95 protein-coding genes, 3 tRNA genes, 1 other RNA gene and 1 pseudogene (1 of these 100 only partly in view) are annotated in these 99,816 nt (G+C 61.0%); 59 read left to right on the top strand and 41 right to left on the bottom strand.

Going from position 1 to position 99,816, the window contains the following annotated elements:
• A partial coding sequence (locus tag GG26_RS01570) for a hypothetical protein (RefSeq protein ID WP_414388572.1) occupies positions 1-240 on the bottom strand: 240 nt, incomplete at its 3' end.
• 195 nt (positions 241-435) lie between these two features.
• Here GG26_RS01570 and GG26_RS01565 point away from each other — a divergent pair.
• From GG26_RS01565 to GG26_RS01540, 6 genes are all read left to right on the top strand, one after another.
• Positions 436-2,295 (top strand): NAD(P)H-quinone oxidoreductase subunit F, encoded by a 1,860-nt coding sequence (locus GG26_RS01565; RefSeq protein ID WP_011430435.1) that lies wholly within the window; start codon positions 436-438, stop codon positions 2,293-2,295.
• Positions 2,296-2,308: 13 nt separating this feature from the next.
• Complete coding sequence (locus tag GG26_RS01560) at positions 2,309-3,826, top strand: NADH-quinone oxidoreductase subunit M (protein WP_414388570.1); 1,518 nt, start codon at positions 2,309-2,311, stop codon at positions 3,824-3,826.
• 53 nt (positions 3,827-3,879) lie between these two features.
• Positions 3,880-5,139 (top strand): CO2 hydration protein, encoded by a 1,260-nt coding sequence (locus GG26_RS01555; RefSeq protein WP_011430437.1) that lies wholly within the window; start codon positions 3,880-3,882, stop codon positions 5,137-5,139.
• A gap of 272 nt (positions 5,140-5,411) precedes the next feature.
• Positions 5,412-5,483, top strand: a tRNA-Cys gene (locus tag GG26_RS01550).
• A gap of 30 nt (positions 5,484-5,513) precedes the next feature.
• Positions 5,514-6,674, top strand: a complete 1,161-nt coding sequence (locus GG26_RS01545) for a pyridoxal-phosphate-dependent aminotransferase family protein (protein ID WP_414388568.1) — start codon at positions 5,514-5,516, stop codon at positions 6,672-6,674.
• A 142-nt stretch (positions 6,675-6,816) separates the two neighbouring features.
• Positions 6,817-7,485, top strand: a complete 669-nt coding sequence (locus GG26_RS01540) for a PHP domain-containing protein (RefSeq protein WP_011430439.1) — start codon at positions 6,817-6,819, stop codon at positions 7,483-7,485.
• Between the two features lie 18 nt (positions 7,486-7,503).
• Here GG26_RS01540 and GG26_RS01535 read toward each other — a convergent pair whose 3' ends face one another.
• A complete protein-coding gene (locus GG26_RS01535) occupies positions 7,504-8,553 on the bottom strand; it encodes a potassium channel family protein (RefSeq protein WP_011430440.1) in 1,050 nt (349 codons plus the stop codon).
• An 88-nt stretch (positions 8,554-8,641) separates the two neighbouring features.
• Between GG26_RS01535 and GG26_RS01530 the strand changes: the two genes are divergently transcribed.
• Positions 8,642-8,854 carry a DUF2997 domain-containing protein gene (locus tag GG26_RS01530; RefSeq protein WP_011430441.1) on the top strand — a complete coding sequence of 71 codons (213 nt, stop codon included), beginning with the start codon at positions 8,642-8,644 and terminating at the stop codon, positions 8,852-8,854.
• 39 nt (positions 8,855-8,893) lie between these two features.
• Here GG26_RS01530 and GG26_RS01525 read toward each other — a convergent pair whose 3' ends face one another.
• From GG26_RS01525 to GG26_RS01515, 3 genes are all read right to left on the bottom strand, one after another.
• Positions 8,894-9,124: a hypothetical protein gene (locus GG26_RS01525; RefSeq protein WP_011430442.1), complete on the bottom strand. Its 231-nt coding sequence runs from the start codon at positions 9,122-9,124 to the stop codon at positions 8,894-8,896.
• Positions 9,125-9,275: 151 nt separating this feature from the next.
• On the bottom strand, positions 9,276-9,686 hold the full coding sequence (gene petE / locus GG26_RS01520) for a plastocyanin (protein ID WP_011430443.1): 411 nt from the start codon (positions 9,684-9,686) through the stop codon (positions 9,276-9,278).
• 1,089 nt (positions 9,687-10,775) lie between these two features.
• Complete coding sequence (locus GG26_RS01515) at positions 10,776-10,943, bottom strand: hypothetical protein (RefSeq protein ID WP_011430444.1); 168 nt, start codon at positions 10,941-10,943, stop codon at positions 10,776-10,778.
• A gap of 402 nt (positions 10,944-11,345) precedes the next feature.
• Between GG26_RS01515 and GG26_RS01510 the strand changes: the two genes are divergently transcribed.
• From GG26_RS01510 to GG26_RS01455, 12 genes are all read left to right on the top strand, one after another.
• Positions 11,346-11,732, top strand: a complete 387-nt coding sequence (locus GG26_RS01510; protein ID WP_011430445.1) for a hypothetical protein — start codon at positions 11,346-11,348, stop codon at positions 11,730-11,732.
• 54 nt (positions 11,733-11,786) lie between these two features.
• The gene (gene ndhO, locus GG26_RS01505) at positions 11,787-12,005 is read left to right on the top strand and encodes an NAD(P)H-quinone oxidoreductase subunit O (RefSeq protein WP_011430446.1); all 219 of its coding nucleotides are present in this window, start codon (positions 11,787-11,789) and stop codon (positions 12,003-12,005) included.
• Between the two features lie 42 nt (positions 12,006-12,047).
• Positions 12,048-12,887 (top strand): cell division protein FtsQ/DivIB, encoded by an 840-nt coding sequence (locus GG26_RS01500; RefSeq protein ID WP_011430447.1) that lies wholly within the window; start codon positions 12,048-12,050, stop codon positions 12,885-12,887.
• Positions 12,888-12,908: 21 nt separating this feature from the next.
• The gene (locus GG26_RS01495) at positions 12,909-13,634 is read left to right on the top strand and encodes an energy-coupling factor ABC transporter ATP-binding protein (protein ID WP_011430448.1); all 726 of its coding nucleotides are present in this window, start codon (positions 12,909-12,911) and stop codon (positions 13,632-13,634) included.
• Positions 13,635-14,165: 531 nt separating this feature from the next.
• Entirely contained in the window at positions 14,166-14,474 is a 309-nt protein-coding gene (locus tag GG26_RS01490; RefSeq protein ID WP_414388560.1) for a carbon dioxide-concentrating mechanism protein CcmK, read from the top strand.
• Positions 14,475-14,565: 91 nt separating this feature from the next.
• A complete protein-coding gene (locus GG26_RS01485) occupies positions 14,566-14,907 on the top strand; it encodes a carbon dioxide-concentrating mechanism protein CcmK (RefSeq protein WP_011430451.1) in 342 nt (113 codons plus the stop codon).
• Entirely contained in the window at positions 14,908-15,207 is a 300-nt protein-coding gene (locus GG26_RS01480) for a EutN/CcmL family microcompartment protein (RefSeq protein ID WP_011430452.1), read from the top strand. It abuts the gene before it with no gap.
• A gap of 48 nt (positions 15,208-15,255) precedes the next feature.
• On the top strand, positions 15,256-17,220 hold the full coding sequence (locus GG26_RS01475; RefSeq protein ID WP_414388557.1) for a ribulose bisphosphate carboxylase small subunit: 1,965 nt from the start codon (positions 15,256-15,258) through the stop codon (positions 17,218-17,220).
• Between the two features lie 62 nt (positions 17,221-17,282).
• Positions 17,283-17,990, top strand: coding sequence for a hypothetical protein (locus tag GG26_RS01470; RefSeq protein WP_414388555.1), 708 nt, complete (start codon positions 17,283-17,285; stop codon positions 17,988-17,990).
• A 31-nt stretch (positions 17,991-18,021) separates the two neighbouring features.
• Positions 18,022-18,738 carry a BMC domain-containing protein gene (locus GG26_RS01465; protein WP_099812055.1) on the top strand — a complete coding sequence of 239 codons (717 nt, stop codon included), beginning with the start codon at positions 18,022-18,024 and terminating at the stop codon, positions 18,736-18,738.
• A gap of 129 nt (positions 18,739-18,867) precedes the next feature.
• An RNA gene (gene ffs, locus GG26_RS01460) (signal recognition particle sRNA small type) lies at positions 18,868-18,965 on the top strand.
• A gap of 41 nt (positions 18,966-19,006) precedes the next feature.
• On the top strand, positions 19,007-19,420 hold the full coding sequence (locus tag GG26_RS01455; RefSeq protein WP_011430456.1) for a hypothetical protein: 414 nt from the start codon (positions 19,007-19,009) through the stop codon (positions 19,418-19,420).
• Between the two features lie 261 nt (positions 19,421-19,681).
• Here the strand turns inward: GG26_RS01455 and GG26_RS01450 are convergent.
• Positions 19,682-19,754: transfer RNA gene (locus tag GG26_RS01450), tRNA-Trp, on the bottom strand.
• A gap of 62 nt (positions 19,755-19,816) precedes the next feature.
• Positions 19,817-20,200, bottom strand: a complete 384-nt coding sequence (gene rplS / locus GG26_RS01445) for a 50S ribosomal protein L19 (protein ID WP_011430457.1) — start codon at positions 20,198-20,200, stop codon at positions 19,817-19,819.
• A 171-nt stretch (positions 20,201-20,371) separates the two neighbouring features.
• Here rplS and GG26_RS01440 point away from each other — a divergent pair, with 171 nt between their 5' ends.
• From GG26_RS01440 to thrB, 3 genes are all read left to right on the top strand, one after another.
• Entirely contained in the window at positions 20,372-21,769 is a 1,398-nt protein-coding gene (locus GG26_RS01440; protein WP_011430458.1) for an efflux RND transporter periplasmic adaptor subunit, read from the top strand.
• Positions 21,766-22,977 (top strand): ABC transporter permease, encoded by a 1,212-nt coding sequence (locus GG26_RS01435; RefSeq protein WP_011430459.1) that lies wholly within the window; start codon positions 21,766-21,768, stop codon positions 22,975-22,977. The genes GG26_RS01440 and GG26_RS01435 overlap by 4 nt, the downstream gene beginning before the upstream one ends.
• A gap of 72 nt (positions 22,978-23,049) precedes the next feature.
• On the top strand, positions 23,050-23,970 hold the full coding sequence (gene thrB / locus GG26_RS01430) for a homoserine kinase (RefSeq protein WP_011430460.1): 921 nt from the start codon (positions 23,050-23,052) through the stop codon (positions 23,968-23,970).
• A gap of 228 nt (positions 23,971-24,198) precedes the next feature.
• Here thrB and GG26_RS01425 read toward each other — a convergent pair whose 3' ends face one another.
• From GG26_RS01425 to GG26_RS01415, 3 genes are all read right to left on the bottom strand, one after another.
• On the bottom strand, positions 24,199-24,741 hold the full coding sequence (locus tag GG26_RS01425; protein ID WP_099812054.1) for a diacylglycerol kinase family protein: 543 nt from the start codon (positions 24,739-24,741) through the stop codon (positions 24,199-24,201).
• Complete coding sequence (ybeY, locus tag GG26_RS01420) at positions 24,725-25,216, bottom strand: rRNA maturation RNase YbeY (protein ID WP_041438372.1); 492 nt, start codon at positions 25,214-25,216, stop codon at positions 24,725-24,727. The genes GG26_RS01425 and ybeY overlap by 17 nt, the downstream gene beginning before the upstream one ends.
• A gap of 385 nt (positions 25,217-25,601) precedes the next feature.
• Complete coding sequence (locus GG26_RS01415; RefSeq protein ID WP_414388547.1) at positions 25,602-26,342, bottom strand: bifunctional 4-hydroxy-2-oxoglutarate aldolase/2-dehydro-3-deoxy-phosphogluconate aldolase; 741 nt, start codon at positions 26,340-26,342, stop codon at positions 25,602-25,604.
• Positions 26,343-27,156: 814 nt separating this feature from the next.
• On the opposite strand from GG26_RS01415, the gene GG26_RS01410 reads away from it, so the two are divergent.
• The gene (locus GG26_RS01410; RefSeq protein ID WP_071813517.1) at positions 27,157-28,290 is read left to right on the top strand and encodes a murein hydrolase activator EnvC family protein; all 1,134 of its coding nucleotides are present in this window, start codon (positions 27,157-27,159) and stop codon (positions 28,288-28,290) included.
• On the opposite strand, the gene GG26_RS01405 is transcribed toward GG26_RS01410, so the two are convergent.
• Positions 28,281-28,931 (bottom strand): ABC transporter ATP-binding protein, encoded by a 651-nt coding sequence (locus GG26_RS01405; RefSeq protein ID WP_011430465.1) that lies wholly within the window; start codon positions 28,929-28,931, stop codon positions 28,281-28,283. The two genes, GG26_RS01410 and GG26_RS01405, sit on opposite strands and share 10 nt — an antisense overlap.
• Before the next feature lie 58 nt (positions 28,932-28,989).
• A complete protein-coding gene (locus tag GG26_RS01400; protein WP_011430466.1) occupies positions 28,990-29,238 on the bottom strand; it encodes a hypothetical protein in 249 nt (82 codons plus the stop codon).
• Positions 29,239-29,389: 151 nt separating this feature from the next.
• Between GG26_RS01400 and GG26_RS01395 the strand changes: the two genes are divergently transcribed.
• Complete coding sequence (locus GG26_RS01395; RefSeq protein WP_011430467.1) at positions 29,390-29,890, top strand: low molecular weight protein-tyrosine-phosphatase; 501 nt, start codon at positions 29,390-29,392, stop codon at positions 29,888-29,890.
• A 22-nt stretch (positions 29,891-29,912) separates the two neighbouring features.
• Here GG26_RS01395 and nuoK read toward each other — a convergent pair whose 3' ends face one another.
• The 5 genes from nuoK to GG26_RS01370 form a co-directional block, all read right to left on the bottom strand.
• Positions 29,913-30,218, bottom strand: coding sequence for an NADH-quinone oxidoreductase subunit NuoK (nuoK, locus tag GG26_RS01390; protein WP_041439067.1), 306 nt, complete (start codon positions 30,216-30,218; stop codon positions 29,913-29,915).
• Positions 30,219-30,297: 79 nt separating this feature from the next.
• Entirely contained in the window at positions 30,298-30,906 is a 609-nt protein-coding gene (locus tag GG26_RS01385) for an NADH-quinone oxidoreductase subunit J (RefSeq protein ID WP_414388543.1), read from the bottom strand.
• Between the two features lie 119 nt (positions 30,907-31,025).
• Positions 31,026-32,375, bottom strand: coding sequence for a TPM domain-containing protein (locus GG26_RS01380; RefSeq protein WP_414388540.1), 1,350 nt, complete (start codon positions 32,373-32,375; stop codon positions 31,026-31,028).
• A 145-nt stretch (positions 32,376-32,520) separates the two neighbouring features.
• Positions 32,521-33,252: a lipoyl protein ligase domain-containing protein gene (locus tag GG26_RS01375; RefSeq protein ID WP_414388538.1), complete on the bottom strand. Its 732-nt coding sequence runs from the start codon at positions 33,250-33,252 to the stop codon at positions 32,521-32,523.
• The gene (locus GG26_RS01370; protein ID WP_414388535.1) at positions 33,252-33,719 is read right to left on the bottom strand and encodes a YbjN domain-containing protein; all 468 of its coding nucleotides are present in this window, start codon (positions 33,717-33,719) and stop codon (positions 33,252-33,254) included. The genes GG26_RS01375 and GG26_RS01370 overlap by 1 nt, the downstream gene beginning before the upstream one ends.
• A gap of 115 nt (positions 33,720-33,834) precedes the next feature.
• Here GG26_RS01370 and GG26_RS01365 point away from each other — a divergent pair, with 115 nt between their 5' ends.
• Positions 33,835-34,587, top strand: coding sequence for a 5'-methylthioadenosine/adenosylhomocysteine nucleosidase (locus tag GG26_RS01365; RefSeq protein ID WP_414388533.1), 753 nt, complete (start codon positions 33,835-33,837; stop codon positions 34,585-34,587).
• A gap of 439 nt (positions 34,588-35,026) precedes the next feature.
• Here GG26_RS01365 and GG26_RS01360 read toward each other — a convergent pair.
• Positions 35,027-35,100, bottom strand: a tRNA-Pro gene (locus GG26_RS01360).
• A 210-nt stretch (positions 35,101-35,310) separates the two neighbouring features.
• Here GG26_RS01360 and rpsB point away from each other — a divergent pair.
• The 4 genes and pseudogenes from rpsB (at position 35,311) to queG (ending at position 39,812) form a co-directional block, all read left to right on the top strand.
• Positions 35,311-36,114, top strand: a complete 804-nt coding sequence (rpsB, locus tag GG26_RS01355) for a 30S ribosomal protein S2 (protein ID WP_011430474.1) — start codon at positions 35,311-35,313, stop codon at positions 36,112-36,114.
• A 175-nt stretch (positions 36,115-36,289) separates the two neighbouring features.
• A pseudogene (gene tsf, locus GG26_RS01350) lies at positions 36,290-36,934 on the top strand (translation elongation factor Ts); the annotation flags it as partial.
• A gap of 410 nt (positions 36,935-37,344) precedes the next feature.
• Positions 37,345-38,760 (top strand): amidohydrolase, encoded by a 1,416-nt coding sequence (locus tag GG26_RS01345; RefSeq protein ID WP_414388530.1) that lies wholly within the window; start codon positions 37,345-37,347, stop codon positions 38,758-38,760.
• Between the two features lie 8 nt (positions 38,761-38,768).
• Positions 38,769-39,812 carry a tRNA epoxyqueuosine(34) reductase QueG gene (queG, locus tag GG26_RS01340; protein ID WP_414388528.1) on the top strand — a complete coding sequence of 348 codons (1,044 nt, stop codon included), beginning with the start codon at positions 38,769-38,771 and terminating at the stop codon, positions 39,810-39,812.
• 10 nt (positions 39,813-39,822) lie between these two features.
• Here queG and GG26_RS01335 read toward each other — a convergent pair whose 3' ends face one another.
• Positions 39,823-40,107 carry a zinc ribbon domain-containing protein gene (locus GG26_RS01335; RefSeq protein WP_206336883.1) on the bottom strand — a complete coding sequence of 95 codons (285 nt, stop codon included), beginning with the start codon at positions 40,105-40,107 and terminating at the stop codon, positions 39,823-39,825.
• Between the two features lie 403 nt (positions 40,108-40,510).
• Between GG26_RS01335 and GG26_RS01330 the strand changes: the two genes are divergently transcribed.
• The gene (locus tag GG26_RS01330; protein ID WP_168175288.1) at positions 40,511-40,654 is read left to right on the top strand and encodes a hypothetical protein; all 144 of its coding nucleotides are present in this window, start codon (positions 40,511-40,513) and stop codon (positions 40,652-40,654) included.
• Positions 40,655-40,876: 222 nt separating this feature from the next.
• A complete protein-coding gene (locus GG26_RS01325) occupies positions 40,877-41,383 on the top strand; it encodes an AAA family ATPase (RefSeq protein ID WP_414388526.1) in 507 nt (168 codons plus the stop codon).
• Here the strand turns inward: GG26_RS01325 and dnaN are convergent.
• Positions 41,380-42,744 carry a DNA polymerase III subunit beta gene (gene dnaN / locus GG26_RS01320; RefSeq protein ID WP_099835900.1) on the bottom strand — a complete coding sequence of 455 codons (1,365 nt, stop codon included), beginning with the start codon at positions 42,742-42,744 and terminating at the stop codon, positions 41,380-41,382. The genes GG26_RS01325 and dnaN overlap by 4 nt on opposite strands.
• Before the next feature lie 469 nt (positions 42,745-43,213).
• Here dnaN and GG26_RS01315 point away from each other — a divergent pair, with 469 nt between their 5' ends.
• Positions 43,214-43,543 (top strand): hypothetical protein, encoded by a 330-nt coding sequence (locus tag GG26_RS01315; RefSeq protein ID WP_011430483.1) that lies wholly within the window; start codon positions 43,214-43,216, stop codon positions 43,541-43,543.
• Between the two features lie 19 nt (positions 43,544-43,562).
• On the opposite strand, the gene dusB is transcribed toward GG26_RS01315, so the two are convergent.
• The 5 genes from dusB to rnz all read right to left on the bottom strand — a co-directional run bounded on the left by dusB (position 43,563) and on the right by rnz (position 47,054).
• On the bottom strand, positions 43,563-44,639 hold the full coding sequence (gene dusB / locus GG26_RS01310; protein ID WP_240530973.1) for a tRNA dihydrouridine synthase DusB: 1,077 nt from the start codon (positions 44,637-44,639) through the stop codon (positions 43,563-43,565).
• Positions 44,640-44,666: 27 nt separating this feature from the next.
• Positions 44,667-44,882 (bottom strand): 30S ribosomal protein S18, encoded by a 216-nt coding sequence (gene rpsR / locus GG26_RS01305; RefSeq protein ID WP_011430485.1) that lies wholly within the window; start codon positions 44,880-44,882, stop codon positions 44,667-44,669.
• A gap of 29 nt (positions 44,883-44,911) precedes the next feature.
• On the bottom strand, positions 44,912-45,106 hold the full coding sequence (gene rpmG, locus GG26_RS01300) for a 50S ribosomal protein L33 (RefSeq protein ID WP_011430486.1): 195 nt from the start codon (positions 45,104-45,106) through the stop codon (positions 44,912-44,914).
• An 89-nt stretch (positions 45,107-45,195) separates the two neighbouring features.
• Positions 45,196-46,050 (bottom strand): RDD family protein, encoded by an 855-nt coding sequence (locus GG26_RS01295; protein WP_228375219.1) that lies wholly within the window; start codon positions 46,048-46,050, stop codon positions 45,196-45,198.
• 47 nt (positions 46,051-46,097) lie between these two features.
• A complete protein-coding gene (gene rnz / locus GG26_RS01290; protein WP_414388580.1) occupies positions 46,098-47,054 on the bottom strand; it encodes a ribonuclease Z in 957 nt (318 codons plus the stop codon).
• Positions 47,055-47,194: 140 nt separating this feature from the next.
• Here rnz and GG26_RS01285 point away from each other — a divergent pair, with 140 nt between their 5' ends.
• On the top strand, positions 47,195-47,551 hold the full coding sequence (locus GG26_RS01285) for a HesB/IscA family protein (RefSeq protein ID WP_011430489.1): 357 nt from the start codon (positions 47,195-47,197) through the stop codon (positions 47,549-47,551).
• On the opposite strand, the gene GG26_RS01280 is transcribed toward GG26_RS01285, so the two are convergent.
• The 3 genes from GG26_RS01280 to GG26_RS01270 form a co-directional block, all read right to left on the bottom strand.
• The gene (locus GG26_RS01280) at positions 47,552-48,781 is read right to left on the bottom strand and encodes a response regulator (protein WP_099812046.1); all 1,230 of its coding nucleotides are present in this window, start codon (positions 48,779-48,781) and stop codon (positions 47,552-47,554) included.
• Positions 48,768-52,673, bottom strand: coding sequence for a PAS domain S-box protein (locus tag GG26_RS01275; RefSeq protein ID WP_414388522.1), 3,906 nt, complete (start codon positions 52,671-52,673; stop codon positions 48,768-48,770). Before GG26_RS01275 ends, GG26_RS01280 begins: the two co-directional genes overlap by 14 nt.
• A gap of 177 nt (positions 52,674-52,850) precedes the next feature.
• Entirely contained in the window at positions 52,851-55,616 is a 2,766-nt protein-coding gene (locus tag GG26_RS01270) for a cation-translocating P-type ATPase (RefSeq protein ID WP_414388520.1), read from the bottom strand.
• 124 nt (positions 55,617-55,740) lie between these two features.
• On the opposite strand from GG26_RS01270, the gene GG26_RS01265 reads away from it, so the two are divergent.
• The 11 genes from GG26_RS01265 (at position 55,741) to GG26_RS01215 (ending at position 66,634) form a co-directional block, all read left to right on the top strand.
• Positions 55,741-57,519, top strand: coding sequence for a flavin reductase (locus GG26_RS01265; protein ID WP_414388517.1), 1,779 nt, complete (start codon positions 55,741-55,743; stop codon positions 57,517-57,519).
• A gap of 225 nt (positions 57,520-57,744) precedes the next feature.
• Positions 57,745-58,356 (top strand): DUF726 domain-containing protein, encoded by a 612-nt coding sequence (locus GG26_RS01260; RefSeq protein ID WP_414388514.1) that lies wholly within the window; start codon positions 57,745-57,747, stop codon positions 58,354-58,356.
• Positions 58,357-58,639: 283 nt separating this feature from the next.
• The gene (locus tag GG26_RS01255) at positions 58,640-60,004 is read left to right on the top strand and encodes a histidine phosphatase family protein (protein WP_011430495.1); all 1,365 of its coding nucleotides are present in this window, start codon (positions 58,640-58,642) and stop codon (positions 60,002-60,004) included.
• 11 nt (positions 60,005-60,015) lie between these two features.
• Positions 60,016-61,350 (top strand): dihydroorotase, encoded by a 1,335-nt coding sequence (locus GG26_RS01250; protein WP_414346845.1) that lies wholly within the window; start codon positions 60,016-60,018, stop codon positions 61,348-61,350.
• 88 nt (positions 61,351-61,438) lie between these two features.
• Positions 61,439-62,458, top strand: coding sequence for a YihY/virulence factor BrkB family protein (locus GG26_RS01245; RefSeq protein WP_049749756.1), 1,020 nt, complete (start codon positions 61,439-61,441; stop codon positions 62,456-62,458).
• Positions 62,427-63,527 (top strand): L-threonylcarbamoyladenylate synthase, encoded by a 1,101-nt coding sequence (locus tag GG26_RS01240; RefSeq protein ID WP_011430498.1) that lies wholly within the window; start codon positions 62,427-62,429, stop codon positions 63,525-63,527. The genes GG26_RS01245 and GG26_RS01240 overlap by 32 nt, the downstream gene beginning before the upstream one ends.
• Positions 63,497-64,027: a 5-(carboxyamino)imidazole ribonucleotide mutase gene (purE, locus tag GG26_RS01235; protein WP_011430499.1), complete on the top strand. Its 531-nt coding sequence runs from the start codon at positions 63,497-63,499 to the stop codon at positions 64,025-64,027. Before GG26_RS01240 ends, purE begins: the two co-directional genes overlap by 31 nt.
• Positions 64,028-64,098: 71 nt before the next feature.
• A complete protein-coding gene (locus tag GG26_RS01230) occupies positions 64,099-64,878 on the top strand; it encodes a hypothetical protein (RefSeq protein ID WP_071813555.1) in 780 nt (259 codons plus the stop codon).
• Between the two features lie 102 nt (positions 64,879-64,980).
• On the top strand, positions 64,981-66,003 hold the full coding sequence (locus GG26_RS01225; protein WP_041438383.1) for a CobW family GTP-binding protein: 1,023 nt from the start codon (positions 64,981-64,983) through the stop codon (positions 66,001-66,003).
• Positions 66,004-66,083: 80 nt separating this feature from the next.
• Entirely contained in the window at positions 66,084-66,410 is a 327-nt protein-coding gene (locus GG26_RS01220; RefSeq protein WP_228375221.1) for a hypothetical protein, read from the top strand.
• A 2-nt stretch (positions 66,411-66,412) separates the two neighbouring features.
• Complete coding sequence (locus GG26_RS01215) at positions 66,413-66,634, top strand: hypothetical protein (RefSeq protein WP_011430503.1); 222 nt, start codon at positions 66,413-66,415, stop codon at positions 66,632-66,634.
• Positions 66,635-66,686: 52 nt separating this feature from the next.
• Here the strand turns inward: GG26_RS01215 and guaA are convergent, their stop codons facing one another.
• Entirely contained in the window at positions 66,687-68,237 is a 1,551-nt protein-coding gene (guaA, locus tag GG26_RS01210) for a glutamine-hydrolyzing GMP synthase (RefSeq protein WP_099813400.1), read from the bottom strand.
• A gap of 374 nt (positions 68,238-68,611) precedes the next feature.
• Between guaA and GG26_RS01205 the strand changes: the two genes are divergently transcribed.
• From GG26_RS01205 to GG26_RS01195, 3 genes are all read left to right on the top strand, one after another.
• Entirely contained in the window at positions 68,612-69,616 is a 1,005-nt protein-coding gene (locus GG26_RS01205) for a hypothetical protein (protein ID WP_414388509.1), read from the top strand.
• Entirely contained in the window at positions 69,613-70,395 is a 783-nt protein-coding gene (gene rsmG / locus GG26_RS01200) for a 16S rRNA (guanine(527)-N(7))-methyltransferase RsmG (RefSeq protein WP_011430507.1), read from the top strand. The genes GG26_RS01205 and rsmG overlap by 4 nt, the downstream gene beginning before the upstream one ends.
• Positions 70,396-70,589: 194 nt before the next feature.
• On the top strand, positions 70,590-70,880 hold the full coding sequence (locus GG26_RS01195) for an RNA recognition motif domain-containing protein (protein WP_011430509.1): 291 nt from the start codon (positions 70,590-70,592) through the stop codon (positions 70,878-70,880).
• A gap of 39 nt (positions 70,881-70,919) precedes the next feature.
• Here GG26_RS01195 and GG26_RS01190 read toward each other — a convergent pair whose 3' ends face one another.
• Positions 70,920-71,753, bottom strand: coding sequence for a metal ABC transporter permease (locus GG26_RS01190; RefSeq protein WP_011430510.1), 834 nt, complete (start codon positions 71,751-71,753; stop codon positions 70,920-70,922).
• 15 nt (positions 71,754-71,768) lie between these two features.
• Positions 71,769-72,524, bottom strand: coding sequence for a metal ABC transporter ATP-binding protein (locus GG26_RS01185; protein ID WP_011430511.1), 756 nt, complete (start codon positions 72,522-72,524; stop codon positions 71,769-71,771).
• Between the two features lie 68 nt (positions 72,525-72,592).
• Here GG26_RS01185 and GG26_RS01180 point away from each other — a divergent pair, with 68 nt between their 5' ends.
• The 4 genes from GG26_RS01180 to GG26_RS01165 all read left to right on the top strand — a co-directional run bounded on the left by GG26_RS01180 (position 72,593) and on the right by GG26_RS01165 (position 77,394).
• Positions 72,593-73,522 carry a metal ABC transporter solute-binding protein, Zn/Mn family gene (locus GG26_RS01180; RefSeq protein WP_414388506.1) on the top strand — a complete coding sequence of 310 codons (930 nt, stop codon included), beginning with the start codon at positions 72,593-72,595 and terminating at the stop codon, positions 73,520-73,522.
• Between the two features lie 72 nt (positions 73,523-73,594).
• Positions 73,595-75,400 (top strand): aspartate--tRNA ligase, encoded by a 1,806-nt coding sequence (aspS, locus tag GG26_RS01175; protein WP_414388503.1) that lies wholly within the window; start codon positions 73,595-73,597, stop codon positions 75,398-75,400.
• Between the two features lie 59 nt (positions 75,401-75,459).
• On the top strand, positions 75,460-76,236 hold the full coding sequence (fabI, locus tag GG26_RS01170) for an enoyl-ACP reductase FabI (RefSeq protein WP_011430514.1): 777 nt from the start codon (positions 75,460-75,462) through the stop codon (positions 76,234-76,236).
• 21 nt (positions 76,237-76,257) lie between these two features.
• The gene (locus tag GG26_RS01165) at positions 76,258-77,394 is read left to right on the top strand and encodes an AI-2E family transporter (protein WP_011430515.1); all 1,137 of its coding nucleotides are present in this window, start codon (positions 76,258-76,260) and stop codon (positions 77,392-77,394) included.
• Between the two features lie 80 nt (positions 77,395-77,474).
• On the opposite strand, the gene GG26_RS01160 is transcribed toward GG26_RS01165, so the two are convergent.
• The 4 genes from GG26_RS01160 to psbV form a co-directional block, all read right to left on the bottom strand.
• Positions 77,475-78,371, bottom strand: coding sequence for a sulfatase-like hydrolase/transferase (locus tag GG26_RS01160; protein ID WP_083759164.1), 897 nt, complete (start codon positions 78,369-78,371; stop codon positions 77,475-77,477).
• Complete coding sequence (locus GG26_RS01155; protein ID WP_011430517.1) at positions 78,359-78,859, bottom strand: hypothetical protein; 501 nt, start codon at positions 78,857-78,859, stop codon at positions 78,359-78,361. Before GG26_RS01155 ends, GG26_RS01160 begins: the two co-directional genes overlap by 13 nt.
• Before the next feature lie 70 nt (positions 78,860-78,929).
• Positions 78,930-79,454, bottom strand: coding sequence for a photosystem II cytochrome PsbV2 (psbV2, locus tag GG26_RS01150; protein WP_011430518.1), 525 nt, complete (start codon positions 79,452-79,454; stop codon positions 78,930-78,932).
• Positions 79,454-79,990: a photosystem II cytochrome c-550 gene (gene psbV / locus GG26_RS01145; protein WP_011430519.1), complete on the bottom strand. Its 537-nt coding sequence runs from the start codon at positions 79,988-79,990 to the stop codon at positions 79,454-79,456. The genes psbV2 and psbV overlap by 1 nt, the downstream gene beginning before the upstream one ends.
• A 391-nt stretch (positions 79,991-80,381) precedes the next feature.
• Between psbV and GG26_RS01140 the strand changes: the two genes are divergently transcribed.
• Genes GG26_RS01140 through radC form a run of 3 tightly spaced genes read left to right on the top strand, consistent with a single transcriptional unit; the run spans position 80,382 to position 83,866 of the window.
• A complete protein-coding gene (locus GG26_RS01140) occupies positions 80,382-81,443 on the top strand; it encodes a CIA30 family protein (RefSeq protein ID WP_011430520.1) in 1,062 nt (353 codons plus the stop codon).
• Complete coding sequence (locus GG26_RS01135; RefSeq protein WP_011430521.1) at positions 81,436-83,127, top strand: ArnT family glycosyltransferase; 1,692 nt, start codon at positions 81,436-81,438, stop codon at positions 83,125-83,127. Before GG26_RS01140 ends, GG26_RS01135 begins: the two co-directional genes overlap by 8 nt.
• A 7-nt stretch (positions 83,128-83,134) precedes the next feature.
• Positions 83,135-83,866: a RadC family protein gene (radC, locus tag GG26_RS01130; protein WP_011430522.1), complete on the top strand. Its 732-nt coding sequence runs from the start codon at positions 83,135-83,137 to the stop codon at positions 83,864-83,866.
• Between the two features lie 84 nt (positions 83,867-83,950).
• Here the strand turns inward: radC and fmt are convergent, their stop codons facing one another.
• The 4 genes from fmt to GG26_RS01110 form a co-directional block, all read right to left on the bottom strand.
• Positions 83,951-84,919, bottom strand: coding sequence for a methionyl-tRNA formyltransferase (gene fmt / locus GG26_RS01125; protein WP_099813161.1), 969 nt, complete (start codon positions 84,917-84,919; stop codon positions 83,951-83,953).
• 24 nt (positions 84,920-84,943) lie between these two features.
• Complete coding sequence (locus GG26_RS01120; protein ID WP_071813519.1) at positions 84,944-85,651, bottom strand: hypothetical protein; 708 nt, start codon at positions 85,649-85,651, stop codon at positions 84,944-84,946.
• Positions 85,652-85,727: 76 nt separating this feature from the next.
• Positions 85,728-87,128 (bottom strand): magnesium transporter, encoded by a 1,401-nt coding sequence (gene mgtE / locus GG26_RS01115; protein WP_414388495.1) that lies wholly within the window; start codon positions 87,126-87,128, stop codon positions 85,728-85,730.
• A 288-nt stretch (positions 87,129-87,416) separates the two neighbouring features.
• Complete coding sequence (locus tag GG26_RS01110; RefSeq protein ID WP_414388492.1) at positions 87,417-89,141, bottom strand: electron transfer flavoprotein; 1,725 nt, start codon at positions 89,139-89,141, stop codon at positions 87,417-87,419.
• A gap of 369 nt (positions 89,142-89,510) precedes the next feature.
• Here GG26_RS01110 and GG26_RS01105 point away from each other — a divergent pair, with 369 nt between their 5' ends.
• Positions 89,511-90,881: a DUF2079 domain-containing protein gene (locus tag GG26_RS01105; protein WP_414388490.1), complete on the top strand. Its 1,371-nt coding sequence runs from the start codon at positions 89,511-89,513 to the stop codon at positions 90,879-90,881.
• A gap of 243 nt (positions 90,882-91,124) precedes the next feature.
• On the top strand, positions 91,125-93,170 hold the full coding sequence (locus tag GG26_RS01100; protein ID WP_414388488.1) for a PhoX family protein: 2,046 nt from the start codon (positions 91,125-91,127) through the stop codon (positions 93,168-93,170).
• A gap of 129 nt (positions 93,171-93,299) precedes the next feature.
• Here GG26_RS01100 and ilvD read toward each other — a convergent pair whose 3' ends face one another.
• Positions 93,300-94,997 (bottom strand): dihydroxy-acid dehydratase, encoded by a 1,698-nt coding sequence (gene ilvD / locus GG26_RS01095; protein WP_011430529.1) that lies wholly within the window; start codon positions 94,995-94,997, stop codon positions 93,300-93,302.
• Positions 94,998-95,253: 256 nt separating this feature from the next.
• On the opposite strand from ilvD, the gene fbp reads away from it, so the two are divergent.
• The 3 genes from fbp (at position 95,254) to GG26_RS01080 (ending at position 98,935) form a co-directional block, all read left to right on the top strand.
• On the top strand, positions 95,254-96,252 hold the full coding sequence (gene fbp, locus GG26_RS01090) for a class 1 fructose-bisphosphatase (protein WP_011430530.1): 999 nt from the start codon (positions 95,254-95,256) through the stop codon (positions 96,250-96,252).
• 41 nt (positions 96,253-96,293) lie between these two features.
• Positions 96,294-97,844 (top strand): glucose-6-phosphate dehydrogenase, encoded by a 1,551-nt coding sequence (gene zwf, locus GG26_RS01085; protein WP_414388485.1) that lies wholly within the window; start codon positions 96,294-96,296, stop codon positions 97,842-97,844.
• Between the two features lie 176 nt (positions 97,845-98,020).
• Positions 98,021-98,935, top strand: a complete 915-nt coding sequence (locus tag GG26_RS01080) for a tetratricopeptide repeat protein (protein WP_414388482.1) — start codon at positions 98,021-98,023, stop codon at positions 98,933-98,935.
• Positions 98,936-98,937: 2 nt separating this feature from the next.
• Here GG26_RS01080 and dxs read toward each other — a convergent pair whose 3' ends face one another.
• A protein-coding gene (gene dxs / locus GG26_RS01075; protein ID WP_011430533.1) for a 1-deoxy-D-xylulose-5-phosphate synthase crosses the window boundary here: on the bottom strand, positions 98,938-99,816 show its 3' portion. 1,071 nt of this gene lie beyond the right edge of the window; 879 of the gene's 1,950 nt are visible here — the last part of the coding sequence; its start codon lies beyond the right edge, outside the window; the stop codon is at positions 98,938-98,940.

Below are 99,816 nucleotides of genomic sequence, written 5' to 3'. Positions count from 1 at the left end.
ATCCTCCAGCCCGCCAAGCTGCGCTGTGGCGGGAGTACCCCAGAGGTTCTGATGGCGGGGATCCAACTGCAGCCACCAGGGGGATCCCCAAGCTTCCACCTCGTGCCACACCTCGGCTTGCAGGCGATAGTCCTGGCTGTGGTCAGGAGGGCTGCCCAGCCTAAAGAGGAGAATCAATCGGTGAGGGGTCTCACTCCCCCTGGCGCCAATCCGCGATAGCCCCAGCCGGGGTCTGGGCAAGGTATTCGGAGCGCCGCCATTTTCTGTCCAAAAGAACCGGGAGCTCAAAGAATCTAAGGGCGCCGCCTGCTTGCCTAGGCAGAGGCAGAAGCTGTGTCCAAGTGGGGAGAGACGCTGCCGCTGGAAAACTCCTAATATTATATTGGACTGTAGCTGTTCATTAAAAAATGCTTAACTACTTGTTGCAAGCAGCAGATGGCGGGTTTTGAAGACTGGGCAATTGGGCCAGAGAGCGCCTGGTGTCTCCCCTTTTATGGCTGGGTAGGGACAGCGCTGGCTCTTCCTTGGGCCGCTGGCTGGATCAAGCGCAGTGGCCCACGTCCGGCAGCCTACCTCAATATCCTGCTGACCTTTGCGGCCCTTGCTCATAGCTTTTGGCTGTTGCGACAAGTTTGGGGTCGGGATCCCCAGCTCCTGAACTACCTCTGGTTTCGGGTGGCCGATTTGGACTTGTCCCTGGCTTTGGAGGTCTCGCCTCTGACGCTGGGGGCGGTGGTCTGGGTAAGCGGCTTGAGCTTGCTGGCCCAGATCTACGCCCTGGGGTACCTGGACAAGGATTGGGGGTTGGGCCGCTTTGCCGCCCTGATGGGCTTTTTTGAGGGGGGGATGACGGGGATCGCCCTCAGCGATTCGCTGTTTCTCAGCTACGCGCTGCTGGAGATGCTCACGCTTTCCACCTACTTATTGGTGGGCTTTTGGTACGCCCAGCCGCTGGTGGTCACGGCGGCGCGGGATGCTTTTCTCACCAAACGGGTGGGAGACCTGCTGCTGTTGATGGGGGTGGTGGCGGTTTCCAATTTCTCCGGCTCCTTGACCTTTTCCGGCCTGCGCGATTGGGCGGCTACGGCCAGCTTGGATCCAACTTGGGCGGCCTTGATGGGGTTGGCTTTGATTGCCGGGCCGCTGGGCAAGTGCGCCCAGTTCCCGCTGCACCTGTGGCTGGATGAGGCCATGGAGGCGCCCAACCCGGCTTCGATCCTGCGCAACTCGGCAGTGGTGGCCGCTGGAGCTTTTGTCCTCATCAAGCTGCAGCCAGTCTTGGCCCTCTCCCCTTTCACGGATGGGGTGCTGGTGGCCATCGGCACCATCACAGCCGTAGGGGGATCCCTGGTGGCCTTGGCGCAAATCGATCTCAAGCGCACCTTCTCCTATTCCACCAGCGCCTACCTGGGCCTGGTGTTTGGGGCGGTGGGGACGGGGCAGCCGGATTTGGCGCTGGAGCTGCTGCTGCTGCACGGCCTGGCCAAGGCGCTGCTGTTTATGGGGGTGGGATCCCTCATCTACACCACTTCTACCCAAGATCTGACGGAGCTGGGGGGCCTAGGGGGCCGCATGCCGGCTACGGTGGCCGCCTTTGCTGTGGGATCCCTGGGGATGGTGGCCCTGTTGCCCCTGGGGTGCTTTTGGATCCTAATCCGCCTGGCGCTGGTGTACAGCGCCCTGCAGCCGGCCCTGTTGGGGGTGTTGCTGCTGATGAATGGGCTGACGGCTTTGAACCTGGCGCGGGTGTTTGGCCTGGTCTTCTTGGGATCCCCGCAGCCCAAGACGCGCCGTGCCCCTGAGGTGGGCTGGCCGATGGCCCTGCCCATGGTCATTCTGACGGTGCAGAACCTGCTCATGCCCTGGCTGTTTTGGCGCTGGGGGCTTTATCCCGGTTGGATCCCAGAGCTGCAGCAGATGGCGGCTCTGCTGGCGGCCTCGGGTTTGCTGGGGGCCGGTGTTGGTGCTTGGCTGTACTGGGGGGGCCGGCGGCGGCTGCGCCTACCCTGGCCGGAGCTGCAGGATCTGTTGGCGCAGGATTTCTACACCGGGCAGCTCTACCAGGCTTTGGTGGTGCAGCCGGTCGGCGCCCTTTCCCGCGGACTGGAGTGGCTGGATCGCAACGGGGTGGATGGCCTGGTGAACGGAGTGAGCCTGGCTTTTTGGTTTAGCGGCGAAGCCCTCAAGTACACCCTGTCGGGGCGGATGCAGCTCTACGTGTTGCTCATTGTCATCGGGGTCGTGGTGGTTACCGCTTGGCTGCTGCGCTCGCCCCTGGTGGGATTGGCCTATTGAGACGGGAGGAACCATGCTCAGCCTTCTAATCGGGATCCCCCTATTGGGTGGCCTGCTGGTGGGGCTGATCCCCGAGCAAGCGGGGAAGGGCCGGCACCGAAGTTTGGCCTTGGGCTTCGGCCTGGCTTGGTTGGGGCTGAGCTTGGGGCTGCTGCTGCAGTTTGATCCCCAAGCGCAAGGGATCCAGATGGCCGAACAGATGGCCTGGATCCCGCAGTTGGGCCTGGTTTACGAGCTGGGGGTGGACGGGATCTCCCTGCCGCTAGTGGTGATGACCGGCTTGCTGGTATTGATTGCCCTCTGGGCCAGCGGCCCGGTGGAGCGGCCCCGCCTCTACTACAGCTTGGTGTTGCTGCTAGCAGCCGCCATTGTGGGGGCTTTTCTGGCCCAGAACTTGCTGCTGTTTTTCTTGTTCTACGAAGTCGAGCTAATTCCCCTTTATCTGCTGATTGCCATCTGGGGCGGGCCGCGGCGCACCTATGCCGCCACCAAGTTTTTGGTCTACACCGCCCTCTCGGGGGTGCTTCTGCTGATTGGCTTTTTCGGCCTCAGTTGGCTGAGCGACGCCCACAGTTTTACCTACACCGTTTTGCAGGCCCACCCCTTGCCGCTGCTGCCCCAGATTCTCATCCTCATTCCCATCCTGCTGGGGCTGGCCATCAAGATCCCCTTGGTGCCCTTCCACACCTGGCTGCCGGACGCCCACGTGGAGGCTTCCACCCCCATTTCTGTGCTCTTGGCGGGGCTCTTGCTCAAGTTGGGCACCTATGGCCTGGTGCGCTTTGGCCTGCAGCTTTTGCCCGATGCCTGGGAGCAAGCCGGGCCGTGGCTGGCCAGTTGGGCGGTGGCCAATGTGCTGTATGGATCCCTGAACGCCTTGGTGCAGCAAGACATGAAAAAGCTGGTGGCCTACAGCTCCATTGCCCACATGGGCTACATTCTCCTGGGCACGGCGGCGGCCACCCCCCTCTCCTTGGTGGGATCCGTCTTCCAGATGGTGAGCCATGGGCTGATTTCCTCGCTGCTGTTTTTGCTGGTGGGTGCTGTCTACGCCAACACCGGCACGCGGGATCTCAAGCGGCTGCGGGGATTGCTCAACCCGGAACGCGGCCTGCCACTTGTTGGCAGCTTGATGGTGTTGGGGGTGATGGCCAGCGGCGGCACGCCCGGCCTGGTGGGCTTTATTGCCGAGTTCACCCTCTTTCGGGGCAGCTTCCCCGTCTTCCCCCTGCAGACGTTGCTGTGCATGGTGGGGACGGGATTGACGGCGGCCTACTTTTTGCTGATGGTGAACCGCGTCTTTTTCGGGCGCCTCTCGGAAGTGGCCATTGCCATGCAACGACGCGCCACGGGAGAACGCCTGCCTGCTGTAGTTTTGGCCTCGCTGGTGGTGGTGCTTGGCCTCCAGCCTGCCTGGGCAACCCACTGGGTGGAGTCCACCGCCGCCCATTTGGCCAAGCCGGCGGCCCTCAATCTTGCCGAAGCAGGCGGGCCGACCACTGCTTTCGAGCCTGGGTTCTCTTCGTTGTGACGATTTAGTGATACGACTGAGTTTTTGTTGTTGTCTCAACCCCTCCTTCTCCCATGACGGCCACCCTTGTTCCCGCTCCTTCCTGTTTCTTTCTGGCTGGCTTAGATCCTCTAGAGCAACGGCGACTGGCTCCCATCGTCCAACGCCTAGAAGCAGGGGGAGCCCTTGTGCCGGATTCTTCCAGCAACCGGCTGGAGGTCATCGGCATCCTCCACAGCTACGGCCAGGTGCTGGATGCCTACTCCCAGAATTTGATCTTCATAGCCGACCACCAATTTTTGGAGCTCTTCCCAGTTTTTAAGTACTTCAACGGCGAAATCACCCTGGGCAAATGGCTGCGCTACCTCTGGCATGACCGCATCAACTACGAGTTTGCCGAATACTGCATGAAAGCCATGCTCTGGCATGGAGGGGGAGGCCTCGATCGCTATCTGGATACTCCCGAATTTGTCGAGCGGGCCAAGGTGGCCATCCGGGCCAAGTTCCGCTTCAACCCCCTTCTGCAGGGCCTCAACTTCCTCTGCCCCGACTTTGCGCTGGAACAGGTGCGCATGCTGGCCATGTACAGCGGCCTGGGCCAGTTCTGGCGGGTGATGAGCGATATCTTCCTGGCCTTGGCCAAGCGCCGCGAGAGCGAACCGCAGCTCACGCTTCCCGACGTAGTAGCCCACATTCAGCAGGGGTTGGTGGCAGCTGCCAACAAGCCCATCACCTACGCCCCCTGCATCTGGGGCCGCCGCTACGAGATCATCCCCCTGTCGGCGGGGCTGACCTTCCTGCCCGATACGGCCCTGCCCTACGTGGAAGCTGTGTTTTTCCGCTCCTTTCCCTTCATGGGCACCGTCTCCTACAATGCCCAGGCCCACCAGATCCCGGCCGAGCAGGCGGACTTCGCCTACGGCGCTTTGTATGCCGATCCGCTGCCGGTGGGGAGCGCCGGGATCCCCCCTACTCTCTTGATGCAGGATATGATGCGCCACCTGCCTGGCTATTTGCGGGAGCACTACCGCCGCCAGCCGCGCGGGGAAGATGACCTGCGGGTGAAAATCTGCCTCAGCTTCCAAAAGGCCATGTTCTGTGTTACCACCGCCGCCCTGCGGGCCCTTGCCCCCTTTCCTCTGGAAACCCAGGATCCCCAGCAGCAGTTGGCCAATCGCGAGTTTCTCGCCCCCTGGCTGCAGCGGCTGCTGGGATCCCGCCTGCTGAGGGTACAAGAAGAAGTTGACACTCCCACCCAGCGGATTCTTACGCAGCCCAAGATGGACTCGCGAAGGCGCTGTCAAGACGCCCCTAGACAGTCCTTTGAGGCATAACCTCAAAGTTCTGCTTACTTCGGACTTAAGTTCCTCCAGGTTAGTTATTGCCGCGCGGGTTTTGCACCGCAGTAGGTTGTTTTCCTGGAGAAGCTCTGTACTAACTATGAAGCAACTAAAGTGGCTCAAGGGCTTTTTCGCCCCGCACTCAAGTACGGGGCTACCAAGCTATTGTCGATGCCTAGCGAACCCGAGCGCTGTTGCCGTTGGCTGCAGCAAGTGGAAGCGGGATCCCATTTTCGGATACAATGTTTTCTCCGATTGAGGAGTAGGGTGGCGTAGCCAAGTGGTAAGGCAGAGGTCTGCAAAACCTCTATGCGCCAGTTCGAATCTGGCCGCCACCTCTCAAACCTGACATCCCCAGCGGGACCCGCATGAAAGACAAGTTGATGTTGATGATCCCCGGCCCCACTCCCGTTCCCGAGAGTGCGCTGCTGGCCATGGCGCGGGGGCCCATCGAGCACCGCAGCCAAGAGTTCAGCGCCATTCTGGAAGAGGTGACGGAGGGGTTGCGCTGGCTGCACCAGACCACCTCCGATGTGTTTGTCTTTGCCTGCAGCGGCACCGGGGCCATGGAAGCCGGGATCCTCAACACCCTCAGCCCCGGGGAGCAGGTCTTGGTGGGGGTCAACGGCAAGTTTGGCGAGCGCTGGGCCGAGATGTCGGAGCAGTTTGGCCTGCAGTGCGAGCGGATAGAGACCCCCTGGGGCGTGCCCTATCCTGTCGAAGTCTTCCAAGAAAAGCTGGCCGCCGACCGGGAGAAGACCATCAAGGCGGTCATCCTCACCCACTCGGAAACCTCCAGCGGCGTAGCCAACGATGTGCAGGCCATCGCGGCTGCTGCCCGCGAGCACGGAGAAGCCCTGGTGATTGTGGATGCGGTCACCAGTTTGGGGGCCATGCCGGTGCCTATGGACGAGTGGGGCCTAGACGTGGTGGCCTCCGGATCCCAGAAAGGCTACATGATCCCGCCCGGGCTGGGGTTTGTGGCGGTGAGCCCGCGGGCCATGGCTGCTGCCGAGCGCTCTCGCTTTCCCAAGTACTACTGGAGCTTTAAACTGGCCCAAAAAGCCCTGCGCCAGGGCACCACTCCCTTTACGCCCGCGGTGAACCTGTTTTATGCCCTGCAGGTAACCCTGCGCCTGATGCGGGCCGAAGGGTTGGAAGCCATCTGCCGCCGCCACGCCCGTTTGGCCCAGGCCACCCGCGCCGGCGTCAAGGCCCTGGGGCTGAAGCTTTTGGTCAACCCGGAGTCGGCAGCCAGCCCCTCGGTAACTGCTGTGCTGGCGCCTGAAGGGATCAACGCCGATACCCTCCGCAGCACCCTGAAGAAACGCTTCGACATCGCCCTTGCTGCCGGTCAAGACCACCTCAAGGGCAAGATCTTCCGCATCGGCCATCTGGGCTTTGTGAGCGACCGCGACATTCTCACCACGCTGGCTGCCCTGGAGTCGACCCTGCACACGCTGGGTTATGGCGACTTCCCTCCTGGAGCGGCCATCAAGGCGGCCGAGGAGATCTTGGCAAGCCCCTAGGGATCCCTTGCCCATTCTGTAGTTCTTGACACCTGGCGCCCCTCCCTTGCCCTGGCTAGAATGGGTGAGCGTTCTTAACAAAAGATAAAATTCCAGAGTCGACTGCTCTGGAGAGCTATCTGTTCCCAACCCAAGGGTTGACATGCTGGTTAGTTTGCAACGGGATCCCTGTCAAACTGCCTCGGCGGCGGAGCTGCGGCGGGTGCTGCAGGGGATCGGCCCTCTCTCCTGCCCGCTGCAGTACAACTTTCACCTGCACACCTGCTGCTCCGATGGGCGCATGGATCCGGCAGACTTGGCGGAGCAGGCGCGCCGGCACGGCCTCAAGGGCCTGGCCATCACCGATCACCACACCCTGAAGGGCTACGAGCAAGCGCAAGCCTATCTGGATCGCCCCGAGGACCCCCTGCTATGGACGGGGATCGAGATTACAGCCAACCTGCTGGGCTGCGAGGTGCATATTCTTGGCTACGGCTTCGATCCGGCGGATCCTGTTTTGGATCCCTACATCCAGGGGGAGCAAGTTCCCGGCCTGCCCGCCGCTGAGGCCATTGGGGCCATTCAAGCAGCAGGCGGCCTGGCGGTGTTGGCCCATCCCTTTCGCTACTGGCTGCCTGCGGAAGAGCTGGTGCCGGCAGCCGTGGAGTTGGGCCTGGATGGCCTTGAGGTCTACTACGCCTACAAAAACCCCGACATTTGGGCTCCCAGCCCAGAGGAGGCGGCGATTGGGGAAAAGCTGGCAGAGACCTACGGACTTTTGAAAACCTGCGGCACCGACTCCCACGGCCCCAGCATCCTCAGGCGTATCTAGCCGACTTGTCCAGCCCATCTAGGGGCGGGGATAGAGCAACTGGCCCAGGCGGCGCAACTGCTCGGCCGTGCCCATACACAGCAGCAGATCCCCCGGTTGCAACAGGGTGTCACCGCTGGGGCCGCCAATCAGCTGGCCATCGGCTCGCCGAATTGCCACCACCAACGCGCCGGATCGCGCCCTTAGATTGGCTTTCCCCAGGGTCTGGCCAACATAGGGGCATTCTTGCGCCGCCAGCTCGTACTCTTCCAAGTAAAAAGTGCGATCTCGACCCGACAGGATCCCATCCACAAAGTCCACCACGCGGGGGCGCAGGGCAGCCGCTGCCATCCGTTTTCCACCGGTGATGAAGGGAGAGATGGCGTGGGCAACGCCCGCTCGCTGCAGCTTTTGCAAAGCCTCTTCCGTGTTGGCGCGGGCAATGGTGCGGATACGAGGGTTGAGGGTGCGGGCCGACAGCACCACATAGAGGTTTTCGGCATCGCTGGAGAGGGCGGCAATCAACCCCTCGGCCTGCTGCACCCGCGCCGCCAGCAAGGTGGCATCGAGAGTGCTGTCTCCCTGGAGAGCGACATATCCCAGCTCTTGGGCCACCTGAATTGCCTCGGCCGATTGATCGATCACCAAAAAGGGCACCCCCTCTGCCTGAAACTCCTGGGCCACCTGTCGCCCAATGCGCCCAAAACCGCAGACGATGTAGTGGTTGTTCAGCGCTTCCATCTGTTTCTTCCACTTCCGCTGCCGGATCCCTTCCTGAAAATGCCCCTGGATGAGGGCCTCTGTAAAGCGGTTCACCATGAACCCGATGCTCAAGACCCCCATCAGGATCAAGGCCACCGTGAACAAGCGCCCCCGATCCCCCAGCGGCTGCACCTCCATGAAGCCCACAGTAGTTAGGGTGATAACGCTCATGTAAAAAGCTTCCACCCAAGGCCATTGCTCCACCCCGTGGTACCAAAGGGTGCCGATCAGGACAACGCCCAGCAGCGCCCCTACTCCCAAACTCAGATCCCGCTGGATACCGGGATCCCTTTTGGCAGGAGGAAACGGGGGACGAGCAGAAGCCATACGGCCCAGCCAGATCGAGCGGGGAAAAAGCGAGAACTACAATGGGTAGGAGAAAGTCAGTTGTTGAGCAGCAGCGAGTGGAGTGCAGATGCCCGAGTACATCAAGGTGGAATATCGGATCGACAAAAAAGGACAGGTGACCGAGACCGTATTGAACGGATCTGGCTCCAGTTGTACTCTAGCCACGGCAGAGCTAGAAGCAGCCCTTGGAACGGTGCAAGAACGAAAGCTGTTGCCGGAGTTTCATCAGCCAGCAGAAGCCGAGATAGAATCACAAGTTTCTTTACAGCAAACCCGCTGACTCCATCCCCTTCCCCCCAGTTTTCCCGTATCTACCTGCCTACTTTCGCTTCTTGCCCCCCTTGCCGGCAGCGCCGCTGGCTCGTGCCGCCCCAACTGCCGATTGAAACAGCCAAACCGCCAAGGGAGCAGCGACGATCAAGATAATGCTGGTGGGGCCGACGCCAAAGTCCGGCTCACCGGAAGCCAACTCGAAAATCGAACCCACAGCGGCAATGGCACTGATGCAGGAAACGGCCAGGAGCAGGTAGCCTTTAACACTGGTGGTCATGGGGAACCTGTCTAACGTCTATTCGCGAAAAAGCCCCCCCACTCTCGAGAGGGCTACTTTCTATGCTACGGGCAGGGATCCCATGCCAGCAAGCCAGAGCCGGAATCTCCCTCTTAAAAAGCAACCAGAGAAGTGGAATTGGAGCGCCAGCCTAGCCCTTGACGATGATCTTGCCGACCATGCCAGCCCCCCGGTGGGGAGTGCAGTAGTAGGTGTACTCACCCAGAGGGACATCGACAAAGGCCGATTCCACCACTTGGTTGGGAGCAGTGAGCAGGGCCTTGTGGGACAGCTTGGCTGCCAGGGCCGCATCGCCACCAGGTACCTTGTCAAAGACAACGTTGTGAGGATAGACCTTGTTGTTGACCCACCGAACAGTATCTCCCTGATTGATGGTGAGGGTGGGGGGATCATAAATGAGCTGGGCCTTGTCAGAGCCCATCTTGACCGTGTAGGTTTCAGCAGCAGCAGGGTTGGACAAGAAAGCTACCGCAGCCACCCCGACTACGAGAGCGAGGAGGATGCGCTGCAGACGCTTCGCTAGGTTAAAAATGAACAACATGGATTCCTCTCAAAACGTAACGGCCGTCGCCCCCGCCTCTGCGGCTGGGCCCCCCCTTTCCAAGTTGTAAAGGAAAGGCACCCAGTCCAGCAGGGACGTTCAACTCCTATCTTAGGATCTTAAGGCGGAACAGGAACACCCATTCCCTTGCTAGAGCGAGGGGCTGTTCCAGACGGCAAGGCCACAGGGAGGGATCGGGCGACGAGATTGCCTCGAGCCTCTACCTTTCTCGTTGCCTGATACATTTACGCTGAACTCTCCTGAACATGGTTCAGGAAAGAAGCGATCGCATCCTGCCTATCTCTGAGCAGGAAGGCGGTATCCCGCAAAGCCCTGAGGAATACCCCCCGAGCGCTTTCCCCCTTCACTTCCCGGCAACCGTTGCGGTGGACTCAAGGATCAGGGGGAAACTTGGTCTACTATATCCCTCTCAATGACTTTTGCCAAACCGCCTAAAGCTCAGTAAATTCAGCAAAGTTCAGGGTTTTGGGGGTTAGAGGCATGCTCTCACCGCAAGGCGGCGATCCTTCGCCCGTGGGATCTCGGAGAGAAAACCGGCCATCTCTGAAAAACTGGGAGTGCCTTGCCGGCCAAAATCCGTAGGGTCGCCGATGCGGGAGAGGGACAAGCCGCTCTAGTCTTTAAGCAAAGAACGATGCGGTATTTCTTTTGCTGTTCTCCAATTACTTTCCAAGTCGCGTATAAGATATCAACCCGCTGAACAAAATTGAGAGCTTGCTTAAGATGAACAGCCGGTATTCGTCCATCGCCAGCCCGAGCAAGGCCTCTACCAGGATTTTAGAATCGGCGGAGCAAAAGCAAAACATTCAAATCTTGGCTCGCTGCATCGGCACAGCCTTGAATTTAGGCAGTCCGCTCAGGGTTGCCATACATTACACCTCGCAGGCAGAGGGGTAACGCTTGCTCCCCAACGCCTGCCAGGTAATTTCGCTCGCACTTCTGGAGATGATCTCAGAAGCTTCTTGAGCCTAAAGGGTTTCGCAGAGGAAGGGATCCCAAAAGTTTTTGGGCCCTCTCCGTAAGACGGGCATCCGGAGTGCCGCCTGTAATTATTTAGGGATCCCGAGGCTAGTGCTGAACAATTCCCTGAACCATAGCGTCGCTCAGGTAAGCCAATGCCTTCAAATCGGCCTCGTCAAAACACCGATCGCACAACAGGCGGTAGATTAGGCTCTCGTGTTCTGAGGTAAAGTGGCGAGTTTGCAAGACTTCTTCAACGATGGATCGAATGGTCATAGTTTGCCCCTCCTGGGATCGGGCTTAACACTGCTTGCCCATACTGATTGTGAAGAGTCAAGCCATAGCTCAAAAAGGGAGCCAACACGGATTTTCCAGCAAAAAAACTGTACATTGGCCAGTCATTGGGATCCCCAAACTTACTAAAGAGCCGTGACTGAGGATGTGCTCGCTGCCCTTGGCCAGACTACTTGCCTAGGGTCGAAGGTCCTCCCCTGGCAGAGCCTCCGAGAGTTGAACATGTGGCCGAGAAAGCCGTCCTGCAGCCAGGGAGCATGTTATCCTGAGTTGGCTTAACATGATTTCATAGCCGGGCTCAGCCGTCACCTTTCTAGCTGCGGCTGGCTGACCCGACGTCTAGGGATCCGGCTCAACTTTCTTCGCATTGCAGGCAAGACACCAATGGTGGGCATCTTCAGGCGCTTTTTCGGCTCTCGTGGTCAGGCAGATTCCAAACCTTCATCAGGGACGGCTGCTCAGCCGGCCAAAAAGAAAGACAACACCTTCTTTCTCGACCCAGATGAGGCCAAAACCCTTGGCAACATCGAATACATGCGCACTCCTAGGATCGTGAAGCACACCTTCCAGGATTTCGGCTCTACGGAGAAGGTGGAGGTGGTGGAGCAGGTTTCTTCCCTAAGCAAAGTTAAGTTGGCCGTAGAACAGGCCAAAGCCCCTGAGCAAAGCTCTTCCACCTCAAACAGCAGCAGTGGAGCAGGCTCACGCCGCCAGGGGGGATCTGACATGGACATGTTTCGCAACATGGCCCGCAGCCTGAAGCGCAAGTAGGCTGGACCCGGCTTATTGGCGGCACAGGATACAACGGCTATCGAAGGAGGGGCAATGGCGATTAAGCGAGGCACTTTGGTGCGGGCCATCCGCGAGAAACTGCAAGGCAGCCTGGAAGCCCAGGCCAGCGACCCTTTGATTCCCAACTACGTCTTCGAAACTCCTGGAGAAGTGGTGGATATCAAGGACGACTACCTCCAGATTAAGTTTGGGGCTGTTCCCACCCCTCCAATTTGGCTGCGGGCGGATCAGGTCGAGGAGATCGCGAGTTGAATAGGAGCATGGAATGCTCCCCTTTGGCTTGAGGGAGGGCTAATGGTACCTCTGGCTTCTCCCACGCGCGACCAACTTCTGCAACGCAGGCGACTTTTGCGTCAGCAACGGCGCAAGCGCTTTTGGCAGGGATCCTGGCGCTTGGCCAGCTCGATGGGCGTTCTGACGCTGCTGGTGTTGGGCCTGCAGCAGCCCTACTGGCAAATTCGCCGGCCGGAGCAAATTCAGGTAAAGGGCAGCTACTGGGTCGACCCCGACTGGATCCGGGAGCAACTGCCTCTGACCTATCCAATGAACCTCTGGCAGGTGCAGCCGGCTGTGTTGGAAAGAGCCTTGCTGGCATCCCCGGCCCGCCCTTCTCCCATCGAAAGCGTCCAGGTACAGCGGCGGCTGCTGCCGGTGGGGGTGATCGTCCAGGTGCGGGAACGGCAACTGGTCGCGCGCGCCCGTCGGGGCGACCAGACAGGCTGGGTGGATCGGCAAGGCCATTGGCTGCCCCCCGATCCCTTTCGACGCCACAGCGGATCCTCCCTTTCCTGGCCTGAGCTGGAGTTGCTGGGCTGGGAGAACCACGCGCCCGAGCAATGGGCCTTGTTGCTCGAAGCCCTGCAACAGGCTGAGATCCAGATCGAGACCGTAGATTGGCAGTCGGGAGAGGGAATCACGCTCCACACTGAGCTGGGCAACGTCTATCTGGGGCCGATTTCTGACCGCCTGCCTCTGCAAATTCAAACCCTCAACCAAATGCGGGATCTGCGCCGCCACTGCGAGTGTACACCCGACGAAATTCTCCAGATCGACCTGACCAGCCCCAGCGTACCCACCCTGCAGCTCACCCCTGCCGCCACCCAGAAGCGCTGGAAGCATTGGGAGCAGCGCTAGCCCTGGGATGAGCTTGCTGCCATGAACACAGCGCCGGCGGTGGAGGTCAAACAGTTGTGGGTCGCCTATCCCGGTTGTCCGCCGGTGCTGCAAGGGCTGGATCTACGGGTTGAGGCCGGGCAGCGCCTAGGAATCATTGGCCCCAATGGCGCCGGCAAAACCACCCTGTTCCTGGCCCTCGCTGGCCTGTTGCCCCCCTGTTCCGGCCAGATCACTTTGTTTGGGCAGCCGCTCCAGCCTGGCCAGTTTCGCCCTGAGGTGGGGCTGGTGTTTCAGGATCCCGACGATCAACTGTTTGCCGCCTCGGTGGCCGAGGATGTAGCCTTTGGGCCGCGCAACCTGGGACGTTCTGAGACAGAGGTCGCGGCTGTGGTCCAAGCAACCCTGGCGATGACCGGCACCCTGAATTTGGCCAACTGTCCCCCCCATCATCTCTCCGGCGGTGAAAAACGCATGGTCGCGATCGCCGGGATCCTGGCAATGCAGCCGCAGTTGGTACTCTACGATGAGCCGACTGCCAACCTGGATCTGCGCGCCCGTCGCCGGCTAATCGCCTTTTTGTTGCAAGCAACGCACACCTTTCTGCTCGCTTCCCACGATCTGGAACTGATCCTGGAAGTGTGCGATCGGGTGATCCTCTTAGATCAAGGCCGGATTTGCGCCCAGGGATCCCCGGCCCATCTGATGAGCCAACCCGACCTCATGGAAGCCCATGACTTGGAAGTGCCCCCCTCGCTGCGCCGATAACGGCAAAAGCTGAAAAGATGTCAAGAATTATTTTTGAGTTGATAACAATTTTGTCTCTCTTAATAAAAAGCTATCGTGCTAATTAAAAATATTGATTTTCGTCCAGGATTGAATGGGGATATCATTTTGTTGAGTCGGGGGATCCCTTCTCTGGGGCGTCCTCGTCGATTTTGTATGATCGATTTTGTGCAAGAAAGATGGGGACTTGGCCTGGAGTTGGCAGCTTTGCCCGCCTGAGCGACAGTTGTGGTTAACCCGGATGGCTCCCACAACCTTTTCTGGCCTCCGTCTGATTGAGTCTGAGGTCGGGGGTTGGGCACGGCCTTCTCTCCAGGGGGAGGTCTGTGGTGGCTGGAGTAGGTGTTGCCGAGAAGAGCTGTCCACTGAGGGTTGGGCAGAGGATCTCTTGGATGAGTTCGAGGGAAATTGCAGGATCGAACCCAATAGGCGAGATCAATTTGGAGATCGATTGGCCTTATTGCTGGGTTCGGCAACGTTCAGGAACTGAGTGTTCAAAAGTGGAGAGTTGATATGCCTATTGCAGTCGGAATGATCGAAACCCGCGGGTTCCCGGCAGTGGTGGAAGCTGCCGACGCCATGGTAAAGGCCGCGCGCGTCACCCTGGTGGGTTATGAAAAAATCAGCAGCGGGCGCGTCACCGTGATCGTACGGGGCGATGTCTCCGAGGTGCAGGCCTCGGTGGCCGCTGGCTTGGAGTCTGCCAAACGGGTGAGTGGGGGCGAGATCCTCTCCCACCACATCATCGCCCGTCCCCACGAAAACCTGGAGTTTGTGCTGCCCATCCGCTACACGGAGGCAGTGGAGCAGTTTCGTACCTAACTGAGTAGTTGCACTTAGCCTGGAATTGACCCGATCCAGAAAATCTGGACAGGTTCCAACCCCCTCCACAATTTCAGCGTAAGGAGTCCCTATGGCTATTGCAGTCGGAATGATCGAAACCCTGGGCTTCCCGGCAGTGGTGGAAGCTGCCGACGCCATGGTAAAGGCCGCGCGCGTCACCCTGGTGGGTTATGAAAAAATCAGCAGCGGGCGCGTCACCGTGATCGTACGGGGCGATGTCTCCGAGGTGCAGGCCTCGGTGGCCGCCGGGATCGAGTCGGTGAAGCGGGTCAATGGCGGCCAGTTGCTCTCCTGGCACATCATCGCCCGTCCCCACGAAAACCTAGAGTACGTGTTGCCCATTCGCTACACCGAGGATGTGGCTCAGTTCCGCGAAGGGGTCAACGCCATCCGTCCCTTCACCCGTCCCTAGATGCGTATCGCGATTGTGCGGGGCACTGTTACCAGCACCCAGAAGGATCCCAGCCTGACAGGCGTGAAGTTTCTGGTGGTGCAGTATGTCGATCTCGAGGGCCGACCGCAGCCCGACTACGCTGTAGCTGCCGATCCGGTGGGGGCCGGCGCCGAGGAGTGGGTGCTGGTCAGCCAGGGCAGCGCAGCTCGCCAGCCGCAGGGAAACGAAACCCGTCCGCTGGATGCAGTGGTGATGGCGATCATCGATACCGTCAGCATCGGCGGTCGCTCCCTCTACAACAAGCGCGACCAACGCTAGCTGGGATCCCTCCTTCCTCTCTCTGACGTGTTCTAGAGGCTCACGGTTATGCCTGCTCACACCTATGCTGCGCCGCCAACGCCCTGGTCTCGCCGCCTGGCGGAGCCGACCATCCATCCCTCTGCCTACGTGCATTCCTTTTCCAATCTCATCGGGGATGTGCGCGTGGGCGCCCAGGTGCTGATTGCCCCAGGAACTTCCATCCGTGCGGATGAGGGCTCTCCCTTCTACATTGGCGACGGCTCCAACGTCCAGGATGGGGTGGTAATCCACGGCCTGGAGCAAGGGCGGGTCATTGGGGAAGATGGCCAACCCTACTCCGTGTGGATTGGCAAGAACACCTCCATTGCCCACATGGCCTTGATCCACGGGCCAGCCTATGTGGGCAACAACTGCTTTATCGGCTTCCGCTCCACGGTGTTCAACGCGCGGGTGGGGGATGGCTGCATCGTCATGTTGCACTGCTTGATCCAGGATGTGGAGATCCCGCCGGGCAAGTATGTGCCCTCCGGCTCCATCATCACCACGCAAGCTGAGGCGGATCGGCTGCCCGATGTGCAGGATAGCGATGCCAAGTTTGCCCAACATGTGATCGGCATCAACCAGGCTCTGCTGGAAGGCTATCACTGCAGCGAAAACCTGGTCTGTATTGCTCCCATTCGCAACGAACTTCTGCGGTCGCGCACCTCTAACCCAACGGCTACGGAGACGGCATCCATGACTCATTCCTCCTCTCGCGCCGACGGCCGGAACGGCGGCGGATCCCTTCTCAAGCCGGAGGTGGTGGAGCAAGTTCGCGCCCTGTTGGCCCAAGGCTATCGGGTAGGGCTGGAATATGCCGATGCCCGCCGCTTCCGTACCTCTTCCTGGCAGAGCGAAAGCCCGATCACCAGCACCCGCGAGGCCGAGGTCATGCAATCGCTGGGGGCTATTTTGGCGGAGCACCGCGGCGAATACGTGCGCCTGTTGGGGATCGACCCCAAGGCGAAACGACGGGTGTTGGAGCAGATCATCCAAACCCCGGAGGGGCCGGCGACCGTTTCTGGATCCCCCAGCCACGTCTCGGTTACGGCCCCAGGTTCCGGTGCAGCCAATCCGCGCCCTGACGCCAGCTTGGAGGAGGAGATCCGGGCGCTATTGGCGCAGGGGTATCGCGTCGGCCTGGAGGTGGCCGATGTCCGCCGCTACCGCACCTCTTCCTGGCAGACTTTGGGCAATTGGAGCGGCTCGGCCCAAGAGATCCTGGCGGCTGTGCAGGCGGCCTTGGCCGAACATACGGGAGAGTATGTGCGCCTGCTGGGAATCGATCCCAAGGCCAAACGGCGGGTGCTGGAGAAGGTGATTCAAACGCCCCAGATGAGCAGCAGCGGCGGGACAGCCTCGCCCCCAGAGGGGGGCAAGCTGGGAGGGAGCGCTGCTGGCCTCGACCTGGAGTTACAGGAAGAGGTACATCGGCTGCTGGCCCAGGGCTATCGCATCGGCTACGAATATGCTGACGAGCGCCGCTTCAAAACCTCCTCTTGGCAGACCGGGCCGACCATTCGCGCCAGCCGCGGGCCGGAGGTGTTGGCCGAGCTGACGGCTGCTTTGGCGGAGCACCAAGGCCACTACGTGCGCCTGTTGGGGATCGATCCCAAGGGGAAAAAGCGGGTTTACGAGCGCGTCATTCAAACCCCCGGCGGCAAGTCGCCTGCCCCTGCAGCCCAGGGATCCCCGGCGGCTACTCCTGTTTCCACCGTTCCTGCCAGCACCCGACTCAGCAGCGAGGTGGTGGCACAGGTGCAGCAATTGCTCAGCCAGGGCTACCGCATCGGCACCGAACATGCGGACAAGCGGCGTTTTCGCACCTCCTCTTGGCAGAGCTGCAGCCCTATCGAGGCCACCCAGCTGCCCCAGGTGGTGGCGGCTCTGGAAGCCTGCCTGGAGGAGCATCGCGGCGAGTATGTGCGCCTGCTGGGCATCGACCCCAAAGCCAAACGACGGGTGCTGGAGCAGATCATCCAAACCCCTTGAGGGATCCGCCTGTTCTCTGATCACTGTCGGTTCAAGGTTGGTTTTGATCCGACCTCCTAGCGATGAGGAGCACCTTGGCTTTGCCTCTGCCCACCTCTACAACGCTGCGCTCCTGGCCCAGCCAGAACGGCGAAACTCGCTACTATGTCAGTGGCGAGGTGCAGGTGGAGGCAGGGGCAGGCATTGCAGCGGGAGTGCTGTTGCGGGCCAACCCCGGCTGTCGCATCGAGATCGGGCGAGGCGTCTGTATTGGCATGGGATCCATCCTGCACGCCTGCGGGGGATCCCTCGTCGTGGAGGCGGGGGCCACCTTGGGAATGGGGGTGCTGGTGATCGGGCAGGGCACCATCGGCAAAAACGCCTGTATCGGCTCGGAAACCACGCTGCTCAACTGTTCAGTGCTCAGCCAGGCGGTGATCCCTCCCCGCTCGCTGGTCGGGGATCCCACCTATCTCAGCAGGCAAGAGGCGGAGGTGGGCATGGCTAGCGAGGCAGAGCCCGTGTCGGCGGCGGCCCCGCAAGAGCCGATAGAACCCCCTGAGGAAACCTTGCCTGAGCCGACCCCTCCCTCTCCCCCCGACTCGCCGCTGGCCCAGGTGGAAAAGCAAACCCGTCGTTGGCAGGAGGCGGCTGAGCAAACCCAAGAGAACTCGAGATCCCCTAAGACCCGCAAGCTAAATGGGATCCCGGGCTATTCGGAGCTGGATCGGCTGCTGGGCAAGATCTATCCTTACCGGCAGATCCTATCCTCTGGGGGTGGCCAGTCTTGAGGGCTACACTGGCATAAAGAAGTAGGGTGCTATGTCCACCTCTTTGGGCCTTATTCAGACACGCAGCTTTCCGGTCATTGTGCGCATTGCCGACGCCATGACCAAGTCGGCGGGGGTGACGCTGATCGGCTTTGAGAAGATCTCAGGAGGCTACTGCACGGCAATCGTACGGGGAGGGATTGCCGATGTGCGCATTGCCATCGAGGAGGGGATCGAGGTGGCCCGCCAGTTTGAGCAAGAGGAGATCTCCAGTTTGGTCATTCCACGGCCTTTGCCTAACTTGGAGGCGGTGCTGCCCGTCAGCAGCAAGCTGTCTCAACTGGCACAAAACCGCGGCTACAGCCGCCTCAGCAACTTGGCCGTGGGCCTGCTGGAAACCCGCGGCTTTCCGGCTATGGTAGGGGCCGCCGACACAATGCTGAAAACGGCGGATGTGCAACTGGCCGCCTACGAGACCATTGGCGACGGCCTGTGTACGGCCATCATTCGGGGCACGGTGGCCAACGTGGCCATCGCCATCGATGCCGGCATGTACGAGGCAGAGCGCATCGGCGAGCTGAACGCGGTGGCTGTGATCCCGCGCCCTCTCGACGAACTGGAGCAGGCTCTGCCGGTGGCCAGTTGTTTCGTTGCCCAACCGGTTACCTTGCCGGTGGCTATTCCCCAAGCCCAGGGACAAGAGGTGCGGCGCAGCGATACCGTTGTGGAGCGGATCCCAGTTTATCTGGAGCCGCCGGAAACCCCTTAGGTTTACCTTGCAAGACGGGAAGGCTCGCGCTGTACTCTGCCCCCTCCCGCCGTCTACAGGGGGAGAAGATCTGAGATCACCTCCAGAAAGCCGAGCGGGGCAGAGAGGAAAAATGTTAGGCTACTGGAAGACCTGGGTCCGTGCAGCTCCGACGCCCAAACCGTGTCAGGATCGGAAGATAGCAGCACTACGGGATGCTCTGAGCAGGCGCGTCAACCCGGGTCGCCCTCTTCCAAGTTTTACCTCTGCCCTGGCAGCGCACACCTGTATGGCCGAGACAGACAACCCCCTCGCCAACTTTGCTCAGAAGGCTTTCTACTTCGGCATGGGTTTGGCCGCGGTGGTGGCAGACAATGCTGCAAAGGTGGCCGGGAGAGCCAACAGCCGTCTGCTGGAGCTGCGCAAGCAGGTCCAGGCTTTGGTGGATGAATTGGTGGAGCGGGGGGCGATGACCGCCGAAGAGGCGCGGGCCTACATGGACGCCATCGCTGCCAACGCCAACCGTAGGGGGGGGGAAAGGTCTGCTGGCGCCCCTCGCAAGATCAACATTGACGACATGGGCGACGCTGAAGACAAGACTGGCACTGCCCTTGAACTTTCGGAAGCTGCCCGTTTGCGCCAACAGATTGCTGAGCTACAGGCAGAGTTGGATCGCATCAAGAAGGAAGCGAGGAAGTCCTAGGTTTGGCCCGGGAAAAGTTGGGATCTCTATCTCTTTAATCCTCGTTCACGGGGAACTGGAAGACTCTCCGCAGCGCCCTCAGCCCGATTGCGAACGGCTGCCGCCGAAGTTCCTTGGCCGCAGCGGCGAGTCTAAACAGGCTCGTCCAATTTTTGTTGGAGCGGTTGGCTTGGATCCCTGACTTCTCTCTGAAAATTGGCAGCTCGGGGCGCTTAAGCTTGAGAATCTACCCCAAGCCACCTCAAAATGCCGAACCGCTGACGCGTCCTGGAGGACTCGAACCCCCGACATCCGGTTTTGGAGACCGACGTTCTACCAACTGAACTAAGGACGCAGGAGTAGTAAAGGGTCAGCCCCTTACCTAGTTTACCTAGTGTAGCAGGTATGCCCAAAGCCTTAGAGGGTTTCTTCTTTAGAATCCGTTTTGGCTTTGATGCGAGTGGCCTTGCCCACTCGGTTTCGCAGATAGAACAGCTTGGCCCGCCGCACCTTGCCACGCCGCAACACCTGGATTGAGTCGATGCGCGGCGAGTGAACTAGGAAGACCCGCTCCACTCCAATTCCCTGGAAAATCTTGCGCACCGTGATGGTGCGGTTGCATCCAGAGTGACGCATAGCAATGACCGTGCCTTCAAAGGCCTGCACCCGCTCTTTGCCGCCCTCTTGAATGCGCACCCCCACCCGTACCTGATCGCCAACATGGATCTCTGGCAGATCCGACTTCATGTGGGCCGCTTCGATGGAGCGGATGATCTCTTCGGCGTTGATGCGAGCGTTCATGGCTTTCCCGCGTTATCGGCAGCTAATCAGTGTAGCAATCCCCCCTTTTTTTGTACAGAGCTTGCCAGCCGTCCGAACCCAATGGCCATGCGGGAAACCGCGTTTGCACCCCCTCTCCTTTTTCAATAGGCTGGATACAGAGAAAGCCCTTGTTAAAGGCGAGAGACTTTTGTGATCCTGCGCACCAATGAGCCCCAGACGGGATCCCCAACCCCTGCCAAATCTGCTGACCAACCTCTGCCACAGACCGGATCCCACAACAGAGGACTGCCCATCGGCTGGATCCTTGTGGGGATATTGTTAGCCGGCTTGGGCGGCGGCATTCTCGTTCAGCGTCAGCTCCGGCAACAGACGGCCCAGCGCCTGGAGAGGCTAACGGTGCCCGTGCAGGTGACAGATCTCGCCCAACGCCTGCGGGTGAGCGGCCAGGTGCAGCCGATCCGGCAGGTGAATGTCAGCCCCCGCGAGTCCGGTCGTCTGGCAGAGCTGCTGGTGGATCAGGGAGATGAGGTAGTGGCAGGGCAAGTGTTGGCTCGGATGGATTACGGGGATTTAGCCAGCGGCATTCGCCAAGCCCAAGCCCGCATCCAAGAGCTACAGGCCCGCCTAGCGGAACTGCAAGCTGGCGAGCGACCCCAGGTGATCGCGGCGGCCCAGGCCAGGGTGGATGCGGCGCGGTCGCAAGTGAGGTTGGCGGAAAGGGAATTGGAGCGGATTCAGACCCTGGTGCAGCAGGGGGTGGTGGCCCGTAGCGAGCTGGATCAACGCCTGGCCCGCCTGGAACAGGCGCAGGCGGACTGGCAAGCGGCTCAACAGGAGCTGGAGCGATTGCGGTCAGGTAGCCGCCCAGAAACGCTGCAGCAGATCCAAGCCCAGATTGCCCAAGCGGAGGCAGAGCTGGCCCAGCGGCAATCTCGCCTGGCTGAGGCCGAGATCCGGGCGCCCTTTTCCGGCGTGGTTGTCCAGCGCTTTGCCGAGGTGGGATCCTTTGTAACTCCCACTACCGCAGCTTCCGATGCCACCGCCGCTTCTTCCAGCTCTATCTTGGCGCTGGCCCAGGGGATCGAGGTGCGAGCCGAGGTGCCGGAGGCGCAGATTGCCCAGGTGCGGGTGGGGCAGCCGGTGGAGATCCGCTCCCTGGCCTATCCGGATCGGGTGGTGCAGGGGCGGGTGAAGCGGATTGCCCCTGCCACGGTGGTGGTGCGGGAGGTCACCGTCTTTCGGGTCATGATCGAACCGGAGGCGGGGGCAGACTTTTTGCGCACCGGCATGAACGTCTCGGTGGATTTTATCGGGGAGCGGCAGCCTCAGGCGCTCACGGTGCCCTCGGTGGCCATCTTGCGGGAGCAGGGCCAAGAGGGAGTGATCCTGCTGGATCCGCGAACCCAGCGGCCCGTCTATCGACCGGTGGAAACAGGCCTCACCCAGGGCGGGATCACCCAAGTGCTCTCCGGCTTGCGGGCGGGGGATCGGGTCTTTACGGCGCTGCCGCCGGGGGTGAACCTGGAGACTTTGATCCGACAAGAGCAAAATCGCAGCGAAACCGCTCAAATCAAGCCACACCCATGAGCCTACCGATTGCAGCCCGAATGGCCTGGCAAATGGTGCGCCGCTACCGCCTGCGCACCGGTTTAAGCATGTTAGGGATCCTCATCGGCAACGCCGCCGTCGTGGCCATTGCCGGGTTTGGCCATGCTGCCCAGGAGCTGGCCGTGGATCAGTTCCGTTCTTTGGGCACCAACTTGCTCATTGTCTTTTCTTCCAGCTTGGGCCTGGCGGACGCCAGCAACACCCGTCCCATTACCCTCGACGATCTACGGGCAATTGCCGCGGAAGTGCCCGCTGTGTCGGCAGCCGTCCCCAGTCTTGTGGTCAATGTGCGCGCCGTGCGGGGGGGAGTGGATCGCCGCTATGAGGCCACAGGCACCTGGCCGGAGTATTTGTCGGTGCTGAATTTGGAGATCGAGGAGGGGCGCTTTCTCTTGCCAGCGGATATTGAGGAGCAGCGCCCGGTGGTGGTGCTGGGCAGCGAGGCCGCCCGCGAGCTGTTCGGCTTGGATCCCGCTGCCGCCATCGGGGAGACGGTGCTGCTGAACAACCTGCCCTTCGAGGTAATCGGCACGTTGCGTTCTAAGCCAACGGTGTTTGGCAACAGCGATGCCGGCCTGTTTTTGCCGGTGGATGTGGTGGCCAACCGGTTTGTGGGGCGGCGCTCCCCCTATGGCCTGGAACTGACGGCGATCTTCGTCTCGGCCCGCTCCGAAGCAGATCTGCCGGCTGCCGAGTTCCAGATCCGCAACTTGCTGCGGCAACGGCACCAACTGGTGGGGGAGGATGACTTCGTCGTCCGCAACCAAAAGGTGTTGCTGGACGGGGCGGCCAGGATCTTAACCTTGCTGCGGGTGCTGCTGACCGGCACGGCGGCCCTCTCGCTGCTGGTGGGCGGGGTGGGGATCATGAATGTGATGCTGATCTCGGTGTCGGAACGCACCTCCGAGATCGGGTTGCGCAAGGCGATCGGCGCCGATAGCCGGCAAATTTTGCAGCAGTTTGCCACCGAAGCTATTCTCATTGCCGTCAGCGGGGGCGTGGCCGGGATCCTCCTCAGCAGCGGCCTGCTGGTGGCGCTGCAAGTGTTCACCCCCCTGGCCACCCGCGTGGATGCAGTGGCGGTGGCGGTGTCCTTTTCCCTCTCGACGGGGATCGGGGTGGTTTTCGGCATTTTCCCGGCCCGCCAAGCGGCGCAACTAGATCCCATCGAGGCCCTGCGAGCCTGAGATCTCCCATTCGTAGGATAATGGGGGCTTACAGGTATTGAGTTGCCCGCCGTTCGCTAAGGAGCTTCCCCCTTGGTTAGAGAGCGAGTAGAGGTGATCGTCCCCGCCACCACCGCTAACTTGGGGCCGGGGTTCGATTGCATCGGTGCAGCCCTGGAGCTCTACAACCACTTCCAATTTCGCGAGATTCCCACCGGCCTCAGCATCCACTATCGCGGCAGCGATCACATCAGCCAGAGCAAGGACAACCTGGTGTACCGCGCTTTCTGCCGTGCTTTCGAGCTGCTAAGCAAGCCGGTGCCGGGGGTGGAGATTGAGATCACCCTCAACGTGCCCCTGGCGCGGGGCCTGGGCAGCTCTGCCACTGCCATTGTCGGCGGCCTGTTGGGGGCTAATGCTCTTGGATCGCTGAACCTGGCTCCTGAGACTCTCCTGCAGTTGGCCATTGCCCTTGAAGGCCATCCCGACAACGTGGTGCCCGCCCTCCAGGGCGGCTGTCAACTCTGTGTGCAGGGGCAGCAGGGGCAATGGGTATTTTGCCCGGTGGATTGGCACGAGCGCATCGGCCTAGTGGCGGCGGTGCCTAACTTTAAGCTGTCTACCCAGGCGGCCCGCGAGATCCTGCCCAAGTCCGTCAGCCTGGCGGATGCTGTCTTTTCCGTCAGTCACCTGGGGCTGCTTATCCGCAGCCTGCAGTCGGGGCGGGCGGACTGGCTGAAGGTGGCCTTGCAGGATCGACTGCACCAACCGGCGCGCATGGAGCTGATTACCGGCTTCAAAACCGTCCAGGCAGCGGCTCTGGCTGCCGGGGCCTATGGGGTGGTGATCAGCGGGGCTGGCCCCACGCTTTTAGCCTTCTGCGCCCCGGAGGAGCGAGAACGGGTGGGATGCGCCATGGTCGGCGCCTGGGAGCAACTGGATATCGAAGCAGAGGCCAAACCCCTGAATTTGGATCGACAGGGGGGACGGGTGGTGATCCATTCCCAAATATAGAGGAGGCCCTTGGGTCAAGCTGGTCACCCCGATTACAAAGGGGTCGTGCTTTTAGGCGTATAGGCCTTTCGCAGACTAGGACACCGCCCTCCCACTCAAGTTCCCGACCCTCCTTATCCCTCACCCCTTAACCCCTTTCCCTGCGGGAGAGGGGAGCCAGGAATCCACAGCACAAACCTGTTTGGGATGGGATCCCTTGAGAGGCTGGGCAAAACTTTTTCGGCGTCCCTACCCTGGCAGCAGCAGCAGCAAGGGGGGGAGAAACAGCCAAGCTGCCACAGCCAAAGCCGCCATCGCTGCCACTAACACCGCTCCAGCAGCGCAATCTTTGGCAATTTCTGCCAGCAGGTGATAGCGGCTGCCCAGGGTCAGATCCACCACTGCTTCCAGGGCAGTATTCACCAGCTCCAAGGCCATCACCATCCCGCTGGTCAAGCTGATCAGGGCCATTTCTACGGCGCTCAGCCGCAGGGCCAACCCTAAGACAAAGGCCACTACCGCCATAGCCAGGTGGATGCGAAAGTTGCGCTGGGTGCGGGCGGCGTACAGCAGGCCCTTTCCTGCATAGTAGAAGCTTTTACTTAGGCTAGTGGCCACCTGCCACGAGGGGGGGCGCTGCCAGGGATCCTGCGCCGCGAGGTCAGCCTCGGCTCCCGGGTCTGGTGCCTCGGAGGGATGGGCCGAATCGACCTGCGCTGAAGTGAAAGGGGCTCGCCGTCGCAATGCCGCCAAACGCAGCGGCTGGGGAAAACGGCTAGGGCTGCTGGCCATGGGTCACCTCCAGGTCTTCTTGGATGGCGGCAAGCAGGTGGTGCTGTTGCTGCAGCATGCGCTGTAGGGAAAGCTCATCGGGGTGATCCCATCCCAAGAGATGCAGCAGGCCGTGGCTGGCCAGCCAGGCCAATTCCCGCGACAGCCGCTGCCCCTGGGCTTTTGCCTGCGCGCAAGCGGTGGGTACCGAAATCACGATATCCCCCAGCAGGCGCACCCCTGTTATCTTCTGCAGCTCGACAGGGGTGGACGTCTCCTCGGCGGCAAAGGCCAGGACATCGGTGGGAGCGTCGATGTGGCGAAACTCGCGGTTGAGCTGGCGGATGTGCTCGTCGGAGGTGAGGCAAAGGCTGAGCTCGCAGGGATCCGTCACCCCCAGCTCCCGCAGCCACACCTCAAACCAACGGTGCCAAGTGGCTTCCTCAACTGGGCTGGGGACGTTTAGCTCCAGGTACAGATCCAGGAATCCCTCCATGCAGGCCTCACTCACACCCAAAATTGGCTCGCTGGCCCCATTGAGTACGGAGCGGAACGGCCACCCACGACTTGAGTCGCCCTTGCCAGTGGTCCAAACCTTCAATGTACTGTAGCGCTAACATTGCTGGCTGTGCTAGGGTGCCGCTGCGATAGCCATAAAAGACGCCTCCCCAGGCAAATACGCTGCAAACCCTGGAAGGGGGAAGTCAAGGAACCCCATGTAAGGGGAGCGGCGGCCAAGGTGATAGGGAAATCAGACGCAACTCTCGGACTTTCTTTGTCTGAGGGATGTCGGGGGTGCGGCTGGGCAGCGCCCTCCAAAGTTTGCTGCCAGGGTGCTCGGCCATCTCCCCACTCAAGTGCGGGGAGCGTCAACGCGCCCCCTACTCTGGGGGTTCACCCCGAAGTTCGGGCCAGGCTGCGGCGACCCTCTGGCTGGCAAGCTGTTGTAGCGTTTGCCGCAGCCGATTTTCCAGCTCTTGCCGGCAACTGTCTGGATCAACCCCTTGCTGGGAAAGAAGCTCCGCCGGGAAGAGATCCCCGGCGATGCCGACAGCCCAGGCCCCTGCCTGCAGATATTCTGCTGCATTGGCCAAGGTAACCCCCCCAGTTGGGATCAAAGGCAGGGATCCCAGCACCGGTTGCAGATGGCGCAGGTAACGGGATCCGCCAAGGCTTTCTGCCGGAAACACCTTTACTGCCGTTGCCCCGGCCTGCCAGGCCCTCCAGATCTCGCCGGGGGTGAGGGCGCCGGGCACAATGGGCAGCCCTGCTTCCCGACCCCAGCGGATGATGCTCTCGTCCGCAAAGGGGCAAACATAGAATTGGGCTCCCGCCTGCCAAGCCTGCTCTGCCATCTGCCGATTTAAAACCGTGCCCACCCCTACCCAGCAATGCGGGTAGTCTTGCCGCAGTTGGGCAATCAACTCCAGATACCGGGGAACTTGGGGAGTGATCTCAATGTGGCGGATCCCGGCCCGGATGGCCAGGGTGGATCCCTCAAGGGCTTGGGCCGGGCTGGCCGAGAGGCGGATCACCGCGATCAGGGGCTGCTGCCACAAATGGAGTAGCCAGGGGTGCCGCCACCCCTCTCTGAAGCTCTGTTCAGAACCCTCAAACACCATCTGTGGAAAAGCCCTCTCTCATCGATTTCTACCTTGCTTGGGTTGATTTTAAGTTTAATTGCAATTAAAAATAACCAAACAGCCCGACGGTAAAACAATGACAAGCTATAACAAATTTCCTTTTGAGAAGAAGGCTAAAATAGAATAAAGAACAGGCAAAAGTGGTGTTTATAGGGGCAACTGTTTGCGGGTTTGTAGCACTCGTTGGAGCGCTTACTTTTCCCATCCTTTCATGGCGTCGCTGGTCTCTCATTTTAGTAGCTATCTGCAGCCTTGTTAGCTCCTTAACCAACATTGAACTCGGCAGAGGAGAGGAGGAAGCTCCCTCAGGGGAAAGGTGGCGCATGGTAGCCCATCTCTACGAGGTAACTTTCTGGTTGGCATTGATCGTTTTCATCTTACTGGCATGAGGTTTTGCCGGCAGGTGAGCGGCTAGTTTATCGCCATTGTCTGGATGTTGTGTCGAGGTTGCTCTGGCTTGCCGGTTGTTTAGGTTGGGCACCGATTAGACCTGTGGGATCTGGAGATCGATACGAACCTAGCCGCAGTGAGGATCCCTCGCCCCCAGCCCCTCTCTCAAAGGGAGGGGGAAGTCAGGAATTGAAGGAATGAACGGTTTTACTGGTATTGAAAATAACCCAGCCGTTTTGCTTGTATCTTGTAACGATTTGGAGTAACGACAGCGGGCAACAGCGCGATTGGGCTCGATCAGTCCTTGCGAATCTTTGTATTCTTAGGGTCGGTAGGTTGGTTGCCGAGGGTGTGGGGAGTGGTCAAGCTCAGTTGTGGGACACACAGCCTGAAGGCATGGGTGATGGTCGGGTTGCTCGCCCTCCTGGTGCTGGGGGGACTGTGGCGGGTTGCTCCATCTCAGGCGCAGAATCTCCACCAACTGCAACAGCGGCAGCAACAGATCCAGCAACAAATCCGGGGCACCCAGCGACGCCTGGGAGAGCTGCGCCAAGCGGAAGAAGAAGCCCGTCGCCGCATGGGATCCCTGCGGCAAAACATCCAACAGACAGAAGCTAGCCTTCGCGACAACCAATATCGTCTGGAACAGGCCCAGAGGGCGCTAGAGCAAGCGCAGAAGGAGCTCCAAGAGCTGGAAGACCGCCTGAGACGGCAGCAGCAGGGCACGGCCGCCCGCTTGCGCTACATGCAGCGGCAGGGGGCGGAACATTGGTGGGCTTTGCTGCTCACCAGCCGCGACCTCAACGAGTTTTTCGATCGCCGCCACCAGTTGCAATTGCTAATCGAAGCCGACCGGCAGTTGATCCGAGAGCTGCAGGTGATGGCCAAGGAGGTGGATCAGCAGCGGATCGCCCTGGAAGCGCAGCGCAACGAGATTTCTTTAATCTTGCAGGAGCTGGCAGCCCAGAAAAACCAACTGCAGCAGCAGGCTGCCGCCCAAGAGCAACTGGTGGGCCGCCTGGCCAACGAGCGCGCCGCCTATGAAGCAGCCCAACGGCGTTTGGAAGCCGATTCCCAACAGTTGACCATCCTCATCCAGCAACTGATCGCCCAGCAGGCTCAGCAGCGGGGGGGCAGAGATCCGGTTCAGGGGACAGGCCGGTTGATCCCACCAGTGCGCGGGCCAATCACCAGCGGCTTCGGCTGGCGGGTTCACCCCATCTACGGAAGCCGCCGCTTCCATGCGGGGATCGACTTCGGTGTGCCCACCGGCACGCCAGTTCGGGCATCAGACCGGGGCACCGTCATCTACGCCGGCTGGTATGGCGGCTACGGCTACACGGTGATTGTCAACCACGGCGGCGGCATCACCACCCTGTACGCCCACAACAGCCGCGTCGCCGTTGGGGTGGGTCAGCAGGTACAGCGGGGGCAGGCCATTGCCGCTTCCGGCTCCACCGGCCTCTCCACCGGCCCCCACGTTCACTTCGAGGTGCGGGTCAACGGCCAGCCGGTGGATCCCCGCCGCTACCTTTGAAGCAGCGCATCTGTCGGCAACGGCTGCAGGGATCCCGCCTGCAAGATCCACCGCACATCGGCAATGGAGGATAGCTCCTCTGGGTCGTGGGAAACCACCAACACCGTCCAGGTGGATTTCAGCCGGGCCAGCAGCTCGATCAACTGCCGCCGCACCGACCAGTCCAGCCCTGCCGTCGGCTCGTCCAGCAGCAGTAGCAGCGGGCCGCGAATAAGCTGTACCGCCAGGGCCAAGCGCCGTTGTTGTCCGCCACTGAGATGGTTGGGGGAGGTGCACAGAGGGATCCCTTCCAATCCCACCTGTTTGAGAACGTTTTCAATCTCCTTTTGTTGCAGCTCCGGGTGGCCGAAGCGCATTTCCTCTAGCACCGTCAAGCCACAAAAGTGACGCTCCGGGAACTGAAACACCAGCCCCGCCATGCTGCGCAACTGCTGGGGGGAGAGCTCTGTTCCTCCCCAGGCAATCCGCCCGCGCGTGGGCCGCGCCAAGCCGGCCAAAATTTCCAGCAGGGTGCTCTTGCCGGCCCCACTTTTGCCCACGATCAGCCCCAACTGATTCAGGCCCAGCTCAAAGGAGAGATCCCGGAGAATCGGCTGAGGGAGGGTTGCCGGGTGGTAGCAGAGATCCTGAACCTGCAACATGAGCGGCGCCCCTGGGAAAGTTGTCGTTATTTTGGCACTGGAAAGCTCTGCCGGACAGCTACAACCATTCTTCTAGGCGCCCCAACTGATCCCGAAAGCCATAGGTGAGTTCGCGGTACCACTCCCGCAGCTCCAGTTGATCTACAGCTCGCCGCAAAGCCTCTTGGGAGCGCTCGATGGGGCGCAGAGCCGCAGACGGGATCCCTTCTTGAGCAGCCCATTGTTCAAACAGAGCCAGCTCCGTTTGCAAGTAGAGAATGAGGTTGGCCACATCCTGCGGGTGGGGGTAGCGGGTGGCATCTGGCATAAGACATCTCACCAGGGGAACTAGCTCCATTCTGGCCAAGAATCTGTCCCGCTGCCGCCTGAGGGCCCTATCCCCTCTCGCCTGCTTCTGTACTCTGGGCCGCAAAACGCAGATAATGCGGTGGGAAATGTTCACTGCCGTCGAGGGATCCATGAGCCAAAAGCTGCTGTTTGTGTGCCTGGGCAACATCTGCCGTTCTCCCGCTGCCGAAGGGATCACCAACCACCTGCTGCAGAGCAGCGGCCATGAGGGGGACATCCTCTGCGATTCGGCAGGTACAGCCGCCTACCACCTCGGCAGTCCCCCAGATCGCCGCATGCGACAAGTTGCCCAGCGCTATGGACTGGAGCTGCACGGCCAAGCCCGGCAAATTCATCCTTTGGATCTGCGGGAGTTCGACCTGATCCTGGCCATGGATCGGCAAAATTACCGCGATATCCTCAGCCTCGATCCCCAGAGAAGATATGCCGACAAGGTACGCCTAATCTGTAGCTACTGTCGTTCTCACACCGATGAAGAAGTTCCGGATCCCTACTACGGGGGCGAGGCAGGGTTTCACTACGTGATCGAGCTGCTCTGGGACGCCTGCAGCGGCCTGCTGGAATCCCTGATCCCTGGGATCCAATGCCCGCCGCTGCCCAGCCGCACCTGAAAGTCATCGATCAAGAAAACAACTACCACCTGAGCAGGTTAAAGCTCTCCATGTCGATGGTGGCGCGGTTGCGGTAGATCCCCAACACAATGGCCAAGCCCACTGCCGCCTCGGCAGCCGCCACGGTGATGACAAATACCGAAAACACTTGGCCGCGAATCAAGCCCGAGTCGACAAAGTTGGAGAAAGCCATAAAGTTCAGGTTGACGGCGTTGAGCATCAGCTCAATCGACATCAACACCCGAATGGCGTTGCGACTGACGATCAAGCCGTAGATGCCGATGCAGAAAAGAATTGCCGCGACCACCAAGAAAAACTGCAGTTGCAACATCACAAGAGGCTCCACTGGATACAGATGAGAGGGGCATCAGGAAAACGCTGGGCTGTATGGCCGAGAGCAGGCAGCTTCAACGCGTGCTCACCAGCTCTGCTGGGCGTTCCGACTCCGATTCAAGCTGTGGCCGGGCCCGCTCCAGCAAGCTGAGATCCCCTTCTTGGGCTTGGGGAACGACAAACTCTCGACGCGCCAGCACAATGGCCCCGATCAACGCCATCAGCAGCAAAACAGAAGCCAACTCGAACGGCAACAGATAGTCGCTAAAGAAATGCCCACCCATCACCAAAGCACTGCTCGTGGGCTGGATCGGCTCCAACTGCCAGGGGGTATTCAGGGCCATTGCCGTCAGGAGGGCAAACAGCCCCAAACACACCGCCGCCGTCACCCCATTGCGCAGCCAGCCCAACTTCAAAGGAGCGAAAGTATAGCGCCGGTTCACCAACATGATGGCGAACAGGATCAGCACGTTGACGGCGCCGACGTAGATCAACACCTGAGCTGCAGCCACAAAATCGGCATTCAAGAGGAGGTACAGCCCGGCCATGCTCAAGAAAACGCCCCCCAATAGAAAGCCGGAATAGACGATGTTGGGGGCCCAAACCACTCCCAGGGCAAAGCCGATGGCCATCGCCGAGAGCACCCCAAAGGTAACCAGTTGTACGCCTTCTCCGAGGGTCATGAGAGATCCGTCCTTAGCCAGTTTCTATTGCTGCTTTCTTACCACTGTACTGTCCTGGCGGATTTAAGAGAAGCCCGACTCCTTTTTCAGATCGATAGAGAAATCTCTAGAGTTGGGTCTCACCAACTGCCGCCCGCTCCGCCACCTCCGCTGCTACCGCCACCGAAGTCTGAATCTCTACCTGAATCTCCACCGAAGTCTGAATCTGTGTCTGTGTCGCTGAGCTCGGGGATGACCACCTCTCGCTCGCTGCGGTACCCGCAGATAGGACAGCTCAGGATTTCCAGCTTCAAGCCGCTAGAGGAATAGGTGGCTTCCCTGAGAACCTGTGTGGTGAGGTCGAGGGTGAGGGCTTGGCACCGAGGGCAGTAAAGGTGTCGGGAGAGCGTGCCTTCGCGCACAACCACAGCTATTCCTTGACAGGTAGGACAAAACCAGCCGTAGTAGCGAGCTCTGCCGCGGCTCCTGGCCAGGCGATGCTCTTGGGGAAGGTACTTATCCAGAAGCTGGGGCTGGATGAGTCGCATGGGTCGACCACAGGCTTGACAGACCACGGGCTGAAAAGGGATCCCCCGCTTCCGGCCCAAGGTGCCGTCAGTGGCCAAAGCAGCCACAACCGGCAAAGCCAACCCCAGCCAAGTGCCGCTGGACAATCCTAGGAACAGGCCAAGGCAGAGGGATCCCGAATAGAGGAAGAGACGAATGGGGTCGCTCTGAACCGAAGAGAGCACAGCACCTGTTCTTGGATCTCTGCGTGTCAGGGAGAGGACTTGTCTTCCCCCTCGCTCAGCCCTTAGAGAGACGGGCATGCGAGAGCGCTGCCACCCCAGTCCCAAAATGATGATCCCCAGCAGCAGCAGGATCCCTTCCACCAGGGAAGAATCAATGCCCTGGGTCACTGCCCCAGAAGAAGTTGCAATCGTTGAGGTGGTAACTTCAGAAGCTGCCGCAGGAACATTGGCAACGGGCTGGCCCTGCAACACCGAGGTCAACTGCTGCACCCCCGCCAGAGTGCCGCCATCAAAATCCCCATTGCGAAACCGAGGCAGGATCTGCTGGTCGATAATCTGCTGGACTCGGCTGTCGGGGAGGATAGCGACCAGGCCCCTGCCCGTTTCGATTTCCACCCGCCGATCCCCTACCGAGATGAGAAACAAAACCCCGTTGTTTTGGCCTGCCTTGCCGATCCCCCAGTAGTTAAATAGCTGCGTGGTGAAGTCTTTTGGTGTTGCATATCCCTGAGTATTCGGCACGGTAACCACTGCCATCTCGGCACTGGTGCGCTGCTCAAGCTGAGTGATAAGACGGTTGAGCTCGTTTTCGGTGCTGCTGCTGAGGATGTTGGCGGTATCGGAAACCCACCCTCCATACTGACGGCGGGGGTTGGGCACTTGTTCAAGGGTAATGGCCCAAGCGGGCTGCGGCAGCAGGGATACAACTAGCAAAACTGCCGCCCAAACTTTCGGCATGGCTTACCTGGCTGATCGCTGCCTAGGTTCTAGCACAGCTGTCTCGGCTAGACTGGCAGTCCTTTTCCCAGGGAGAGAGGGGAGTTGGGGAACGGTTGAGACAAGCCGCTTCTTGTTGCTAGTAATTGTTAACAGCAACCGGCCCTCAGTCCGGCCAAGGGAGCCAGGCTTCTTCTTCCCATTCCACTTCAAAGCACTCCCGGGCGGCCTGGAGAAAATGTTCGATCAAAGCAGGGATCCCTGGCGCCGTGGGGCAAATGTCGTAGATACCAATCACCTGCGAGCCGGGCAGATACCGTTCCCACAGCTCTAGATTGGGTTGCAATAGGAGGGATCCCTGTTGCAGGATCCCCCAAGGCTGCCACAGTTGGGCGTTGCCCATCAGCTTTTTGCGCTGCCAGCTTAGATCGGCACGGGTACGGGCGGCAAAGCAACTGATTTTGTTGCGGTAGCCCCGATCCTGGCCACCTTGGCCGCGGACAGAAGCGGGAGCATCCACCTCAATGCCCAGCGCCGCCAGCCCCTCTACCCAAAAACGGCAGCAGAAGTCGTACACCTGGGCTCGCCGCAAATTGGGCAGCCGAGCTTGGAGGTAAGAGAGGGGCAACACCAAGCTGTAGGTCAGCTCTGCTGCATCTTCCGCCGCCTGGTGCAACACCGCCCGTCCTCCGGTGGGCCGGCGCACCATCGGGATCCCTGGCGGCAGATCTGGCCAGGCCTGGTGACGTCCCAGAGAGAGGGTAAGCCGATCCCAGCCGTAAAAGCGCAAACAGGGCCTGGGATCCTGGCGCAGCCGCTGCAAAAGCCAAAAGTCCTGCTCCATCTGCCAGCCGCCAGCGGCCACGCGATAGGGCAGCCAAGAGCCCTGGGATCCCATCAAGCTTTGGGAAACTCAGCCTGGAGCTGCTCATCGTACTCATCGGCCAAGCTGGCCACAAGGGTGATGGCGCGCGAGATCTCGCCAGCGCTGAGCCCTTCCAGAGTGCGGTGGTGGTTTAGCACCACTTGGTTGTTCCAGATGCAAAAACGGGCTTCCAGAGTGTCGCTCCAGTTCTTCTCCAGCAGCTTCTGCATAAGCTTAGCCGGCTCCGCCACCGGCAGAGAGAGAACGGGAGACCACACCAACAGGGTATCTTCGGGGGACTCGCCGCTCAGGTGGACGAACACTTCCACGGTGCCGTAGGTGAATTTCCAGGTGTGCCCCTGCTCGTGGTTTTCGTAGGCGGCATCTTCTTTGAGGCTGGAAACCACTGCCGAGACTATTTCAACGTAGCGAGGGGGCTCTTCCACTAGTCCTGGGAAAACCTCTGAGGAACGTTCGATGAGCGGCTCGCTGTAGGCCATGGCCTTTTTCCCTACTCCCTGTCAACCACCTTAACTATACTCCCTAGGAGTCTGAGCTCCTAGCCGGATCCGGCTTGCGCCAGAATGGAGCTGCTTTGGGTTAACTGCAAGCGCTATGGCAACTGCATCTAGCCCATCCCAGAAAGCTATTGGTATTGTGGGGGCCTTGCCAGAAGAAGTGGCCATGCTCACCCAGGCCATGGAGACCCATTCCGTCCATACCTACTTGGGGCGGCAGTTCCATCAGGGATCCCTAGCTGGGCAGCCGGTGGTGGTGGTTCAAGGGGGGGTGGGCAAAGTGCGAGCGGCAACTACGGCAGCCCTGTTGGTGGCCCACTTCCCTTTGCGGGGCATTATCTTTACCGGCGTGGCCGGCGCCTTGGCCGATCACCTGCAGATGGGGGATGTGGTGCTGGCCCATGCCGCCATCGAGCACGATTTCGGCACCGGACGGCCCGAAGGCTTTGTCTTGGGGATCGACTTTATCCCTGAGTTGCGCCATCCTCTAGCGGAGGCCGATAGTGCCCTTTACGACCTGATCGTGGCCCAAGGGGAGCGGATCCCTCTTCACCCGCTGCAGGGGCGGCAGCCGGTCATCCACCAAGGCCTGGTGGCCACCGGCGATGTATTTGTGGCCGACGCCAAGCTCCGGCATCAAATTCGCGAGCGCACCGGAGCCCTGGTCGTGGAAATGGAAGGAGCGGCGGTGGTACGGGTGGCGCAAGAAGCTGGGATCCCTTGTCTGCTGGTCCGATCGGTTAGCGACATAGGGAGCGATACCGATTTTCTAACTTTTTTTCAGACAGCGGCTCTCAACTCGGCAGCGGTGGTTCACAGCGTTTTGCAAAGCTTGCCTCCTCCCCTCTGACTCCGGACAAAAGCGGACTTTTGCTCCAGGTTGAGGCTTTCTTCCCGCTCCTACTAGGCTTAGCTAATCCACATGAAGGCAGAAAGGTGCGTTGGCGAGGTTGCCCGGTGTGCCCCAAAGTGGCCTCCGGCCCGCTACGCGAACGGATGGAGTTCAAGTCGAGGACTAGAGGAAAGCCCTCGTCAATCTAGCCGTGGGGAGGAAGCGCCGCCCGCTAACAGAAGTTACTAATCCTACTCCGGTGCAAGTGGCCAAGATAGAAGCCACCTAGCAGGCTTAAGAACCTCGCACCGCTAGCGCAAATGCTACTTTCTTCCCGGGAGCAGTTTCCCTGTTCGCGCCGGCGAGACGGAGCCCTCAACCTTTAGCCCTGGGGTAGCTTACCGCCAGAAAAAAGCTTTGGCCCCTGCCTTTAGACAGGGGCTTTCTCTAAGCTAAGTCGGAGCGAAAGGATTTGAACCTTCGACCCCCACTACCCCAAAGTGGTGCGCTACCAAGCTGCGCTACGCCCCGACGCACCTAAGCCAGAGAAAATCTCTGGAGGTGCTTTACCAGTTTAGCTTCTAGAACCGGATCCCGGCAAGTGCAAGGCCTTGGTTACCGGATCCTGTAGAACACATGCTAGCATAGCTGAGCTGTCAAAATACCACACGCCCGAACTACCGGGTGTCCTCAACGGGGATCCGTTCGGGCGGAGGCTAACCCGTAGGAGATAACCAACTCATGAGCGTAGTCAGTTTGCCTCAACTGCTGGAGGCAGGGGTACACTTCGGCCACAAGGCCAGCCGCTGGAACCCCAAGATGCGGCCCTACATTTTCGCCGAGCGCAACGGCATTCACATCATCGACCTGGTGCAGACGGCCCGTTACCTCAACGAAGCCTATGAATACGTGCGGGAGGGGGCCGAAAAGGGGTGGCGTTTCCTGTTTGTCGGCACCAAACGGCAAGCCGCCGGGATCATCGCCCATGAGGCCACTCGCTGTGGCAGCTACTACGTCAACCAGCGCTGGCTGGGGGGCATGCTCACCAACTGGGCCACCATCAAAACCCGCATCGACCGCCTCAAGGAAATCGAGGAGATGCAGAGCAGCGGCCTGCTGGATCGCCTGCCTAAGCAAGAAGCGGCCCGCCTAAAACGGGAATTGGCCAAGTTGGAGAAGTACTTGGGCGGCATCAAAACTATGCGCAAGCTCCCCGACGCGGTAATCATCGTCGATCAGCGGCGGGAGGCCAACGCCGTTCAGGAATGTATCAAGCTCAAGATTCCGATCATCTCGCTGCTGGATACCAACTGCGATCCTGACCTGAGCGATGTCTTCATCCCCTCTAACGACGACGCCATCCGAGCGATTAAGCTGATTGTAGGCAAGCTGGCCGATGCCATCTACGAAGGGCGACATGGGCAGCTCGACACAGTCGAAGAGGATGAGTACGACTACGAGGGGGCCATGGACATGGATCTAGAGGATGACATTCTGGAAGATGTGGAGGATGAAGAGGAGGGGGATCCCGAGCAGGGAGAGTAACCCTTGGGCCGAGGGTGGGGATCCTGGGTGGTTCGAGTTGCTCCCTGTCCATCCTTTCTCCAGAAGCCTGTATCCTTAAAATCCAGATTCATCCTTTGTTCTGCTCCTGCCTATCCTCTGCATCCGGTCACATCCTTTCTGCCTCTTTGTACGATGTGAGATTTGAGGAACCCTCATGAGTATTGATGCCAAATTGGTCAAAGAGCTGCGCGAAAAGACGGGCGCAGGCATGATGGACTGTAAAAAAGCCCTGGAAGAGTCCGGTGGCGATATGGAGAAAGCCATCACCTGGCTGCGGCAGAAAGGGTTGGCAGGGGCAGCCAAAAAGGCCAGTCGCGTGGCGGCTGAGGGGGTTGTCGATAGCTACATCCACTTCGGCAACCGGATCGGTGTGTTGGTGGAGGTGAACTGCGAGACGGATTTTGTGGCCCGCAACGAAGACTTTAAGAAGCTGGTGCAAGATATTGCCAAGCAGATTGCCGCCTGCCAAAGCGTGGAGTACGTCAGCATTGACCAGATCCCTCCCGAAGTGGTGGAGCGGGAAAGGGCCATCGAGATGGGCAAAGAGGATCTGGCCAGCAAGCCTGAAAACGTGCGGGAAAAGATCGTGCAGGGCCGCATCGAGAAGCGCCTGAAAGAGCTGTCCTTGATGGATCAGCCCTTTATTAAAGATTCCTCGATTACCGTAGAGGAATTGGTGAAGCAGCACATTGCCAAGCTAGGGGAAAACATCCGGGTGCGGCGGTTTGCCCGCTTCGTCTTGGGAGAAGGGATCGAGAAACAAGAAGCGGATTTTGCCGCTGAGGTGGCCGCTCAGGCCGGTCTCAAGCCAGCACAGCCAGCGCAAGTGGCAGAAGTTGCAGCCGCTCCTCCCGCAGAACCTGTGGCTGACCAACCTGCTGCCGAACCTCCAGCAGAGTCCGTTGCCCCAGAACCCGTCGTCGCAGAATCTGCTGACGCAGAGCCAGCGCCTGCTGCTGAGGGCAAGCCCTCCAAAAAGGGCTCCACCAAGAAGAAGAAATAAGCCCATTCCACGCTGCGGATGGATCCCTGAATTCACCCCGATTGGTGGAAGCAGCCTACTCGGTGGGCCTCTCCACCCTGAGGGGGGCTGGCTAGGTGGTGACTTCCTCACGGGAAGCGTCCTGGGAGGGTATTTGGGGCTTTCCTCCCTTTTTGCCTTGGCACGGCAAAGTGTGAACTGAAGAACAGCTCTTTTGATTGCTGGCCATGAGCTACCTTTTGCGCAATGTGCTGATTCCCACCGCCACCGGCTACGAGACTACAGATGTCCGCATTGAAGGGGAGCGGATCGCTGTCATCGGCAAAGAGCTGGCGGCAGTGGGCCCAGATGGCGTAGAGCTCGATGCCCACAACAAGCTTTTGTTGCCCGGCTTTGTCAACGCTCACACCCACTCTTCGGAGCTGTGGCAAAGAGGGATCATCCCGCCCTACCCGCTGGAGCTGTGGCTGGCACAACTGCACGAGTACGCGCCCCCGGATCCAGAAAAGATTTATCTCAGCGCCCTGGCGACAGCGGTGGAAACCTTGCTCAGTGGCGGCACGACCGTAGTGGATCACCTAATCCTCATCCCTGGCCAGGAGCTGGCCACCCTCGAGGCGGCGGTGCGGGCCTACCGAGAAGTCGGGATCCGCGCTTTCATCGGCCCCCTGCTCCAGGATCAAGCCCTCTCTCAGGGGTTGCCCAGCGGCTCCTTTTCGGATCGGGAGCTGGAAACCTATCCTCTCTCCACAGCGGAGGTGTTGGCCATTGTGGAAGAGGCAGTGCAGCGCTTTCACCGGCCAGAGGAGGGCATCACGCTGATGGTGGCCCCCACCGGCATCCAACTCTGTTCTGACAAGCTGTTTGAGGGCTGCGCGGAGTTGAGCCAGAAGTATGGCCTCCCCCGCCATGCCCACCTGCTGGAAACCCGCGCCCAGCAGAGATTGGCCCAGGAAAAGTACGGCTGCAGCGCAGTCGAGCACCTGGAGCGCTTGGGCTACCTAGACCGGAGAACCTCCCTGGCCCACTGCGTCTGGCTTACCGATGCCGATATCGAGATCTTGGCCCGCACCGGCTCTACGGTTGTCCACAACCCCTTGAGCAACCTGCGCCTGGGCAGCGGCATCGCCCCCATCCTCAAGTACCGGCAGGCGGGGGTGAACGTGGCCTTCGGCTGCGATGGGTCAGCCAGCAATGACTCCCAGGATCTCCTGGAGGCCATTAAAATCGGCACCATCCTGCACAACATTACGGATCCCGACTACCGCCACTGGATCTCGCCGCGGGAGAGCATCGAGATGGCCTCTCGCGGTGGGGCCATTGGTCTAGGGCTGGGAGAGGAGCTGGGATCCCTGGAGGTGGGCAAGCAGGCGGATCTGGTGCTTTACGACCTCACCCAACTGTCGCTGTTGCCCCGCACGGATCCCATTGGTCTACTGGTGCTGGGCCGGCCCACCCAGGTGGTGCACAGCGTCTGGGTCAGGGGGAAGCGGGTGGTGGCCAACGGCGAGGTAACGACGGTGGATGTGGCCAAGCTACGGCAGGAGCTGTTCGCTCACAGCACCTGGGATCCCTTCCGTCGCTCGCAGCAGGCAGCACAACTGGAGGCCCGCTACCGCCAGGTGATGGGTCTGCCAGAATAGCCCTAGAATTGTCGGGGCCGACCGTGGGAGCAGCAGCCGATTGGGCCAGAGCCACCGAGCAGGTGAAGCGGCAGGCGCTGGCGCTGGGCTTTGACAAAGTCGGCATTGCCAGCGCGGCGGATCCCCCTGACTTGACGAGCTTGCGGGCCTGGCTGGCCGCGGGCATGGCCGCCGACATGGCCTGGATGGCCGATCCCCGGCGAATGGATCCAGAGCGGGTGCTGCCGGGAGTACAATCTCTGGTCTGTGTGGCCCTCAACTACTACACCCCCACCTGCTACAGCCGGGATCCAGCTAAAGGCAAGATCTCCCGCTACGCGTGGGGGCGGGACTACCACCGCGTGTTGGGACGGCGGCTGAAGCAGCTCCACCTCTGGATGCAGGCCCAGTTTCCGGACTACCGCGGTCGATTCTACGTCGATACCGGCCCAGTGGCGGAAAAGCCCTGGGCCATGCAGGCGGGCTTGGGCTGGATCGGAAAAAACGGCCTCTTGCTTACCCGCGAATACGGCTCCTGGGTATTTCTGGGGGTAATCCTGACCACTCTCCCGTTGATCCCCGACCGGCCCCACACCGCCCACTGTGGCACCTGTAGCCGCTGTCTGGAGGCCTGCCCCACCCAGGCCATCGTCAGCCCAGGGGTGGTGGATTCCCGCCGCTGCATTGCCTACCACACCTTGGAAAGCCACGCCGAGCAGATCCCTGCCGAGATCGCCCAGAACCTACACAACTGGGTGGCCGGCTGCGACATCTGCCAAGAGGTCTGCCCTTGGAACCAGCGCTTTGCCCGGCCCAGCCGGATCCCCGATTTTCAGCCTTACCCTTGGAATGTTGCCCCCGATCTCCAAGAACTGGCGCGGATTGGCGACGAGGAGTTCGACCGCAGGTTTCCCGCCTCTGCCCTGCGCCGCCTCAAGGCCCACCGGCTGCGCCGCAACGCCCAAGCCGCTCTCAGCGGCCATTCGGGCTCCACAGCCCACAGCAACGATTTGGAAGCCCATACTCCCGTTCCTCACCCTGAAGCGCTCCGCGCCGCTGACGCGAACGGGTAGAGGGCGGGCTTCATGGCTTACGCCACGCTTCGCGAACAGGGATCCCTGCTATCGCAGCGGGCGTTTCCTGAGCTTTAAGAACGGGATGCCCCACCGCTCTGGATTTGATTCCCCTCGCCAAGTTGTGATCCCGTGACAGGCTTAGCCCGCAGTAGGGGCAATCGTGCCACCTTTCGTGGAGTTTTTTGGGAACCACCTGACCACACCCAGAACACTCTTGACTCATGCCGTTTGGATTCCCTGCAATCGTCAACAGCCCAGCTCTTTCAGTCGTCCACGCCCTAGCACCCCCTATTGGCTTCCCCTCTTCTCAGACCCTAACCCTGCCTGGATAACGATTACGAAGACTATTACCCCAGCTACCGGCACAACCTACTGCAATCCGGGTGGAAACCCCTGTACCGCCATTTCGATGCCGAGTATTCCTGTGCGGGATCCCTGGGCGTTGGCCGAAAAATTTTTGGAGATGTGTGCAGCGATATTGCCAATGCGGTAGGACGTAGAGAGTACAGCGCGCTTCTCAACTTTCAGAGAATACCTGTTACAAGATCGAAGGGTTTTGGAATAGCGTCACTCCACCTCTGCCCAGCCCCGACCATACAGTATTTCATGATCAGCTCTCCACGCAGACGCCGATTCAGCAGCAGGTGAGCCGGGATCAAGTTCCCATCGATGACGTTTTAAGGCGCCTGCAGGAAATGACCGTTCTCAGAGTTTTAGCGCATCTGGGGCGACTGGTGCAGTTGGCGCAATTCCATATGGAGCGCTACTTCTACCATCCAGTCGAGCGGTTCAGCAGTTGGGAGGAAATCAGCAGCCTGGGCACCACCTATGCCTTCTGACCGGAGCCGCAGATTTGGCTACAAGTTCAGGCCACCTATCACAACTGCCGCCGCTACACCCTGCTGGGCGTGGCTCTCAGGCCCTTGTTCGCAAGGTTACTTACAATCTGGCAGTGATGGTGAGCGGCTACCAAAGCCGGATCGGGCAAATCCACAGCCCCTATCCAATCAGTTCTTTTCCCACCGAAATTCAGGCCTTTGCAGCTTCTACAGCAGGAGCGATTGGCGGTCTTGGTGCACGGGATCCCGGGTACGGGCAAAACGGGATGGACGCAGGCAGTGACCCACGAGCTGCTGGGGCCCCTGCGCTATGCGGTGCTCATCTTGGATCACGAAGCCGTGCAGGAGTTCATCGCGCCCCCCTACCTGGAGGGGGTCTGCCTGATCATCAACGAAGCCGATCACCTCGCCCAAGACCGAGCCAGCGAGGTAGCCCAGCAGAGCACCAAAACCGAACGCATCCTCAGCCTGATAGATGGCACCCTTCACCAAAGCGTGCTCGCTCCCGATTATCTCGACTGCGAGCAGAGGTTGGTGGTGTTAATGACCTGCAACACGACCGAGCGCCTGGAGCCGGCCGTTTTGCGCCAAGGGCGGGTGGACTTGGTGCAGGAGTTTACCCACCGGTTTGCTCGAGCTGCTATCGGCAGCCACCTGTTCTCCTCTCCGGACAGGTCAGGGGAGCAACTGAGGCCAATCTTCGATTTGGGTCAGGCTGGGGTGGGCTAGGTAGCCCGCAGTTGAACCGGCATGACCAAATAGCAGAGGCGCGTCGCTCCAATCGGCTTCCAGATGGCCGGCTGGGTAGCGCCGTTCAGCTCCAGGCTCACCTGCTGTGTATGAAACACCTTAAGGGCCTCCAGCAGGTAGCGCACATTAAAAGCCAGCTCCAGGTCAGGGCCGGACATCTGTACCGGCAGAGATTCCTCGCCGCTGCCCACATCGGGCGCCTCGGTGCTGATGCGTAGGGTTTGGGTTGCCTCAGAAAGGTTGAACTTGATGATGTCGTTCCGCTGGGCAGCAAACACCCCCACTCGCTCCAAGGACTCGATCAAAGGCCGACGCTCCAGGGTTACATGCCGCTCAAATTGCCGGGGGATCAGGCGGTTGTAGTCGGGGTACTGGCCCTCCAAAAGGCGGCTGGTAATCCGCTGCTGGCACTGAGCGCTGCCGGCGCCAGGGGGCAAAATAAATTGCACCTGCGACCGGTCAAACCGCAGTTCCACCGCGGAGGCAGCCGTCTGGGCGCCGAGGATGCGCTCCACCTCTCGTAGAGTCCGAGCGGGAATGGTGAAATCCAGCTTCGTCCCCCCAGCCGCCAAATCAACTGGGATCCCTTCCGCCTCCACCTGAACTATCGCCAGGCGATGTCCATCGGTGGCCGCAAACTCCAGCCGCGGCGGATCCCCGGTCAAGAGCTTGACATGTACACCCGTAAGCACTTGCTTGGTGTCATCACCGGAAGCGGCAAAGAGGGTTTGGCCAATCCCTTGCAGCAGGCTCTCGATGGGCAGCTCAAGGATCTGGGCGGCTAAGCTCTCCTCCTCAGCATCGGCATCGGCAGTACGGGGCGCTATCTCGGGCAAGGTGGGATACTCTTCCGCAGGCATGCCGCGTAGCTGGTACTGGCCGGCGGCCGATGTAAGGGTCACGGCAGCGCTCTCCGGCACTTGGCTGAGGCCGATCGGGCCGCTAGGCAAACGGCTGACGATGTCGCTGAGCAGCTTGGCCGGCAGAGTGGTGCGACCGGATCCCTTCACCTCGGCCTCGAACTCGCTGCGAATGCCCAAGTTCAAGTCAAAGGCCGTCAGGGCAACCCGCTGTGCCTCTGCACTTGCCTCTACCAGCACGTTGGCCAAAACTGGCAGGGCAGGACGGCTGGCAACGGCTCGGCTAACTGCAGCAAGGTGGTGGCTGAGCTCAGCTTGCTCACAGGTGAAGCAAAGACAACCGGCAGGTAGGTCGACAGCCTTGCCGAAGGACTCTGTCCTGTTGACGGGGAAGGGATCCCCAGACCTGCCGTCGCGCGGGGCAGACGCGGGCGATCCGGTTTCGACTTCCCAATCCGCAGGACGTTGAGCTTGCACCATCAGGGGACTTGCGAGCTGAATACGCCTATCCTACACCGCCTGCTTCCCACGGATCCCTCCCTGCCCAGACGAGTTTTGCAAAAAATTTTCCTCGCGCGCGCAGGATAAAGTTAAAAATCACGATCCCTACCCAATTTAATTTTTTAATCTAGTAGTAGTAGGGGCTGTGGAAACTGTGGAAATTGATCGGAAAAACCTTGCGCCACAAGCTTTTGATCGTATTCCCCACCTGTGGAAAAACTGTGGATAACTTGGCCAACTTTCCACAAGGTATAAATACTCTGTGGATAACTCGGGAGGTTTTTCCACAAGTTTTCCACAGATTTTTGAAGTTTTCCACAAGTTTTCCACAGGCTGAGGGGGATGAAAATGTTGCTATTCCCTGACAAATTTATAAAACTTAACGTACGACCAGTGTGGGATGCTCTAATCTAGTGGTTCGTTGCTCTAGATGTGGTCTGGGGATCCCATGAAGGCTGGGGGCGGCCTTCGGGGGATTTCCACAGGTTTTCCACAGGCTGCTCGGGAAAACCGTGGCAGCCTGCGGGAGGCTGGCCAGGCCCGCCAGACCAAAAGCTCGCATCGAGCTCAGGTGCGGCTGAAGCTGCTGACCGCGAGCTTCTGTTTGGCATGGTTACTGTCATTTCGGCCTCAGCCGGAGCAGTTTGCTTATGCTCAACTGCCCATAGCAAGTCAGGGTCGCTTCTCCAGAAGCGTGGATGCCTTGTTTCAAGATGAAAACGACCGTTTGCAAACGGCGGTCAAAGACCGATTGGCTACCGCCCAGCCGTCAGGGTAAAAGGATCCCCCACTCAATTTCAGGTAGTCTCTTCAAATTGCTCTTCGTTTGAGTCTTCAGTTACTTCTTCCGGTTGCAGCGGGGCCTCTTGGCAGCGCTCCATGGCCTGAAGCAGAAGGGCTTCCCCTTCTTGCAAGGTTTCGATGCGACAGAGAAGGGCGCGAAACTGAGAGGCGCCGGCAAAATCCTTGATGTACCAGGTCATGTGCTTGCGGGCCTGACGGATGCCACGTTCTCCCTTATACTCCCAGAGGCCCCGCAAGTGTTCTAAAGCCATTTGAATCCGATCCAGGGGGGTAGGAGCCGGCCTTTCTTGGCCGGTTTTCAGGAAGTGATCGATTTGCCCCACCAGGAAGGGGTAGCCCATCGTGCCGCGGGAGCACATCACCCCGTCGGCTCCGGTCTCCTCCAGACACTTTACCGCTGCATCAGTCGAGAAAATATCGCCGTTGGCGATCACCGGAATGCGTAAGTGCTCTTTGACCCGGCGGATCCAATCCCAGCGAGCCTTGCCGCTAAAGCCCTGGGCGCGTGTGCGGCCATGCAAAGTAAGCAGTTGCGCTCCAGCCTCCTGCAGCCGATGGGCAAAATCCAGAATGTTGATCTCCTGATCTGACCAGCCCAGGCGAGTTTTCACTGTAACAGGTACAGGTACAGCCTTGGCCACCGCTTCCACAATCCGGGCTGCCGTGTCCGGCTCCCGCAGCAGGGCAGAGCCGCCGCCGTTTCTGGTAATCTTGTTTACTGGGCAGCCCATGTTGATATCCACCAAGGTCGCCCCCTCATCCACGGCCATGCGAGCCGCTTCGGCCAAAAAGTGGGGCCGGCAGTCGAACAACTGGATGCCGATGGGCTGTTCTCCTTCACCCACTTCCATAATGCGGGGCAGCTCGCGGGCATAGTGCAACCCGGTGGCGTTCACCATCTCGGTGTAGACCAGGCTTTGCGGGGCAAAGCGGCGTACCAACCCCCGAAACACTTTGTCGGTTACGCCTGACAGGGGTGCCTGAAAGACACGACTAAAAACCTTTACCCCCCCAATCTCAAGGGGCTGGGCCATTCGAGCTTGCAATTGCGGCGAAAGCTGCAGGCTCATCGGGATCCGGAGAAAGCAGACAGCAACTTACCCTTCTTTGTTGACAAAGTAGAGAAGGCCTAGGATGCGCGCTTGTTTGATGGCTTTGGAGACTTGCCGCTGCTGCTTGGCAGTCAGCCCCGTGATGCGGCGGGGCAGGATCTTGCCGCGCTCGGTTACAAATTTCTTGAGCAGCTCAACATCGGTGTATTTGATCGGCTCTCCCGGTTTGATGGGAGACAGGCGGCGACGAGCGTAAACCATAGGTCAGGAGAACGGTAAAGCGTCTTGAACTATTTGATCTCTTTATGGACGGTGTGGCGGTTGCACTTGGGGCAGAATTTCTTCAGCTCCAAGCGGGCCGTGGTGTTACGGCGATTTTTGGTGGTGGTGTAGCGGTTTACCCCCGGAGAACGTTTGTTGACGTTGGTGCGGCACTCCGTACATTCCAGGGTAATGATGATGCGGGCACCCTTTGCTTTGGCCATAGTGGATCCCAAGATGGAGGTGAAAGTCGGCTCGAGATCCCCAAAACCCCAGCCAACGAGGTTGGAGATGGGCTACCTCGCAAGCGCGATCACCAATTATCCAACTTTTCTTTGACGGAATCAACCCAGTTTTTGACTTGCCTGCCGGTTTGTTGGCGGAGGGCGCGGGTGTTCCGATCCACGTCCCTGCTCAGGCGCTGCATCTGTCTGGAAAGATCGCGCACAGTTTCGTTGCGCTGAGCTTTGCGCAACAGGTCGCGAGCAGCGGACTTGACGTCCTCGGCGGCTTCTCCCTCCAGAATTTCCTGCAGCAGCCGCAGGGCTTTTTCATCCAGGTGGTAGCCTCGCTCCGATTCCACCACCAGGGTGCGTCCGGCGCGGTCGTGGATGCTCTGGCGTTTTTCTTTATCGAAAAGGGCGAACAGGCCATCGGCAGCCAAAGGCACCAGCAGGGCTTCCGTGAGGATAAACAGCGAGAGCACCCCTTCGCGGGCCAGGGAGCGCACCAGATGGGGTGAGGCCTCGGTTTCGGGATCCAGGGTTTTGAGGTTCAGCAGCCATTTGCCGAGGCTTTGGCCGGCGGGGCGGGATTGGAAGTAGCCGCGGTTCACCAACCAGGTGGCAAAAAAGGCGATGTAGCCGGTCATATCCACGGCGCCCGCATCGGCTCCCACCAGGGAAGCCAGGCCCTGCGCCAGGTAGGAGACCCCCAGCCCCAGCCCAAAATCCAGGGCAAAGGCTCCGATCCGTTTGCCCCAGGGGGCCAGTTTGGGCAGGGTTTCCTCAGCCTGGGGGACGCTGGCTGCTTGAGAAGCCGGTCGCTCGGCTTGCACAGGAGGCAGAGAGGTGGCGGGGGGCAAGGCGCTGAAGGCCTGCCACTCGCTGGCGTTTTGCTCCAGTTGCTCGGTTTTGGGCCGTTCGGGATAGGGTCTGGGATCCGTCATCGCAGGTTGAGGCTGTCGGTCCTATCATTCTAGCTAGCAAGGCAGGTCTAGACTCCCACCGGCAGGGGAGCGGGGCTGCGGCGCGGGATCTCGTAGGTCATCCGATCCCGGGCCAGGATGGTGTCGGGAAAAATGGCCCGGGCTTCGGCCAGCAGGTCTTCCAAAGTGATAGGGCCCTCTGAGGTGTAGCGGGGGCTGAAGTGGGTGAGGATGAGGGTCTGGGCCTTGGCTTCGGCGGCCACCCGCGCGGCCATGGCGGCGGTGGAGTGCTTGGCGCGCTCGGCTAGCTCCCGATCCGCTTCGGCGTAGGTGGCCTCGTGGATGACCAGATCGGCGGCGCGAGAGAGATCGACGGCGTTGCGGCAGAAGATGGTGTCGGTGCAGTAGGAGAACTTGCGCCCTGGGATCGGAGCCCCTACGTAATCTCGCCCGTGGAACCAGCGGCCTTGCCAGAGGATGGATTGGCCGGCCTTGAGCTGCCCGTAGAGAGGGCCGGGCGGGATCCCGTCTGCCTGGGCTTTGGCCACGTCGAAGGTGCCGGGCCGGTCTTGCTCCACCACGCGGTAGCCGAAGGCGGGCACCCGGTGATCCAGGGGGGCGCAGAAGACCCAGTACTCGGGATCCTGAAGAATGAGCCCTGTTTCGACGGTGTGAACCCGGAAGGAATAGGGAATTCGGCTCTCGCTGTAGCGCAGCACCGTCTTCAGGTACTCTTCCAGGCCGGGGGGGCCATAGATGTCGATGTGTTGGGGGGTGCTGCCCAGGCCGCAGGAGGCCAACAGCCCTGGCAGGCCGTAGATGTGATCCCCGTGCATGTGGGTGATGAAAATGCGGCGCAACTGGCTGGGGCGCAGCTCGTCTAGCCGCAGCAGTTGGTGTTGGGTGCCCTCGCCACAGTCAAACAGCCACCATTCTGACCGCTGCGGAAACTGCACCGCCACGCCCGAGACATTGCGCTGGCGGGTGGGCATGCCGGAGCTGGTGCCCAGAAAGGTAACACGAATGGCGTTGGGATCCATCACAAGGGCAGAACGTTAGGCTTGAGGAAACGGGATCCCTAGCTTATCAACTGTTCCTGCCGCGCGAGGGGAAAAGGCGGCCCAAAACCCCTGTTAGGATAAAAGTAAGTGTCAGCTTTCCCGCCATGATCACCTTGACCGAGAGCGCCATCCAAGAGCTAAAGCGGCTGCGCAGCAAGTATGAGAAAGAGGGATCCCAACCCATCTTGCGCCTGGGGGTAAAGCCCAGCGGCTGCTCCGGCCTCTCCTACACCATGAACTTCGAGCCCCAGGCCAACCCTGACGACCATACCTTTGACTTTGGCGAGATTCGGGTGGCGGTGGATCCCTTGAGCATGACCTTTATTCAAGGGCTGACTGTCGATTTCTCCGAGGATCTGTTGGGGGGCGGCTTCCGCTTCAAGAACCCCAATGCGGTGGCTAGCTGCGGCTGCGGCACTTCCTTTGCCACTGCCGAAACCGCCGCTGCCGTCGGCCACTGATCACGTCCTGCCAGAGGGCTTTAGGCTGGGCAGGCGCAGCAGGAAACATGTCCACCCCGCCTCGCTGGTTACTCGAATGTGACCCTGGAGGCGCTCCACCCATTGCTTCACCAAGGCCAGCCCCAGGCCGCTGCCCGGCTGGGCCCAGGGATCCGCAGTGGGCACCCGATAAAAGCGCTCGAACAGGCGGGGCAACTGGTCGGGCGGGATCTGAGCGGTGTTGCCGATCCTGAACTCAACCCCTTCAGGGATTGGCTGAACCTCTAGACGAATCGTGCCACCTGGCTGGGTGAACTTGCAGGCGTTGTCCAGCAGCTCTTTGAGGATCTGGGTCAGGAGCTGCCGATGGCTGTAAAACCGCCAGGGGGAGGGGGGCAGATCCCCCACCTGCAGCGTGAGGGAGCGGGCCTGGGTGCATTGCTGCACCGACTCGATCAAGCTGTGCCAGAGGTGGGGCAGGTCAATAGCTGCAACGGCAGAGCCCAGGTCTTTCCCTTCCAGGCCCTGCAGATCCAATAGGCGGTTGATGAGCTGGATTTCGGCCTCGCACTCCTGCAGGGCAATGTCATGGTATTGCCGCTGCTTCTCGTTGAGGGGGGTGCGGCGCAGGAGTTCCAGGGCCAGCTTGATCTTGGTCAGGGGGGTGCGCAGCTCGTGGGAGACGGTGGCCAAAAAGTGGTCTTTGAGGCGGTTGAGCTGCTCCAGATCTGCCACCTGGCAGGCCAGTTGGGCGGTGCGCTCCTGTACCTTGGCTTCCAGTTCCTGGTTAAGCTGCTGCAGACGGCGCTGGGCCTGGTTGGCTTGCAGCAAGTGGCGCAGCCGCCGCTTCAAAACCGACCAGTGGATGGGCTTGGGGATGTAGTCGCTGGCGCCGGCTGCAAAGGCCTCGTTGACAAAGGTTTCGTCTTCCAAAGCCGTGACGATTAAAATCGGCAAGTCCGGGTTTTGGGCGTGGAGGCGGCGGCAGCACTCAAACCCATCCAGATCCGGCATCACCGCATCGAGGAGCACCATGTCCGGCTGATAGCGGCTTGCAGCTTCTAGACACGCCAAGCCGCTGTCCGCTTCCACGAGTTGGTAGCCCTCCCGCTCCAGGGCGTAGCGAGTCAAAAGCCGCTGGCTGGGATCATCGTCGGCAATGAGGAGGAGAGGCCGCTTCTCTGCCGCAGCAGAGCTCGTTCCGGTCTGAGGAACGGATCCAGCCGAAAGGTTGCTCTCAAGCCTCTGCATGGGCCCCTGGAGAAGAAAGAAGCGGTCCTGGCGCGCTAGCCGATAATTCGAGGATAACCCGCTGGTACTCGGCTTCCAACCGCTGGAAGGCCTGCTCTATGGTATCCCAGTTTACAGAGTTGGCCGATGGCTTGCGAACGAGCTTTTCCAGCGCCTGGCAGCGTTGAGCTAAGAGCTTGGCCCCCAAGGTGCTGCTGCTGCCCTTGAGGCGGTGGGCCAGTTGGGCCACGGTTTGGACATCCCGGCTCTCCAGGGCCTGGCGCAGGGATCCCAGCAGGGCCTGGCTGTCTTGCCGGTAGGTTTGGATCATCTCCTGCCAGTCTTCCGGGGATCCCAGCATGCTCTGCGGGCTGGCCAGGGCAGCGGCATCCAGGGCCGGCTCTGGCTTTGGATCCCCGACAAAATCGAGAGCAGCTTCCTGGAGGGCCCGCTCCAGCACAGCCGGCTGCAGGGGCTTGGTCAGGTAGCCATCGACGCCGGCGGCTTCGGCAGCAGCGCGGCTTTCCAGGAAGGCATCGGCGGTGAGGGCGAGGATGCGCGGCTGGCGCTCTGGGGGAAGTTCGCTGCGGATGCGGCGGGTGGCGGCCAGGCCGTCCAGCTCCGGCATGTGCAGATCCATCAAGACCAGGTCGTAGGCGCGCAGTTGCAGCGCCTGCAGGGCTTCCAGGCCGTTGGCCACGATGTCCGGCTGATAGCCCAGCCGCTCCAGCATCAGGCGGATGACCTTTTGGTTGACGGGGTTGTCTTCGGCTACCAGGATGCGCAACGGGCAGCGGCTGGCCAGAGGGAGCTGGGGTTTCAAGTGGGAAGCAGCCGCAGGCACTTTTTCCTGGCCCAGCAGAGCCCGCAGTTGAGAAGCCCTGACCGGCTTACCTAAGGCAGGAAGAGAGCCAGCGCTTGCCAAAGCGGCTCTGCGATCCACCAGCAGCACAAGCCGCAGGGGGGGCTGCTCCTGCTGCAGAGCCCTGGCCAGGGCCAGTCCATCGCCGTCGGGCAGGCTGGTATCCACCAGGGCCAGCTCAAAAGTCTGGGCCTTGGCTATGGCTTGGGCTTCCGCCACCGTGCTGCAGGCTGTTACCTGCATCCCCCAGGACTGCAGTAGGCGCGCAAGAAGTTGCCGTTGGCTGGCGTTGTCTTCCACCAGCAAAACCCGCTGGCCGGCCAGAGCTGGGTCGGGGGTGGGGGTTGCCCAGAGGGCCGCATCCGGAAGCTTCAGGGGGATGCGGAAGCCAAAGGTGGATCCCTGACCCGGCTGGCTTTGCACCCAGATCGTTCCGCCCATGAGTTGACAGAGGCGCTGGCTGATGGCCAGCCCCAGGCCGGTGCCGCCGTACTGGCGGCTGATGGAGCTGTCCACCTGGCTGAAGGGCTTGAAGAGGCGATCCTGCTTTTCCGGCGGGATGCCGATGCCGGTGTCCTGCACCTGGAAGCTCACCCACTGCACCTGGGCCTGGGGATCTTGCTCTTGGGCCTCGACGGTCACCACCACCTCCCCTTGGGGGGTGAACTTGATGGCGTTGCTGAGGAGGTTGGCCAGGATCTGGCGCAGGCGGTTGGGATCCCCGACCAGGGTGGCCGGCAGGGCCGGATCCACCCAGGCCACCAGCTCCAGATCTTTGCTCTGGGCCTGGGCGGCCATGAGATCCAAGAGCTCCTCCATGAGCTGGGGCAAGGAGAAGGGCGTTTCCTCCAGCTCCAGCTTCTGGGACTCGATCTTGGAAAAATCCAAGATGTCGTTGATGAGGCTGAGCAGCACCTCGCTGCCGTAGCGGATGGTCTGCACCCAATCCCGCTGCTGGGCATCGAGAGAGGTATCCAGCAACAGGCCGGCCATGCCCATGATGGCGTTGATGGGCGTGCGGATCTCGTGGCTGATGGTGGCCAGGAACTCGCTCTTGGCGCGGTTGGCCGCCTCGGCAGCTTCCATAGCCGCCTTCATCTGCTCTTGGGCCTGCTTGGCCAGGGTGATGTCCCGCCCGGCGGCGTAGGCCAGGGATCCCGCCAAAGAAGCGCGCCACTCGATAAAGCGGTAGCTGCCGTCTTGGGTGCGGTAACGGTTGACAAAGCCATCCAGACGCCCTTCTTCCAGCAGCTTTTGCACTGCTTGCTGCGTGGCCGGCAGATCTTCCGGGTGCACCCATTCCCAGAAGGGATGCTGCTGCAGCTCCTCGAGGGAACGGCCCAGGGCGGCCTCCCAGGCCGGGTTGAGGCGGCGAAAATACCCCTCCTTGTCGGCAATGCAGAGCAAATCCAAAGCTACCGAGAAAAATTGCTCCAGCTCGGCTTCTGCCTGCTTGCGGGCGGTGATATCGACGGCGGTAAACACCCAGCAAGGGATCCCGCGCAGCACCAGCGGCTGGACAAAAACGTCTTCCCAAACCTCCCGGCCATCTCGACCTTGCCAGTGCCACTCGAAGCGGGCGGATCCCTGTTGGCGGGCCTGCTCCAGGTAGGTCTGCAGCGAGAACTCCTCCCCCTGCAGGGCCCGGCGATAGGGGGACTGCTCCGAGGCGTCGAAGGCCCGCAGCTCCTCCAGGCTGGAAAAACCATAGGCGACAAGGGCGCGCGGGTTGGCCTCCAAGATCTCGCCCGTCTCGGCGTGGCGGATGAGAATGGCTACCGACGCATTTTCAAACAGGGCGCGGAACTTCTGCTCGCTCTCCTGCAGGGCTTGCTGCGCCTGCACCCGCTCCGTGATGTCGCGGATGATGAGCACTACTTCTTGCTCGTTTAGGGGGGCAATGCGCACCTCTTCGTGGCGCACCTTGCCGTCGATTTCCAGGCTTTGCTCGTAGCGCTGCAGGGTCTGGGTGGCCAGGGCTTGGCGAATATAGGCAAGCCGCTGCTCCGCCAGATCCGGCGGCAGGAGTTCTTGGGGTGAGCGCCCCAGGTAAGTTTCTGGCAGGCCGTAGGGCCGCACCTCCCGCCCGCAGCTCACTCCCAGGCAAATGCCCTGGCTATCGAGGTGAAAGATGAGATCTGGGATGGCCGCCAAAATGGCCTTTTGCTTTTCCTCAGCGGCTTGGAGAGCCAGCTCGGCCCGCTTGCGCTCGGTGATATCCCGCACCAGGACGTAGAGCTTCTCGCTGCCGTGGGCAACGATACAGGCCCTCTGATACTGCCGCACCCCGCCTGGCAGCTCGATCTCGTACTCCAGGTATTCGATGCTCTGGTTGGCCAGAGCCCGCCTTCCCAGAACCTCGCATTGCTCCCTCAACGCAGCAGGCAAAATCTCCTGGAGCCGACGGCCAATGTAGTCCTCGGGGGGGCGCAGAGTAGCGAAGTAGCGGGGCGGCTTGCAGTCGAGGATGCGACCGTCGGCAGCAATCTCCAAAATCATGTCTGGGATTGCCTCGTAGAGGGCGCGATAGCGGGACTCGCTTTCCTGCAGCGCCTGCTCTCTCTCAACCTGCTCGGTGATGTTGCGGCTGGTGATGAGGATCCCATCCCCCACCGGCACCACTTGGTGGCGGATCCAGCGAGCTTTTAGGCCCGGCTGGCCGGAGATGGGGAACTCCTCTTCCAGGGGGGTGCGGGTTTCCACCACCCGCTTGTATTTTTCAAAAAAGCCCCCCGTGCGGTTGATGGGCAGCAGCTCGCACAGCCGCTGGCCGAGGATCTCCTCGCGGCGGCGGGAAATTAGCTCCTCCCCTTTGGCGTTGACATCCACAAAGACAAAGTCGATGATCTCGCCGGTATGGGGATCCCGCAGCGCCTCCAAGAGATAGATGGCATCCAGGCTGGCCTCTAGAGCCGCGCGGAAACGGGCCTCCGGGCTTGAAGTTGCCAGCGATCCCTTGATCCGCCGCCAGCGCCAGCCGAACCTTAGAAGAGCCCAAAGATCTAAGACAATACCCAGAAGCGTGAGGCTAGCCCAGCCCAGCGGTGTCATCTTATTCCCAGCTCCTTGCGTTTGAGCAAAGCCCTCTCTTCCCTGCCCGCTTTGCGGCAGCTCTTTCCAGAGTATTCCTTAGTCTTTACGCGGTAGCTCAGCTAATTTGCGGAAAAAGTGCCCCTACCCCATCGGAAGAGCTCGTTTTTGGCAGGGCAGGATTCCCCGCTTTTGTTCTCAAGGGGTTGGGCGGGATCCCTGGCGCCAGCGGCGGTAGAGTTTTTCCAGATCCACCCAGACCATCACCACCGTGCTAAAGCCCAGGCAAATGAGCAGTTCTGGAAGGGTCAACTCTTCTGTCCCGAAAAAGTTGCGCAGGAAGGGCACATAGAGCAGGGCCAACTGCAACAGCAAAGTGGCCAACACGGCCCCCAGCAGGTAGGGGTTGGAAAAGGGGTTCATCTCGAGGGTCAGCTTGTCGTTGGAGCGGGCTGCCAGGGCATGGCCCATCTGGGCAATGCACAGGGTGGTGAAGACCATCGTGCGCCAGTGGGGGATATAGGCTTCCACGATGGCCATCATCAGGATCGTGGAGATGGCAAAGACCACACCGATGCGCACCATGTAGGCACCGAGCCCTTGGGCAAAGATGCTCTCTTTGGGGTTGAAGGGGGGGCGCTGCATCACCCCTGGTTCTGCTGGCTCCATCGCCAAGGCCAGGGCGGGCAGGCCGTCGGTTACCAGGTTCATCCACAGGATCTGCAGGGGCGTCAGTGGCACGTCCTCTAGGCCCAAGATAGGGGCAGCAGCCACCGTCAACACCTCGCCGATGTTGCTGCCCAGGATGTATTTCACGAAACGGCGGATGTTGCTGTAGACCACCCGCCCTTCTTCAATGGCCGCCACGATGGTGGCGAAGTTGTCGTCCAGCAGCACCATGTCGCTGGCCTCTTTGCTGACGTCGGTGCCGGTGATGCCCATGGCAATGCCAATATCTGCCTGGCGCAGGGCAGGGGCGTCGTTGACCCCATCCCCGGTCATGGCTACAAACTGGTTTTGTTTTTGCAGAGCTTGGACGATGCGCAGCTTGTGTTCGGGGGCAACACGGGCATAGACGTTGACCCTTTGCACCGTCTGCAGCAGCTCCTCAAAGCTGAGCCGAGAGAGGGTGCGCCCGTCAATGGCTTGGCCCTCCGAGTCGAGAATGCCCAGCTCGCGGGCAATGGCCACAGCGGTCAATTGGTGATCGCCGGTAATCATCAGGGTGCGGATGCCGGCCTGGCGGCAGCGGGCTACTGCTTCCCGCGCTTCGGGCCGCGGCGGATCGTACATGCCCACCAGCCCCAGCCACACCAGGTTGCGCTCGATCTCCTCCAGGTTCTCCGGGATCCGCTGCAACTGCTGGGTGGCCACCCCCAAAACCCGGATGCCCTGGGCCGCCAGGCGGTTGTTGGCAGCCAGAATGGCTTGGCGCTCGGCTTCTGACAGCTCCTGCCAGGTTCCGCCTTTTTGGATCTGGGCGCACTGCTCCAGCACCAGCTCCGGGGATCCCTTGACGTAGACGCGGTAGCTGCCCTCCTCCTGCACCACCACGCTCATGCGCTTGCGTTCCGAGCTAAAGGGGATCTCCTGCGCGCGCGGGTGCTGCTCTTGAAGGGAAGCTTTCTGCAGGTTGGCCTTGGCAGCAGCCACCAGCAGGGCGGCCTCGGTGGGATCCCCTAGGATCGACCAGGTGGGGGCAGCGCCCCGTTGGGCTGGAAGACTGGCCTGCAACAGGGCATCGTTGCAGAAGACCACCGCCCTGAGAAGGGCCTGCAAATCCGGGGCGCTCTGGGGATCAATGGGCTGGCCACGGCAGTAGAAGGATCCCTTGGGGATGTAGCCGCTGCCGCTGACCTGGTAGTGGCGCTCCGGCGTGAGGATGTCGGTAACCACCATCTTGTTCTCGGTGAGGGTGCCGGTTTTGTCGGAGCAGATGGTGGTGACGGATCCCAGGGTCTCTACAGCCGGCAGGCGGCGGATGAGGGCGTTGCGGCGCACCATGCGTTGGGTGCCGATGGCCAGGGTGACGGTGATCACGGCCGGCAGCCCCTCCGGCACCACGGCTACGGCCATACTGAGAGAGATTTCCAGCAGCGAGGTGAAAGGCGCCATGCTGCCGGCCTGCAGCAGCCCCACGATCACCACCAGCGCCACCAAGGCCAGGGATCCCGACACCAGCACGTTGCCCAGCTGGCTCATGCGCCGCTGCAGGGGGGTGGGCTCGTTTTCCACCGTTTGCAGCAGGGCGGCCACCTTGCCCAGCTCCGTGTTCATACCAGTGGCGGTAACCAAGAGGATCCCGCGCCCCTGCAACACCTCGGTGCCCATGAAGGCCATGTTGCGCCGTTCCCCCAGCTCCGTGTCTTCGGGGAGGACACAGTCAGCCTGCTTGCTAACCGGTACCGCCTCCCCTGTCAGGGCCGCCTCCCGCACCTGCAGGTTGACCGCTTCCGCCAAGCGCCCATCGGCCGGGATCTGCACCCCGGCTTCCAGGAGCACGCGATCCCCTGGCACCAATTGGTTGGCGGGGATCTCCTGCCACAGGCCGTCCCGCTGCACCCGCACGCTGGGGGAGGCCAGCTTTTTTAGGGCCGCCAGCGCTTTTTCCGCCCGGCTTTCTTGTAAGTAGCCCAGCAGACCGTTGAGGCCGACGATCAACAGAATGGCCAGAGCATCTTTGGGGAACTCGCCTTCCTGCAAGTCCAGAGTCGCTGAGATCGCCGCCACGGCGATCAGCATCAGCAGCATGACGTTGCGGAATTGGTCGAGGAAAAGCTGCCAGGCGCTGCGTCCAGGAGAGGAGATTAGCTCGTTGGGGCCGTATTCCCGCTGCCTCTGGATCACCTGCTGGGTAGTCAGGCCAGCATCGGGATCGGTCTGCAACTTCTGGATAACAGCAGGAAGAGGGAGGCTATGCCAGGCCGTAGCAGAAGCACCGGCGGATCCAGAAGCTTGGGCCATCGCAAACACTCCCAGGGAATGGACAAATTCTACGTTAGCTCTCGAAGCTTTCCATAGAGGAAAAGGGGTCCCCATTTCCCTAGTTTCGTGGCAAGGTGGGGACAGAGGCCCCCTGGAGACTGCTATGGCGAGCAAAACTCCCACTCGCGATGTTCAAGTGGCCGTCATTGGCCCGTCCACTCTGGTTTTGCGCTCCCGCACCTGGGATCGCCTCAAGTTTGAGCTGGAATATGCCCGGCAGCGGGGCACCACGGCCAACAGCTACCTCATCCAGGCCCGCCAAACCCTGCTCATCGATCCGCCGGGGGAGTCGTTTACGGACATCTTTCTGGAGGAGCTGGCCCAGCACCAATACCTGCAGCGGCTGGACTTTATCCTGCTCAGCCACGTCAACTTCAACCGCATCGCCACCCTCAAGGCGCTTCTGCCGCTGGCCCCCTACGCAGTGGTGCTCTGCTCTAAGCCAGGATCCCTTACCCTGCGGGCAGCTTTTGAAGGCAGGGAGTCCCCCCCTCCTGGCCGCGACGAAGAGGAGGCCGCCGATTTTGGCATTCCCTACGGCAGCAATCAGTCCTTTCGCCTGCGGGTCATCCGAGATGGGGATCGCCTGGATCTGGGAGAGGGCCATGAGCTGCACTTGCGCACGGTGCCCACGCCCCGCCACCCCGATGCCCTCTGCACCTACGATCCGGCCACCGGGATCCTCTTTACCGACAAGCTCTTTGGCGCCCATGTCTGCGACGAGCAGGTATTCGATGAACATTGGCGGCAACTGAGCGAGGATCGCCGCTACTACTTCGACTGTCTCCACCGCAACCAAGCGCCCCAGGTCAAGGCAGCCCTGGCCAAGCTGGAGGAATTCCCCGCCCAGATCTACGCTCCTGCCCACGGGCCCCTCGTGCGCCACAGCCTGCGGCGGCTGCGCTTGGACTACCAGCTCTGGTGCGAAGAGGATCCCTTGGAGCAGCGGGTGGCCCTCCTGTACACCTCCGCCTACGGCAACACCGGCTTGATGGCGGTAGCCATTGCCCAAGGCTTGGAGCGGGCGGGAGTTACGGTGGAGCGGATTAACTGCGAGTGGGCCACCCCTGAAGAGATCGCCCAGGCCTTGGAGCGCTGCCAGGGGTTCATCATCGGCTCGCCAACCCTGGCCGGCCATCCCCCGGTCCAGATCCAAACAGCCCTGGGCCTGATTCTCTCTTCCGTTCCCACCAGCAAGCTGGCCGGGGTCTTCGGCTCCTATGGCTGGAGCGGCGAGGCCGTGGATCTCATCGAGAGCAAGTTGCTCAATGCCGGCTTTACCTTGGGGTTTGAGACGATCCGCGCCAAGTTTAAGCCCACCGCCGAGATCTTGGAAGCTTGCCAAGAGGCGGGATCCCAATTTGCCCAAGCCCTGCGCAAGGCCAAGCGAGCTCGTGCCCCCCGCCAAGGCGGTGTTGAAACTCAGGCGGATCGGCTGGCGCAGGCCCTCAGCCGAGTGGTGGGATCCCTCTGTGTGGTGACCGCCTTGCAGGATGGGATCCCGCGCGGCTTTCTCACCTGGTCAGTGGCCCAGGCCAGCTTCAATCCCCCCGGCCTCACCCTCTCCGTTAGCAGGGAAAGCGAGGCAGAACTGCTCACCCATCCGCAAGCGGCCTTTGTGCTCAACATCCTGCGGGAGGGCAAAAGCAGCAGCCTGCAGCGACACTTTCAACGGCCTCAACGCCCTGGCGAAGACCGCTTTGCCGGCCTGGCCACGGCCACTGCCGAAAATGGCTGCCCGATCCTTTTGGATGCCCTGGCTTACCTGGAGTGCCGTGTCAAAAGTTGGATGGAGTGTGGCGATCGCTACCTCATCCATGCCGAGGTAGAGCGCGGCAAAGTGCTGGATCCCACGGGGGTTACCGCCATGCGGCTCGGGTAATACTGGTCTCAGCTCTCAGGGGGTGTCGCCGCAGAAATTCTTGCTGAAACCGGCAAAGCCACTTTCCAAGTTGGCCAGAAGGTTACAGAAACTCTTGTTGAAGAAGTTGTCCACCATGAGCCTTATCTGATCCCTATTGAGCCCTCCCGGGGCTGGGACGAAGCCCTGGTTTTCATCAACGGTTTTCTCAGCGAAGGTGAAACCCAACCTTGGAAAAAAAGACTGTTGTGGGAAACGCTCCGACGTGCCGGATGGCGGGGATCCCTGTACTACCTCTGGTGGGACGCTTCCAGTCCTGTAAACTTGACTTTATCTGCCCTGAAGCTAGGGGTAGGACTACTTGCCCATTGGGAAGCTCACAAAGCCAAGGCCAAGCAAGTGGGACTGGACTACGCCTACCCCCTGCTCTCTGCTCTGCCAGAAAAGCAAATTACCTTGATGGGGTTTTCTTTGGGAGCGAGGGTAGCCTACTACATCATGCGCGGTTGGCCACAGACTGCCGATCGACGTCTTAAAGATGTTATCTTGCTCAGCGGTGCCGTTAGAAGACAAGCCGATAAGAACTGGAGTTTACACGTAGAAAATATCACTGGAAAGTTAGTCAATATCTACAATGAAGACGATTTGGTTCTGGCCTACGTCTTCAAAGTACCTTCCCTCAACCGCAGCCCCTGTGGGATCAAGCCGATCAAAGAGTTCCACCCCAGAATTGAGAACCTCAATGCCACTCACTTAATCGGCTCTGGGGAGCGCAGCTATGAAGCCTATCTCCCTTATCTGGAGTTTCTTCTGGATCAGAAGCTGGACTGGAAAAGCCGCAGTGGCCGCCTGAACTAGCCTATGCCAAGCCAGAGGGTTCCTGCCCCAGCCGCAAGGGGGGATATAGGGGGGCTAGCTGGCTTGCTCTTTGTTCGCGTCTTCCCGCTCCTGAAGAGCTGGCAGAGTTTTCTCAGTGGCTTGGGCGGCTCATCCCAATTGAAAACTTGACTGCCCGATCTGTTGAGGCCAGAATCCGGGACCCAACCCCTAGAAAGAACCCCACTGGCAGGGCAAGCCCAGCCCAACAGCGATACTCTAGGCGATACTCTAGAAGGTGTTCTTGAGTAAGTCCGTGCAAACAATGGCTCAGCCTGCCCTGCGCATCCTGCTCGTGCGCCACGGTGAGAGCACCTTCAACGTCGAAAATCGCATCCAAGGCCGCTCCGATCTCTCTCGCCTCACCCCCGGTGGAGAAGCGCAGGCACAGCGGGTAGCTGAGGTTCTGGCCGGGATCCCCTTGGATTATGCCTACTGCAGCCCTCTCTCCCGTGCCCTCGACACCGCCCGTATCATTCTCAAGGAGCGAGCGGGGATCCCTTTGTTTATCAGCGAGTACCTGCGGGAGATCGACCTGACAGCTTGGGAGGGCTTGACCTTTGCCGAGGTGAAGGAGAAATACCCAGAAGATTACCACCTATGGCGGCACCGTCCCGACGAGCTGGAGCTGGAGGGGCGCTTTCCGGTGCGGGATCTCTGGCAGCAGGCGCAGGAGTTTTGGCAACTGCTGGCCGAGCAAGTGAAGTCAGTGCCCCCCGCCTCCTCTGATCGGAGAACCGATCCAAGGCATCCCCTCACCGTTCTCGTTGTCGGACACAGCGGCATTAACCGCGCCCTGGTCAGCACCGCCATTGGCTTGGGGCCGGTTCACTACCACCGTCTTGGGCAAGATAACTGCGCCATCAGCGTTCTCAACTTTCCCCAGGGCCTGGGGGCGCTGCCGCAACTGGAATCTTTGAATATCACTGCCCATCTGGGCCAGCCTCTGCCCAAACGCAAGCAGGGGATGCGTATCCTGCTGGTGCGGCACGGCGAGACGCAATGGAACCGGGAGCAGCGCTTTCAGGGGCAGCGCGATATTCCTCTCAACGCCACTGGCGAGGAGCAGGCAGCTAGGGTGGCGGAGTTTCTGGCCGACCAGCCGCTGAACCTGGCTTTTTCCAGCCCGCTGAAGCGCCCCTGGGCTACGGCGGACGCCATCTGCAGCAACCACCCCAACCTGATCCTACGCCCGATGCCGGAGCTGCAGGAGATCTGCCACGGCGACTGGGAGGGCAAGCTCCAGAGCGAGGTGGAAGCCGAATACCCCGGCGAGCTGGAGCGCTGGCAGCGGGATCCGGCCGCGGTGCAAATGCCCAACGGGGAAAATCTGTACCAAGTGTGGGATCGCACGCGCTCGGCCTGGGAAGAGATTTTGGCCATCACCGCCGCCCAATTTCCCGAAGGCACGGCCGTGGTGGTGGCCCACGACGCCATCAACAAGGCGATCATCTGCCAGTTGTTCGGCCTTTCCCCCCACGCCTTTTGGATCTTCAAGCAGGGCAATGGCGGCATTACCGTTATCGACTACCCGGAAGGAAAGGACGGCACCCCTGTTCTCAAGGTGTTGAACCTCACCACTCACCTGTCCGGCCAGATTTTCGACTGCACCACAGCGGGTGCGCTTTAGGGAGGTGGAAGATGGGATCCACCCTCCCTGCCGACCTGAGCCTGCTCAATCTCTGCCTCCGTGGGGTGCGCCTGTTGGATCCCTGGCAACAGCGGGATGAGGTGACCGACGTGTGGCTGCAGCAGGGCCGCCTCCGGGCCACCGAGCCGGCGGGGATCCCTGCCGACATCCCCCGCCTGGAGGCTGCTGGCTGGGTGCTGGGGCCGGGCTTGATCGATCTGTACGCCCACAGTGGCGAGATCGCTGATCAAGAGCTCTCCCCCTGCCGCGAAACCCTCGCCTCTCTGGGGGCAGCAGCTCTGGCAGGGGGGTTTACCCAAGTGGGTCTTCTCCCTGCCCCCCTGCCCGGAACGGCAACTTTCCCGGTGCTGGACGAGCCGGAGCAGGTGGGCCGCTACCGCCGCCGAGCGGGGGATTCCCGCTGGCTGCCCTGGGCTGCTTTGAGCTTGGGTGACCGGGAAGAAGCTCCCAGCCTCTGGGGAGAGCTGGCCCGCGCCGGCGCCATTGGCTTTGTGGCCCGGACTGAAGGATCAGAGCCGCTGCGGTCGTTGGCCCTACTGCGGCGGGCGCTGGAGTATTTGCGGCCTTGGAATAAGCCGCTGCTGGTGTGGGCCTGGGATCCCAGCCTGGCTGGCTCGGGCAGCCTCTACGAGGGGGTGTGGGCGCTGCGCTTGGGGCTGAAGGGGATCCCAACCAGTGCCGAAACCGCGGCCTTGGCCCGTCTCCTGGAAGTAGTGCGCAGCGTTCCTTCGCCGGCGCCGGTGCATGTGATGCGCCTCAGCCAAGCCCGCAGCCTGGAGCTTGTCCAGCAGGCCCAAGCAGAGGGGCTGCCGGTTAGCGCCAGCACCACCTGGATGCACCTGCTCTTGGCGGAGGAAGCCGTCTTGGAGCACGGCTACGATCCCCACCTGCGCCTCTTGCCTCCTCTCCCCCGCAGCAGCGACCGCGAGGCCCTCATCGCCGGCATCCGCAGCGGCAGCCTGGGTATTGCCACCGACCACGCCCCCTACACCTACGAGGAGAAAACCCTGCCCTTTGCCGAAGCCCCTCCTGGGGCCATAGGCCTGGAGCTGGCGCTGCCCCTGCTGTGGCAGAACCTGGTAGAGACGGGATCCCTGACGGCGCTCCAGCTCTGGTCGGCCCTCAGCCTCTACCCGGCCCGCTGCCTGGGGTTGGAGCCGCCCAGCCTAGCTCCCGGAAGTGACTGGGTGCTGTTCGATCCGGGCCATACCTGGACGGTCTCGGCAGCCACCCTTTGCTCGCGATCCCTGGCCACTCCCTGGCTGGGCAGGACCCTGCGCGGCAAGGTGTTGCACACCCATGTTGAAGAAGGAAGCCAGCCCTGAACCTGAGACCGGCAAAACCCCTTCTCTGTGCCAAGAGGCGCAGGGCCTTGAATTATCCTGGGAGCTAGGCTCAAGGGGGTAGGGGCCCATGAAGCTAGGGAAGCGGCTGGGGACGCTGCCGAGCTTCCGGCAGTTGCAAGGGATCCGCTGGGCATGGGGAGAGTGGAGTCGCCAAGGGGAGCTGGCCTGGCGTACACTACGGCTGGCCTGGGAAAACGCGATGCGCTACCGGCTGTTTGGCCTAGCCTCCGAGATGGCCTACAGCTCGATGTTGGCCCTATTTCCCTTTATCCTCACCCTCTTGACCGGGATTGGGCTGTTTGTCGGCTCCTCTGAGCAAGCTTTTCAGCGCCTGATGGAGCAATTGGGGCAGATTGCCCCCCAAGAAGCCCTGGTGCTTCTGGAACGGTATGCGCGAGAGCTCCGCTTTGGGGAAAACCGAGGCTTGCTCTCCCTCAGCTTCTTAGGAACCCTGTGGGCTGCCTCTGGGGCCTTGGGAGCAGTGATGACGGCTTTGGATCTCAGCCACGAGATCCCCCAGGAGATGCGCCGCCCCTTTTGGAGACGCAAGCTGATCTCGATGGTTTGGATGCTAGCTACCCTGGGGTTAACCGGTTTGGCCAGCTTGATCTTCTTGTTCAGTGCCAGCTTTTTCCGCTTCTTGTCCGCCCAAGCGAAATCCCTAGCGGAGGGGGTTGCCGGGCCGGATCAGTTGGATCCCTGGCGGGAGCTGGCGCTGAAGTTGTGGGAAGCGCTCACCTGGCCTATCTCGTTGGGGATGATCGTCGTCTCCTGTTGGGTGCTGTACCGATTCGGCCCCAGCTTGCGCCGGCCCCAAATGCCGATTTGGCCAGGAGCGATTGTGGCCAGCCTGCTTTGGGTTGGGGTGTCGTGGGGGCTGCGGGTTTATGTGGAGCACTTCGGCCAGCTCAACCAAGTCTACGGAGCCGTGGGGGCAGTTATTGTCTTATTGCTGTGGGTTTGGCTCACTTCCTTGGCGCTGCTGTTTGGGGATCAGATTAACATTGCCCTCTACCAGGCCCGACAATGGATTCGGGACTGCTCCCCCACCCCTCATGCAAACGCAGATCCTCCCCCCCACCCCTGAGCACATTGCCTTGGCGGCTGAAGCGCTGCGGCGGGGCCAGTTGGTGGCCATACCTACAGAGACGGTGTACGGCCTGGCGGGCCACGGCCTCAACGAACAGGCGGTGGCAGAGATCTTTGCCGCCAAGGAGCGCCCCCGTTTCAATCCCCTGATCCTGCATCTGCCGGCTGGGCTGGATCTAGAGACACTGCAGGGCTGGCTGGTGGATCTGGAGGCTTTTACTCCCGCCGCTCGCGCTCGCCTGGGATCCCTTGTCGACACCTTTTGGCCGGGGCCGCTGACGCTGGTGCTGCCCAAGGGATCCCGGGTGCCGGATCTCGTCACCAGTGGCTTGCCCACGGTGGCGCTGCGGATGCCCGCCCACCCCGTGGCCCAGGCTTTGCTGCGGGCAGTTCAGGTGCCTTTGGCTGCCCCCAGCGCCAACCGCTTTGGCCGCCTCAGCCCTACCTCGGCCCAGGCCGTCTATGCCGAGTTGGCGGGGCGGATCCCTTACATTTTGGACGGGGGAGAGTGCAGCGTGGGCCTGGAATCGACAGTGCTCAAGCTCAGCCCCGACGGCACGCCCACCCTGTTGCGCCCTGGCGGGATCCCGCGGGAAGTTTTGGAATCCCACCTCAATTTGCCCCTAAGCTCTCCCCCTGCCCCAGACGGCAAGGAGAGTCCAGAGGCTCCCGGCCAACTGAGCAGCCACTACGCTCCCGGTAAGCCCATCTGGCTTTTGCCCACTGCCTTTGCCCAGCTTCAGCCTGAGGATTGGCAACAGTTGCGGCGCTTGGCCACTGGCCACTCGCACCTAGGCATTCTCAGTTTTGCCGCCAAACCAGAAGCGCTGGCAGAAAGCCTCTCCCGCCACTGTCCTGAGGTCACCTTTACCCTAGAATGTCTGGGCCCGGATCCCAACTCGGCGGCCCACGCCTTCTTTGCCAGCCTGCGCCGCCTGGATGAGGGAGCGGCCACCTTGCTGTTGGCTGAACCGCCACCAGTTGTCACTGGCCTAGGTTATGCGATCATGGATCGGCTACGACGGGCCAGCCGCTCATGGAAGTCTCCCCTCTCGTCGCCATCCTAATGGGCAGCGATTCCGATCTGCCCACCCTGGCACCCGCTGCCCAGGTGTGTGAGGAGTTTGGGATCCCCTACCAACTGCAGATCCTCAGCGCCCACCGCACCCCGGAGGCGATGGTGGACTTTGCCCGCCGCGCCCATATCCAAGGGATCCGCGTCATTATCGCCGGCGCCGGCGGGGCGGCCCATCTGCCGGGGATGGTAGCCTCCCTTACCCCTCTGCCGGTCATCGGGGTGCCGGTGTTCAGCCAATCTCTGCAGGGGCTGGACTCCCTATATTCGATCGTGCAAATGCCCAAGGGGATCCCGGTGGCTACTGTAGCCATCGGCAATGGCTACAACGCTGGACTCTTGGCCGTGCAGATCTTGGCCAGCGGCGATCCCGCCCTGCAACAACGGGTGCTGGCCTACCGGGAAAGCCTCAAGCAAGCGGTGCAAGAGAAAAACGCCCAGTTGCAAACTCAGGGGTGGAAAGCCTATCTCAGCTCCGCCGGCAGAGCATAATTATTGAGTGAGAGAGCGTTGGCCTGTCTTGACAGGGATCAGATGGGACGAAGTTGGGGGAGTTGCCAGCGGTGAAGGATGGATCGGGTCGCCCCTCTTCCGGACAGGGATCCTGGCGGGAATATCTGCAGCGAGTTCAGAAAGGGGCAGTGGAGAGGGGATCCCAGGTGGCCCTGTGGCTACTCTCGGGGCCGCAATGGCGGGTTTTGGCCCTGTCGGGCTTGGCCTTGGCGGGGCTGGCTTTTTGGCACTGGCGGCTAGCTCTTTCTCTAGCTGTGGGCAGTGGGGCAATGCTGGGGCTGTATGCTGCGCGCAGCCCTGAGTTCAGCCGCCGCTGGCAGGAGTTGCAAGCCTGGTTTCGCCAAGCCGATCGCTCCCTGCTGCTTGCTGTTGTCGGGGGGGCAGGCGCCGCTCTGGGCACCTACATCGTGGTTTCCATCTGGGCAGAATCCAGCCAGCGCTGGCTGGCCACGGGCGCCATTTTGCAGGGGCTAGCCACCTTTGCCTTGTTGGCGCTGCTGTTTTGGGAGTGGCTTAGCCGCCGCCAAGAGCGGCAGCGTTCCCAACTGGAGCGAGATCTCAGCGACATCGCTTCCCCCGACTCCTACCGACGGCTGCTGGGCGTGCGTCGGCTGCAGAGCTTGATGCCATACCTGGATGCCGAGCAGACGCGGCTAGCGGTGGACTACCTCCGCCTCGCCCTTGACCAAGAAACCGTGGCTGTCGTCCGGGAAGCCCTGCTGGAAGCTCTGCAGGGGTGGGGGATCCTGCGTCGCCTCAACGATTTGGCCGACCTCAAACGCCCCGAAAGCAGCGGGGATCCCTCTTCAGGTCGGAACCACAGCGTCTAGATGGCTGCCTCAACATCTCCGCTGGGTCAGCGAGTCTTCAAAGAGCGTCATTACAATGAGGATAAAGTGGAAGGGTCCTCTTTAGCAGATTGCGGTTCCTCCATGACCACCACCATTGAAGTGCCCAAGCGAGGCTTGCCTGTCACCATCATCACTGGCTTTCTGGGGAGCGGGAAAACCACTCTGCTCAACCACATCCTCCGCAACCAGAAAGGGATGCGCACAGCGGTGCTGGTCAACGAATTTGGGGAGATTGGCATCGACGGCGAGCTGATTGTCTCCAGCGAAGAAGACCTCGTAGAGCTCAACAACGGCTGCATCTGCTGCACCATCCGCGACGACATTGTCGAGAGTGTGCTGCGCCTGATGGAGCGCTCCGACAAAATCGACTACCTGGTGGTGGAGACCACAGGACTGGCGGATCCCTTGCCGGTTGCCCTCACCTTTTTGGGGCCAGAACTGCGGGATCTGACACGGCTGGATTCGATCATCACCCTGGTGGATGCCAGCAACTTCGCTCCTGATCTGTTCAACAGTGACGTGGCCTACAGCCAAATTGCCTATGGGGATGTCATTCTCCTCAACAAAACCGACCTGGTTGAGCCGGCGGAGATCGAGCGCCTGGAAAAACGCATTCGCGAGATCAAGGAAGATGCCCGCATTTTGCGCACGGTCAACAGCGCAGTGCCCCTAGAGCTGATCCTGGATACAGACCTGTTTCAGTCCAGCTCTCTGCCCCAGGAGGAGGCTCCCGACGCTGAGCATGACCATGAGCATGACCACGAACACGGCCATGATCACGGCCACTCGCACCGCAGCCACATCGAGGTCGATGGTTTTAACTCCCTGGCCTTTGAGAGCGATCGCCCCTTCTCTCTAGACGCTTTCCAGAACTTTCTCAACGAGTTGCCCGATGCAGTCTTTCGGGCCAAAGGGATCCTGTGGTTTGAGGAAAGCCCAGAGCGACATATCTTCCACCTCAGCGGTCGGCGCTACACCCTCAGCAGCGACGCCTGGCCTCGCCAGCCCAAAAACCAGTTGGTGCTCATCGGCCAGCACCTCGATACGGCCAAGCTGCGGCAAAAGTTGGAAGCCTGTCTTGTCCCGGCGCCCGTCCAGGGCTAAGAACTGGGTGGCGGCTTAGAATCGTCGGGCCCTGTTCCGGCAGCCTCGCGAGGGGAGCCTTGAGAGAGGGCATCCCAGCTATGTCCGATATCTTTGTGATGATCCGCAACCAGGCCAACAACGCCCTCACTTCCATCGACGGGATCCCTTTTGTCGCCTTTCTGGAGCGGGAGGGGCAACTGATTGCCGAAGAAACCATCGAGTTAATCTACGCCGACGCCGGCTTTGATGACCTGCCGATTGGAGAATACACTGTGGGGGTACGGCATGAACGGGTGGAACCGCAAAAAGCCACCTGCCCGGTTGCGATTAGGGGTGCCAACGAAGTTGTTTTGGTAACATTTGTTTACCTCGAGCCGGAGCGGGTTCTGCTGAACGCTCAGATTGCTGTGGAAAAAAGGTTGTAACCATGACCGTCAAAGTGATCCCATCGCACTCCATCAAAGCTTTTCGCTATCGAGTGTTTTGTCTGGGACAAGATCTCTGGAATGCCCGGGATCCGATTAGCCGTGCCAACCTAGCCCTACAACTGGCCGACGCGGCCACAACCCTGGCCCGTATGGAAGTGCAAGCCGCTCAGCCTTTCAGCTCAAGCCCTTCCTATTCCCTGCCGGAAGCAGGCCATAGGTAATCGCTCCAGTCCGGCCTTGAGGCCAGAGGCAAGGGATCCCGCCCGACCAGCATCACTCCCACTCGATGGTGCCGGGGGGCTTGGAGGTGATGTCGTAGACTACGCGGTTGACGCCCGGCACCTCGTTGACGATGCGGTTGGAGATGGTGGCCAAGAGGTCGTAGGGCACCCTAGCCCAGTCCGCCGTCATGCCGTCTTCGCTGGTGACCAGTCGCACCACCACCGGGCAGGCATAGGTGCGCTTATCCCCCATCACCCCCACCGAGCGCACTTCCGGCAGCAACACGGCAAAGGCTTGCCACAGCTTGGGATAGTAGCCGGAGCGGTTGATCTCCTGGCGGACAATCATGTCGGCCTCGCGCAGGATCTCCAGCCGCTCTTTGGTGACCTCGCCCACAATGCGGATGGCCAGGCCCGGCCCCGGGAAAGGATGGCGGCCAACAATTTCTTCCGGCAAGCCCAACGAACGGGCCAGTTGCCGTACCTCATCTTTGAAGAGCTTGCGCAGAGGTTCTACCAGCTTAAAGCGCAGATTCTCCGGCAAGCCGCCGACGTTGTGGTGGCTTTTGATCTTGACGGCAATGCGCTCTCCGGTAACCGGATCCACATTGGTGTTGGCCGACTCGATCACATCGGGGTAAAGGGTGCCCTGGGCCAGGTACTCGAAGGGGCCCAGCCGCTGCGACTCCTCCTCAAACACGCGAATAAACTCTGCCCCGATGCGTTTGCGCTTCTCCTCGGGATCGGTGACCCCCTGCAACTGGCGGAGAAAGCGCTCTTGTCCGTCCACGTAGTGGACAGGGATGTGAAATTGCTCTTGGAAAAGGCGCAGCAGCCGCTGCGGCTCATCTTTGCGCATGAACCCCTGGTCGATGAACACGCAGGTGAGCTGATCCCCAATGGCCTTGTGTAGCAGAAAAGCCAAAGTAGAGCTGTCCACCCCCCCCGAAAGGGCCAACAGCACCCTCTTGTCGCCCACGCGGGCACGGACTTCCCGAATGGCCTCCTCCAGAAAAGCTTCCGTTGTCCAGGTGGGCTCGCAGCCGCAGATGTGATAGACAAAATTGCGAATGAGAAAGGCACCGGCCTCCGAGTGGGCCACCTCTGGGTGAAATTGCACCCCGTAGAGACGGCGCGCCGGATCGGCAATGGCGGCAAAGGGGGTGTTGTCAGTGTAAGCCAGCGAATGAAAGCCCGGGGGCAACTCGGTCACCGAGTCTCCGTGGCTCATCCACATGATGCTGCTTTCTGGCAGGTTGGTGAGCAGATCGGTGGGATCCAAAATGTGCAGGGCGGCACGGCCGTATTCCCCCTTCTGGGCCGGCTCCACCTTGCCCCCCAACTGCTGCACCATAAGCTGCATACCGTAGCACACGCCCAGGATGGGGATCCCCAAGTTCCAGATCTCCAGGTCACAAGCGGGAGCGCCCGGCTCATAGACCGAGTTGGGGCCGCCGGAGAGGATGATGCCCTGGGGCCGCAGTTGCCGCAGTTGCTCGGCAGTGGTGCGGTAGGAAAGGATTTCCGAATAGACGTGGGTTTCGCGAATACGCCGGGCAATGAGCTCAGAGTACTGGGATCCAAAATCGAGAATAACAATCATCTGGCGCTGCACCTTGAGGGAGGAAGGAAAAAGGCCGGGAGGGAGGGGAGAGGTAGAAGAGTTCACAAAACCTCGCAAGTGCAGAATGAGAAAGCCGGGCCTAGCGACTAACTCGGCTGTGGATAAGAAACATTAAGGGCTCTTCCATCGTAACAGGGATGGAGGCGCTTGCTTGCAGTTGCCTGTCCTGGAGAGTCCCTATCGGGTGGGAAGAGAGTTTTCGCTAAAAAACCGCTCACTGGCTAGGCAATGATTCCCAGCAACCATCGCAACGGGGAACCCAGATGACCAGGTAAAGGCAAGACTTATGATCGAAAAAAGAAGCCATCCAGACCCGTGGAGATACTGGCAAAGATCCGCAGTGCCATCGTTTTATGTCCGTTGTTGCTGAGTCCTTTCAAACGTATCTTCGTCGTCGCCGTCGTCTGCTGGCTCGCCGTCTCAAGCGGCAGCAAGGGTGGGGTGTGGTTTTGGCTTTGTTGGCCTTGTACTTGCTCAGTTGGGATGCGCTGAGCGAGGGTGGGTCGTTGCTGCACTTGGGGAGAGGGCAACCCCTATGGCTGGTGGTGATCCCGCTGTTGGGGGGAGGACTCTACAGCTTGGGCGCTGGGATGGTCTGGATGCTGCGCCAGCGCTGCTCTGCCCAGCTTTTGGCCGAGATGATCAGCTTGCCCCACTTGGCTTTGGCCGCCCTGCTCTGGCTGGGTCTGGCCATCTGGGGAGAGCAGCTTTCGCCTTTCCTGTTACGACAAAAAAACCAGTTATTGGCGGGCCTGGTGATGAGTTGGCTGTTGGCTCAGGGGTGGAGTTTTCTTCGCTCCCACTGGATCGTGGAGGTGGGGCAGCTGTGGAGGGATTATCTGCAGGAGCTGCGAGCCTCGGTGTTACAGCCCTGCTACCGGCGCCTGGAAAGCTGCCGCCATTCGCTGCGCCTCTATCAGGCCATTTGGCAAGACCTACAACTGGAAGAGCTGGAAGCCCAGCACCTGATCCAGGTGTTCTCTGAATCGCTGTTGCCGCTGACCTTGCCGCTCAAGGTCTATGCCCAGCGGGTTCACCACTACTGCCAACAGTTGGCAGCCCTGCTGGCGCAGATGCAAGAGCAGGTGGAGCGACTGGAGCAGGTGCTTCTGGATGTGGAGCTGGAGTTGGCCTCCCGTCAATCCTTCCAGGCCCAGCCACAGCCGATTAACCTGCTGGTGGAAGAGGGGATCCACTGTCAGGAGCTGGATTTGCAGGAGTTGGTTTGCCTGAACCAGGAGCTGCTGGGGGCCGATCGCTCTTTGCAGGGCTTGGCCGAAGAGCTCAAGGGCTGGGCCGACAAAGCCATCCCCGCCGGCTTAAAACTGGGATTGCCATGGCTGCGATCCCTGGGATGAAGAAGGCTGACCCGCCTGCTTCTGAGCCCCCAGAACTGGAGGCCCTGTGGTCAAGCTGGCTGGTGGATCTGGGCTGGCAGCCTTCTGAGCCGCAGCAGCAGCAACTGCAACAGCTCTATTCCCTGGTGATGGCCGGAAACCGCACCCAAAACCTCACCCGCATCACCGATCCCATCGATTTTTGGGAGAAACACCTGTGGGACTCGCTGCGGGGCCTGCGCCTGCTGGGATCCTGGGATGAAATCCAAGCTCAGCCCTGGCGCGGGATCGACATCGGCACCGGGGCAGGGTTTCCAGGGATCCCGGCCCAGATCGCCCTGCCCCAGGCCCACTTCACCCTCCTAGACAGCAGCCAACGCAAGATCGCCTTTGTGCAAGAAGTTTTGCAGCAGCTTTCCCTCGCCCAGGCGCGGGCGGTGGCCCAACGGGCAGAGATCTGGGGGCAAGACCCGCAGGAACGCGGCAGCTACGATCTGGCCTTGGCCAGAGCCGTGGCAGCGGCGGAGATCTGCGCCGAGTATTGCCTGCCCCTGCTCAAGGTGGGGGGACGCGCCATTCTCTACCGCGGCCATTGGACCGAGGCAGAAGCCCAAACCCTGAAGCGGGCCCTTTCTCTTTTGGGGGGGAAGCTGATCCATGTCGAAGCCTTCACTACCCCCCACAGCCACGGGATGCGGCATTGCCTGCTGTTGGAGAAAGTCGCCCCTACACCAGCTTGCTATCCCCGTCCTCCCGGCATTCCCAAACGCCAACCCCTGGGACAGGACAAGCGCCGCTAAAAGTTGGGATCCTTAATTTCCTAGTTCAAAAAAGCTTCTGCACATTCCTGGAGAAAGATCTTGGACAGGTAGTTTGCAAATGCCGTCGGGGAGACTAAGATGTGGATGGCATCAGGTTCGGATTGAGCCAATGGTCTAACCAGGTGAGCTTCCGAACTGAGCGCTAAAGGTTAAGGTTCGGAGTTCGCTACGTTATGACCATTTTTGTGGGCAATCTGTCCTTCAAGGCCAGTGAAGAAGACCTACGGCTTGTGTTTTCCGAGTACGGCACCGTCAAGCAAATCAAGCTGCCGGTGGATCGGGAGACGGGCCGCAAGCGCGGCTTTGCTTTTGTGGAACTGGAAAACGAGGCCGACGAGCAAAAAGCCATCGATGAGTTGGATGGCGCCACCTGGATGGGCCGGGATCTGAGGGTTAACAAGGCCATGCCGCGTCAGGCCGGCGCAGGCGGCGGCAGGCGGGATAGCCGTTCTTCCCGCTTCTAATCCGATAGGCTCTGGGCCGGGGATCCCTCTCCCCGGCCTTTAGCTTTGGCCGAAGATGACTTTGGCCAGAAAGGCCAAGCCAAACCAGGTGGAGGCCACCAGGACAATAGCCGGGCCAGAAGCGACGTTGAGGTAGTAGCTGGCGTACATCCCCAGCAAGCTAGCGCTGACGCCAAACAGGGATCCCAGCAGCATCACCTGCTGCAGGCGAGGCACCAACAGGTAGGCTGTTGCTGCCGGCGTGATGAGCATGGCCAGCACCAGCAGCACCCCCACCGCCTTCATGCTGGCCACCAAAGTTAGGGAGGTGAGCGCCATCAGCCCCCAGCCCAGTCCCTCGGTGGGCAGGCCGGCTGCCTTGGCTCCCAGGGGATCGAAACTGTAAAAAGTCAGCTCTTTAAAAAAGAGGGCCACCAATCCCAGCACCAGAGCGGTGATGCCCACCACCGTCAACACGTCGGCAGCACTTACCCCCAGCAGGTTGCCGAAGAGGAAGTGGTTGAGATCGATGCGGGCCCGCCGTTGGATCAGGGTGATCAACAGGATCCCCAAAGCAAAGAAAGCAGAAAAGACGATCCCCATGGCCGCATCGGGCTTGAGGGGAGTGGCGGAGCGGATCCACTGGATGAGCAGAGCGCTCAGCAACCCCGCCACGAAGGCGCCGACAAAAAGGTTTAGGCCCAGCATGTAGGCAATGGCCAGGCCCGGCAGCAGCGAATGGCTGAGGGCATCTCCCAGCAGGGCCAAGCTTTGCACCAGCAGATAGCTGCCCACCACGGCGCAGAGCATGCCGATGGCCACGGCCACCAACAGGGCCCGCTGCATGAAGGCAAAGCGCAAGGGATCCGCCAGGGTGTGCCAGAGCCCTTCCATACCACCTCTCACCCCCTAGGCAGCCGAGTCCAAGGGCAGGATACGGCCATAGGCCCGCTGCAACACCTGCGGCTGCAACACCTGCTGCGGGGATCCCTGGGCAATCAGCACGCGGTTGAGGAGCAGCACCTCGTCAAAGTAGGCCAGCGCCTGCCCCAGGTCGTGGTGCACCACCATCACGATATGGCCGGCGTCGGCCAGCTCCCGCAACACCTGAAACACAATGGCCTCGCTGGGCTGGTCGATCCCGGCCAGCGGCTCGTCCAGGGCGTAGATCTCCGCTTCCTGCGCTAGAGCCCGCGCCAAAAACACCCGCTGCTGCTGTCCCCCTGATAGCCGACCAATGGGCCGATCCCGATAGGCTCCCATCCCCACCCGCTCCAGGGCTTGCGCGGCCCGCTCCCGACCTTCTGGCCCGATGCGGCGCAACCAGCCGGCAGCTCTTACCTGTCCCATCAGCACCACATCCCACACCGTGGCCGGAAAGCTCCAGTCGATGGCCGACCGCTGCGGCACATAGGCCACTTGCTCCCCCCGCAGCACCTGGCCGCCGTAGCGCACCTCGCCCCCCTCTTTGGGCACCAACCCCAACAGCGCCTTGAGCAATGTACTCTTGCCGGCCCCGTTGGGCCCCAGGATGCCCGTGATGCGCCCCGGCCGGATCTCGGCGCCGATCCTCTCCAACGCCAGCAACTTGCCGTAGCGCACCGTCAGATCCCGCACCACCAGGGAGGCCGGACGAAGCGGGAGAGAAACCGCTGGTTTTTTCATTTTCCTTTCATTTTCATCAAGACCAGTGTAACCTAGGGGGGTACATGAATCATGAAACGATTATGAAAATGAAAGCTTTGTTTTTTGCTGGGCGCCGCTTGGCGGTGGGATTTGGCCTGGTGATCGGGGGTTGGCTGTCCCTGGCTGGCTTGGCTGTGGCGCGTCCCCGCGTCGTGGTCACCACCACCTTGATTGCCGATTGGGTAGGGCAGGTGGGGCAGGATCGCATCCAGCTCAGCAGCCTGCTGCAGCCGGGCGTGGATCCCCACGTCTATGAGCCGACGCCGGCCGATGCCGCGGCCCTGGAGCAAGCGGATCTGGTGTTTTACAACGGCTACAACCTGGAGCCGGGGTTAATTCGTCTTATCGAGGCCACGGCCCAAGGAGCGCGGCGGGTTGCCCTGGCCGAGATCCTTGAGCCCATCGTCGCCGATGAAGACGGGATCCCGACGCCGGATCCCCACGTGTGGGGCAATGTGGAAAACGTCATCCTCATGGTGGAGCACATTGCCCAGGAGCTGACGGAGCAAGTCCCCAACGAAGCCGCTTTTTTCCAGGCCAATGCCGCCGCCTATCGGGCGGAGCTGGAGGAGCTCCACACCTGGATCGGGGAACAGATTCAGACCATTCCCCCCGCCAACCGGGTTCTGGTGACCACCCACGATGCCTTTGCCTACTACACCCAAGCCTACGGCCTGAAGATGGGGGGATCCCTCCTGGGGATCAGCACCGAGGAACAGCCCAGCGCCCAGACGGTGGCCCAGTTGGTGGAGGAGATCCGCGCCCTGGGGGTGCCGGCGGTCTTTGCCGAGACCACCCTTAACCCCGCTCTCATCCAGACGGTGGCCGCCGAAGCCGGGGTGCAGGTAGCCGAACAGGAACTGTACTCGGACTCTTTGGGGGAAGCAGGCAGCGGCGCCGAAACCTACGTCGCCATGATGCGCCTCAACACCTGCACCATCGTGGCGGCCTTGGGCGGATCCCCTGACTGTCCTTGAGGGGCAGCATCGAGACGGTGGGGCTGAGTTTTGTATGATAGGGGCTCAGACCCTCGTTATCTCACCGCGTCCATGCCTGCTGCCATCCGTCGCCCGCCTCGTTCCCTCTACTGTGGCCAAGTGCGCCCGGCCCACATCGGCCAGACCCTCACCCTCTACGGCTGGATCGACCGCCGCCGCGACCACGGCGGTGTGATCTTCTTGGATCTGCGGGATCGCTCCGGCATCGTGCAACTGGTGGCCGATCCCCAGAAAACCCCCCTCTCCTACGAGCTGGCGGGGCAGGTGCGCAGCGAATATGTGGTGCGGGTAACGGGAACGGTTCACCAAAGACCTAGTGACTCCTTTAATCCCCGCCTGGCCACCGGCGAGGTGGAGGTCTACGCGGAAGAGTTGGAAATTCTCAGCCGGGTGGGCAAGCAGCTTCCCTTCAGCGTCTCGGGGGAGGAAGGGGAAGAGGTGCGGGAGGAGATCCGCCTGCGCTACCGCTACTTGGACTTGAGGCGAGAGCGCCTGTCCCGCAACCTGCAGCTGCGTCACCAGGTCATCAAGGCCATCCGCCGCTTCCTGGAGGACGAAGAAGGCTTTATCGAGGTGGAGACCCCCATCCTCACCCGCTCTACCCCCGAAGGTGCTAGAGATTACCTGGTGCCGAGCCGCGTCAACCCCGGGGAGTGGTTTGCCCTGCCGCAGTCGCCCCAGCTTTTTAAGCAGTTGCTGATGGTGGCCGGCGTGGATCGCTACTACCAAATTGCCCGCTGCTTTCGGGATGAGGATCTGCGGGCGGATCGCCAGCCGGAGTTTACCCAGCTGGACATGGAGATGAGCTTTATGGATCAGGAGGCGATCCTGGAACTCAACGAGCGGCTCCTCTGCCATATCTTCAAAACCGTCAAAGGCATCGACCTGCCCCGCCCTTTCCCGCGGCTGACCTATGCCGAGGCCATGGCCCGCTACGGCTCCGACAAGCCCGACACCCGCTTTGGGCTGGAATTGGTGGATGTTTCGCCGCTGTTTCAGGGATCCGGCTTTAAGGTCTTCGCCAAGGCCTTGCAAGAGGGCGGTGTGATCAAAGTTCTGCCGGTGCCGGGCGGCGACGAAAAGATCTCCAACACCCGCATCAAGCCGGGCGGGGATCTGTTCAAGCTGGTCACCCAGTACGGGGCGGGTGGCCTGGCCTTCATCCGGGTGCGGCCCGGCAGCCTCGACACCATCGGCGCCCTCAAAGAAAGCCTCAGCCCCGAGCAGGAACAGCAGTTGCTGCAGCTTACCAACGCCAAGCCGGGGGATCTGCTGCTGTTTGGAGCAGGGCCGGCTGCCGTGGTCAACGAGTCGCTGGGCCGCCTGCGGCTGCACCTGGGCCAGGAGCTGGGCTTGATCCCGGAGAACGCCTTGAATCTCCTCTGGATCACCGATTTTCCCCTGTTTGAATTCAATGCCGAGGAAAACCGCCTGGAAGCCCTGCACCACCCCTTTACCGCCCCCCACCCCGACGACTTGGCCGACCTGAAAACGGCGCGGGCCCAGGCCTACGACCTGGTCTGGAACGGCGTGGAAGTAGGAGGGGGATCCCTGCGGATTTACCAGCGGGAAATTCAGGAGCAGGTTTTTCAAGCGATTGGCCTCACCCCCGAACAGGCGCGGGACAAGTTTGGCTTTTTGTTGGAAGCCTTTGAGTATGGCACCCCGCCCCACGGCGGCATTGCCTACGGCCTGGATCGGCTGGTGATGTTGCTGGCCGGGGAAGATTCCATCCGGGATGTCATCGCCTTTCCCAAAACCCAGCAGGCCAGGTGTTTGCTCACCGGTGCCCCTTCCGGCGTCGAGGCCAAGCAGCTCAAGGAACTGCACGTGGCCTCCACCTATCAGCCCGGCTGAACAGGATCCCCTGTTCCGGACTGTGGAAGGATAGAGAAGAACCTACCCCACCTTTCCGTATGCTAGACCTGACCGGAAAAAAAGCCTTGGTAACCGGCATTGCCAACGAGCGCTCCATCGCCTGGGGCATTGCCCAGCAACTGCACAAAGCGGGGGCGACGTTGGGGGTTACCTATCTGCCGGACGAGCGGGATCGCTTCAAGACCAAAGTCCAGCAGCTCACCGAGCCCCTGCAGCCGGATTTTCTCCTCCCTTGCGACGTGCAAAGCGACCAGCAGATTGACGAGCTGTTTCAGGCAATAGCCCAGAAATGGGGTCAGGTCGATATCTTGGTTCACTGCCTGGCTTTCGTCAAAAAAGAAGAGCTGAGCGGCAACTTTAGCGATATCTCGCGGGAAGGGTTTGCCCTGGCCATGGATGTGAGCACCTACTCCCTGATTGCCCTCTGCCGGGCCGCCAAGCCTCTCTTGAGATCCGGCAGCAGCATCCTCACCCTCACCTATTTGGGGGGGGTGCGGGTGGTGCCCAACTACAACATGGCCGCTGTCACCAAAGCGGGCCTGGAAACCTGCGTTCGCTACCTGGCGGCCGAGCTGGGCCCCGCCGGGATCCGGGTGAATGCCATCTCCGCTGGACCCATTCGCACCTTGGCTTCTTCGGCCATTGCTGATTTCCATGCCATGCTGCACGCGGTCGAGGAGAAAGCTCCGCTGCGGCGCAATATCACCCAGCTCGAGGTGGGCAATGTGGCAGCTTTTCTGGCCAGCGACCTGGCCAGCGGCATTACCGGCCAGGTGATCTATGTGGATAGTGGATATAGCATCCTGGGTTTTTAGGCTCTTGGGGATCCCCCTGGCATGAATCGCTTCTCGCCTTTGCAGCGGCTGCTGCTCACCTGGATTTTGATCGTCATCAGCGGCTGGCTGGCCCTACAGGTGGGCCGGCTGTTTGGCCATCTGCTCACCACCATCCTGACGGCGGCGGTGCTGGCTTTTTTGCTCAACTATCCGGTGCAGGTGCTGCGGCGCTATCGGGTAAGCCGCGGTTTGGCAGTCACCCTGGTTTTTGCCCTGTCGGTGGTGCTGCTGGCCTTGGTGGGGATCGCTGTGGTGCCCATCCTGGCCAAGCAGGTGGTGCAGTTGGGGGCGCGGATCCCGGAGTGGGTGGATACCTTACAAAGCTGGCTGGATCAAATCAGCCTGTGGGCGGCAGAGCGCAACATCAACCTCGGCCAGACAGAGCTGGTGAACACCCTCCTCAACCGCCTGCAGGCCAGCGCCGAAAAAATTGCCGGCCAATCCCTGGACATCCTCCTGGGCACCTTCAATCAGGTGATCGATCTGGTGTTGGTGTTGGTGCTGGCCCTCTACATGCTGCTCTACGGGGGGCAGTTCTGGCAGGGGTTGCTCAGCCTCTTCCCCAAGCCCTGGGGACCGCGCATCGGCGAAGCCCTGGCTCTGAGTTTCCAGAACTTTCTCATCAGCCAGTTGGTGTTGGGGTTCATCATGGCCCTGATGCTGGTGCCAATTTTTGGGTTTTTGCGCGTGCCCTTCGGGCTTTTGTTTGGCCTGTTGATCGGCCTGCTGGAGGTGATCCCACTGGTGGGGGGCTTTATTGGCATCGGCGCGGCAGCGGTGCTGCTGGCCTTTCAGGATATCTGGCTCAGCCTCAAGGTGGTGCTGGTCTCCCTAATTGTGCAGCAGGTTAAGGATCGGGTCATCGCCCCCCGCCTGATGGGGGAACTGATCGGCCTCAACCCGGTGTGGATCTTGATCGCCCTGTTGGTGGGGGCGCAACTGGGGGGCATCCTGGGCGTCATCGTCGCGATTCCCCTAACCAGTGTGGTGAAAAGCCTCTACGAGATCGCGCGTTCCGCCGACTTGGCCGCCGAAGAGGGCTTGGACTCGACCACGAGAGTGACCTCTCTGGGCGAAAGTCGCAGAGAAACTCGCCGGGATCCCACCTTGCCCAAACCGGAGACCCAACAGGTTTAGCGTGCTGACGTTCCAAGCGGAGCCGAACCCGAATCCGTATCTCCCCTCTCCCTTTGGGAGAGGGGCCGGGGGTGAGGGCCTCAGCGAATTTTTCCCTCGATAAAAGGCACCTCCAGCACCTTTTCGTGGTGGATGGGGCCATGGCCAAAATAGCCCCCTTCCCCGAACAATTCGCCGTGGTCGGCGGTAACGGTGATGTAGGTGTTTTTGGGAACCAGATCGAACAATTGTTCAAAAACCCCATCTAGGTAGCGCACCGCCTCGATCTGCCGCTGGCGCAGCTCCTCCAACTGGGCGGCGCTGAAAAAGGGGATCCCGGCCTCTTCCCCTTCATCCAGGCGCTTTAACACGCCATTCACCCCAGAGATGCGGGGCCACAGGCTGGGATCCTCATCGGGCAGGGCGTAGGGATAGTGAGTTTCACCCACATTCAACAGGTAAAAGCTGGGGCGATCCGGATCAAAGCGCAACTGCTCCACCATGGCTGCCATGTCGTTGTGGCGCGGCATGAGGCGGTAGGAATCGAAGTCGCGGTTGAGCAGGGTGCTGGGGTTGAGCACCGGCAGGGAGACCATGGCGTGGGTGGTGTAGCCCAGTTGGTGCTTCAGTAGCGTCGGCAAATAGAGGTGGGGCAGCAGATGCTTGAACTCGATCGGCTGCCGGGTACCGAGGCGCTCGTTGTAGCGCAAATATTCCTGCTTGTAGTGTTCAGACGCGAAAACCTGGGTGGGGCTGGTGTGGGGCAGCAGGCCCATGAGCAGGTTGTAGTGGGCGGGAGCCGTCCAGGAAGCGTAGCTCCAGCGCTTTTCCAGGGATCCCAGCTTGAGCAGATGCTTGGGGTTGGCGGCCAGCAGGCTGTCGAAACGGCAACTGTCGAGAACGATCAGCAGATAGTTATTCTGTCCCTGGGGTTCCGGTCGAGGGTCGGACTCAGACGAGGGAGCCGCAGAAGATCGCCACCAGTTCAAGAGTCCCATTCCTCTTCCTCCTGGGCAGAATAGGGCCGTCGGACGATCCGCCAGTTGGGGGCTGTGGCCGCGTCGTCTTCCTCCTCAAGTTCTTCCTCAGGATTGGCAGATTTAGGAGCCGGGTCGCGAATGCGTTCCGGCGGGATATTGGAGTAGGAATAGCGGCCTGCCTGGGGATCCGGCAGATCCTGAGGCAAATAGTGGTCGGGGGGAATCATCTGCGCTTCCAAAAAGCGCACTCGCTCGATGAGCTGGTTTAACTTGCGGATTGCCTGTCGCTGGAATACCCGGTCGTGCAGCCGCCAAGCGCCCACATACAGAAACCCCAAGCCCACTCCTACCCCATAGGCCGTCAAGAGCGTCAGCGACAAAGGAATCGCAGCGCCAGCTTGCCCGGCTACGACTACGGCTGCCGCAGATCCCCAGTTTTGGACAAGGAAAACGAGCAGGGTCAGTATCCACAGGCCCAGGAGTATGGAGCGGATATTCTGGAGCATGGCCGCCACCTTCCCTCTTCACCAGGCTACCACCACCCCTGCAAGGAGCGGCGGAGGAAACCCCGACTCCTCAGCCACCTCCGATTGCGTTGGATCCCCAGCCCGGAGCCACTTGAGCCGCCCTGAGGATAAAGGCAGCCAGGTTGCGCAGCGCTTCATCATCCATCCAGGAGGGGGGCACGGGGCGGCAGCCATAGCTAACCTCGGTGCCATCGTAGCTGCGGGGATCCCGTTGGTACTCCACCAAGGCTTGAATGGTGTCGCGGGGTGGGGTGGCGCCGCGCAAGTCCTTGAGCGAAAGGGAAATGTTGGGGGCCGGTAGGGTAGAGCCACCCACGTGGCAGTTCAGACAGGCGGACTGAAAGCGATTTTTCCCGTCGGTAAGTTGCTCTGGAGTAAAGGTGAGCATGTGCCCTTCCGCATCCCAGGGCAGCTCTATCGGCTCAGTGGTTCGCAGATAGTGGCTCACGTAAGGATCAATGCGGCCTGCTGCTGGGCTAGCTAGCCCTAGCCATACCAGAAGCAGGATCCCGGCCCACCTCCAGCCACGGCCCGGGACCCGCCACCGCTTTGCCCCTTGAGTTTGCCCAGGCATCAGAGATAGGCCGAAAGGTCACTGTGGGATTCGCTCTTGGTGCCGCCCCAGCCGGGCACGGTCTTAGCCTGCACTAGGATGTAGCCGGCAATTAACTTCAGATCCTCATCGGTGAGGTTGCGCAGGCGAGGATACTCACTTAGAAGCTGGGTGTTGGGATGATATTCCACCAGGGACTCTACCCCGTCATAGGTGACCGGGTTCTTGATGTAGTCCACGATCGCCAACACATTATCGCGGGGAGGTGTTGCCCCCTCCAGATCCGAGAGCTTCAAGGTAACATCCGGATTGGGATAGGTCTGTCCACCCACATGACACTGGGCACAGGCCCTGTTGAATAACTGCTTTCCTCTGGCCAGTTGCGCTTCCGTGAAAGTGATGGACTCGGTTGGCGACAAGGCTACAGGAGGAATCTGCCTGGCCGCCAAGGCCGGCCCCCAGGCATACCCGGCCATCCCCAAAACCAAGATCAGGATCAGTAACCGACGACGCGCCGCCGCGAACGCTTTCTGAAGAGAAAAAAATTTGCTAAACATGGTTCTCCGTAGTTCGATCTTAGAAAAGGGGTCAGCTCTGCTCCAGCGACAAACCCGACAACAGGATCAAGAATAGACCATTGCGAGATCATTTGCAGATGGGATCCGGGATCCGTTTTGCAAGGCGTTCTCTTCGACCCTGGTGTTAAGTTTGATTGCGAATTCAGGGCCCCTTCAACGGTCGGGTTATTGCCCCCACCCTGCCGAGATCGGCAATGCGATACACAAAAGCAAACTCGGAGAAGGGATCTCTTTCCTCCTGGAGAGGACAGCAGAGGTTGGGACAGATAGGGTTGAGGAGTCCTCAAAGGCGGTTCAATTGCCAGGGATCCCCTGGCTGGGGCTATCCTGTAAGCATCTCTCCTGCGTGCGTTCTCTAAGTGGGTAGGCAATGCCTTGGGACCTGGGGCGGTTTTGGAACACGCTGACCTACTACGAAGCGCTGCCCTTTGCCGACCTATGGCGCTGGGTTCAGAATGGGTTCCAAGCAGCAGCGGTTGACTTCATGCCTCCTTCCCTGGCGACTTCAGCTCCTCTTCCCGTGATCTTCTTGGGCGATGGCCTACCAGTGGGGCTGGCGGAGGCGCTGCAACAGCAGGGGGCGGAAGTCCAGGAGAGAGGGGATGAGGTGACAGCCAGGGTCATCCTGGGTCTGGAGAACCGGGAGGAAGCTAAGGCCCACCTGGAGCGGCTGCGCCGCAGCGGCCAGACGGAACAGATGCTCTTTGACTTTCGCCGGCCTGACCCCCAGGTGAACCAGTTCTGGGGCATCCTAGACGATGTGGTGATGGGCGGGGTGAGCCAAAGCCAACTGCTCTGGGGCGAGGGCGAGCTGCTGTTTACGGGGCAGGTTTCCACGGCCAACTTCGGCGGCTTTGTTTCCACGCGCACCCGCAACTGGCAGCCTCCCTTGGATGTGTCGGGGTTTGCCGGCCTGGAGCTGCGGCTGCGGGGGGATGGGCAGCGCTACAAGGTTCTGCTGCGGGATCAAGGGGGTTGGGACAGCCCGGCCTACGGCTATGCCTTCGACACCACCCCAGGGGAAGAGCAGACCGTCCAGGTGCCTTTTGCCGAGATGGTGCCTACCTTTCGCGCCCGCCGGGTTGCTGCTCCCCCTTTGAATACCCGCCAGATCTATTCCCTGCAACTGATGCTGAGCAAGTTTGAGGCGGACGGCAGCCCCAACCCCCGCTTTCGGCCTGGGCCCTTCCAACTGGGCCTGCGCTGGATCGGGCTCTACCGCCGCGATCCGCTGCCGCAACTGATGGGGGTGGCGCGGGGATCCCTAACTCCCGATTGGGTGGCGGCCTTGCGGGAGAGCTCCAGCCGCTGGTGTGGGGTGGAGATTCCTGCAGAGATCGAGGGATCCGCTCTGGCAGCCCAGTTGCTGCGGCTATTGCACTCGCCCGAGAGTGTGGGCCGGGTGGTGCCTCTAGAAGCTGTCCATGGCTAAGCTTCTGGGCCGCCTCAAGGGATCCCTGGGGCTTTTGGCCGGCCTATGGCTGTGGGCGGGCCAGGGGATCCCTTACCTGTTTGACTGGGACGAGCTCATTTACGCCAGCTTGGCGCGGCAGATGCTGGCCAGCGGCGATCCCCTGGCTTTGCAAATTAACGGCGAGCCTTTTTTCGAAAAGCCCCCCCTCTTTTTTTGGCTGCAGGCCCTGGCGATGGCGGCCCTGGGGGTCAACGAAGGGGCGGCGCGGCTGCCCAATGCCTGGGTTGGCGGGATCACCGTAGCCCTTTTGGTGGCGTGGGGAGGGCGGCTGCGCGGGGCGGGGTTTGGCTGCCTCTGGGGGATCCTGCTCCTGACGGGCTACCTGCCCCTGTTTTTCTACAAAACCGGCCTCATCGACCCGCTGCTGAATTTGGGTATGGGCGTGGGGCTGGGATCCCTTTGGGCTGCTGAGGAGGCGCGTCGGGCCGGGCGCTCCGGTCAGGGGTGGAGAGCTCTGGGCGCGCTGGCTTTGGGCCTGGCGGTGTTGGCCAAGGGGCCGGTGGGGCTGGTGTTGCCGCTAGCCATCTGGATCCTCTACAAGCTCTGGCAGCGGGATCCGCCAATGGGGTGGGGGGAGATGGTGATCTTTTTGGGCCTGGCGGCGGCTGTTCCCCTGGCCTGGCTGGTGCTGGAAGTGACAGCGCGGGGGCTGCAGTGGCTGGCGGCGTTTTGGCACTACCAGTGGGGTCTGGTGAGTACCCCCAGCGGCCATCCGGGCCCGGTCTACCTGCATCTTTTGGCCTTTGCCTGGGGGTGCTTTCCCTGGGGGGCTTTGGCCCTGGCCGGGATCCTGGAGAGGATCCCCAGGAGTATTGACTCGGCGGCTGCGGATTTAACTCAGCGGGCAGAACGCCTGCTCTTGGTGGCCTTTGGGGTGGTGCTGGCCCTGTTTTCGCTCCTGGTGCAAACCAAGTTGATCCACTACACCTCGCTGCTTTACCCCATCGGCGCCTACTTTGCCGCCCTGCGCCTGCAAGGCCTGGTTGCCGAGAAAAGGGGGCCCAGCTTTGGGGAAACTGCCTGGATCCTGCTCAGCGGCCTGGGTTGGCTGGCCCTGTGGCTGCTATTGCCGTGGCTGGGATCCCAGGATCCGGCTTTGCGGGCCCAAGTGGGGGCCGCCTTGGGGATCCCCGACAGCCTAACCGGCCGTTTGGCCCTGGGATACCTACAGGCCGAGGTGGAATGGCCCTTCTTCACCTATGGCCCTGCTTTGCTCCTGGTGCTGGGGGGACTGGCCTGGATCAGGGCGCGGCAGAGCGTTCGGGGATGGGCCATCTTGCTCTTGGCCACTGGACTCAGCGCCCAGTTGGCCTGGAGCTGCATCTTCCCAAGGGTGTTGCAGCATACCCAGGGGGGATCCGTCTACTTTTTCCGCCAGTTTGCCGGCCCAGAACCGGCTCTTTCGGGAAGGGTTGGCCTCTACGGGCTCCGCTCGTTTGTACCCTATTTTTATGGTCCGCTGCGGGTGCCCTATGCCGCCAAGCTGGAGGAGCTGGCTGCCTGGCAAGCCCAAGGCCAGGTGCCCGACTATCTGGTGACCTGGGATCCCTTTGTAGCTGAGCTAACGGAGCCAGGGATCCCAGCGGCAGCTTGGCAGGCCGTGGAGCGCCGCAGCCCCTTTTGGCTGTTGAAGAAAACCTAGGGAAGATATGGGCCAGTACGTGTTGCGGATCAGCGACCTTCCCCTTCAGGATCGCCCGCGCGAGCGGCTGCTCAGCCAAGGGGCCAAAAGCCTCTCCCACGCCGAGCTGCTGGCCATTTTGCTCAATACCGGCCAGGGGCCGGGCAAGCTCTCGGCTGTGGGCCTGGCCCAGTTGCTCTTGAAAACATTGGAAGCCCAAGGGGATCCCCTGGCCCAACTGCGCCAGGTGGAAGCCGGAGAGCTGCTGCAAATTGAGGGCATTGGCCCAGCCAAAGCAGCAACAGTGTTGGCCGCCATCGAGCTGGGGCGGCGGATCTTTTTGGCCCGACCCCCCGAGCGGACGGTGATTGAATCGCCGGAACAGGCGGCCATGGCCCTAAGCGGCGACCTGATGTGGGAGCCCCAGGAGCATTTTGCCGTCCTGCACCTGGACATCAAACACCGCCTCATCGGCCAGCAGATCGTAACCCGGGGAACCGCCACGGAAACCCTCACCCACCCGCGGGAAACCTTCCGCAGCGCCATTAGGCAAGGGGCCAGCCGCATCCTGGTGGCCCACAACCACCCCTCCGGCAGCTTGGATCCCAGCCCGGAAGATCTTGCTCTCACCCGGCAACTCTTGCAGGCGGGGCAACTGCTGCAGATCCCGGTTTTGGATCACCTCATCCTCGGCGGCGGGCAGTTCCTCAGCCTGCGCCAACACACCCGCCTGTGGGAGGAATTTCCCCAGCCCGAGTAGTTCCAAGCGCTCCGCGCCGCTAACGCGACCACCCCCGCCCCCCTACATCCCCCCGCAGGCGGGGGGACAAGAGGGGGGCCGGGGCTAGGGATCCGGCAGCACCTCAAAGCGCATGCCCACCCTGAGTTGGCCGCCGTTGACCAGATCCCAGGCCGACTGTTCCTTCCTGCCGGGCAGTTGGGCCCGCCGGATGAGGAGGGATCCCTCCCCTGTGGCCACATACACCCCTTCTCCCCTGGCCAGTCCCACCACTTCTCCGGGGCTGCCCGGGGGAAGCTCGGCAGGTGGCGGGTGCAACTGGGGAGCGGCGGAGCGGACAATCTTAATCCGCTGCCCCTGCAAGCCGGTAAAACAGTCCGGGGAAAAGGCGCGGATTTGGTTGTGCAAGGCCTGGGCCGGGCGCTGCCAGTCGAGCTGGAAGTCCTGTTTTTTAAGCAGGGGGGCATAGGTTGCCCGCGAGTCATCCTGGGGAATGGGGGTCAGCTCTCCTTTTTCCAGTTTCACCAGGGTTTCCACCAGCAGCTCTGCCCCCCGTTGGGCCAGTTGGGAGGCCAGCTCCAAGCCGGTCTGCTCCGGCTCGATGGGCAGCTTGGCCTGCAGCAAGATGGCCCCCGTATCCATGCCTTCGTCCATGAGCATGGTGGTGACGCCGGTCTCGGTCTCGCCGTTGGCAATGGCCCACTGGATGGGGGCGGCGCCGCGATAGGCCGGCAGGAGGGAAGCGTGGACATTGATGCAGCCCAGCTTGGGCATCTGCAGCACCGCCGGCGGCAAGATCTGGCCGTAGGCCACCACCACAAACACATCGGCAGCCAGCGCCTCTAGCGCCGCCAGCACCTCTGGATCCCGCCGCAGCCGGCCAGGCTGCCACACCGGGATCCCGTGGGCTTGGGCGAGGATCTTGGTGGGCGGGGGGAGCACCTTCTGTCCTCGCCCCTGCGGCCGATCCGGCTGGCAGACCAATCCCACCACTTCAAAGGGAGACTGCGGCTGCAACAAGATCTGCAGCGAGGGCAGAGCAAACTCCGGCGTGCCAAAGAAAACAACCCGCATGGCCGACCCCCTGAGCCCTGCCCTTTAGTCTAGAGCGGCCGGGGAAGGTGGAGAGGGCTCGCCCTCGGCGGCGTCGGCTGCTGGAGAAGGAAAGGGAGAAAGCCTGGTCGGGGAAGCCTGCCAAAAGGCGGGCTGTTTGAGATCGAACTCTTGGCTCCAGGCCGGCAAGAAGGAGCCCAGCTTTTGCCCGGAAAGCCGCAGCCGCTGCACAAAGGTCCATTCCAGACGGGTCAAGGCCCGCCGCACAAAGTCCTTGGCCCAAGCCGGATCCGGAACTTCCGCTGCCTGCAAGTTCACCTGTAAGAGGCCCAGCTTGGGGTGCAGATGGACGCGGGCCTGGATCCCCTGCGGGCGCAGCAGGTAGTCGAGCACATACTGGATGGCTTCTCCATCCCCGCGTTGGGCGCGATACAAGGGGCTGTTGGGGTTGGGCGGCGGCTGGTAGCGCCACTCGCGGTGCCACTCCGGGATCCCTTCGTTGGGGGGAAAGCCAAACAGCTCCACCTGGCGCTGCCGGTAGCTCAACGCTATTTCCTCTAGGGTTGGCAAGAGGCCCTGCAGCAGCCGATCCGCATCCGGAAGGGGATCCCCTTCCAGGCGCAGCAACAGGCGGTGTCCGGAAAGACGCGCCTGCACCTGCAGATGTCCCAGCCCCTGGGATCCCAGGGCTGCTTGCAAGCGAGCCACGATCTCCGGGAGAGCCGCCTGGACCTCCACAGAATGGTCAGACATCGGCAGGGATCCGCAACAAGACCAGATCCAACCTAGCCCAAGTTCGGCAAGGGCTTGGAGGGGTTGCCAGCCGGGGCTAGATTCCCAGGATTAAGCGGGCAACGGAGAAGTAGATCAACACCCCTAGCACATCCACAATCGTGGTGATGAAGGGGTTAGCCATCAAAGCGGGATCGAAGCCGAAGGAGCGGAACAAAAAGGGCAGCCCCGCCCCCGACACCGAAGAGAGAACAGAAATCCCAAATAGGCTCAGCCCGACGCTGATCGCCACCAAGAGATCCCGCTGCAGGGCATAGGCCCAGCCGATGGTGATCAAGCTGAGCATGATCCCCAGCATGGCTCCCACCGCCGCTTCCCGGGCCAGCACCCCAAACCCGTCCTTGAGGCGCACCGTCGCCGTGCTCAGGCCGCGAATCACCACCGTCGAAGACTGGGAGCCGACGTTGCCGCCGCTATCCACCAACAGGGGGATAAAAGCCGCCAGGGCAATCACCTGGCTTAAGACCTCTTCCTGACCGGCAATAATCGTGCTGGTAAAGGTGTTGGTAAACAGCAAAATCAGCAGCCACACCACCCGCTTGCGGGCCGCCTGCCAAAAGCTGAGGTCGAAATAGTCCTCTTCTCCAGACTGCAACCCCCCCAAGGAGTAGATGTCTTCGGTGGCCTCTTGCTCCAGGATGTCCAGTACATCATCTACCGTAACGATCCCCACCAGTCGCCGCTCGGCATCCACCACCGGCACCGCCAACAGGTCGTACCGCTGGATGACCCGCGCCACTTCTTCTTGGTCGGTGTGGGTGCTGACAAACACCACCTCCCGGTTCATCACCTCCTCCAGCCGCTGGGCCGGGTCGGCCATCACCAACTCCCGCAAGGACAGGGTTCCCGTCAGGTGTCGCTCTTGGTCGGTGACGTAGAGGTAGTAGATGGTCTCGGTTTCGCGGGCCAAGAGGCGCACCCGCTCCAGCGCCTCGGCTGCGGTCAGGTTCTCTCGCAGGGAAATGTATTCCGGAGTCATGATCCGCCCCGCGGTGTTGGGGGCATAGCCCAGCAGCAAGGCTGTGGCTTCCCGCTCTTCGGGGCTGAGCTGCGGCAGCAGTTCGGCAACCACCTTGGCCGGCAGTTCGTCGAAGAGGCGGGCCCGGTCGTCCGGCGACATCTTGTCCAGGATGTCCTGGATCTCTTGGCTTCTGAACTCGCGCAGCAGCGTCTGTTGCAGCTCTATGTCCAGGTGTTCGTAAACGCGGATAGCCAGATCCTTGGGCAGCAAGCGAAAGGCCAGAGCCTGCTGCGCCTCCGGCAACTCCCCAATGACCTCGGCAATGTCCACCGGCTGCACCGGCAGCAGGAGAGATTTGGCCTGTTCCAAGTTGTTTTCCTTTAAGGCCAAGCTGAGCTGGCCGCGCAAGAGCTCACAAGATTGCTCGCGGCTCAACTCAGGACTGGGGGCGGGTGGGATCAGCGGGGCGGAATTCAACGGCCTTGCTCCCTGCAACTCTAGCTGTAACCAAAGGTCGGGCGGCGCAAGCCCCGGACTTTAGCCCTGGGGATAAGCCGCCTTATCTCGACTTTATGATGATGTCACGAGCGCCTGCGGATTTCGATCCACGGTATTGGTTCGAGCAATATCCGACGCAAGTATCTCGGCTTGGCCCAGTAGTTGGGGTTATGGCGTCCTCCCCAACCCCCCGTCTACGGGGGGCCCTGGAGAGAACGTCAATAATGCCAGCAAGGCTGAGCCCCTATTTCGCTGGCCACAGCTCGGCTAGAGCCCATAAAAGTCGGGGCCGGATCCCTCGTAGCTGGGGTTAACCCGCAGGTTTAAGTGGGGGCAGACGATCTCGCAGGTGCGGCACTGGATGCAGTTTTCCAGCGACATGGCGTGGGAGCGGATGCCGTTTTGCTCGCGGATGTGGTGGACTTCCGCGGTGCAATCGGCCACGCAGGGGGTGGGGCGGTTGAGCTTGTCGTAGGTGGCAATGCACTGGCGGCAGATCTCGGCGCTGAACTCGAGGATGTGCCGGTTGCCTTCGGGGTAGCGGGGATCCGCAAAAAAGACGGCATCGGATCGCGAGAAATAGCCCGCTCGCGTGGTCAATGTTTCGGGATCCACAACGCTGGGGGCCACAAAGTCCGCCTGGATGGCGGCATGGGGGGCCACATATCCCCGTGGGGGTGGCTCGCTGGCGCTGACCCGTCCCGTCAGCAGGGTATAGGCACGCAGGAGTTCCCTGCCGCGACGCACGGGATCCTGGAGGCCCCAGCGCAGGGATCCCAGCCAAGGGTGGCCGGCATCCACGCTGCGGCAGATCTGGGGCAGGTACGCTTCCAGCAGACGGGAGTTTTCCAAAAAGGCCTCCCGGAAGTAGCGGCTACGGTAGAGATCTTGGCCAACGGAGCTCTCCATCACCGCCTTTTGGTAGGCCTCTTGGATCCGCAGATCTCCTTTCAAGAAGCCGTCGTGAATGAGGCCCGCTGCTAGGTAGCCGGTCTCCATGGCGTTGTTGATCCCGGCCAGGCTGCCCACATCCAGCACCCCCAGGGCATCGCCCAAAAGCAAAGCCCCTTCGACGCCAAAGCGGCTGGGCAAGCTGTAGTAGCCCCCCTCAGGAATGACGGCAGCCCCATATTTGAGCAACTTGCCGCCGGCAATGAGGGACTGGATCCAGGGGTGGGCCTTGAACTCCTGCAGGCGCTGCTGCGGGTTGAGGTTGGGGTTTTTGCTGTCGAGGCCGATGATCAAGCCCAGGGCCAGGCGGTTATCTTTGAGGCCGTAGACAAAGCCGCCGCTGAAGCTGCCATCCAAAACCGGGTAGCCCAGGGTATGCCACACCTGCCCCTGCAGTGAGCCAGGAATCTGCCACAGCTCCTTGACCCCCACTGACCACAGTTGCGGGCGGGGGCGCAGGTGAAATCTTTCGATCAGGTCCTTAGAGATAAACCCCTTGTCGCCAAAACAAGTGAGCTCGGCAAAGACACAGTCTTCATAAACCTGGCCGGAGTCGCTCACCCGCACCCCAATGACTCGCTTCCCCTCATAGAGGATCTCATGGGCGGCAAAGCCAGGGAATACGTCCAGGGTGACGTTGGGGATCCCTTTAGCCTTTTCTTGTAGGGTTTCGGCTAGCCAGCGAATGACATGGCTGAGGGTGAGGATGAGCTGCCCCTGTTTGCGCAACCCCTTTGGGATCACTGCCTCTGGCAAGTCCCACCGTTCCTGGGATCCCAATATGCTCAGGTGGCTCACCTCCACCCGCCCCTCGTGGGGAAATCCTTGGCTCTCAAAATCCGGGAAAAGCCTGGCGATTACCTGGGGATTGCAGATGGCACCACTGATGATGTGCCCGCCGAATTGCCGGGCTTTTTCCAAAAGGGCGATGGAGAGCTTGAGCCCCGAGAGCTTGGCCAGATCCAAAAGGCGATGGGCCAGGATCAGGTTGGAGGAGCTCCCCCCCACCAAAAGCAGGTCGTAGCGGATGGCGTCACTCATGCAAAATTCCCCACCCAGTGGCTCTGGAGAGTCTGCCCGTATCCTAGAAAGGAAAAGTGGAAAGATCCCAAAACTTTAGACCTTCTCAAGGCTTTGGGCGTTCTCCCCGCGGGGGCCCACCCCCAGCCTCTTGCCTTGCTTGGGTAGGGATCCCTCCTTCCTGCAATTTTTCCAGCTAGCCGGATTCGAGCCTCTCTTGCCAGAGAAAAAGGGGCTGTCTTTGAGCTGGCTTGCGGTCTTACTGCTAGCTGGCAGAGCTTGGATTCTACGCTAAACAAGTTGTAGGCGGCAATGAAGGAACATCCTCTGTCCAAGTCTTTCTTGGCAACGCTGGTTGGAGCCTTCTTTGTTCTTTTAGGCTGCAGCGTTGTGCGGCACCACTTGTTTCAGTCGGGAGGGTATGATCTCGGTATTTTCGACCAAGCTGTTTATTTAATCAGCCGTGGCGAGGTTCCTTTTTCTACTATTCGCGGGATCCACATTCTTGGGGATCACGCAGCTTTTATCTTGTATCCTCTCAGTCTCTTGTATCGCATTGTTCCCTCTGTATATTGGCTGTTTGGCATCCAAGCTCTGGCACTAACGCTGGGAGCGCTGGCCGTTTACCATCTGGCGCTCCAGGCCGAGATTGATTCTGGCAGGGCGAGAACAATTGCCGCCGCCTATCTTCTCTACCCAGCCATCTTCAACGCCAACCTTTTTGATTTTCATCCAGAAGTGTTGGCCGTTCCCCTTTTTTTGGCCGCTATACTCTGTGTTCGCTCTGGCAAGCTGTGGGGGTTTTTGCTGTGCCTAGGCGGCATCCTCGGCTGTAAGGCGGCATTGTCTCTCAATGTCGCTGCCCTGGGAGTTTGGCTTTTGATCTGGGAAAGCCGGCGGATTGACAAGCGCTGGCAACGGCGCTGCCAAGTGGCCGGCTGGCTTGCCATAGCGGCAGGGTCGGCTTGGTTTGGCGTGGCTACTTTTTGGATTATTCCTCACTTCAGTGGCAGCGAGCCGGCAGCCGTTTCTCACTATAGCTATTTGGGCAGTTCTGTTCCTGAAATTATCCAAAACTTGGTTCTCAAGCCAACATTAGTCCTGGGCAAGGTCTTCTCTCTCGACACCCTATTCTATGGATTTTTGTTAGTCATCCCTGTGGCTTGGGGCCTCTCTTGGCGCCACTGGGATCCCTGGATCCCTGCCCTGCCAACTTTGGGGCTGAATATCCTTTCTAGCAATCCTGCTTATCGGGACCTGGTGCACCAGTACGCGCTGCCTGTTGTTCCTTTTCTATTTCTAGCTGTTATCGAAAACGGGAAGACGACCAACCCTCCCGCCTCTTCTGCGAAAGTAAACAAAACAGCCCTGATCTGGTCTTTGCTGGCTTTTTTGGCTTTGGCCAAGTATACCTTTTTCGGCTCCCTCTATCTCCAGTTTCTCGACACTTGGCAGGCCACTCGTGAGGCCCTTGCCCAGATCGCCACCTCAGGGGGCGTTCTCACCACCCATGAGATCAGCCCCCACCTCACCCATCGGCGGGTTATTTACTTTACCGACGAGAGCCGCTTTAAGGGATCCCCTCCCGACCAATGGGATCCCTTTGATTATGTCTTGCTCAACAGCCGCCATCCGGGGTGGCGCAGCAGCCCAGAGTTCTCCCAGACCCTGATTGCCGCTTTACAAAACGAAACCTCATTTCGACTTCTCTACCATCGCGATGGGGTGTATCTGTTCTCCAGGCTACGAGAAAGATCCTGACAGGCAGCCGCAGCAATGCCCTGCCTCATCGCAACAAATCGTTAAAAAAAATTGTTACGTCGATCTAAAGAAATTCTCCAAATCGGCAAGGCTTAACCTGGGCTTGGTCTCTCCTTAACTTCGAGCCACTAGTTTTGTAGTGCCTATCCTTATGCGTGAAAACAGTCACGCGGGGAATAGATGTTTTTTGTAAAACATCTAGCTTCTAGAAGACCGACAAGACAAGAGAAGAGGAGAACCAAAGTGAATAGCAATCCGCATGGCCCCCGGCTCCGTCATGGGGACGAGCCTCTGTGCAATCATTCGCCCAACCCTACCTTCAGCAGCATTCTGGAAACCCGCCTGCAGCGGCGCCAAGTGCTGCAGGGCGGCATTGCGGCGGCAGTGGCCACCTTTTTCGGCCTGCCGGCGCTAAACGGCGCTTCCAAATCTGCCAAAGCGGCCAGCGGCAGCTCCTTGCTGGGCTTCAAGGCGATCCCCGTGAGTGCAGAAGACAAAGTGGTGGTGCCCGAAGGCTACACGGCTCGACCGCTGCTGGCCTGGGGTACCCCCATCACCGGCACCTACCCACAGTTCAAGCTGGAAAACACCGGCGCCGAGCAAGGGATGCAGGTGGGCAGCCACCACGACGGCATGCACTTCTTCCCCATTGATGGGAAGGATCCCTGGCAGGGCCGCTCTGATGAGGGCTTGTTGGTGTTCAACCACGAGTATGTGGAGCCGCGCTTCATGCACGCTGCCGCCAAGGGGCAAAAGTTTGACGACGAGGACTATCCGGTCAATCCCGACGGCAGCCGCGATCCCGATCAAGTACTCAAAGAGCTGAACGCCCACGGGGTGAGCATTGTCCACATCAAGCAGCAGGGGGACGGCAACTGGACTGTGGTGCGGGATCGCCTCAACCGCCGCATTACCGGCCTCACCCTCATGGAGATCCACGGGCCTGTGCGGGGATCTGACTTCGTCAAGACCAAGTTCAGCCCCGATGGCACGATGACGCGGGGCACCTTGAACAACTGCGCCCACGGCGTTACCCCCTGGAACACCTACCTCACCTGCGAAGAAAACTGGGCCGGCTACTTCACCAACACCAGCAAAGGGCCGGATCAAAAGCCCAACCTGCCCCGCGAGCACAAGCGCTACGGCGTGAGCACCGAGACCTCCCGCTACGGCTGGGAGCTGGCCAGCAACAAAGCCGACGAGTTCATCCGCTTCAACGCCACCCCCACGGGCGCCGATCCCACCCAGGACTACCGCAACGAGCCCAACACCTTCGGCTGGGTGGTGGAGATCGATCCCTTTGATCCCAGCAGCACGCCCAAGAAGCGCACGGCTCTGGGCCGCTTTGCCCACGAGGGCGTGGTGTTCCAGCCGCCGGTGGAAGGGCAGCCGATTGTGCTCTACATGGGGGACGATGCCCGCTTCGAGTACATCTACAAGTACGTCTCTGCCGAGCCCTACCGCAAGGAGACGGCAGGTGGCCACCTGTTGGATAAAGGCACCCTCTACGTGGCCAAGTTCAACGAAGACGGCACAGGGGAGTGGATCCCGCTGGTGTTTGGGCAAAACGGCCTCACGCCCGAGAATGGCTTCACCAGCCAGGCGGACGTGTTGGTGAACACCCGCACGGCGGCGGATTTCGTCGGCGCCACCAAGATGGATCGGCCCGAATGGGGAGCGGTGGATCCCAAGACCCGCATGGTCTACTTCACCCTGACCAACAACAGCCGCCGGGAACCAGACCAGGTGAACGCCGCCAACCCCCGTCCCAAGAACCAGTGGGGCCACATCATCCGCTGGAAAGAGATGGGCAGTCCCCAGTCCACCCGCTTCGAGTGGGACATCTTTGTCTTGGCCGGCCCCTCCGCCGACAGCCGTACCCTGTCAGGGCAGCCTCTCAACGCAGACAACATCTTCAATTCTCCCGATGGGCTGTGGTTCGATGCCAGCCGTCGCCTCTGGATCCAGACCGACACCAGCGAAAGCAATCTCAACCAAGGGGAGTTTGCGCCTTTTGGCAACAACCAAATGTTGGCTGCCGATCCGGATACAGGGGAAATTCGCCGCTTCTTGACCGGGCCGATTGGGCAAGAGATCACCGGTGTGGTCACCACTCCCGATCAGCGCACCATGTTCATCAACGTGCAGCACCCAGGCGCCAGCACCAGCGAGGACGACTTTGCTGCCGGCAAGGTCAATTCCCGCTGGCCAGACTACGACCCCAATCTCTACCCCCGCTCGGCGGTGGTGGTGATCACCAAAAATGACGGCGGCATCATCGGTGCCTAACTGGCGCTGATGCAGTCAGCCAATAAAACCCAGCGGCAGGGATCCCTGCCGCTTTCTTGTCTCTGTTCCTGCAAGAGTCGTACTCAAACCTCTCCTCTCCCTGAGGGAGAGGGGCCGGGGGTGAAGGGCCTAATCCCACAAGTTCAAATCCGTCACCGCCCCCAGGCTGCTGCTGGAGACCAGCTTGGCGTACTTGGCCAGAACACCCCGTTTGTAGCGGGGCTCGGGCGGAGCCCAGCGGGCGCGGCGGCGGGCCAGCTCTTCCTCACTAACATGCAGGTGCAACAGGCGAGCGGGGGCATCGATGGTAATGAGATCCCCTTCCTCCACCAGGGCAATGGGGCCGCCTACGTAGGCCTCAGGGGCCACATGGCCCACCACCATGCCGTAGGTGCCGCCGGAGAAGCGGCCATCGGTAATCAGGCCCACGCTGTCCCCCAGGCCGGCGCCGATGATGGCCGAAGTGGGGGAGAGCATCTCCCGCATGCCGGGGCCGCCCTTGGGGCCCTCGTAGCGGATCACCACTACGTCCCCCGGTCGAATTTGGCCGGCGAGGATGGCCTGCAGGCAGGATTCTTCTGAGTTGAAGACTCGCGCCGGCCCCGCGATCTTGGGAGTCTTGACGCCGCTGATCTTGGCCACCGCCCCTTCGGGCGCGAGGTTGCCTTTGAGGATAGCGATGTGCCCTTGGGGGTAAAGGGGGCTGTGCCAGGGGCGGATGACCTCTTGGTCGGGGCTGGGCTCGTCGGGCACGTCCCGCAAAACCTCGGCAATCGTCTGGCCGGAGATGGTGAGGCAGTCGCCGTGCAGCAGGCCGTGGTTGAGCAAGATCTTCATTACTTGGGGGATCCCGCCGGCCCGGTGCAGATCGGTGGCAACAAACCGGCCTGAAGGCTTGAGGTCGCAGAGGACGGGCACGCGGGCGCGGATGGTCTCGAAGTCATCCAGCGTCAGGGGCACTTCTGCTGCGTGGGCAATGGCCAAAAAGTGGAGCACGGCGTTGGTGGATCCCCCTACCGCCATGATGACCGAGATGGCGTTCTCAATGCTCTGGCGGGTGATGATGTCCCGGGGTCGGATATTGGCTTGGATGGCCTCAGCCAAGACCTTGGCCGATTGGGCAGCGCTTTCGGCTTTCTCTTCGTCCTCTGCCGCCATCGTGGAAGAGTAGGGCAGGCTCATGCCCATGGCCTCAAAGGCGCTGGACATGGTGTTGGCCGTGTACATGCCGCCGCAGGATCCAGCACCGGGACAAGCATGGCGCTCGACTGCCAGCAGCTCGTCCTCGGAGATGCGGCCAGCGCTGTACTCCCCTACGGCTTCAAAGGCGCTGACGATGGTGAGGTCGCGGCCGTTGTAATGCCCCGGCTTGATGGTGCCGCCGTAGACGAAGATGGCGGGCACGTTGAGACGGGCCATGGCGATCATCGCCCCCGGCATGTTTTTGTCGCAGCCGCCGATGGCCAAGAGACCATCCATGCTCTGGCCGTTGACCACCGTCTCGATAGAATCGGCGATCACCTCCCGCGACACCAAGGAGTATTTCATCCCCTCCGTACCCATGGAAATGCCGTCGCTGATGGTGATGGTGCCGAAGACCTGAGGCATGCAGCCGGCGGCCCTGAGGGCAGCTTCGGCGCGCTCGGCCAGGGTTTGGATGCCGATGTTGCAGGGAGTGATGGTGCTGTGGGCGTTGGCAATGCCGACGATGGGCTTGCCGAAGTCCTCATCACGGAAGCCCACGGCCCTGAGCATGGCGCGGTTGGGAGAGCGCTGCACCCCCTGGGTGACCACTTGGCTGCGCAGCGGAAAAGGAGGGTTGGCCATCATAGGTAAAGAGCGGGACAATAAGCCCGCGCTGGGATCCAATTCAAAAAAAACAAGTAGAACCTATCCTACTCGGTTTTTCGCCAGGCAAGCCGAACGAGAACCCTGCCGGCAGGCCAAATCTAAAGCAACCCTGTAAGTTCTCGGCTCTCGCTGTCGGGATTGGCCAGCCTAGCTAGTAAGAATCCTGAGGAAGCCTGCGATTATGGTGGTCAGTTCTTCTCCGCCCGTAGTGCCCAGCAGCGCCGAGCGCGAGATGGCGCGGGATGTGCTTACCCTCTCCCGGCATGTGCTGCAGCAGTTTAGCGGCTTTACCCCTGAGGCCCAAGACTTCAGCGCCCTGATGAACCGCATTGCTCTGGCCGGCAAGATGATCGCCCGCCGCCTCAGCCAGGCAGGGCTGATCGAGGGGACGCTGGGGGTAACCGGCAGCGTCAATGTGCAGGGGGAAGAGCAGCAGCGGATGGACGACTACGCCAACCGGGCCTTCATCCGCGCTTTGGAGCAGACCGGCCTGGTGTGCCGGCTGGTATCAGAAGAGCTGAAAACGCCGGCCCGCCTGCCGGAAAACTGCTCCCTCAGCCGCTTGGCCCTGCTGATCGATCCCTTGGATGGATCCTCCAACATTGACGCCAACCTCAGCGTCGGCTCTATCTTCTCCGTTCTTCACCCCCTTGAGGATCGTCCGGAAGCAGACAACCAAGATCTCCTCCAGCCAGGCCGTCGCCAACTGGCCGCCGGCTACATCCTCTACGGCCCCAGCACGCAACTGGTCTATTCCGTCGGCAAGGGAGTACACAGTTTTACCCTGGATCCCAGCTTGGGCGAGTTCATCCTCTCCAAGAGCGACCTTCGCATTCCCGAACGCGGCTCCGTCTACAGCCTTAACGAGGGCTACTTCTGTCAGTGGAGCGAAGGGATCCAGAACTATGTCCGCTATGTCCACCGCCGCGATGGCTACACCGCCCGCTACAGCGGCGCTCTGGTGGCGGATTTTCACCGCATCCTGTTGCAGGGAGGAGTGTATCTCTACCCTGGCACCCGGCAAAAACCAGAGGGCAAGCTGCGGCTGATGTACGAGGCCAACCCGCTGGCGTTTTTGGCTGAGCAGGCGGGAGGCGTAGCCACCACCGGCACCGAGGCCATCCTGGACATCGTGCCCCAATCCCTGCACCAACGAGTGCCTTTGATTATCGGCAGCCGCAAGAATGTGGAAGAAGTGTTGCGCTGCCTGGAAGGGTCGTTGACCCCCTAGCCACCCTTCCCAACCCCGCCCACCCAAGCTGAGCCGACCCTATGGCAACCCTGACTGAAAACCCCTTGCGCGTTGGCCTCAACCAAGAGCGCATTCCGGATCCTTGTATTTTGGTGCAGTTTGGTGCTTCCGGAGATCTGGCCGCCCGCAAGCTGATCCCGGCCTACTACCGGCTATTCGTGCAGCGACGGCTGCCGCCGGAGTTTACCCTGGTGGGGGTGGCCCGGCGCGACTGGAGCCACGAGGTCTATCGGGACAAGATGCGGGCGGCCCTGGAAGAATTTGCCCCCCAGGATCTGGGGCCAGAAGCCCTCTGGCAAGACTTTGCCAGCCGCCTGTTTTACTGTCGCCTGGATATTGGCGATGCCGAGGGCTACCTGCGCCTCAAGCAATTCCTCAGCGAATTGGAAGAAGAGCGGGGCACCCGCGGCAACCGGGTGTTTTATCTGGCGGTGGCGCCGGACTTCTATGCCCAGGCCCTCCAGCAGTTGGGGGCAGCGGGGATGCTGGCGGATCCAACCAGGACGCGGGTGGTGATTGAAAAGCCCTTCGGCCACGACCTCACCTCGGCCCAGGAGCTGAACCGCCTTGTGCAGCGCATCTGTCAGGAAGAGCAGGTCTACCGCATCGACCACTACCTGGGCAAAGAGACGGTGCAAAACCTGCTGGTCTTCCGCTTTGCCAACGCCATCTTTGAGCCTCTCTGGAACCGCAACTACATCGACCATGTGCAGATTACGGTAGCGGAAACGGTAGGGGTGGAGGATCGGGCCGGCTACTACGACGCTGCCGGCGCCCTGCGGGACATGGTGCAGAACCACCTAATGCAGATCTATTGCCTGACGGCCATGGAGCCGCCCGTCTCCTTGCGCAGCGACGGCGTGCGCAACGAAAAGACTAAGGTGCTGCAGGCCACCCGCCTGGCGGACACTCGCAATGTAGCTGCGGCAGCAGTGCGGGCCCAGTACGGCCCTGGTTGGATTGGCGGCAAGCCGGTGCCCGGCTATCGCCAAGAGCCCAATGTTAACCCCAACTCGCAGACCCCCACCTACGTTGCCCTGAAACTGGAATGCGACACCTGGCGGTGGCAGGGGGTGCCCTTTTACCTGCGCACCGGCAAGCGCCTAGCCAAGAAGGTCTCCGAGGTGGCCATCTACTTTAAGCAGGTGCCGCTATCTCTTTTTCCTTCGGCAGCGCGGGAGGTGAGCCCCAACATCCTGGTGCTGCGCATCCAGCCCAACGAGGGCATCTCCTTGCGTTTTGAGGCCAAGATGCCCGGGCCGGAGATCCGCACCCGCTCGGTGGAAATGGATTTTCGCTACGGGACAGCCTTTGGGTCAACCACGCCAGATGCCTACGAGCGCCTACTGTTGGACTGCCTGCTGGGGGATCCCACCCTGTTCACCCGCGCTGACGAGGTGGAAGCCGCCTGGCGGGTGGTGACGCCGGTTTTATCGGCCTGGGAAGCCCAGCCCGGCGGCAATGGCAGCAGCGTTGCGCCGCCGCTGTACACCTACGAAGCCGGCACCTGGGGGCCGAAGGCCGCCGAAGACCTGCTGGCCCAGTCCGGGCGGCGGTGGCGACGCCTCTAGTTTGTTTCAATCGCTGCCTTTACCCCCAGCCCCTCTTCCTCAGGGAGGGGGGAGTTGGAGGCCGCCGACACGTTCGCGACAGCGTTGGATAGCAATATGGTTGAAACCAGTCCTGGCAGGAAGGATCCCCGCTTGCTGCAGCTAACATGGGCATGGCCTGTTTTTGCGTGGGTGTCATGCCGCCGCTGTTATTCCGGTTGTCTGTCCGGTTTTTGCTAACCTTGCCGCTGGGCCTCGCCATGGTGTTGGGGGGAGGGAAATGGGATCCCGCTCGAGCCCAGGTGTTGCTGCGTGTTCCCCTGCCCAATGGGGAGTTGATGCAGGCCCAGGGGCTGCAACTGGCCACCAACGCGCTGCGGCTGGCCCAGTTTGGCCAGACGGAAGAGGCGCTGCGCCGCCTGCAACTGGCGGTGGCCATGGTGCCCACCTCTTCCGAGCTGCTCTACGTTTTGGGCAACGTCCACCTGGAGCTAGGAGACTATGGCCAAGCCATCCAAGCGCTGCAAAAGGCCCGCGCCCTGGCTCCCGACGACGCCGACATTCTCTACTCGCTGGGATCTGCTTACTTGCGGCAGGGCAGCTATTTTGCCGCCGCTGAAACCCTGGAACGGGCTGTTGCCTTGCAGCCAGATAGCCCCAACGCCCGCTTTCAACTGGGCAATGCCTACCTCATGCTCGACCAATGGGATCGCGCCCGGCAGGAGTATGAGAAAACCTTGGAGTTGGATCCCGCCTATTGGCCGGCCATGAACAACATCGGCCTGGTGGACTATGAACAAGGGGATCTGGAGGCGGCCATCGAGCGCTGGGAACGCACCATCGAGATGAACGACGCGGTGGCAGAGCCCTACCTAGCCCTGGCTACGGCCCTCTACGTTCGCGGCGAAACCGAACGGGCGGAAGAACTGGGGGCCAAGGCCATGCGCCTGGATCCCAGCTATGCCCGGCTAGAGGTGCTGCGGGAGAACCTGTGGCGGGAGAACCTGCTGCGGGATGTGCAAATCCTCCTGCGCACCCGTCCTGTTGCAGAGGCTCTGCAGCAAGCCGCCATCGAGCAGTTCAACCAGCAGATGGGCCTTGGGAAAGAGTAGGCTCAGGAGCTGCCCAGAATAGCTTGAGCCTGCGAGGCCCTCTGTCCCTGAAGGGCCTCGACCTTGGCCCGGATGCGCTCGGCAATGCCGACGCTGTTCAGGCCCAGTTCCGCCAGCGATTCTTCAGGAGTGGCGTGCTCCACCCACACATCCGGCACCCCCAGGCGCAACAGCGGCACTCGGATATCGGCATCCAGGAGAGCTTCCCCCACTGCCGAGCCAAACCCGCCCATGAGGCAGCCTTCTTCCACCGTCACCACCAGGCGGCTCTGTTGGGCCAGGGGCAGGATCAGCTCGGTATCCAGAGGCTTGGCAAAGCGGGCATTGACTACCGTCGTGGAGATGCCGTGTTCCTTGAGGATCTCCGCTGCCTGCAAACTGGGATGCACCATCGACCCATAGGCTAGGATCAGGACCTCGCCGCCGCTGCGCAGCACCTCTGCTTTGCCGATGGGAATGGGCTCCCACCCCTCTTCGGCCAGAGGCACCCCCACGCCAGCTCCGCGCGGGTAACGCATGGCGATGGGGCCCTTTGTGTACTGGATCCCGGTCACCACCATGCGCTGCAGCTCCGCCTCGTCTTTGGGGGCCATCAGCACCATCTCGGGAATGCAGCGCAGATAGGCAATGTCGTACATGCCCTGGTGGGTGGGGCCGTCCGCTCCCACCACCCCTGCCCGATCCAAGCAGAAAAAGACCGGCAGCTTTTGAATGCAGACATCGTGGATGATCTGGTCGTAGGCCCGCTGCAGGAAGGTGGAATAGATGGCCACCACCGGTCGCATCCCCTCGCAGGCCATGCCAGCAGCCAAAGTAACAGCGTGCTGCTCGGCAATCCCCACATCCACGAACTGATCCGGCAGTTTTTCTTTGAGCTTGTC

The organism is Synechococcus sp. 'PEA 65AY6A-5F PE A' (assembly GCF_047462575.1).
In the GTDB taxonomy this organism is placed as follows: domain Bacteria; phylum Cyanobacteriota; class Cyanobacteriia; order Thermostichales; family Thermostichaceae; genus Thermostichus.
Note: the sequence above shows the minus strand (reverse complement) of the source record. Positions and strands in the feature narration are given on the sequence as shown.

Coding starts and splice junctions, on each gene's coding strand:
- ilvD (WP_011430529.1), bottom strand. CDS start 94,997: ATGGCCAACCCTCCTTTTCCGCTGCGCAGCCAAGTGGTCACCCAGGGG.
- psbV2 (WP_011430518.1), bottom strand. CDS start 79,454: ATGCCTGGGCAAACTCAAGGGGCAAAGCGGTGGCGGGTCCCGGGCCGT.
- GG26_RS01190 (WP_011430510.1), bottom strand. CDS start 71,753: ATGGAAGGGCTCTGGCACACCCTGGCGGATCCCTTGCGCTTTGCCTTC.
- GG26_RS01245 (WP_049749756.1), top strand. CDS start 61,439: ATGAAGCTAGGGAAGCGGCTGGGGACGCTGCCGAGCTTCCGGCAGTTG.
- GG26_RS01380 (WP_414388540.1), bottom strand. CDS start 32,375: ATGCCGAAAGTTTGGGCGGCAGTTTTGCTAGTTGTATCCCTGCTGCCG.
- GG26_RS01400 (WP_011430466.1), bottom strand. CDS start 29,238: ATGCCAGATGCCACCCGCTACCCCCACCCGCAGGATGTGGCCAACCTC.
- GG26_RS01405 (WP_011430465.1), bottom strand. CDS start 28,931: ATGTTGCAGGTTCAGGATCTCTGCTACCACCCGGCAACCCTCCCTCAG.
- GG26_RS01530 (WP_011430441.1), top strand. CDS start 8,642: ATGCCCGAGTACATCAAGGTGGAATATCGGATCGACAAAAAAGGACAG.
- GG26_RS01135 (WP_011430521.1), top strand. CDS start 81,436: ATGGCTAAGCTTCTGGGCCGCCTCAAGGGATCCCTGGGGCTTTTGGCC.
- GG26_RS01370 (WP_414388535.1), bottom strand. CDS start 33,719: ATGGCCTACAGCGAGCCGCTCATCGAACGTTCCTCAGAGGTTTTCCCA.
- GG26_RS01205 (WP_414388509.1), top strand. CDS start 68,612: ATGTCCGTTGTTGCTGAGTCCTTTCAAACGTATCTTCGTCGTCGCCGT.
- rpmG (WP_011430486.1), bottom strand. CDS start 45,106: ATGGCCAAAGCAAAGGGTGCCCGCATCATCATTACCCTGGAATGTACG.
- GG26_RS01535 (WP_011430440.1), bottom strand. CDS start 8,553: ATGGCTTCTGCTCGTCCCCCGTTTCCTCCTGCCAAAAGGGATCCCGGT.
- GG26_RS01185 (WP_011430511.1), bottom strand. CDS start 72,524: ATGAAAAAACCAGCGGTTTCTCTCCCGCTTCGTCCGGCCTCCCTGGTG.
- GG26_RS01425 (WP_099812054.1), bottom strand. CDS start 24,741: ATGGCCAGCAGCCCTAGCCGTTTTCCCCAGCCGCTGCGTTTGGCGGCA.
- GG26_RS01080 (WP_414388482.1), top strand. CDS start 98,021: ATGCCGCCGCTGTTATTCCGGTTGTCTGTCCGGTTTTTGCTAACCTTG.
- ybeY (WP_041438372.1), bottom strand. CDS start 25,216: ATGGAGGGATTCCTGGATCTGTACCTGGAGCTAAACGTCCCCAGCCCA.
- GG26_RS01315 (WP_011430483.1), top strand. CDS start 43,214: ATGAAGGCTGGGGGCGGCCTTCGGGGGATTTCCACAGGTTTTCCACAG.
- GG26_RS01240 (WP_011430498.1), top strand. CDS start 62,427: ATGCAAACGCAGATCCTCCCCCCCACCCCTGAGCACATTGCCTTGGCG.
- GG26_RS01515 (WP_011430444.1), bottom strand. CDS start 10,943: ATGACCATTCGATCCATCGTTGAAGAAGTCTTGCAAACTCGCCACTTT.
- GG26_RS01270 (WP_414388520.1), bottom strand. CDS start 55,616: ATGGCCCAAGCTTCTGGATCCGCCGGTGCTTCTGCTACGGCCTGGCAT.
- GG26_RS01465 (WP_099812055.1), top strand. CDS start 18,022: ATGTCCACCTCTTTGGGCCTTATTCAGACACGCAGCTTTCCGGTCATT.
- radC (WP_011430522.1), top strand. CDS start 83,135: ATGGGCCAGTACGTGTTGCGGATCAGCGACCTTCCCCTTCAGGATCGC.
- GG26_RS01455 (WP_011430456.1), top strand. CDS start 19,007: ATGGCCGAGACAGACAACCCCCTCGCCAACTTTGCTCAGAAGGCTTTC.
- GG26_RS01545 (WP_414388568.1), top strand. CDS start 5,514: ATGAAAGACAAGTTGATGTTGATGATCCCCGGCCCCACTCCCGTTCCC.
- GG26_RS01275 (WP_414388522.1), bottom strand. CDS start 52,673: ATGACACCGCTGGGCTGGGCTAGCCTCACGCTTCTGGGTATTGTCTTA.
- GG26_RS01165 (WP_011430515.1), top strand. CDS start 76,258: ATGAATCGCTTCTCGCCTTTGCAGCGGCTGCTGCTCACCTGGATTTTG.
- guaA (WP_099813400.1), bottom strand. CDS start 68,237: ATGATTGTTATTCTCGATTTTGGATCCCAGTACTCTGAGCTCATTGCC.
- GG26_RS01250 (WP_414346845.1), top strand. CDS start 60,016: ATGGGATCCACCCTCCCTGCCGACCTGAGCCTGCTCAATCTCTGCCTC.
- GG26_RS01555 (WP_011430437.1), top strand. CDS start 3,880: ATGACGGCCACCCTTGTTCCCGCTCCTTCCTGTTTCTTTCTGGCTGGC.
- GG26_RS01160 (WP_083759164.1), bottom strand. CDS start 78,371: ATGGGACTCTTGAACTGGTGGCGATCTTCTGCGGCTCCCTCGTCTGAG.
- GG26_RS01140 (WP_011430520.1), top strand. CDS start 80,382: ATGCCTTGGGACCTGGGGCGGTTTTGGAACACGCTGACCTACTACGAA.
- GG26_RS01385 (WP_414388543.1), bottom strand. CDS start 30,906: ATGACCCTCGGAGAAGGCGTACAACTGGTTACCTTTGGGGTGCTCTCG.
- purE (WP_011430499.1), top strand. CDS start 63,497: ATGGAAGTCTCCCCTCTCGTCGCCATCCTAATGGGCAGCGATTCCGAT.
- GG26_RS01480 (WP_011430452.1), top strand. CDS start 14,908: ATGCGTATCGCGATTGTGCGGGGCACTGTTACCAGCACCCAGAAGGAT.
- rsmG (WP_011430507.1), top strand. CDS start 69,613: ATGAAGAAGGCTGACCCGCCTGCTTCTGAGCCCCCAGAACTGGAGGCC.
- GG26_RS01155 (WP_011430517.1), bottom strand. CDS start 78,859: ATGCTCCAGAATATCCGCTCCATACTCCTGGGCCTGTGGATACTGACC.
- GG26_RS01410 (WP_071813517.1), top strand. CDS start 27,157: ATGGTCGGGTTGCTCGCCCTCCTGGTGCTGGGGGGACTGTGGCGGGTT.
- psbV (WP_011430519.1), bottom strand. CDS start 79,990: ATGTTTAGCAAATTTTTTTCTCTTCAGAAAGCGTTCGCGGCGGCGCGT.
- GG26_RS01255 (WP_011430495.1), top strand. CDS start 58,640: ATGGCTCAGCCTGCCCTGCGCATCCTGCTCGTGCGCCACGGTGAGAGC.
- zwf (WP_414388485.1), top strand. CDS start 96,294: ATGGCAACCCTGACTGAAAACCCCTTGCGCGTTGGCCTCAACCAAGAG.
- GG26_RS01285 (WP_011430489.1), top strand. CDS start 47,195: ATGATCACCTTGACCGAGAGCGCCATCCAAGAGCTAAAGCGGCTGCGC.
- GG26_RS01280 (WP_099812046.1), bottom strand. CDS start 48,781: ATGCAGAGGCTTGAGAGCAACCTTTCGGCTGGATCCGTTCCTCAGACC.
- aspS (WP_414388503.1), top strand. CDS start 73,595: ATGCCTGCTGCCATCCGTCGCCCGCCTCGTTCCCTCTACTGTGGCCAA.
- GG26_RS01330 (WP_168175288.1), top strand. CDS start 40,511: ATGACCGTTCTCAGAGTTTTAGCGCATCTGGGGCGACTGGTGCAGTTG.
- GG26_RS01540 (WP_011430439.1), top strand. CDS start 6,817: ATGCTGGTTAGTTTGCAACGGGATCCCTGTCAAACTGCCTCGGCGGCG.
- rplS (WP_011430457.1), bottom strand. CDS start 20,200: ATGAACGCTCGCATCAACGCCGAAGAGATCATCCGCTCCATCGAAGCG.
- GG26_RS01365 (WP_414388533.1), top strand. CDS start 33,835: ATGGCAACTGCATCTAGCCCATCCCAGAAAGCTATTGGTATTGTGGGG.
- ndhO (WP_011430446.1), top strand. CDS start 11,787: ATGGCGATTAAGCGAGGCACTTTGGTGCGGGCCATCCGCGAGAAACTG.
- GG26_RS01475 (WP_414388557.1), top strand. CDS start 15,256: ATGCCTGCTCACACCTATGCTGCGCCGCCAACGCCCTGGTCTCGCCGC.
- GG26_RS01435 (WP_011430459.1), top strand. CDS start 21,766: ATGAGCCTACCGATTGCAGCCCGAATGGCCTGGCAAATGGTGCGCCGC.
- GG26_RS01470 (WP_414388555.1), top strand. CDS start 17,283: ATGAGGAGCACCTTGGCTTTGCCTCTGCCCACCTCTACAACGCTGCGC.
- GG26_RS01485 (WP_011430451.1), top strand. CDS start 14,566: ATGGCTATTGCAGTCGGAATGATCGAAACCCTGGGCTTCCCGGCAGTG.
- GG26_RS01500 (WP_011430447.1), top strand. CDS start 12,048: ATGGTACCTCTGGCTTCTCCCACGCGCGACCAACTTCTGCAACGCAGG.
- fmt (WP_099813161.1), bottom strand. CDS start 84,919: ATGCGGGTTGTTTTCTTTGGCACGCCGGAGTTTGCTCTGCCCTCGCTG.
- GG26_RS01560 (WP_414388570.1), top strand. CDS start 2,309: ATGCTCAGCCTTCTAATCGGGATCCCCCTATTGGGTGGCCTGCTGGTG.
- GG26_RS01375 (WP_414388538.1), bottom strand. CDS start 33,252: ATGGGATCCCAGGGCTCTTGGCTGCCCTATCGCGTGGCCGCTGGCGGC.
- petE (WP_011430443.1), bottom strand. CDS start 9,686: ATGTTGTTCATTTTTAACCTAGCGAAGCGTCTGCAGCGCATCCTCCTC.
- rpsR (WP_011430485.1), bottom strand. CDS start 44,882: ATGGTTTACGCTCGTCGCCGCCTGTCTCCCATCAAACCGGGAGAGCCG.
- GG26_RS01225 (WP_041438383.1), top strand. CDS start 64,981: ATGACCACCACCATTGAAGTGCCCAAGCGAGGCTTGCCTGTCACCATC.
- rpsB (WP_011430474.1), top strand. CDS start 35,311: ATGAGCGTAGTCAGTTTGCCTCAACTGCTGGAGGCAGGGGTACACTTC.
- dnaN (WP_099835900.1), bottom strand. CDS start 42,744: ATGGTGCAAGCTCAACGTCCTGCGGATTGGGAAGTCGAAACCGGATCG.
- GG26_RS01345 (WP_414388530.1), top strand. CDS start 37,345: ATGAGCTACCTTTTGCGCAATGTGCTGATTCCCACCGCCACCGGCTAC.
- GG26_RS01510 (WP_011430445.1), top strand. CDS start 11,346: ATGGTGGGCATCTTCAGGCGCTTTTTCGGCTCTCGTGGTCAGGCAGAT.
- fbp (WP_011430530.1), top strand. CDS start 95,254: ATGGCGCGGGATGTGCTTACCCTCTCCCGGCATGTGCTGCAGCAGTTT.
- GG26_RS01180 (WP_414388506.1), top strand. CDS start 72,593: ATGAAAGCTTTGTTTTTTGCTGGGCGCCGCTTGGCGGTGGGATTTGGC.
- fabI (WP_011430514.1), top strand. CDS start 75,460: ATGCTAGACCTGACCGGAAAAAAAGCCTTGGTAACCGGCATTGCCAAC.
- GG26_RS01215 (WP_011430503.1), top strand. CDS start 66,413: ATGACCGTCAAAGTGATCCCATCGCACTCCATCAAAGCTTTTCGCTAT.
- GG26_RS01295 (WP_228375219.1), bottom strand. CDS start 46,050: ATGACGGATCCCAGACCCTATCCCGAACGGCCCAAAACCGAGCAACTG.
- GG26_RS01220 (WP_228375221.1), top strand. CDS start 66,084: ATGTCCGATATCTTTGTGATGATCCGCAACCAGGCCAACAACGCCCTC.
- GG26_RS01395 (WP_011430467.1), top strand. CDS start 29,390: ATGAGCCAAAAGCTGCTGTTTGTGTGCCTGGGCAACATCTGCCGTTCT.
- GG26_RS01415 (WP_414388547.1), bottom strand. CDS start 26,342: ATGGTGTTTGAGGGTTCTGAACAGAGCTTCAGAGAGGGGTGGCGGCAC.
- GG26_RS01525 (WP_011430442.1), bottom strand. CDS start 9,124: ATGACCACCAGTGTTAAAGGCTACCTGCTCCTGGCCGTTTCCTGCATC.
- GG26_RS01265 (WP_414388517.1), top strand. CDS start 55,741: ATGGCGAGCAAAACTCCCACTCGCGATGTTCAAGTGGCCGTCATTGGC.
- GG26_RS01195 (WP_011430509.1), top strand. CDS start 70,590: ATGACCATTTTTGTGGGCAATCTGTCCTTCAAGGCCAGTGAAGAAGAC.
- GG26_RS01120 (WP_071813519.1), bottom strand. CDS start 85,651: ATGTCTGACCATTCTGTGGAGGTCCAGGCGGCTCTCCCGGAGATCGTG.
- GG26_RS01110 (WP_414388492.1), bottom strand. CDS start 89,141: ATGAGTGACGCCATCCGCTACGACCTGCTTTTGGTGGGGGGGAGCTCC.
- GG26_RS01565 (WP_011430435.1), top strand. CDS start 436: ATGGCGGGTTTTGAAGACTGGGCAATTGGGCCAGAGAGCGCCTGGTGT.
- dusB (WP_240530973.1), bottom strand. CDS start 44,639: ATGAGCCTGCAGCTTTCGCCGCAATTGCAAGCTCGAATGGCCCAGCCC.
- GG26_RS01495 (WP_011430448.1), top strand. CDS start 12,909: ATGAACACAGCGCCGGCGGTGGAGGTCAAACAGTTGTGGGTCGCCTAT.
- GG26_RS01490 (WP_414388560.1), top strand. CDS start 14,166: ATGCCTATTGCAGTCGGAATGATCGAAACCCGCGGGTTCCCGGCAGTG.